Raw genomic sequence first — 115,343 nt, 5'->3', positions numbered from 1 at the left:
AGACATCGCTTTCTACTACGACGACCTAATCAAGCTGACGGCTGACTACCACCGCTACGGTGAAGGCAACCACAGCATCAACGGCGAAGACGTTAAGATTTCACTTCACGACCTGAAGAAGAAACTTTACCTATGTCTAATGTCGGTAAACGCACTAGAAGCGATTCGTTTCTACGTGAGTTTTGCATGTTCATTCGCATTCGCTGAACGTGAGCTAATGGAAGGTAACGCAAAAATCATCAAGCTAATCGCTCGTGATGAAGCGCTTCACCTGACTGGTACTCAGCACATGATCAACTTGCTACGTAACGGTCAAGACGATTTCGCATTCATGCAAATCGCTGAAGAGTGCAAGCAAGAGTGTTTCGACCTATTTAAAGAAGCAGCAGAGCAAGAAAAAGAGTGGGCAGAATACCTATTCAAAGACGGCTCTATGATTGGTCTGAACAAAGACATTCTTTGCCAATACGTTGAGTACATTACCAACATCCGTATGCAAGCGGTTGGTTTAGGTACTGCTTACCCAGAAGCAACATCAAACCCAATCCCATGGATCAACGCGTGGTTATCTTCAGATAACGTACAAGTTGCTCCACAAGAAGCTGAAATCAGTTCTTACCTAGTTGGTCAAATCGACAACGAAGTAAAAGCTGACGACTTTGAAGGATTTGAGCTGTAATGCCAACAATCAAAATCAACAAGCTGACTTCGATTGAATCTAACCCTTCAAACACTCTGTTGGAAACAATGGAACAAGCCGGGTTAGAACCAGAATACAACTGCCGAGATGGCCACTGTGGCGCTTGCCGCTGCACGTTGGATTCTGGTGAAGTCGAGTACGTTGGTTTTGCTATGGCTTACACGCAAGGCAATGAAATATTACCTTGTATCTGTAAAGCAAAAACAGAACTATCGCTGAGTAACGTTATTCACAGAAATAAGCAAAAAAGTGCTTAATACTTGTACTTAGATCTTATACTTTGATAACTAGCTACTTAACGCGATTAGTACAATGTTGAATCGTTAACAGAAAGCTTAAAAATTTAAGGGCCCGATAATTTTCATTATCAGGCCCTTTTTGTATTTCATGTTGGCTCAATCAGATAACTCGCTTATTGCACCAACTCGGCTTTATTGATGTATATGATTTATACATATATAGCTTTCACTTGTACTTTATAGCGTTGACTTGGTTTTATAGTACCGCTTTAGGAATAAACATATCTTTCAATCGCTTAACCGAAGAGTAAGTGCCAAACATCGGTTTGTTGTCTAGATGCCTTCTCAGCATATCGGCGGCAACAGTCTTAATCACGTTACGTTGGTCTTCGCGTGAGTACTGACGATAAAACTCAAGCACCTGTCCCCACTCTCCTGCTTCAGTAGACAATGCGATGCTAAAAGTGTTGCCTTCTAACTTACCAGTAACCAAAGCCAGTTCTGTACCGCACTTCTCTCTTGTCGCACCAGCCAGCGCAAAAGTTGCGGCTAATGGATCACTCTTTTCAAGTTCGCTCTCTTTTGGCTCAGCCATGACCCATGAATGCCCAAAGCAGTCTTCTATCTGCTCATTCAATTGCAACCAAGCCGACAATGCACCTTTGGTCGACACTTCAGATACAGATAACGTCTTCTTTTTTTCCGCCATGATGTGTCCAATATGGTCAATCATTGGCTCATCAACACTTACGACATTGCTCTCTAGCAGTTTGTAAACCATTTGCAGAAGCTTAACGCGAGTTTCTAAGTCTGCCTTAGGACCAAACAGTTTGACCTCAATAAAAGGCAGATAAGAGCGGTAGCCAAGTTCATAGCCTGCTGGAAGCTTAAGCTGGTCTAACACATCTGAGATACCCGACTCAGACAAACCAAACGTAAACAATCGACTGCATTCAGAGGCAACCACTTGAGGATAGGTACGCGACAAGTCAGGAAGAATCTCAAACGTAACCATACGTTTGAATTCACTCGGGACGCCAGGGGTGAAATAGAACGTCGCATCGTTGATTTTCAGCTTAAAGCCACACGCCGTACCCACAGGATTATCAACAATCTCTGAACTCGCAGGTAATAAAGCTTGCTTAAGGTTACTGTCAGGCATCGGCATACCACGTCCAGAGAACATCTCTTCCATACGAGTCAGCCACTCAGGGAACATGACAAGCTTTTGATCTGAGGCTGCAGCTGCAGCGGCCGCACTCATATCATCCGTTGTCGGCCCCAAACCACCATTGACGATAACCACATCATAGTTGAAGCTCAGCATCAGCAGTTCTTCGATCAGAGCATTCATTTGGTCGCCCACAGTTGAACGCTTTGCCAAAGCAAAGCCGTGCTGATAAAACTCAGCAGACATCCAAGCTGCGTTTGTGTCGACAATGTCTCCATGAAGAACTTCTTCACCAGTGCTTAACATTGCGATTTTCGTCATATTTATATCCCTTGTGGCCATTAAAAGACACGGCATTATTTACAAACTAGTCTAAGGTTGAGTTTGAGTCATTCACCTTTTCACAAATATTACTAATACTTAATCTAAGGTTTTCTTAGGAAAAGCAATAAATTATTAGTTCCCTAAACTCAGCATTTAATAGATAATTGTGACTCGGATCAATTATTAACTTCTCATGGAGACCCTTGTGGCCAAATCACCGTTACTAACGAAGGTTACTGCTGCATTTACAATGCTAATGTCAGTTAACTCGGTTGCAAGCCAATACGACTTCGACCAACCAATCAACCTTTCTTATTCGGATGAATGCGCTCAAGATTACTGTGTTAATGAAAGCTTGTACACCTATAAGCCTAGTAACCATTATGCGTTAAGCGAAACAAGCGATCAGTATGATTTAACGATCGAAAAACAACCACTCTACCTTACCGTTAGCGATGGCAAAGATTGGGATTACCTCATGGGCCAAACTTATACCATTCTTGGTTTAAGTGTCGCAACCGTTGGCCTCATGACACTGTTACCTGAAAGTATCACTAAGTGGGATGATGACCAGCGTGATATCAGTGCACTAGGTAAAAAATGGAAAGATAACGTTTCTGAAGGCCCAGTATGGGACCGTGATGAACACTTCCTAAACTACGTAATGCATCCATATTTCGGTGGTGTTTACTACACCGCAGCTCGACATGCTGGTTATGACGAGTTTGAGTCTTTCTTATACTCTTGGACAATGTCGACATTTTTCTGGGAATACGGCGTAGAAGCGTTTGCTGAAGTACCGTCATGGCAAGATATCTTTATTACACCATTCTTTGGGGCTGTTGTCGGTGAAATGATGCTAGAAGCAGAGCAAGACATTGTTGCTTCAGGTGGTGAAGTGATGGGCTCTCAAACCATGGGTGATGTTTCGTTGTTCTTCCTCAACCCTGTTGGCCATATCCACTACTGGGTAAGTGATGCATGGGGTGGCGACGCAGAAGTTAATCTGAACACTAACCCTTGGTGGGATAACAAAGACGCAGCCCGATTCGCTTACGATGCCGGAGCAAGGTACGACTCTCAGTTTGTTGGTATGAACTTCAAAGTCACCTTTTAATTGCTTTGATGTTACTGATTTCTAAGTTAATGCATTCCGAATCACAGCGATAACTCTTCTAAAAAGCGGCTCTCTAGCCGTTTTTTTTGTGCCCTACTCTTCATTCTCTTTTTTTGCATCACAGCTTAGTTTCAAAAATTGACACAGGTCAAACATTGTTCGATGTAACCTTCTACACTGAAATTAAAGAACTTTATCGCGTGATATCAAACATTTAATTAGCAACGATTTATTGAGACTTTGGGGGCTGATATGAACAGTACATTTATCGTAAACTTTATCGGAAAAGCATCACCAGCAACAATCAAACAACTTGCTGCGGTCACTCACGAAAACGACGGGAAATGGCTCATCAGTAAAGTGAATTTTATTGAAGACCAAGTCGCAGGCGTACTCAAGGTTCAACTTCCAGCCATCAACGAATCGATTGTTAAAGAGGCCTTCAGCGCGAATCCTGATCTCATCATGCAGTTTGTCGATTCAGACCATTCACACAATGTACAAGACACAATCCATCACCTAAGACTCGACTCAAACGACCGAGCAGGTATAGTTAATGAAGTGACTCATGTGCTAGATAGACAAGGGATCAGCATTCTCGATATGGACTGTCACCGAGTATTTATCGCAGGTGGCGGTGGTGTAAGCTCAAGCCTATTCACTTCAAAAATCACGGTTAAGCTACCTATCGAAGTTCAAATCGATGATGTGGTTAACGAGCTAGAAACTCTCAGTGAAGATACTCGCGTGATGATTGAGAGTTAATAAGCTTAGCCTCCTGATGGTAAATTCATCATTGGGAGGTTCCCCTCCAGAAAGTCCCCCTCTTACATAACTTACAAATAACCATATAAAAACATCCGAAACGCATAACTTAGCCATATGAATTCAGGCATTCGTATAATATTTTTGTTACCATAGATTATCTTATACAATTTAATGGCTTAGGTTAAAGCATGGAAAGAAACAGGTCGAGTTGGCAGCTCAATACCATCTCAATAATCCTTCTCACAACACTATTCAGTGGCTGTAAAAGCGGTCATGAAAATAATGGTAAAACAACGTCTACTTCGTCATCATCCGCGATTAGCGTTAGTATCCCTAATGATGTTTCATTTTCTGAGCCACAATCAGGGTCGAAGACAGAGTCAATTACCGTTTCTTTTTCCAAAGCCTTAACTCAGGATCTCACCTTGGCAGTGACAACTAAAGATGTCACGACTCGCTCCACGGGTGCATTCAAAAACTACGATGCTATCTCTGCTCAAAACGTCAAAGTTTCGGCAGGTGCAACCAGCGCCGTTCTTCCACTCAACCTCGCCCATAATAATCTATATGAAGGGAACAAGACCTTTCATTACACCATTAGTATTAACGGCAACAATGGAAACTACACACTGTCTAACAAACAAACTACTGTCACCATCAATGATAGTGATGGTGAGCCCACGGTAAGATTTAACAAAGGCTTAAGTACCATTGTAGAGGGCGACAGCGTTATTCAAAAAGTGGAACTCAGCCACTACACCTCTAAAGACGTTACGCTGACACTCGCTCAATCGGGCATCGCTACAGCTAAAGACTTTAGTGTTGATATCGTTGGTTCAAGTATCAATATACCCGCAGAAACGCTATCAACAAGCATCAAGTTTTCTGCGATTGCTGACAGCTTTAATGAAGGTGGAGAATCCGTCATCTACACCATCGCTACCGCAGGAAACGCGGCTATCGATGCTAGTAAAAACACGCTTTCATTCTATATACCTGGGCAGAAAAGCTTCAACGATACGGGTTATGTGACCTATTTCGATGGCACTGCATACGACAGCGTCACTCCTCCAGCGTCACATCCTAATCAAGATGCCGATTTTGGTTTAGATAAAACGGATGGAAGTGAACACGCTGATGGTGCATATGGTTTCCGCTATACCAAGATCGATGCGAACTCTAACCCTGTCAGCTCATCAGCCTCTAGTTGGCGCTGTATAAAAGATGAACGCACTGGGCTATACATCGAGAATAAACAAGCAGCTAAAGCGCTGCCTTCGACAAGCGACATTGAAGCTTGGGTTGAAAAGCATAAGCTAGATGCTAACGCAAACCTTTACCCTTGGGGAGCTGAATCAAGCTCTTGGCGAAGTGCTTCATACACATATACTTGGTATGACTCCGATGCGACCACCAATGGCGGTTATGCCGGTGCACCTAACGAGCTCCTCTATAACGAAGGACCAATATCTTCTCAATGCGCTTACCCGAATGACAAGTCAGGTAACCGTTATTGTAATACCAGTAGCTATATTAATGCCCTAAACAGTTATGCCATCTGTGGTATTACTGATTGGCGTCTGCCCTCTCCTGCTGAGGCGCGTTCATTCATTAACTTCAACGTGGGCAGCAAACCATCAACTAGTGTGGACTTCTTCCCTAACCTAGGGAGCAAGATTTTTACAAAAACAAGCTCAGTAAAACAAAATGGTAGCGTGCGATGCGTTGATACAGCTACAGGAGAGCTAAAGCTTTGTAACAAAAACATTTCAAGCTCAGCAGGTATTGTCGCAGTGAGCGGAGGCTTAGATTAATGAAATTCCATATATGTTTAGCGGCACTGACCGCCTTACTATGCGGTAACGTATTTGCACAAACATGTGTAACGACACAGCCAGCATCGATCAAAGACGGGCAGTTTATCGACCGTAAAGATGGTACATTACTGGACGTTACCACTAATTTACTTTGGTCTAAATGTAACGTAGGTGAAAGCTACAATTCGGCACAAGATAACTGTGAAGGAACAGCGCTGAAATACAAAAATTGGCAAGATGCACTTAATGCAACTAAAGATACAAGCCTAACGACCATTGCGAGTCAAACGGGCTTTCGCTTACCAAATATTAAAGAGCTGAGTTCTATCGTAGAGTATCGCTGTACTAAACCTGCAATTAACCTGACCTATTTCCCAACAACAACCAATGAACCTTACTGGACCAACACGCCAGACGCACACAAAATTAATAGTGCCTATGATGGTTTAATCATTGATTTCGAAGACGCTCTGGAAACGATTACAGTTCCAAGTAACTTTCCTTCCCCTCTTATTAGATTAGTTAAACCATTTAACTAGTTTTGTTCGAAACTGGAAATAAAAAAGAGCAGCTGAATCGCTGCTCTTTTTATTTATATACATATAATTCAATCACTTAACCAACCATCGTGACAATGAACGTTTAAAGTCTTCATAGCCGAATTCATTTAGCTTTTGCACTTCGCCATTGCTGCGCTCACAGTAGATCGATGGCATCTTCAGGCCGTTGAACCAGTTCAGTTTCACCATGGTGTAACCGGCACTGTCTAACAGATGCAGTTTTTGACCAATTTTCAGTGGCTCATCAAAGCTCGCTTCGCAGAACTGATCGCCCGCCAGACATGAACACGAACCAATCACGTAGTCATGACTGCCGTTTTCAGACGCCTCTAATACCGATGCAGGCTCGTTGTAGATAAGCGTGTCAAGGCGGTGCGCCTCGGTAGCTGAATCCACAATCGCCGTTTTCTTCACGTTCTCAACAATATCAACCACTGTCACAACTAAGTCTGTTGTTTTAGTGATAATTGCTTCACCCGGCTCAAGGTACATCTGCACGCCATGCTTTTCAGAGAAGGCTTTTAGAGCAAGACCCAGTTTCTCGATGTCATAACCCGGCCATGTGAAGAACACACCACCGCCCATGCTCACCCAATCCAACTTATCTAGGTCCTCACCAAACTGCTCTGAGATTGAATCAAGCAAACCAATAAATGCATCGACGTCTTTGTTCTCACAGTTCATGTGGAACATCACACCATTAATCTCATCGAAGATCTCTGGCTTGATGTGATCAGCTTGTACGCCCAAACGCGAGAATTGACGTGCTGGGTTTGCCAGATCTTGCCCTGCGTAGCTCACACCTGGATTTAAACGTAAACCCAGCGAAGCCTTACCTTCAACAATATGACGGTAAGCGGCAAGTTGGCTTTGTGAGTTGAAGATCATCTTGTCGCAGATGTCAGCAACTTCTTTCACGTCATCTTCGCTGTAACCCACGCTGTAAGCGTGCGTTTCACCACCAAAGGTTTCGTGGCCAAGCTTGACTTCGTATGGGCCAGAGCTTGTCGTGCCATCGAGGTAAGGTTTGATGATGTCAAACACACCCCATGTCGAAAAACACTTCAGTGCCAATACCAATTTCACACCTGAAATCTCTTTCAGTTGCTTGGCTTTCTCTAGATTCGCAATCAACTTGTCTTCGTTGATCATGAAATATGGGGTTTTCAGTTCTTCTTTCTTAAACGTCATTTTTGTAAACACTCAAGCAGCATCTATAGATGGAAAGGTAAATTAACAATTTTGGTGTGATTTATTTTGATTTTGTCCTGTCCGAGCGCAGTGAGTTACAAAATCAAAATAAATGATACCAAAGCTTCAAGGCTATCATCATCGAAAAGGGAACAATCCATGTCCCCTTTAATTAGCAATCAAAACAAGAAATCAGTTCTTATTTTTTCAGCTCTTGAATCACAGGAAGACCTTGGCCTGCTTCAAGTTCTTGAACATGCCAATCTAGACCGATTTCAGGCATGGTTGCTAGGAACGGGTCTGGGTTTAACTGTTCCATGTTAAACACACCTTTATCAGCCCATTCGCCACGGAAGAACTGAAGTGCAGCAGTAATCGCTGGTACACCGGTTGTGTAAGAGATCGCTTGGTGCTCTACGTCTTCGTAAGCCACTTCGTGGTCTGCGTTATTGTAGATGAATACGCTGCGCTCTTTGCCATCTTTCTTACCTTGAACCCAAGTACCGATACACGTTAAACCCGTGTAACCCGGAGCTAGAGATGTTGGATCTGGTAGTAGAGCTTTAAGAACATGAAGAGGCTGAACTACCGTGCCGTCATGTAGCGTTAGTGGATCAGGGCTAAGAAGACCGATGTCACGCATGCAGTTGAAGTAGTTCAGGTATGCATCACCAAAGCCCATCCAGAATTCGATACGCTTAGCTGGGATGAACTCTTTCATTGAACGCACTTCATCGTGCGCCATTGAATACACTTTGTGAGAACCACAGTTCGGGAATTCAAACTCAAGCATACGAGAGTGACAAGGTACTTGCTTCCACTCTTCATTTTCCCAGTAGAAAGAATCGCCTTGGATCTCAAGCATGTTGGTTTCTGGGTCAAAGTTCGTCGCAAACTTCTTACCGTGGTCGCCTGCGTTTACGTCCATTACGTCGATCGTATCGATCTCATCGAACAAGTGCTTAACCGCGTGCGCTGCAAATACTGAAACCACACCTGGATCGAAACCCGCACCAAGAATACCTGTGATGCCTGCCTCTGCAAACTTCTCACGGTAGCCCCACTGCCAATCGTAAGCTTGTGGTACTTGTTGACCTTCAGAACATAGGTCAACCGCTACCGATGTATCTAAGTAAGATACTCTCGATTGATAACACGCTTCCATGATCGCCATGTTTACCCAAGGAGGACCAGCGTTGATCACTAGATCAGGCTTAACTTCTTTAATCAAAGCAACAAGTGCATCAACATCGTCAGCATTTACTGAACGAGCTTCTAGTTTCTTAGTAGAATCTTTAAGGTTGTTTTTGCCCTTGATAGATTCGATGATTTTTTCACACTTCGCGATTGTGCGAGAAGCGATCGTGATATCACCCAGTACTTCGTTATTTTGTGCTGCTTTGTGTGCAACAACCCAACCAACGCCGCCTGCACCAATTTGTAGAATAGCCATAGTATTAATTACCCTTGTTGTTCTGCTAGCTCAATGGCTAGAGTTTGAATTTTGTTAATTAGAGATTTGAAATCTGATGTCGTTAAGCACGGATTCAAGATAGTGAATTTCAGCGCGCTTTTACCATCAACGACCGTTTCGCCAAGTACTGCAACGCCACGAGTCAGCGCCTCCAGTCTTAACGTCTGATTCAGTTTGTCTAAATCTAGCTCACCGTTTGCTGACGGCTTAGATCGGAACAGCACTGTTGATAGTGAAGGCTCCGCGAGTAGCTCTAAGTCCGCTTGGTTTTGAATCAGGTCTGCCACTTCTAGCGTTTGCTCAAGAAGATGGTCGTACATATCGCCCAGTTGCTTTGGACCGACACTTTGCATCGTCATGAAGACTTTCAACGCATCGAAACGCTTGGTGGTCGCGATAGACTTATCGACTAGATTTGGCAGCTCATCGTGCTCGCGATTCAAGTAATCTGCGTGATGCAGTAAGTACTTGAAGTTCGCTTTGTCTTTGAGAAGCACAGCACCACAACTGATGGTTTGGAAGAACAACTTGTGGAAGTCGACACTCACTGAGTCCGCTTTCTCGATGCCTTGTAAACGAGCTTTATGGCTGCTTAAAATAAGCGCGCCACCGTAAGCACTGTCGACATGGAACCAAAGACCTTGTTGGCTTGCGATGTCTGCAATCGCATCAAGGTCGTCGATAGCACCGTGATCGGTTGTACCTGCTGTACCGACTACAGCAAAAGGAATCAGGCCTTGAGCTTTAAGTGCTTTGATTTCTGCGTCTAATAAATCCGGTTTGATGGTTCCGTTTGCGTTTGTTTCAACGCAGCACACCGCGCTCTCGCCTAAACCAAGTAGTGAAGCGGACTTTTGAACCGTGAAGTGAGATTTCTTTGAGCACAAGATACGCAGCTTGCTCGCGTAATCTGGTAAACCCAGCTTTTGGATTGAGTGACCATCGTGTTTATCAGCAATCCAGTCTCTCGCTAGCAATAAGCCCATTAGGTTACTTTGCGTGCCGCCACTAGTGAAAACACCGTCCGCTTGGTCGCCAAGTTGGTACTTGTCACACATCCAATCCACCACACGCTGCTCAACATAAGTCGCAGCAGACGCTTGGTCCCATGAATCCATTGATTGATTCAACGCCGCGATTATCGATTCCGCCGCTACCGAAGCCATAAGAGGAGGAGTGTGGAGATGTGCAATACAGTCTGGGTGTTGCACGAATATGGAGTTTGCAGCAACAAGGTCTGCAGTGCTATCTACAACATCAACCAAAGCGTGTTGGTTGTTGTCTAGGTCGACAGCTTTGATAGCAGCCTCTAGTACTTTAGGTTCTAGACCTGAGTATGGCGTTTCAACTTGCTCAAAAACCGCTTTCATCGCTTGAGTGGTTTGGTTCATCACGTTAGCGAATTCGTCGCTACCGCCTAAACCTGTCTGGATGAAATGCTTGTTCCATTCTTGGTTTGCTTGTTCGCTTGAAGCTGGGTCTTTTTGTAAACCACCACCTGCTGCGATGATCGCTTCTTCCATGACGCGCAATGCAAAGTCAATCTGCTCAAAAGAGATAATCATTGGTGGAAGGAAACGAATCACAGAACCATCACGACCGCCCTTCTCGACCATCAAACCGCGCTCTAGTGCTGCGCGTTGAATCGCGAGGGTGAGTTCACCGTCTGATTTCGGCTCACCAAATTTGTTAAGCTCGCCATTTGGTTGCTTGATCTCAGCGCCAAGCATTAGACCTTTACCACGAATCTCAGCAATACAGTTAACGCGAGATTGAATCTTCTCAAGCCCATGACGTAAATATTGGCCTGCGATGTTCGCGTGCTCAACCAACCCATCACGTTCGATGATTTCCAACGCCTTAGCGCCAGACACCATAGCCAGTTGGTTACCACGGAAAGTGCCGGTATGCTCACCCGCTTTCCATGTATCAATGCTCTTATCGAATACAAGCAGCGACATAGGCAGTCCACCGCCAATCGCTTTAGACAAGCATAAGATATCAGGATTAACGCCTGACTCTTCAAACGCGAATCGATGACCTGTTTTGCCGACACCACACTGGATTTCATCAAAAATCAGTAGGATTCCGTGTTCATCACAGATGCGTCGTAAACCTTGTAGCCAATACGCCGGAGCCGGAATCACACCGCCCTCTCCTTGCACAGGCTCAACGATCATCGCAGCCGGCTTCATGATGCCAGACTCGTCGTCATTCAACATACGCTCAATGTAACGAATGCTCGCGTTAGCACCTGCTTCACCACCAATGCCAAACGGGCAACGAAGATTGTATGGGAAAGGCATGAAATGTACGTCAGACATTAAGCCGCTACGACGTTCTTTAGTACCAAGGTTACCCATCATGCCCATGGTGCCGTTAGTCATGCCGTGGTAAGCACCACGGAAAGCAAACATGGTGTTACGACCTGTGGTTTGCTTCGCTAGCTTGATTGCCGCTTCAACAGCATCAGCGCCTGACGGGCCACAGAATTGAAGAACCGAGTTATCAGAAAAGTCTTGAGGGAGAAAAGCTTTAACTCGCTTGATAAACGTCTCTTTTGCTTGAGTCGTGATATCAAGAGTTTGGTATGGCAAACCAGAATCGAGTTGGTCTTTAAGTGCTTGGTTAATCTCAGGGTGGTTGTAACCCAAAGAAAGTGTACCTGCACCGGCTAAGCAATCGAGAAACAGTTGGCCACGAGTATCTTCAACTAAAGCGCCACATGCTCGTTTAATAGCAATCGGCAGGCGTCTTGGGTAAGAGCGAACATCCGACTCATGCTGTTCTTGCTCTAGCAAAATAGCGTCAGGTGTTAGGTCGTACGTTCCCTCTAAGATAGGAACCATAGTTGAAAATGAATTTGCGATAGTATTGATATCGACTTCAAAGGCGGTAGTCATAAAAATCCCCTTGAATGTGTTCATACTCACCTCCATCAGACGCAATTACACACCGACCCTCTATTGATTTAGAGAGAGTTCATAGTGAAGCACGCGTATTGTCTAGGAATGAGATATAGCTGTACGCTCGCATAAGTCAAATGACGAATACGAAATTAGGCCGTCTTAAGACAGCGAAAAATTGTTAGCGAAAGCTCAAGGTTCAGTAATGCTACTGTTTTGAAAAATTGGACACTTTTGCAGGATCGGACAGCTATGAGGAGCTGATCCCTTTAGAAATGCAGAGCTGATTAGCAATGTTGTAGTTAATATGTTCAATGTTGGGTTTCCCATTAACATGGCGAACTGCGCCATAAGTATCCCGTCTATCGGCTAAAGGACTAGCCAATACCTACCCTACGTAATGTCCCAATCAGCAAGAATGGTCATCACGCGTATCCCCCAGAAGCAATCACGGCTCTTTTTGAGCATCGGTCATTCCGAGATTGCGCAGGAAAGTAACATAAAGTGAAATGAACGATCAATAGTTTTTAATGATGGCTTGATAAATAACGGAAGTGACGGAAAGATCGTTGAAAATATCATCAATGCGGACTTTCATGACAGAGATCCCCGGTTCGCTCGTTCCTCGCGCCCGAGGATGACGACGTGGGGTTATAAACGTTGCTAGGAAGCTTTGAGGCTTTGAGGCTTTGAGGCTTTGAGGCTTTGAGGCTTTGAGCCATTGTTCCTTTCCGTCATTCCCTAGAGCGAGGGACGAGTTCATAGGGAATCTCGCTTATAAAAGCTTGAGTGATATAAACGAATTTAATCGCGTAGGGTTTAAGATAGAAATGAAGTTTAAGTGCGGGTTCGAACAAGAAGAATATCGATATGGAAACGCTGAACGGCAGAAACCAAAAAGCCCGAACATTTCTGTTCGGGCTTTTTAATTTGGAGCGATACATCGGGTTCGAACCGATGACCTCAACCTTGGCAAGGTTGCGCTCTACCAACTGAGCTAGTATCGCATTTGCTACATCCGTTAAGACGTAGGCTTTAATAGATGGTGCCCCGGGCCGGACTTGAACCGGCACAGCGCGAACGCCGAGGGATTTTAAATCCCTTGTGTCTACCAATTCCACCACCAGGGCACGCAATTCTTTATTGCGATGCCGATTACTGAAAAGTAAAACACCATCTTAATGCTGACGCCAATCAACATTACAAAATTTGGAGCGATACATCGGGTTCGAACCGATGACCTCAACCTTGGCAAGGTTGCGCTCTACCAACTGAGCTAGTATCGCATTTTCATTCATCAGCTTTCTAAAATGAAAGAGAGAATGGAGGCGCCTCCCGGAGTCGAACCGAGGTCCACGGATTTGCAATCCGCTGCATAGCCACTCTGCCAAGGCGCCTTAGTAATTCCAATCTAATCGCTTATTGCCATCCTCTTGGGTACGGGATGCATTCTACGGATTCGAGCGTTTGAGTCAATAATATTTTTGTATTTTTAATTCGTTTGAATAGATTTCATACGAAACAGGCCAAATAGCTGACTTTATGTGCAAAACTGACTGTGAGTAGGTTATTCAAAAGAGAGCTATATCACATTAGATATCCACTATTGATAACTTAACCCTAGGTTAAAGATCAAAAAAGCGAGCCTCAGCTCGCTTCTTCATCAATGATGTTTTTCGTCTAACAAATCGTCTTTGGCGGCCATCAAGTATTGCGCCATAGACCAATAAGTAAGAACGGTGGCAACATAGAGTGCAATATAACCTACCCAAACCATCCAATCGTCATAGCGCCAGATAAGCACCCAAAGAGCAAACATTTGAGAAACGGTTTTCACTTTACCAACCCAAGACACCGCAACACTTGCGCGTTTACCAATTTCAGCCATCCATTCACGAAGCGCTGAAATGATAATCTCACGAGCAATCATAGTTACCGCTGGGATAGTTATCCAGATCGAGTGGTAATGTTCAGTAATCAGGATAAGAGCTGTAGCAACCAGTACTTTGTCGGCTACCGGATCAATGAATGCGCCGAAACGAGAAGTTTGTCCAAGTTTACGAGCTAGCATGCCATCTAGCCAATCTGTAAAACCCGCGACCCAAAACACCATTGCAGCAGCAAAAGGAGCCCATTCATAAGGTAGGTAAAAAACAACAACGAATACTGGGATCAAAAATAGTCTCAGTAAGGACAAAATGTTAGGTATATTCAAACGCATATTATTGGGCTCTTATTAATTGCGCTTTAATGGTGCGGGATTTTTACTATTGTTTCAATGCTTGATAAATGTTTTCTGCCAAAGAATGACTAATGCCCGGCACTTTGGCTATTTCTTCGACAGTTGCACGCTTAAGTTCTTGTAAGCCACCCATATATTTCAACAAAGATTGACGACGTTTCGGTCCTACCCCTTCAATTCCTTCCAAAGCACTGGTTCGACGAGTTTTACCTCGTTTCGCTCTGTGCCCTGCTATCGCGTGATTATGGCTTTCATCACGAATGTGCTGGATAAGGTGCAACGCTGGCGCATCGCTTGGTAAGTTAAATTCCTCACCTTCAAGAGTAACTAAGGTTTCTAAACCCGGCTTACGGGTAACCCCTTTGGCTATCCCCATCATTCTTGGTCGAAAGGGCCAATCACCCCAATATTGAGAAACAATCTCATGAGCGCGGTTGAGCTGACCTTTACCACCATCGATAAAGATGATGTCTGGGATTTTGTCTACATCGAGTTGCTTCGAATATCGTCTCTCAAGCGCCTGAGCCATTGCCGCGTAGTCATCACCACCGGTAATGCCCGTGATATTGTAACGACGGTATTCCGGTTTAACCGGGCCTTCTTGATTAAACACTACACAAGAGGCAATCGTGCTTTCACCCATGGTATGACTGATATCGAAACATTCCATGCGTTTAATCGCATCCATAGACAGCACTTCTTGCAGCTCTTTGAAGCGCTGATTAATCGTCATTTTGTGATTAATCTTGGTGGTTATCGCCGTTAACGCGTTAGTGTTCGACAATTTAAGGTAACGACCACGAGTACCAGAAGGGTTAGTGTTGAAATAGATCTTACGGCCTGCAACTTCACACAAAGCTTCTTGAATCGGAGTGACGTCTTCCATTAAATCCGCGTTCAGAATCAAACGGGTTGGGATGGTTCTCGCTTCATTATGCGCTAGATAATACTGGCTTAAAAAGCTCGAAAATACCTCTTCTCGCACCGTATTGTTTGGAATCTTAGGGAAGTGGCTTCGGCTACCTAAGACTTTGCCTTGGCGAATCATCAAGATATGAATACACGCCACGCCATTCTCTTGAGCAAAGCCCAACACGTCCATATCTTCCATAGAGTCGTCAGATACGTACTGTTGTTCTTGCACACGTCGAATCGCTTGGATTTGATCGCGGAAAGCGGCGGCTTGTTCAAAGCGAAGCTCTCGGCTAGCCGTGTCCATCTTCTCAATGAGCGTCTCTAGCACCAACTTATCTTTCCCTTGCAGGAATAGACGAACATAGTCGATAAGCTCGCTGTACTCTTCATCAGAGATAATCGAGCTAACACATGGCGCAGCACAACGACCAATTTGATACATCAAGCATGGGCGCGTTCTGTTGGCATAAACCGTGTCTTCACACTGACGAGCAGGAAAGATTTTTTGGATTAGGTGTAGCGTCTCACGCACAGCGCCGGAGTCAGGATAAGGACCAAAGTATTCGCCCTTTTTCTTCTTAGCACCACGATGCATCGACAAACGAGGATGCTTGTGACCGCTAATGAAAATATAGGGATACGACTTATCATCACGCAGAAGTACGTTGTATTTCGGTAGGTACTGCTTGATGTAGTTGTGCTCAAGGATAAGAGCTTCTGTTTCCGTATGCGTTACAGTGACATCGATTTTGTCAATATTGCTGACTAGAGCGCGTGTTTTTTCACTGTCGACTTTTTTACGGAAATAGCTGGAAAGGCGTTTTTTGAGGTTCTTAGCTTTACCGACGTAAATAACGACAGCCTCGGCGTTATACATTCGATAAACGCCGGGCTGCTCTGTTACTGTCTTGAGGAATGAGACTGAGTCAAACAAGTTGGTCACTATACGATCTCAGTGTTAAAGGGTCTCAGTGTCTAACATTCCATGTCTAATCGCTAAGTGCGTCAGCTCTACATCGCCACTGATATCCAGCTTACTGAACAAGCGGTAGCGGTAACTGTTGACTGTCTTAGGACTTAGATTGAGTTGTTCTGAAATATCCGTCACTTTCTGACCTTTGGTAATCATCATCATGATTTGAAGTTCACGTTCAGATAAGTCTGCGAATGGATTTTCAGACGCAGGCGAGAATTGGCTCAATGCCATCTGCTGCGCAATTTCTGGCGAAATGTACCGTTGGCCACTATTAACCACTCTAATTGCATTTACCATTTCATCCGGACCTGCCCCTTTCGTAAGGTAACCAGCAGCTCCAGCTTGCATCACTTTAGTTGGAAACGGATTTTCCGTATGAACAGTTAAAACGATGATTTTTACATCAGGGTTGAAACGCAAGATTTTCTTGGTTGCCTCTAAGCCACCAATACCAGGCATATTCATATCCATCAAAATAACGTCAGTATTGTTAGTACGACACCATTTTGCAGCATCTTCACCGCTTTCAGCTTCCCCTGCTACGTTCATTCCACGGACGTCTTCAATAATACGTCGTATCCCTGTGCGAACCAGCTCGTGATCATCTACAAGGAAAACATTTATCAAACTTGTATCTCCACACTATTAATTGGCTCTGCAATCACTGTGTCATTTCATCTGTTTGAAACAATTGAACAAGGAACAGTGAATCGCAGCATTGAATACATCTTAACTTAATTACTAAAAAAAAGCTCTGTTGAATATGTGCTGAAACACGAACTTTAGCAAGTACTTATTAACAAATAAGCCAACTAAAACAACAAGCTTTTTCTAAAAATCAACCAGTTAAAACAATACCCAATAAAATTACACAAGATAAAGATATTTTCAATACCATTGAATAACCATTCATAACAATTTCGCAGTTTTGCTTATAGAGTACCGTTATGGGTAATAACGGGACAGCCTTTGCGTGATTTTGTACTGTCGTTTATCACATTCGAAACCAGATACTAAACAAAGTTAGTGCTTTAAGGCACACCAAAGCCTCCCATGTGTTTCCATCACAAATCAGCGTTTGAGCTCCTTTATTCATACAGCTATTGCAACTCTTAATTCAGAGTTGACCAACCTGATTTCGTAATTTTATTTCACAAATAACGAATTCATAACAAGAATATTCCGAACTGTTTCATCCCAAGCTCAGTTGGTAACCTTTCCTTTCAAAATATAACACTTAACAACAAATCAAGACATATTGAGGCAATTTTTAGCACCTATTGTTCCAGTTAACTTGATATAAATCATGGCCACTGCGGCTTGGATAACTTTTTAGCTCAGCAAGTTAATCCAAACTGCCGATTATTTCGTAATAAGTTTACATAAACTCTATTTACAACATAGCAAATTATTGAGGAACAACGATGTTAGACACCCTCATCCTGTCGCGAATTCAGTTCGCGGCCAATATCAGCTTTCACATTCTTTTTCCTACCATCACGATAGCCCTAGCTTGGATTTTGGTCTTCTTTAAATGGCGCTATAACCGCACTCAAGAGACGGTTTGGTTAGACCTTTACTATTTTTGGGTCAAGATCTTCGCATTAACTTTTGCTTTAGGCGTTGTCTCGGGTATCACCATGAGCTTTCAGTTTGGAACTAACTGGCCGGGCTTTATGGAAAAAGTCGGCAACGTGGCAGGACCTCTTCTAGGTTATGAAGTGATGACAGCATTCTTCATGGAAGCCACATTTCTTGGCGTCATGCTATTTGGACGAGGACGCGTACCTGAATGGTTCCATACATTGGCTACGGTTTTAGTCGCCTTCGGAACCAGTATGTCCGCTTTTTGGATTTTGGTTCTTAATAGCTGGATGCACACACCCAGTGGTTATGAGTTAATTGATGGCATTGTTCATGTGACTAGCTGGACAGACGTAATTTTAAACCCTTCACTTCCTTACCGACTCGCTCATACATTACTCGCTTCATCATTAACAGCAAGCTTTCTAATTGCTGGTATATCTGCTTACCAGGTAATCAAACACCCCTCTCATCGTTCAGCCAAACTCGGTTTAAAAGTCGCTCTATTCACCGCCGCTGGCTTCATTCCTTTACAAATTTTCATTGGCGATTTACATGGCTTGAATACGTTAAAACATCAGCCTGCAAAAGTAGCCGCTATGGAAGGTGTTTGGGATACTCAAAAAGGAGCACCATTACTACTGTTCGCGATCCCGAATGAAGAGACGCGCAGTAACGATTTGGAGTTAGGGATCCCTAAACTGGCAAGCCTGATCCTAACTCATGAAATGGATGGTGAAATTGTTGGACTAAATGCATTTGCCCCAGATCACCCACCAGTTAAACCATTATTTTTTGGTTTCAGAGTGATGGTTGGTGTTGGAGTTATAATGTTACTGGTCAGTTGGTTTGGATCTGCAAGACTCGTTCGAAAAAAATCACTGCCCAAACCTTTCCTATACGGGGTATTAGCAATGACTTTTTCCGGTTGGATCGCGACGTTAGCAGGCTGGTATGTGACAGAGATTGGTAGGCAACCATGGCTAGTGAGTGGCGTCTTAAGAACCTCTGAAGCTGTTACTACTGTCGCCAGTAGCAGCGTCATGATCTCCCTAACGATGTATTTCGTTGTCTACGTTACGTTGTTAGTGGCCTACATTCACACCCTGTTTTATTTAGCCCGCAAAGATATAAGCGCGCATCAAGTAACGCTGACAAAACACGAGGTTTAACCATGCTCGATTATCTACCCGAAATCTATCTTCTATTACTTGGGTTTACTGTTTTTATGTATGCCATTTTAGATGGTTATGACCTTGGTGTTGGCATACTACTACCGAGTGATAATGAAGCTCACCGAGATAGAATGATTGCCTCTATTGGCCCCTTTTGGGACGCCAATGAAACTTGGCTAGTATTGGCGGTCGGAATTTTACTTATCGCCTTTCCGACAGCACACAGTTTGATTCTAACCGAATTATATATGCCAACAGCCATCATGCTTATCGCTTTGATTATGCGAGGTGTCGCGTTCGATTTTCGTGCCAAAGCGAATGCTGATCATAAACCTCGTTGGGATTGGTGCTTTAGAGTCGGATCTTTAGTGACAGCTTTAACTCAAGGTTACATGGTCGGCCGTTACATTATGGGCTTTGAACAAAGCAACGAAGCATTTGGCTTTGCATGGTTAAGTTCTTTCTGTGTTACCGCGGCATATGTTTACATTGGTGGTGCATGGTTGGTGCTAAAAACTGAAGGGGAATTACAAGCCCGATCAGCGCGTTGGTCACGCAGAGCTGGCTGGTTAGCTGCATTGGGGATTTTAGCTGTGAGTGTAGTCAATCCCATCGTAAATCAACAAGTGGCACTGCGTTGGTTTAGCTTTCCAGAAATCTTATTGTTAACCCCTATCCCTTTAGTAGTGTTGGCTACCATCTTTTTAGTCGACCGTTATTTGCGTCAGGTTCCTGTTGTAGATGACCTGGGTGCGCGTTGGCCATTTTTTGGTGTAATAGTTATTTTTGCACTGAGCTTCTTAGGCCTTGCTTACAGCTTTTTTCCAGAAGTCGTTCCGGGGATGATGACTGCGCAAGCGGCCGCCTCTTCTCCTGCAACACTTATGATTGTGGGTTATGGTGTAATAATAGTGATGCCGATGATTTTACTCTACACCTTTGTTGTATATCGTATCTTTAAAGGGAAAGCGACTGAATTAAGTTATAAGTAATTGAATCAAATACACCGCTCAATGAGCGGTGTGTTTGCCATTCAATGTCTCATATTTTGTTGCATAAATGCTTTCTTCACCCTGTAAGGTTACGTCATCACTTCACCTCGTGAATTCAGGTTTATAGTAAACAGGTTAGCCGCCTAGAGTGCGAAAAGGAGCGCCAGATGGTAGAATTCAGCACCCCAGCTAATTAGGTTACTACATTGGATATTCAGCAAGGCTTTGTACTCACAAGACAAGCGCGAGACTTTTCAGGGCGCACACAAATCGACTTGTGGTTAAGCACCCCTAAAGGCCCAACGCTACTGACTATTCAAAACGAAAAGCCTGTGTTTTTTGTTGCTCAATCCGATATCGAAACGTGCCAATCTATTGCCGACAAAGAGGCCATAGATTGTCAGTTTAAGCCTTTAGGGCTGGCGACATTTGACCAAACTCCTCTCGCCGCATGTTACACCTCACTGTCGAGAAGTAGCTTTGGTTTAGCACAAGCCTTTCACAACGAAGAAATCCAAACCTTTGAAAGTGATATTCGACTGGCCGATCGTTTCTTAATGGAGCGCTTTATCAAGGGCAGTATCGAATTCACAGGCGCTATCACTCAAAAAAAACAACACCTCAGAGTTTCGAACGCAAAATGTCGAGCTGGCGATTACTTGCCAAACTTGTCTGTGGTTTCGCTTGATATCGAGTGTTCAGAAAAAGGTGTGCTTTATTCCATCGGTCTAGACAGTCCAATGGACAGCCGAGTGATAATGATTGGCGAACCACAAGAAGCAGACACCAATATCCAATGGGTTACCAATGAGAAAGCGCTGCTTGAAGCTATGATTGCGTGGTTCTCTGAGTTTGACCCAGACATCATCATCGGTTGGAATGTCATTGATTTCGACTTTAGGCTGCTGCACAAACGTTCAGAATGGAACGAAGTGAAACTCAGTATTAGTCGCGACAATCAACCGAGCTTCTTTCGCAGCTCCGCACAAAACCAGCAGGGATTCATTACCATTCCTGGTCGCGTGGTCTTAGATGGTATTGATATGCTTAAAACAGCAACCTACCATTTCCGATCATGGTCTCTTGAGTCCGTGTCACAAGAGTTACTGGGCGAAGGCAAAGACATTCATAATGTTCATGACCGCATGGATGAAATCAATCGAATGTTTAAGTTTGATAAACCTTCACTGGCCAAATACAACCTTCAAGACTGTGTGCTCGTAAACAGAATCTTCGAACACACCCACCTACTCGATTTTGCGATTGAGCGTTCACGACTGACTGGTGTCGAGCTGGATCGTGTTGGCGGTTCTGTTGCTGCATTTACTAATCTATACCTACCACAGATACACAGAGCGGGTTATGTCGCACCTAACTTAGAGCCGGAGAACTGGATTGCAAGCCCTGGTGGTTATGTGATGGATTCGATTCCCAACCTGTACGACTCAGTTTTGGTACTCGATTTTAAAAGCCTATATCCATCGATCATCCGCTCGTTCCTGATTGACCCTATGGGTTTAATCGAAGGGTTGAAGCTGGAACTAGGCCCAGACGAAAACCAAGCGGTTGAGGGTTTTAGAGGTGGTCAATTCCACCGTTCTAAACACTTTCTGCCAGAGATGATCGAAAACCTCTGGGCTGCACGTGACGTAGCTAAGAAGAACAACGAGAAGGCGTTCTCTCAAGCGATTAAGATCATCATGAACTCATTCTATGGGGTGCTAGGTTCGTCTGGTTGTCGTTTCTTCGATACTCGCTTGGCGTCATCGATCACCATGCGTGGGCATGAGATCATGAAGCAAACCAAAGTTCTAATCGAAGACAAAGGCTATCAGGTGATTTATGGCGATACCGATTCAACCTTCGTGTCTCTGAACGGCAGCTATGATCAGCTAAAAGCAGACGAGATCGGGAATGAACTTGTCGCTTACATCAACGATTGGTGGACGAATCACTTAAAAGAAACCTACAACCTAACGTCTATACTCGAATTGGAATACGAGACTCATTATCGCAAGTTTCTTATGCCAACCATTCGAGGTTCAGAAACAGGCTCGAAGAAACGTTATGCCGGCTTAATCAATCAAGGCGACCAAGAGAAGATCATCTTTAAAGGGCTTGAGAGTGCACGAACAGACTGGACACCTCTGGCACAGCAGTTCCAACAAACCCTGTATGAGATGGTGTTTCACGATCAAGACCCAACCGACTACGTGAGACAGTTTGTTGATGAGACTTCAGCGGGTAAACATGACGATTTATTGGTTTATCAGAAGCGTCTACGTCGTAAACTGCATGAGTACCAGAAGAACATTCCGCCGCAGGTTCGCGCAGCGCGTATGGCCGATGAAATCAATACTCAGTTGGGGCGCCCTCTTCAATACCAAAACAAAGGACGTATTGAATATTTGATTACTCTGAGTGGCCCTGAGCCGAAAGAGTATTTAAAGAGTGGTATCGATTATCAGCATTACATCGACAAACAGATTAAGCCAGTCGCTGAAGCTATCTTACCCTTCATCGGGTTAGATTTTGAGAGAGTCAGCGGACAGCAGTTAGGTCTATTTTAAGATTCGTGTCGAGGTTTCATCAAAACAAAAAAGCAGAGGAATGTTCAATTCGCTCTGCTTTTTATATCGATAGATTACAAAGCTCTATCCGATTCGAAACTCTGTTTTCTGATACTGCTTAACCAGCCACTCTCCAAAACCATCCAGAATGCCGATAACCGAACGTTTCGGAATCGCTCTTCCAGAAAGTAAGATGCCCAATCGTTGGATTTCGACTTCTCTATCTGGGTGATACTTCAAGAACTGTTGGCCACATTCGACAGGATCATCAAACCAATATTTGTCACGATACATCACCAAAGAATAACTCGCTCGCAGAAGCTTCTTGGCAATGATCACTTGCGCGGCCACTTGTTGTTCTGGCGTTGTTGCTCGGGCAATCTTGTTGCGATACACCGCTAGCCAGTTTTCCGCATCCATATTCCAGTGCTTGGCAATTTCCCAACTCGTTTCGAAATCGCCGTAGCAGTCTGATAAGTCATCACCATGCACACATACGGCTAAATGCTTGAGCATGAAGCCCCACGTAAAGATGTTGTCGAAATCAACTATCTCGCTTACCAAGGTGGTTTTGATCGCCACTTGGGTGACCTGAGGGAAGCTCTTTTGGAAGCGCCATTTAATGGTATTCAGCAGCGTGGTTCGTTGATCTGGGAAAGGACGATGGGTAACTACAACCACATCTAGATTTGAGCGACCGACGACGGCTTGCTTGCGAGCAACACTGCCATAAATATAGACACTGTGTAGATTAGAACCTAATCCACCTTTTAAGAAGGTAATCAGATCGTTAACCACAGGTTGGAATTCAGGTTGAAAAGGCTGTGTTGGGTCAATAACAGGTAGCTGCATAGGTCGTTTCGGTAAATAAAATCATGATTTAACAGTAACTCTATGATCGCCTAGGTGACTTTATGATTCAAGCTATTCCTATTTATAGCATCTCCGAGATATAATCAGCGGATAGACCCACTAAGGACAAACACAAAATGCCTAGAGCAAGTGAAATTAAAAAAGGTTTTGCTATCACAGTAGAAAGCAAAACAGTGATCGTTAAAGATATCGAAGTAACAACACCAGGCGGCCGTGGCGGCCAAAAGATTTACCGCTTCCGTGGTAACGATGTAGCAACTGGCGTTAAAACTGAAGTTCGCCACAAGGCTGACGAAATTGTTGAAACTATTGACGTAACTAAGCGTGCAGTAATGTTCTCTTACGTTGATGGCAACGAGTACATCTTCATGGACAACGAAGATTACACACAATTCATCTTCAACGGTGAAACAATCGAAGACGAACTGCTGTTCATCAACGAAGAAACTCAAGGCATGTACGCGATTCTTATCGATGGCAACGCTGCAACGCTTGAGCTTCCAACATCTGTTGAGCTAGTTATCGAAGAGACTGATCCTTCAATCAAAGGTGCATCAGCGTCTGCTCGTACTAAGCCTGCTCGTCTGTCTACAGGTCTTACTATTCAAGTACCTGAATACATCGCGACTGGCGACAAAGTAGTAGTAAACACTGCTGAACGTAAATACATGAACCGCGCAAGCTAAGATACTTATTATGACCGAAGCTAACGACCTAATGTCTTATGACGACGCAATTGACACTGCATACGACATATTCCTAGAGATGGCACCTGACAACCTAGAACCTGCAGACGTGATTCTTTTCACAGCTCAGTTTGAAGATCGTGGCGCAGCAGAGCTTGTTGAAACTGGCGATGATTGGGTTAAACATGTTGGCTTTGAAGTCGACAAAGAGATCTACGCTGAAGTGCGCATTGGTCTTGTGAATGAAGCTGATGACGTTCTAGACGACGTATTTGCTCGCATGCTAATCAGCCGTGATCCAGAGCATAAGTTCTGTCACATGCTGTGGAAGCGCGACTAGTACCGCTATTGACACTCATCTGCATGAGTAAACAAGTATTCATGTACGCGAGTTAAAAGTTAGCCGAGCCGATTGCTCGGCTATTTTTATCACGCTGTTTCCCATCATGACTACCTACTTTCATCATCAACGTTAGATTCACTGATTATGACCAAAGCAAAAACGGACACACAATCGAAAGGCTATGCCTGCATTGGCCTAGTTAACCCAAAGACGCCGGAAAACGTAGGCTCTGTAATGCGAGCGGCTGGCTGCTATGGCGCCAACTCTGTGTTTTACACGGGCACACGCTACGACCACGCGCGAAAATTCCATACCGACACCAAAGAGAAGCACCTAGCGTTGCCTCTAATTGGTGTTGAAGATCTGAAAGACATTATTCCTGTAGGCTGCGTACCTGTAGCTGTTGATCTGATTGAAGGTGCTAAGCCGCTACCTGATTACAAGCACCCACCACGCGCGTTTTACATTTTTGGCCCTGAAGACGGCACGCTAAAGAAAGAGATCACAGACTTCTGTCGTGAGACGATTTACGTTCCGACCAACGGCTGTATGAATCTAGCAGCATCAGTGAATGTTGTGCTTTACGACCGACTGGCGAAAGGCGATAACTTCTCGAATCATAAGTAAAAGATTCGAAAAAATTTGTAGATGTGCGTAAACGAGATAAGAGATGCGAGAGCACACTTACTGTCGATTATAGCAGTATGTTTTCGCCACTCAATTACTCACATCCCTCATCTTCTATTGCTTCAGACGTAAAAAAACCTGCTCAATGAGCAGGTTTTTTAGTATTCAGTGCTTTCAGCTAATGAAGCTTACGCGTAAGAACTTACGTAATTACTGACGTGTTCTTGGCTTAGCTGGTTTAGCCGGACGACCGTTGTTCAGTTTAGGCTTACTTTTATTAGCCTGAGGTTTGCCTTTGTTTGCAGCTGGAGCGCTACGACCTGAATCAGGTGTTGTTGTACCGCGAGTTGCAGGCTTCTTGCGTTTAGTTTGGTTACTGCGGCCTTTTGGTGCGTTAGCACGCTCTTCGTGACGCTTAACAGCACGACGAATTTTTTGGCTACGAGAACGCTCACGCTTACGAGAAGTGTTTGAAGGATCAAGATCCAACAAAGTCTCTTTCTCTGGCTTAAGCTCAACAAGTTCACGCAAGTAGTTAACTTCTTGAAGATCTAGCTCTTTCCAACCACCACGAGGCAGTTTCTTATCAAGGTAGATATCACCGTAACGTACACGTTTCAGGCGGCTTACTGTTGTTTCTTGAGATTCCCAAAGACGACGAACCTCACGGTTACGACCTTCGTTAATCGCTACGTAGAAAGTATGGTTCATACCTTCACCACCAGCGTAAACCACATCTTCAAAACGAGCCATGCCGTCTTCTAGTTGTACGCCACGAGTAACGTTTTTAACTTTTTGCTCAGTCACTTCACCGAATACACGTACTAGGTACTCACGCTCAACCTGACGGCTTGGGTGCATTAGACGGTTTGCAAGCTCACCATCAGTAGTGAAAAGCAAAAGACCCGATGTGTTTGCATCAAGACGACCAACTGAAATCCAACGAGAACCACGGATCTTAGGTAGACGATCGAAAACAGTGCGGCGGCCTTCAGGATCGTGACGAGTACAAAGCTCACCTTCAGGTTTGTAGTAAGCAAGTACACGACAAACCACTTCTTCAGAAGCCTTGCCTGAAACAGTATGGCCATCGATACGGATCACTGAGTTCTCGTCTTCAAGACGCTCACCCAGTTTCGCAACTTGACCGTTAACACTTACACGACCAGATTTGATTAAACCTTCTAGTTCACGACGAGAACCGTGACCAGCTCGCGCTAAAACCTTCTGTAATTTTTCGCTCATTTACTCTTTTCTACCTAATTGTCGTCTTCACAGACGTCGAATGAATTTTTCGCGACCAAATCGCGGTCGCGTATTATCGCAAATAACCTGCCAAAAAGCACTTGTTATTTACTGTGGCAGGTTTGCTGTATCGTTACAGACTGTTAATCAGTAAAGCGATTATTCAAACGGCGCAGGATCGCCCGCACCACGACGCAGAACTACGGCATCATCGTCACTGAAGTCAATAACCGTCGTCGGTTGCTCACCTAAGTAACCGCCATTCAAAATGACGTCAACTGCATGCTCTAGGCTGTCACGAATTTCTTCTGGATCCGACTCAGTCGTCTCGTTACCCGGAAGAATCAGAGACGTCGACATCAGTGGTTCGCCCATCGCTTCCAACAGGTCGAGTGCAATCTTGTTGTCTGGGACACGAATACCAATCGTTTTACGCTTGGCGTTCATCAAACGCTTTGGCACTTCTTTGGTTGCTTTGAAAATAAACGTGTAAGCACCTGGCGTGTGCGCCTTAAGCAGACGGAAAGCCACGTTATCGACGCGTGCATACAGTGATAATTCAGAAAGATCACGGCATAACAACGTGAAGTTGTGCTTGTCATCGATACGACGAATTTTACAGATACGTTCAAGTGCTTGTTTGTTTTCAAGCTGACAGCCCAGCGCATAACCGGAATCTGTTGGATAAACCACAACACCGCCATTGCGAATAATCGCAACCGCTTGAGTAATTAAGCGTGCTTGTGGGTTATCTGGGTGTACATAAAAAAACTGGCTCATTGTTGATCCTCGTTATCGAATCTCTCGACTCTATCATCAGAAGGAGCTGGTTCACCTCAAGACTATTCAGATGGTGAAACCGTTTGAAACTCCCAATCTTTCCATACTTCTTCGACCCCAGAAGGTAGCCAGAGATTACGTCCAAGTTCCATCCACGGAGATGGGTAATGGAAATCACTGCCTTGGGAGGCTAATAGTTTGTATTGTATAGCATAATCCGCGAGTGTGCGTCTTTCTTGTTGCGCTTGCTGAGGTTGAGCGACTTCCATCGCATCCCCTTTCGCTTCAACAAATGCAGCGAGAAGGCGCTTAACCCACTTGGCTGTAAGGCCATATCGCCCGGGGTGAGCAAGTACAGCTTGACCACCAGCGGCATGAATAGCCGTGACAGCATCACTCATTGAACACCAAGTTGGCGGCACATAACCTGGGTTATTGCGAGTAAGAAACTTTTTAAACACCTGCTGCATGGTTTTTGCGTAGCCGTTGTCGACTAACCACTTAGCAAAGTGAGCGCGAGTAATAGGCGCATCACCCGCAATCAATTTAACTTCTTCTAGCACCCCTTCACGAGTCGCTTTCTCAAGACGTTGAGCAATCATCTCTGCGCGTCCAATACGGTGTTGCTTCTGTTGTTCAATGAGCGCTTTGAGTTCTGGTGACTCAGGATCAACGTTTAACCCAACAATATGGATATCTTTGTTTTGCCAAACAGTCGAAATCTCAATGCCGTTGATCAACTGAATCGGAAGGTTGTTATCAGCAATATAGCTTCGTGCTTCAGCAAGCCCATCAGTCGTATCATGATCTGTAATCGCTAGCGCTTCGATGTTAAAGCCAAGCGCTCGGTCAATTAGCTCAGGTGGAGTAAGTCGGCCATCTGAGGCTGTTGTATGACTATGTAGATCAATTCTCATATATTCTTTTTCATTGTTTTCAATTTTTATCGTTATATTTGTGTCAACACACTTGACCCGCAAGCGGAAAACTAGTTAACTAGTACACAAATACGCAGTATCACATTTGATAGGTTCACCATGTTACAAGAATTTAACCAAAACCATAAAGATAAAGTTTTAGAACTTTCTTCAGTAGAAGCAAGTTCAGAGCTTAATTGGTGGCGCACTTGGACAAGTTCTTGGTGGGCTAACGTGTACTTCTAGTTAAACAGTTTGTTTATAAAAAAGTTATCACTAAGCCCGCTTTCATAGCGGGCTTTTTAATTTGTCGAACATCTCACATTCAACTGACTAACAAATCATCGAATTGACCATATTCTAGATTGGGTGAAAGGTATCTTTATGCGACTATGTACGGCAGGAAATTTAAAGAATCATAAAGGAGGTCTTGTGAACAAGGCCATTGAAATCAAAAAGCTGGGAACCATTGAGGTCATCAATTCATCAGTTCCTTACTCGCAAGATCCAACCAGCGTTTTCCATACTCTGTGTGAAAACAAAACAGACAGTTTGCTGTTGGAATCGGCTGAGATTGAATCTAAACAGAACCTGACAAGCCTACTCCTTATCGACTCTGCTGTTCGCATCGTATGTCGCGGACATGAAGTAACCTTTCAAGCATTGACTGAAAACGGTCAAGCGCTAATTGAACACCTTACTCAAAACGTTAAAGCAGAAATTAAATCTGACCTGACTGATAACGTTTTGACGCTGACTTTTGTCGAGCCAAGCAATGAATTAGATGAAGACTCACGTTTAAGAGAAGCCTCTTCATTCGACGCACTGCGTTTAGTTCAGCACAGCTTTGAGCAAGACGCGGATAATAAACACGCGTTATTCATGGCGGGCCTATTCGCTTACGACATCGTGGCAAACTTTGAACCACTCGGTGATGCTGAAGCAACCAACAATTGTCCTGACTTTGTATTCTACGTTGCGGAAACACTGTTGCGTTTCGACCACCAAGAGAACGAAGGCCTGCTTCACGCAAGCTTGTTCACTCAAGATGAGAGCGTTAAAGCTCAATTAACTGAGCGCCTAGCTGACATTCAAACACAATGTCAGTCACTGAAAGCCATCACGGAAGTCACGCCACTCGACAACGTTGACGCTGTACCAAGCGTTTCAGATGAAGACTTCTGCCAAACGGTTCGTGATTTAAAAGAATACGTAGTTAAAGGCGATGTGTTCCAAGTGGTACCTTCACGCCGCTTCACGCTACCTTGCCCTGCTCCATTGGCAGCTTATAAAGAACTGAAACAAAGTAACCCAAGCCCTTACATGTTCTACATGCAAGATGAGCGGTTTACTCTGTTTGGTGCTTCTCCAGAAAGCGCGCTGAAGTACGAAACTGAAACCAACCAAATCGAAATTTACCCAATTGCTGGTACTCGTCGTCGCGGTAAGCGCCCGAATGGCCAAATTGATTTCGACCTCGATAGCCGCATTGAACTTGAACTGCGTACCGACAAGAAAGAAAACGCTGAGCACATGATGCTAGTCGACCTAGCTCGTAACGATGTGGCACGTATAGCAGAAGCAGGTACTCGCCACGTAGCAGACTTGCTGAAAGTTGATCGCTACAGCCATGTAATGCACTTGGTTTCTCGTGTTGTTGGTCAACTACGTGAAGACTTAGATGCCCTGCACGCTTACCAAGCTTGTATGAACATGGGTACGCTAACAGGCGCACCAAAAATCCGCGCTATGCAGCTTATCCGTGACGTAGAAAAAACACATCGTGGTAGCTACGGTGGTGCAGTCGGTTACCTAACCGGTGAAGGCACTTTAGATACGTGTATCGTGATTCGTTCTGCTTACGTTGAAGATGGCATAGCACAAGTACAAGCGGGCGCGGGCGTGGTATTCGACTCAGACCCACAAGCAGAAGCAGATGAAACTCGCGGCAAAGCTCAAGCGGTCATATCTGCGATTCAAGCTGCACATACTAAGAACATCTCAAATAAGAAGGAGTCGTAATCATGGCTGATATTGTATTCATCGATAACTTCGACTCGTTCACATACAACCTTGTAGACCAGTTTCGTTCATTAGGTCACAGCGTGAAAATTTACCGTAACAACATTCCTGCAAAAGTAGTTGAAGCGGCGATTAACGAATTAGATAACCCTGTCGCACTGCTTTCACCAGGCCCTGGCGCTCCAGCAGATGCGGGTTGCATGCCAGAGCTGATTCAGCTGCTAAAAGGCAAAGTGCCAATGATTGGTATTTGCTTAGGTCACCAAGCGATTGTTGAAGCCTACGGCGGCACCGTTGCAGGCGCTGGCGAAATCATTCATGGTAAGGTGTCGATGATGGAACACCAAAATCATGCGACTTACCAAGGCTTACCTTCGCCGCTGGCTATCGCTCGCTACCACTCTTTAGTAGCAACGCATGTATCTGATAGCTTAACAGTGACCGCTGAAGTCGATGATTTAGTAATGTCTGTGGTTCAAGAGCAAGACAAGGTGTGTGGATTCCAATTCCACCCTGAATCAATTATGACAACCTACGGTGCAACGCTTCTAGCAAACGCTATCGAATGGGCTCTTGAGAAACCTATTCATTTAGAGAAAAGCTCTCGCCTTGAGCAGACAGCTACTCTTGATAAAAAGACTAACTAGGACGAAATCATGGAACAGATTAATAAACTTTACGAACAGCAATCTCTTACTCAAGAAGAAAGCCAACAGTTATTTGATGTGATCATCAAGGGTGAGCTAGACCCAATCTTAATGGCTTCGGCTCTGACTGCATTGAAAATCAAAGGCGAAACACCGGACGAAATCGCTGGTGCGGCGAAAGCACTGCTTGCTAATGCAAACCCGTTCCCACGCCCTGATTACGATTTTGCAGACATCGTAGGTACAGGTGGCGACGGTCACAACACCATTAATATCTCAACGACTTCTGCGTTCGTTGCCGCAGCGTGTGGCTTAAAAGTCGCGAAACACGGTAACCGCAGTGTATCGAGCAAATCGGGTTCTTCTGACCTACTGGATTCATTCGGTATCAACCTAGCGATGACAGCAGAAGACACACGTACGGCTGTTGATGAACTTGGCGTAGCATTCCTATTTGCTCCGCAGTATCACGTCGGTGTACGTCACGCGATGCCTGTTCGTCAAACAATGAAAACACGCACTATCTTCAACATCCTTGGTCCACTGATTAACCCTGCTCGCCCTAACATCGAGCTAATGGGTGTGTACAGCAAAGAGCTAGTACGCCCTATCGCAGAAACCATGCTACAAATGGGCATGAAGCGCGCGGCAGTTGTTCACGGTAGCGGCCTTGATGAAGTAGCGATTCACGGCGAAACCATCGTTGCTGAAATCAAAGATGGCGCAATTCACGAATACACAGTGACACCGGCAGACTTTGGTTTGAACACTCACCCGCTTGAAGCTATCAAGGGCGGCGAGCCAGAAGAGAACAAAGCTATCACAACAGATATCCTGACGGGTAAAGGCACTGAAGCCCAAGTTGGCGCAGTAGCCGTGAACGTTGCTTTGCTGATGCGTCTATTTGGTCACGAAGATCTAAAAGCCAATGCACAGCAAGCGATTGGCGCAATGAACTCTGGCAAAGCCTACGAGCTTGTACAAAAGCTTGCTGTACACGCCTAATGAACGACGGAGTTGAGACAAAGAACATGACACAAACTACCGATAAACTGTCGACCCACGTTTCAGTCAAAGAAGCTGAAATGGCGGAAGTATTAGCAAAAATCGTTCGTGATAAATACCAATGGGTTGCAGCGCGTAAGCAAACCCAACCATTGGATGAGTTTAAAGCAGCGTTAACCGCAACAGACCGCAGCTTTTATGATGCAGTGAGCGGCGAACAAACGGTTTTCATCACTGAATGTAAGAAGGCATCTCCGTCAAAAGGGTTAATCCGTGACGAGTTTGATTTGGACTGCATTGCATCGGTGTACAACAACCACGCAAACGCCATTTCAGTGCTGACAGACGAAAAGTACTTCCAAGGTGACTTTGAGTTTTTACCTAAGGTTCGCAGCATCGCTAAGCAGCCAATCCTGTGTAAAGACTTCATGGTGGATACCTACCAAGTTTATCTCGCTCGTCACTACTCAGCAGATGCGATCTTGTTGATGCTATCGGTGCTGAATGACGAAGAGTACCAAGCACTTGCGGAAGTTGCTCATTCACTGAGCATGGGTGTGCTTACAGAAGTCAGCAATGAAGAAGAGCTGCACCGCGCAGTGGCTTTAAACGCTAAGGTTATCGGCATTAACAACCGTAACCTGCGTGACCTTTCGACGGATTTGAACCGTACTAAAGAGTTGGCTCCGCTGGTTCGCGAACTGGCTCCAAACGCAGTCGTGATTTCAGAGTCTGGCATCTACACACATCAACAAGTGCGTGACCTTTCAACGTTTGCAGATGGCTTCCTAATCGGCAGCTCTCTTATGGCTGAAAAGAACCTTGAACTGGCCGTTCGTAAAGTAACGCTGGGCGAAAACAAGGTGTGTGGTTTAACTCACTCTGACGATGCCGCGAAGGCTTATCAAGCTGGTGCGGTATTCGGTGGTCTGATTTTCGTTGAAGCGTCTAAGCGTCATGTGGATATCGAAGCGGCTCGTTTAACCATGAGTGGTGCACCGCTGAACTACGTGGGTGTGTTCCAAAACCACAGCGTAGCAGACGTTACGAAAACGGTATCTGAGCTAGGCCTATTCGCTGTGCAACTGCACGGTGATGAGTCTCAAGCGTTTGTCGATGAACTAAAACAGTCACTGCCTGAAAACGTTGAGATTTGGAAAGCTTACGGTGTGGCTTCTGGTGGTGAAAACGGTGCTAAAAGCGCGCTACCAGAATTACTGAAAAGCAACGTGACTCGTCACCTGCTAGATACTAAAGTGGGTTCGCAAACGGGTGGTACAGGCCAAGCGTTCGATTGGAGCCTGATCAACAACCAAAGCGCAATCATGTTAGCGGGTGGCCTAAACCCAGAAAATGCTAACCAAGCGGCTAAGTTGGGCTGCTTAGGATTAGACCTAAACTCTGGTGTTGAATCCGCTCCTGGTAAAAAAGACGCAGACAAACTGCAACGTGCTTTTGCAGCAATTCGTAATTACTAGCACAAGCTCGCGCTAGAAATTAGAAAGCAGAAATTAGAAACCTATTTGTGAGCTTTGCCTTTGCAAAGCTCAAACAAGATTAAATGACTTGGTGTGAAGACACATCAATAGAATTGAAGGAATAAGATAATGGCTAAACTCGATGCCTACTTCGGTGAATACGGTGGTCAATACGTACCGCAGATCCTAGTGCCAGCACTAGACCAACTAGAACAAGCATTTATCGATGCACAAGCCGATCCTGAGTTCCGCAGTGAATTCATGACGCTTCTGCAAGAGTACGCAGGTCGTCCAACGGCACTAACGCTAACGCGTAACCTGACTAAAGGTACAAAAACCAAACTGTACCTAAAGCGTGAAGATCTACTTCACGGCGGTGCTCACAAGACAAACCAAGTACTTGGTCAAGCGCTGCTAGCAAAACGTATGGGTAAGCAAGAAATCATCGCTGAAACTGGCGCTGGTCAACATGGTGTTGCTACGGCTCTAGCATGCGCTCTATTAGGTCTTAAGTGTCGTGTTTACATGGGTGCGAAAGACGTTGAACGTCAAAGCCCGAACGTGTTCCGTATGAAGCTAATGGGCGCAGAGGTTATCCCTGTTCATTCTGGCTCTTCAACGCTAAAAGATGCATGTAACGAAGCGCTACGTGACTGGTCTGCAACTTATGAAGACGCGCACTACCTACTGGGTACTGCAGCGGGTCCTCACCCATTCCCAACGATTGTTCGTGATTTCCAGCGCATGATTGGTGAAGAAACGAAGAACCAAATTCTAGCTCGTGAAGGTCGCCTTCCTGATGCAGTTATTGCTTGTGTCGGCGGTGGTTCTAACGCTATCGGTATGTTCGCGGATTTCATTGAAGAAGAATCTGTACGCCTAATCGGTGTAGAGCCTGCTGGTAAAGGTATTGATACCGACCAACACGGCGCGCCGCTTAAGCACGGTAAAACCGGTATCTTCTTTGGTATGAAAGCACCACTGATGCAAGATGAGAACGGCCAAGTAGAAGAGTCTTACTCTGTATCTGCGGGTCTAGATTTCCCATCAGTTGGTCCTCAACACGCACACCTAAACGCAATTGGCCGTGCTGAATACGACAACGTGACCGATGACGAAGCGCTAGAAGCGTTCCAATTGATTGCACGTAACGAAGGTATTATTGCAGCGCTAGAGTCATCTCATGCTGTGGCTCATGCTGTTAAAATGGCTCACGACGACCCAGAGAAAGAACAGCTATTAGTGGTTAACTTATCTGGTCGTGGTGACAAAGACATTTTCTCTGTACACGACATCCTTAAAGAGAAAGGAGCATTATAATGGATCGCTATCAATCACTATTCACTCGCTTAGCTGAAAAAAATCAGGGTGCATTTGTACCATTCGTAACGGTTGGCGATCCTAACCCTGAACAGTCTCTTAAGATCATGGAAACCTTGGTTGAAGCAGGTGCTGATGCGCTTGAGCTTGGTATCCCATTCTCAGATCCGCTTGCAGATGGCCCAACAATCCAAGGTGCAAATATTCGCGCGTTAGATTCAAAAGTAACGCCAGATGTGTGCTTCGATCTTATTGGTCAAATTCGTGCTAAGTACCCAGAACTGCCAATCGGCCTACTGATGTACGCAAACTTGGTTTACGCACGTGGTATCGATAACTTTTACGAGCGTTGTGCTAATGCGGGTATCGACTCGGTACTGATTGCCGACGTACCAACCAACGAAAGTGGTGAGTTTGTTGCGGCAGCGAAGAAGTTTGGCGTTCATCCAATCTTTATTGCGCCACCAACAGCGAGCGATGAAACACTTCAGTCAGTATCTGAACTTGGTGGTGGTTACACTTACCTACTTTCTCGTGCTGGCGTAACGGGTGCAGAAACAAAAGCAAACATGCCAGTAACCGCACTGCTCGACCGTTTGAACAAGTTCGATGCGCCACCAGCGCTACTTGGTTTCGGTATATCTGCTCCTGAGCAAGTAAAAGAAGCCATCGAAGCTGGCGCTGCCGGTGCGATCTCTGGTTCAGCCGTTGTAAATATCATTGAAAACAACGTAGAGCAACCTGAAGCAATGCTTAAAGCCCTTGCTGAATTTGTAACGCCAATGAAAGCGGCAACACAGAAATAACAAAAAACCTCCTTCTAGGATCAGATTTCACCTAGAGGGAGGTTTTCTACAACACCCTTCCTACGTTCCTTAATGTTAAACGATTGTTCTAAAAAAACTCTTCAAAACAAACCTATAGCACAACAATAACACCAAGCCAATCCATCACTGTCATTTATAAAAAACAATACCCCCGCAACAAGCAAACGTTTGTCCGGCCTTGAAAAAACAGCAAACAATGTTTAATTACTCCTTTTTAGTAGCCTTTCATCTCTGCTCATATTGATAAATGTAAAGGATACGTGTAAAACTCTTCACGAAATAATTCGCCAATGGCACATCGTACATTGGTGGGTAGTTCTGGGATTTTTATATTTAGTAGCACAGAGGTTATGGAAGTGTTAAGAGAAAAGAGTTTACTAAGCAACATCGGCGTTCAAGTCGTTATCGCAATGGTCATCGGTACCGCAGTCGGCGCGATGATGGGTGACAGCGCAACAATGTTCGCTCCACTGGGTGCTATCTTCATCAATTTGATCAAGATGCTAGTTATTCCTCTAGTCGCGGTGGCCCTAATTTCAGGTGCTGCAGGTCTAGGTAATAGCTCATCAGCTGGTAAAGTCGGTGTAACAACACTGGGTTACTTTGCACTAACGTCTGCACTAGCTGTAGCACTAGCGCTTGTAATGGGTGAAGTATTCGAACCGGGTCGTGGTATCGATGTTTCTGGCGTAGAAGGCATGTTCTCTTCTGAATACGCTGCAAAAGGCGAACTTCCAACGTTCTGGGCAACCATCACTGGCATGATCCCTACCAACGTTTTCCAATCATTGAATGAAGCAAACATTCTGCAAATTCTCGTTTTCTGCTTATTCTTTGGTATCGCGCTTTCTAAGCAAACTAAAGAGAAACGTGACCCTATCATCAACGGTGTAAATGCTATCGTTGACGCTATGGTATGGATGATCAACAAAGTTATGATCATTGCGCCACTTGGCGTATTCGGCCTAATGGCTGAAGCCGTGGGTACGTTTGGTTTTGGCGCGCTTATGGTCGTGTTCAAGCTGTTCATTGTTTACATCGCTGCAATTCTTATCTTCGGCTTCGTTGCTTACCCACTGATGATTCAAATCTTCACTAAGACTTCAGCGAAGAAGTTCCTAGTAGCAATGAAGAAGCCTCAAGCGGTTGCACTATCAACGGCTTCATCAATGGCAACACTACCAGTAACAATGGAAACAGTAGAGAAAGAGCTTGGCGTTCGTAACTCTACGGCTTCATTCGTTCTGCCTCTTGGTGCGACCATCAACATGTCTGGTAACGCGATCTACTACGGCCTAGTGGCTATCTTCTTCGCACAGCTATTCAACATCGACCTTTCTATGGGCGCTTACGTTGCTATCATCGTAACGTCTACGCTAGGCGCAGTTGGTCAAGCCGGTGTTCCAGGTCCTTCTTTCCTAGTGGTTGCGGTTCTTCTAGCGGCAGGTATCCCTATCGAAGGTCTACCTCTATTGTTCGCTCTAGACCGTGTCTTCGATATGATTCGTACGGCTCTAAACATCACTGGTGATGCGGCATGTGCAGTCATCGTTGACTCTCTAATCGAAGACGAAGTGAAAGAAGCTGAGCTAGAGAAACAACAAGCTTAAACTTCTTAGAAATTTAAAGACCAAAAAGCCACTCATTGTCGAGTGGCTTTTTTACTTTCAAGCGTTGGTATTTGTTTACCTTAAATTAGGCGTCTTCAGAAACGTTAATTTTAAATCTCAGGACTTTCAAACTTGAATCAAGGTCGACATCGACAAACTCAGGTGGATTATCTAAACGCTCGATAAACTCAACACTTGGCGCTTCTTCTGCCATCGTCTCAATCAAGAAGTTTGGTGACACTGCTGGTGAGTTAACACAAGCAATCACTTCACCACCTTCGGTTAAAAGTTCGGGCAAACGACGCAAGATCTTTTTGTAGTCTTTAGTAAGTGCAAAGCTGCCTTTTTGGAACGAAGGCGGATCGATGATAACCAGCTCGTAAGGGCCGCCCTTTTTGATTTTCCCCCACGACTTAAAAATATCGTAGCCAAGGAAATTAACCGAACGCATGTCGTGTTCATTCAGACGGTGGTTATCACGGCCTTTATTCAGTGATCCGCGAGACATGTCTACGTTCATACATTGTCGAGCGCCACCCGCAATCGCCGCCACAGAGAAACCACAAGTGTATGCGAACAGGTTAAGAACGTTCTTATCCTTAGCATTATCTTGTACCCACTGACGACCATTACGCATGTCTAGGAACAGACCGAAGTTCTGATTGCGGCCAATGTCTAGTTGGTACTTAAGCCCATGTTCAACCACGACTGGTGAGTCGTTCAATTGACCCCACAAGACTTCAGAGGGCGCGCCATCAGCATAACGGTGTTGCAGCACAATGCTTGTGCCCTGTTTTACTTGCCAGATATCTTTGTTAGTGAGGTCGACCAACCCAGTCTTTAGAGATGATAAGAACGCTTGGTCCACTTCTTTAAACACGTTAACCAATAACTGCCCATCAACCCAATCACAAGTGAGTTGATCTAGGCCGGGCCAAAACTTACCACGCCCGTGAAAAATACGACGTAATTCATTCGGCACTTCATTCAATTGCTGTTCAATATGACTAAAAAACAGAGGTAAAGCTGATGCTTCCATTATTTCACTCACTTAGTGTTTAGCTTTGGCCACGTTAATGACCAAGGTTCAAGCCAACTGTCTAAACCATTAGACACGATCTCTTGATGCCATTTCTCCCCCAAAGAGTCGAGGTTTCTTGGATCGCAGACATATTCGTAGGCTTGTGATTGATAGGTAAATCGAATCGCGAAGGCATGCAGATAGCCTCTGTCAGCCTCGTTCGATGGATTGTAAATAGGATCACCAACAATAGCCGAGCCAATGGACTTCATCGCGACACGGATCTGATGAGTTCGCCCCGTATAGGGTTTACATAAAAGTAGACGCTCACCGGGTTCAGCCGTTGCAGATAAAAATTGGGTAATCGCTGGGTTTTCTTTGGTTGTCAGCAGCTTCCAGCTTGAGCGTCGTGAACGCTCCATATCTCCTGAGATCAGCCCCTGCTTTTTCTTCGGCTTCTTGGAGCCTATCGCAAGGTAGTACTTCTCTACTTCACGCTTTGCAAACAACTGTGAAAGTTCACTCGCTGCCGGGGCATCTTTTGCCAGCAGTAGAATTCCTGACGTCATTTTATCGAGACGATGGACTAAATATAGCTTCGGCTCATTGACTGCCTTAGCAACTTCTTGCAATAACATCGTATCACCATCGTCTTTATGGACGCTGACGCCTCGATGTTTGTTTATAAGTAAAAAATCAGAGTGATTCAGAAGAATGTCGAACATGTAAAGGCTAGCTCCATTGTAGAACGTGGAGTATACCGTGTCTGAATCCAGATTCCAGCTACGAAAAAGCCCAACGAGTTCAATAAACATTGAATCGTTGGGCTTATGTTTCAATAGTCAACTTTCACTGGGAAGTCTTTAATCAATTCGCTCTAAGCTTATGTTCTAGACTTATGATCCAGCTCTAAGCTCTAAGCTCTTAGCTCTTAGCTCTAAGCTCTAAGCTCTAAGCTCTAAGCAAGTTTGAACTTACCTACTAAGCCTTCAAGTTCGGCAACTTTAGCATTCAAACCTGATGTGTTCTCAGAGCTGCGAGTCGCTAACTGTAATGACTGTTCAGAGATATCACTGATTGCCGTAATATCCGCTGCGATTTCTTTTGTCACCGCTGTCTGTTCTTCTGCCGCAGTCGCAATTGAGTTAACCATGCTTTGTACGTTGCCCGCACCGCTAACAATTGCTTCTAGAGCCGATACCGCCCCTGTACTTTGCTCTACACCAATTTCAACTAAACGACAGTTGTCTTGAGTGTAAGTCACCGCTTCTTGAGTACCAGACTGAATCGATTGGATGATACCGGACACTTCTTGTGTTGCTTTAGTCGTTCTCTCCGCTAGCGCTCGTACTTCATCAGCAACAACCGCAAAACCACGACCGAACTCACCAGCACGTGCTGCTTCAATAGCCGCGTTCAGAGCCAAGAGGTTGGTTTGTTCAGCGATATCTTCGATTACCTTAATAACACTACCAATCTGCTCGCCATGCGAACCCAACGTGTTCATTTGTAACGACATGTCGCTCATTTGAGTAGACACTTGTTGGATGCTCGCAACCATCTCCACAATCACTTTACGACCGTCTTCTGCAGACGTTTCTGAGCGGCGCGCTTCTTCATAAGTAGAAGTGCCTTGTTGCGCTACTTCCGAAATAGTCAAGCTTAACTCTTCTGCCGCAGTCGCTATCAAGGTCGCTTTATCTGCTTGAGCAGAGGCGCCAGATACGATGTCGTGGCTGATTGATGACAGCTCACCAGTAACGGATTGAACTTGGTTAGTCACCGATGAGATAGAACCGAGCAGATCGACCAATGACTTTTGCATCTGATTGATCGAGTGAGCAAGATCAGCCAACTCATCAGCAGAATCATCAACAATATCTCCAGCCGTCAGGTCACCATTTGCTACGCGGCGTGCAACTTGTTCAACACGTGTCAAACGGTTGGTAATAGAGCTAGACAATACAAATGCAATTACACAGCCAAACACAATCGCAACCGCAGTCAACACCATAATCGTGCGTTCGATTGTAATAAACGAATCCGTTAGTGTTAGCAGAGCTCGCTCCGTATCAGCAATCTCACTTTCAGATGCTTGATCAAGCAAATTTTCAATCGGGATAAGATTACTCTCATACAAAGAGCGAAGCTGCTGGATATTTGATAACAATGCAGTTTCGTCATTAAGCATAGGTACGAGCTTCGATTCAAACTCTTGAGTAAAGCGCCCCATTAGCTCTTCAATTCGCTGAACACGACGATGGTCCTCTGAGCCTTTACTCTCTAAACGCTTTGCTTCTTCAATTGCTTGAGCAAATTGAGTCTTATTAGCTCGATAATCATTGAGCGCATTACCGCCCTGAACAACCGCGCCCAAAGCATCACGGTAAACATCACCAGCTTCATCGATCAATATAAGGTAGGTAACAGTTCCTGGAACATCATCCAGTCTAATTTCATCAGAGCTCTCGTGAGCCCCAATCACTTCTATCGATACAATCCCTACTAACGTGACAAGCACCGCCAATATAGATCCAAAACCCAAATATAGTTTTTTTCTCACTGACAATTTCACAGAACACCTACCTAAAAAAATACAGGCCGATATAGCCTTACCCAAAAACATATCGGCTACCACACTGATAACTTTAGGGAATGGTGTGTTTATTTTTCGAAAATAAATAAGTCAATCACATAAAAAACGGGAGCCAATGGCTCCCGTTTATCAATTAACTTTAGTTTGCGATTAGAATTTCTAAGAATTATAGCTTCTTAGAGATAAGCGCAGAGCCAGCAATAATACCAATACCTAGTAGCATGATTGCACCTTTACCGCTGTCGAAGCCAGAAGAGATACCCATGAACGCTACGATAGCGATCGCTACTGGGATGATGTACTTAACGAGTGTGTACCATAGACCGAATAGTGGGAAAGATACTTCACCGTCGTTAGTGATTTCTTTCTCTAAGTCAGCACGGTTCAGTCTCCAACCAGCGAAGATACAAACCAACATACCGCCAACTGCTAGGAAGATCTTATCTGTTAGTAGATCGAAGATATCGAATGCACCAGTACCAAACAGCGTTGGACCAAAGCCACCAAGAGATAGAGAAGCGAAGATACATAGAATCGCCATAACTACACTTGCAGACAGCACTGCGGTTACACGCTTCATGCCTTTCTCATCAATTAGGTAAGAAACCACAACTTCAAGTAGAGATACTGAAGAAGTTAGTGCCGCAACACTTAGACCAACGAAGAACATAAGAGCAAATAGAAGACCAACTACGCCGCCCATTTCAGCGAATAGCTGAGGAACAACAACGAATACTAGACCAGGACCAGCTGCAGGTTCCATACCGAATGCGAACATTGCAGGGAACATTGCAACACCAGCTAGGATAGCAACGCCTGTATCCATCGCCGTAACCATAGCTGTAGTTTGAACTAGGTTCTCTTTCTTCTTAAGGTAAGAACCGTAAGTCAACATACAACCCATACCAAGAGATAGTGAGAAGAATGCTTGACCTAGTGCAGCTAGGATTACACCGCTGTCTACTTTAGAGAAGTCAGGGCTGAATAGGAATTCAAGACCAGCCATCGCGCCCGGAAGCATGATGCCTTTAATTGATACCACGATAAGGATGATGAACAGAAGTGGCATTAGGATCTTGCCCGCTTTCTCGATACCGCCAGAAATACCCTTCATAACGATGACAACGTTAAGTAGTAGGTATAGGCCCATCCACATAAGTGGTTGAACTGGGTTTGAGATAAAGCCACCGAAGCTGTCGCCAATTGCTTCAGGTGCATCTAGTAAACCACCAGCAATTTTACCGATGTATGCGATAGACCAGCCGCCTACTACAGGGTAGAAACCCATGATAAGTAGACCACTGACTACGCCGATAACACCAGCGAACGTCCAGCGACGGTCAGTTGATTTAAATGCACCTACTGCTGATTTTTGCGTATGACGGCCAATCGCAAATTCAGTCAGCATCACACTGAAACCGATGAAGATTACGAAAAACAGATAAATTGCAACGAATGCACCGCCGCCACTTTCACCTGCTGTGTATGGGAATTTCCAGATGTTACCTAAGCCAACAGCAGAGCCTGCTGCAGCCATTACGAATCCTAATTTCGAACCCCAGGTATCGCGGGGTGTAGTGGTTGTATTACTAGTAGCCACGTTTACTCCAAACTTTTGTGTTATGTAATGTTGTGTTTTGCTTTGTGTGGCGTCATTAAAAGATAAGGTGTATATAATAATTTACACATTTAAAAAATTTGATTGACGCTCGTTATCTAGTAAGTAAACCAGTTTAAGAATACAATTGGAAGCCCGAACCGTATATATTTCGTTATCAATGTAAATCTTTATGGTTAAATGCCGATTTTTCATACAAAACAATTGCATTCGTCTTAAGTTAACTAAAACTTAACAACTTTAACCTGTTTACAGCTTTTGCTCTATTTTGTAAATAGTTGATTCCTTAAATTCCCATATCTGTAAAATAGCATTACTATCCAAGTGTCTCTTTTTTCGAGTATTCAATGTGGAAAAGCTTTACCATTTTTTAACTTTAGCTTCTGTCGCTTTATACTGGGTCCTGGTTGCCGGTGTGACTTTTCGTGTCGTACTAAAACGACGCTCTGTCAGCGTTTCTCTCGCATGGTTGATGGTTATCTACATTATCCCTATTGTTGGCGTCGCTTGTTACTTCCTTTTCGGAGAGCTAAATCTTGGTAGAAAGAGGGCTGAACGAGCACATCGTATGTTTACGCCTTTTGGTGATTGGTTCCGCCAGTTAAATGATTGCCAAGTTCACCTTCCAGGAAAAGTTGGCTCGCCTATCCACAAAATTGATGAGCTATGTAACAATCGGATGGGTATTCCTGCGCTTAGCGGAAACACCCTATCACTGCAAGCTTCTCCTAATGAAATCCTACACGCAATTATCGAAGATATAGAAAACGCACAGACCAGTATCAAGATGGTTTTCTATATTTGGCATCCCGGCGGCTTAACTGACTCCGTTGCTTCCGCACTTATTCGAGCCGCAAAACGCGGCGTTGATGTTAAAGTTTTACTCGACTCAGCAGGAAGTCCGCGCTTTTTCAAAAGTCACTGGCTGTCCATGATGAAAGACGCCGGTGTTCACGTTGTACAAGCACTAGAAGTGAGCCCTTGGCGTATTTTCTTACGCCGCCTAGACCTAAGACAACACCGAAAAATCATCGTGATTGATGAGTCCATCGCCTATACAGGCTCAATGAACATGGTCGATCCTGCTCATTTCAAACAGAGTTCAGGTGTTGGCCAATGGATAGATGTAATGGTTCGAGTCACAGGCCCAACCGTTAACGTATTATCCGCAATTCACGGTTGGGATTGGGAGGTAGAAACGGGTGAACGAATCCTTCCTGATTTACCAGAGTGTCCGGTTGAAGAAGTAATCACGCATCATCCCGTTCAAGTCGTGCCATCGGGGCCTGGTATGCCTGAATATTTGATCCTGCAAGTCCTTACTATTGCGATTAATCAAGCAAACCATTCAGTTCGGATCACAACCCCCTACTTTGTACCGAGTGCCGACTTATTAGAAACACTCAAAATGACGGCACAACGAGGTGTCAGCGTAGAACTCATCATTCCACATAACAACGATTCACTGATGGTTAAGTGGGCTTCTCGTGCTTTCTATACTGAGTTACTTGAAGCCGGCGTGAAGATCTATGAGTTTTACGGCGGGCTTCTTCATACCAAATCGGTAGTGATTGATGATGAGTTTTGCTTAATCGGAACGGTCAATATCGATATGCGCAGTCTATGGCTCAACTTTGAAGTAACGCTAGCCGTTGATGATGTGCACTTCACTCAGCAATTATCTGAACTGCAGCATTCTTACATCGAATCATCGCACCCTATTGAGTTAGAACTGTGGGAGCAGAGAAATTTGCGCAACCGCGTCTTCGAAAGGTTGTTCTACTTGTTCAACCCTCTGCTGTAATGCCATTAATGCGTCCACCGCGGCTCGTCACTCGCCTACTCTCTGATTTTAAACCTTTCATTATAAACGATGTGGAAGGTTAAAAATCGAAAGAAAAGCGCAAAAACTCCTACTCCCCTCTTGCTTTGAAGGCTATTGGCATGTTTTAAATAGGAGATAATCGATTGATAAGGAATTCAAAACATGTCCGAGAACAAAACCACTAAGCTAATCACAGCAGGTCGTGATAAGAAGTGGACCAATGGTGTCGTGAACCCCCCGGTACAGCGTGCTTCAACTGTTGTATTCAACTCAGTAGAAGAGAAACGCAAAGCGACCATTAATCGCGCTAATAAAACGCTTTTTTACGGACGTCGTGGAACCAACACTCATTTCGCTTTCCAAGATGCTATGGTGGAAATCGAAGGCGGAGCAGGCTGTGCACTCTACCCTTGTGGTACGGCAGCCATCTCTAATGCCATTCTGTCTTTTGTAGAAACGGGGGATCATATTTTGATGGTCGATACCTGCTACGAGCCGACTCGTGATTTCTGTGACACCATCATGAAAAAGATGGGAGTAGAGACAACTTACTACGAGCCAACGATCGGTGAAGGTATCCAAGATCTCATCAAACCAAACACTAAAGTGCTGTTTACCGAGTCTCCCGGTTCAGTGACTATGGAAGTTCAAGACATTCCAACACTCGCACGTATTGCTCATGAACATGACATCATAGTGATGTTAGATAACACATGGGCGGCCGGTGTTAACTTCTCGCCATTTGATTTTGGTGTTGATATCTCAATTCAAGCGGCGACTAAATACATAGTGGGTCACTCTGATGTGATGCTAGGAACGGCGGTAGCTAACGAGAAATGTTGGGATCAACTGCGTGAGCAGAGCTACTTGATGGGACAATGCGTTTCACCAGATGATGCTTACCTTGGTCTTCGTGGTATCCGCACTCTTGATGTTCGCCTTCGTCAACACGCAGAGAGCAGCTTGAAAGTCGCTAAATGGTTAGAAACTCGCCCGGAGGTTGACCATGTTCGTCACCCTGCTCTTGAGTCTTGCCCTGGTCATGAGTTCTTCAAACGAGATTTTACTGGCGGCAATGGCCTGTTCTCGTTTGTTCTAAAGAACTCAAACACAAAAGCAACGACCGCACTGCTTGATGGCATGACGCACTTCAGTATGGGTTACTCATGGGGTGGTTTCGAGAGCTTGATTCTAGCGAATGAACCAAGCAGTTTTGATAGCTTAAGAACGGTAGCGAACCCGAACTTCGAAGGTACTCTGATTCGAGTTCATATCGGTTTAGAAGATGTCGATGATTTGATTGCGGATCTAGAAGCTGGATTGGAACGTTACAACGCTCTGGTTTAATTTCGAAAGTTATAGCTATCACACAAAATAGACTCATTTCAAAAAGGTAGGATTGTCCTACCTTTTTACTCAACTCTACGGCATCACAATTCAAGGTTAAACCTTGAATTAAAACCAATGCAACACCTCAACATGATCTTCAATTAAATAAGTCAGATGACCACAAGGCATAACATCGTTATTTTTGTGGACACCCTTCTAAATGATCATTGACCATACCTGTTGCTTGCATAAACGCGTAACAGATTGTTTCTCCTACAAACTTAAATCCTCTTTTCTTCAAAAACTTGCTCATTGCATTAGATTGCTCGGTCGAAGCTGGAACTTGAGACATCTCCGTCCATTGATTGACGATCACCTCATTATCGACAAATTGCCATAAGGCATTAGAAAGAGAGCCGAACTCTTTCTGTAATTCAAGCGTTGCTCGTGCATTGTTGTATACCGAAGCAATCTTGCCCTTGTGTTTAACCACATCGAAATTTTCAATGATGTGCGGCACGTTGTCTTCATTCAGCTCAGCTAGCTTGTTTAGATCGTAATTATCGAACGCGGCACGATACCCTTCACGCTTTTTTAGGATCGTAATCCAACTCAGACCCGCCTGTGCACCTTCTAAAGTAATGAACTCAAACAAAACTTGGTCATCATAAACAGGCACGCCCCACTCTGCGTCGTGGTACTCCCTTTCAAGCTCATGTTTAAGCGCCCATGCACATGTTCTATCCACTGTATTCGCTTCCATTTCGATGGTCTCTTTTAGTAATCGTACATAAAAATAATGCCCCAATTAGGGGCATAATTTCAAAGGTCAGTTGACGTTAAGCCACTTCAATTTTATGGAACAGACGATACAACACAGGTACTACGATTAGCGTGAGTACAGTCGCAAAGCCTAAACCAAACATGATGGTTACTGCCATTGGTTTGAAGAAGATATCCGGTAGTAGAGGGATCATACCTAGAATGGTGGTAATCGCCGCCATACATACCGGGCGAACACGACTCAGAGCCGCATCAACAACCGCTACATACGGATCTTTACCAGATTTCATCTCAATCTCAATTTGATCAAGTAGTACGATACCGTTCTTCAGAAGCATTCCAGATAGACTCAAGAAGCCCAACAGCGCCATAAAGCCGAATGGTGTATTCAAGGCTAGCAAGCCTGTCGTCACCCCTATCAACGCCAATGGAACCGTTAACCAAACGATCAGAGGCTCTTTCACCGAGTTAAACAAGAACACAGTGATTAAGAACATGAACAAGTAACCCAGAGGCATAGTTGTGAACAGTGACGCCTGCGCATCTGCCGACGACTCGTATTCACCACCCCACTCCAATGAATAACCCGGAGGCATCTCAATCGCTTCAATCTGTGGTTGTAAGCGTTTCTGTAGAGTTGAGGCCGTCTCTTCACCCAATAGATCAGGATCCGCCATTACCGTTAGCATACGCTTACGGTTCTTACGGATGATCAGTGGATCTTCCCATTCTAGCTCGTAACCTAACGTTACTTGTTGAAGTGGGATGTACTCACTTAATGCCGGACTCCAGATCTTCATGCCTTCGATGTTACGAATATCGACACGCTCATCTTCAGGCAAACGAGCCACAATCGGCATCAACGTTGTACCATCACGATACACACCAATCGACTTACCAGAGAAAGACATTGCTAGGAAATCATCAACGTCAGATTTGGTAATACCATAACGACGCGCTTGGCTTTCATTGAACTGAGGCTCTAATACTTTAGTTCTTTCACGCCAATCGTGACGAACGTTAAATGCGCCTTCATCAGCACGCATGATATCCATCACTTGGGCAGCGATTGAACGTAAAACCGTTGGGTCTGAACCCACAATTCGCGCTTCAATTTTCGCACCGCCACCAGGGCCTAATTCGATCTGCTTAAGTTTGTAATTAATTTCAGGGAACTGGCCGTTTACATGCTCACGAAAGCGCAACATCAAACCTTCAAGTACTTCATAACTCTTCACACGAACCGTTATCTCACCATATGCGCTATAACTTTTCTCAGGCGCATAAGTCAGCATGAAACGTTGCAGACCTTTACCCGCCGTTGTCGTGATATGTTCAACTTCGTCCTGCTCTGCTAACCAACTTTCCAGTACTTTCAGCTTGGTGTTGGTCGCTCGAATATCCGTACCTTCCGGCATCCAGACATCGACTTGGAACATCGGTGTGGTTGACGATGGGAAAAAGGCTTGTTTTACGAAGCCAAAACCATAAACGCTCGCGCCTAAACCAATGACCAACACAAACATGGTTAACCACGCACGCTTCATACAAAACTCAAGGAAGTTTTTATAGATAACGAAAACCATCCCGTTGTATGGGTCTTTACCTTCACTATCTGGATCGACTTTCTGGCCTTTGAAGAATATATCGGCAAAGAACGGCGTGAGTGAGATGGCCGTAAACCAACTCAGCATCAAAGAAATAAGTAAAACTGTAAACAAGGTGCCACAGTATTCGCCCGTCGAGTCTTCAGATAAACCAATAGGCGCAAACGCAGTCACCGCAATAACGGTTGCACCCAACAGCGGCCATTTGGTTTGGGTTACGATATCGGTGGCGGCCTGCATCCGGGTTCGCCCCTTCTGCGTGCCGATCAATATCCCTTCCACCACCACAATGGCATTATCCACCAGCATCCCCAGCGCGATAACCAAAGCGCCCAATGAAATACGTTGAAGGTCGATTTTGAAGTACTGCATGAAAATGAAGGTACCGAAAACAGTCAACAGCAATATCAAGCCAATCAACAGACCCGATCGTAGTCCCATGAAGAACAGTAACACCACGATTACGATAGCAACCGCTTGTCCTAAACTCACTACAAACCCACTAACCGACTTATCTACCTCTTTGGGTTGGTTATAAACCTCAGATATATCTATACCAACGGGTTGCTGATATTTCAGCTCGGCGAGTCTTCGGTCAAAGGCTTCACCCACTGCGACCACGTTCACGCCTTGCGCAAAAGAGACACCGAGGTTGAGTGCGAGCTTGCCGTTATAGCCAATGATGTTACTTGGTACTTCAACATAACCACGAGTTACATTCGCCACATCTTTTAAGTAGATAAGCCCTTGAGCGCCACCTTCTGTAAGAATCAAATCGCCGAGCTGTTCAACATTCTGGAACTCGCCCGTTGGATGGATCCGAATATATTCGTCACCTATCCTTACCGCACCCGCACTGGATACAATATTTTGAGTCGATAAAAGGTTAAATACCGTGCTTGGAGACAAACCTAAGGAGCTTATCCGCTTCATCGATATCTCAATGAATACTTGCTCTTGTTGTTGACCAGAAACAGAGACCTTACTGACCCCATCAACCAACTCCAGCTCTCGCCTTAGATAATCAATGTAATCTAGAAGCTCTTTGTAACTGTAACCATCACCCGTTACCGCGAGCAAAATACCGTAAACGTCACCGAAGTCATCGATAACTTGAGGGTCATTCACGCCCGGAGGGAGCTCGACTTTCAAATCATTCACTTTTCGACGAAGTTCATCCCATATTTGCGGAAGATCATCTGGGCCGTAATTATTCTTCATCGTTACCGTTACCTGAGACAGACCACGGCTTGAGATAGAGTTCACTTCATCCACATAAGTAAGTTGTTGAATCGCTTTCTCTAGCGGATAGGTCACTTCCTCTTCCACTTGCTGAGGGGTCGCCCCAGGGTAAGAAGTCACGACCATTGCATCTTTGATGGTGAAGGCAGGATCTTCTAGACGACCCAAACCAAAGAATGCAGAAACACCACCAATAAGGAAGATCAGAGATAGCATCCAGCTAATGACTTTGTTTCGTATAAAGTAAGAAGCAACACCTGTGATCTGATCATCACCCTGTTGATCGTCATTTTGAGGCTTGTTATTTACTTCACTCATTGTTCGTCTCCTGAGACAATACTTCCACTGTCATCCCATCTCGCAATCGCGATACGCCTGCAACAACGACATGCTGCCCCATTTCTAATCCTTTCATTATCTGCAATGTTTTCTGGTTTGCTTTTCCTAACACGACTTGTTGTTTCGAGACTGTCTTGTCGTCGTTAACAACCCACACATAAGAATTTTGACGATCCAGTTCATCACCGTCTGCATTGAATACCGCTTCGATTGGGATCAGAACACCGGCTTTTAGATTCAAACCGATATCTCGTCCGTTTGAAGTCACATCAACGGCCATACCATCAAGAATCAAATCATCTTCCGGCATCGGCAAAGCTAGTGTCACCGTGAACGTACCCGTACTCGGGTCGGGTTCAGTGGTAAACTCTTTAATACCTGCGGTGTATTCTTTGCCGCTTGGTACTCTCACTACGGCTTCAACATTCGACAGCAGCGTTTCATTAGGTTGATTAACATAGATTTGATCGGGCAGCTGGATCACCACCTCGACATCTTCAACGCTGTGAATATTTACGATTTGTTGACCAACCTGAATGTTTTCATATTGATCGACACTCACACGAGAGATAATTCCATCAACTGGGGCGCGAAGCTTAGTGAAAGACAAACGCAGTTTTGCTAATTCAAGTTCGGCGTAAGCAATTTGGCGTTGAGCGGCAATTTCATCAAACTGAGACTTAGCCAATAGGCCTTTTTTAACAAGTGGACTTGAACGTCGGTACTGGCTATTGATTACCGTGTAACGCGCCTGAGCATTGTCCACATCCAATTGATAATCGGTCGGGTCAAGCTCTGCAATGATGTCACCAGCAGAAACACGTTCGCCTTCTTTAACATCAAGCTTATAAATTTCACCCGCGACTCGGAAACTAAGATGAGCTTTCTCAGCCGCATTTGCGACCGCTGGGAAATAGAGCTTGTCGCTAAAGTCGATGACTGAAATCTCGACGGCTTTAACTAAGGGCGTGTTGTCCACTTCTACCACTTGTTTATCTTCACAAGCTGTCAGTAAGGCTAAACACGACAGCCCTGCGGCCACTTTAAGTGTTTTCATGTTATAGCCCCCTTTCCTTGATCCACTCTCGGACTTTCACGCCCGGCTCAAGACCATTAACGCCAGAAGTGACAATGCGATCTCCATCATTCAGTCCAGAGACAATATGGCGTTTTTCATCAATAACGATTGCCACGTTCTCGACAATTCCGTCGTTGTTTACACGCCATACCGACACATCATCGCCATCAGTTATCATGGCTGACGTAGGGATTTTGGTCGCAGCAGCTTGCGCAGAAACAAGCCTTATCGTGCCAGACATTCCCGGTAAAATACCGATATCGGTTGGTCTTTCCATTACCATGGTTACCTTGTATGAGCCCGTTTTTGGATCCGCTTCGGTATCAACTTCTTGGAAAGTCAAAACGTAAGAGTTTTCAGGGAACGCATCAAATACCATGGTTGCATCGGTTTCAAACCCTGAAGAAAAGCGCGTGATAAGTTGGTCGGGTAGTAGGAAAACGACTTTAAGAATCTGATTGGTTTGAATATTCATCACACCTTGTTTTGCCGCGATGTATTCATGGTTTTCAGCAGGAATGATGGAAATCGTTCCATCGTAAGGCGCAACCAGAGTGGTGTAACGCAGATTTGCCTTAGCTTGGTTAAGGACCGCTTTAGCCGAATTGTGGTTGGCTTTCGCTTGGTCGAAGTCTTGCTCAGATACGACGCGATCTTTGCGTAACTTAATTGAGCGTTGGTATTGAACATCGGCTAGCTTAAAGTTGGCTCTCGCTTGCTTCTCGAGCAACTGATATTCATCAGGGTTGAGCGTTGCAAGCCCATCACCTTTGGTAACCTGTTGGCCAGATGTGACATCGATAGTCTGAAGTAGCCCAGGGACACGAAATGCAAGTACCGCTTTGTCACCGGCTTCAGTGGTGGCAGGAAAGCTACGCTCAAAGGCATTATTGCCAACGGAGACAGTGAAGAGTTTGGCGGGTCTAGATTCAGGCTCAGGTACGGGAGGAAGCTCCTTACCACACCCAGACAACCCAGCTATGGCTGTCAATAGGACAAGGGAGGCTCTATACATTGGTGATCATCCATATCTATAAATATTTTTATAACATAGATTAATCGCATGTAACTTACCAGTCAGCGTAAAATTTATTTAGAGAAAATTATTAAAAAAAATAACGGCTTGGAATAAATTTTCCTAAACCGTTATCTAATCCTTTTTAGGTTTTAGCGCTACATGTTCTTAAATTCACGATTAACTTTAAACGTGTCTGAGGTGACATAAGCTTCCATGTTGCGGACACTGGTCTCTAACTTCTGGAAATCACCCTCTAAAGTGCCCAGTAAAGACTCCGCAGTTTGCCCCTTTTCCCAAGGCTTCTGCTTCAGCGTATGCTCTTGTTTGGCTTTCATCTCATCAACATACTGAGGTGGTTGTTTTTCAAGCATAAATGTCAAAGCTAAATACGCTAACAAAACCAGAAAACTACCACCGAGCAGTGCTGCAGAGATAACTAAGATCCGAACCAGCCAAACTTCAAGTCCAAAGTAGTTCGCTAAGCCCGCACACACTCCGGACAATTTTCCGTTGATAGGGTCGCGATACAGTTCTCTACTCATAGTTTCGTCTCCAATTAGGCGACTCCGCATCCAGTATTTTTTCTAGTGTTTTCACACGATCTTGCATCGATTCCGCTTGCGCTGAAAGCTTGTGCAGGCGCTGAAGATCCGTTTCTGAAAGACCGTTACTGGATTTCTTCTTGCTGCGGTAATGTAAGAATAACCATAGCGGTGCCACGAAGATCAAGAAGACAATCAGTGGACCTGCAATTAGAAATGTTGACATAGAAAACTCCTAAATTATTTATTGCGGTTTTCAACTTGTTGCTTCAGTTTCGCTAGCTCCTTTTCAATTTCGTCTTGAGCTTGTAGCTCGGCAAACTCTTGGTCTAAAGATTTTGCGTTGCCTGTTTTTGCGTAAACGTCAGCTTCAGCTTCTAATTCATCCACTTTACGCGAGAATTGCTCAAACTTCGCCATTGCTTCGTTGGTTTTGCTTGAATGCAGATGTTTTTGAACATCACGACGATTATTCGCAGCATTATTACGAATCATCAATGCTTGCTGCTTTGCACGAGTTTCTGCAATTTTAGTTTCTAGCTTACCGATCTCACTGGTTAGCTTCTCGATGGTTTCATGAACCAAAGTTTGCTCTGTGTGCAGGCTCTTGATGATGTCTTCAAGTTTTTGCTTTTCGATGAGTGCCGCTCTAGCCAGATCTTCACGTTGTTTAGTCAGGGCTAGTGTCGCTTTATTTTGCCAATCTAGAATCTGAGTTTCGATAGCTTCAACTTTACGCGCTAGCTCTTTCTTGTCTGCAATGGCTTTTGCTGAGTTAGTACGAACCTCAACTAGCGTATCTTCCATTTCTTGAATAATGAGGCGAATCATCTTTTCAGGATCTTCAGCCTTATCTAATAGTGCACTGATATTTGAATTTACAATGTCTGCAAAGCGAGAAAAAATACCCATAAGAAACTCCTTAATTGCAATAATGGCAAATAGGCTTTAAATCGTTTTTCGATTTCTCAATCCACTTGCTCAAAAATCTACGTTTGTTGTTAAACCTACCATAAGTAATCCAAGTAGCGTGCCAACTTTTAAGCCATTGTTTATCAGGCACTTACAATAAAATGGTGATTGGCCCGAACCATGCTATGATGAATTTAGCCAAGTATTGGTATTTTTCACCACTACAGCTTTGTGATTAATGCTATTTACATCAAGTGATGTAAATAAAGCTCTCTATATCTTGCCCATTGGAAATCAGATCATACAAGGACCCGTTATGCAGCAGAACCTCATTGGTGAATCCCCTAGCTTTCTCTCTGTTTTGGATAAGGTGTCTCAACTCGCGCCAATCGAAAGACCGATTCTGATCATTGGTGAACGTGGTACAGGTAAAGAATTGATTGCTCAAAGGCTCCATTACCTTTCAAGACGCTGGGACCAGCCATTGATCTCACTTAACTGCTCAACCCTTAGCGAAGGGTTGATTGATTCAGAGTTATTTGGTCATGAATCAGGTTCTTTTACCGGTTCAAAAGGTCGTCATCAAGGTCGTTTTGAAAGGGCTGAAGGTGGAACTCTGTTCTTAGATGAACTAGCAACCACCCCCCTTGCCGTTCAAGAGAAGCTATTGCGTGTTATTGAATATGGGCAATATGAGCGTGTCGGCGGACAAAAGGCGCTAAGTGCCAATGTAAGACTGGTGTGTGCGACCAATGCTGACCTACCAGACATGGCGTTAAAAGGCGAATTCAGGCCCGATTTATTAGATAGACTGGCGTTTGATGTCATTACTATCCCACCTCTTCGCGAACGAAAAGAAGACATCACGCTATTAGCAGAATACTACGCCATTAAGATGTGTCGAGAACTAGAATTGGAGCTGTTTGTCGGTTTTGCGCCATCTGCTGTTGAGGCACTATTGGATTATTCTTGGCCGGGAAATGTGAGAGAACTCAAAAACGTCGTTGAACGAGCTATCTACCAGCACGGTAAAGATCCATATCCTATTGAATCTTTGGTGTTTAACCCCTTCAAACCAACATGGAAAATAGATCAAGATTCCACGCACGAAACTGGCAATGATCTGTCCAACAGCCATACTCCATTAGAGCACTCATTTTCTTTGCCGCTTGATTACAAAGCATGGCAAGAACAGCAAGACATTAAATTACTCAATCAAGCTCTAAAACAGAGCAAGTATAACCAGAAACAAGCAGCAGAATTACTTGGGTTAACCTACAACCAATTACGTGGAATGGTGAGGAAGTACGCGATTGTAGGACAAGCTAACGATAAATAGCTGTCCACACTTGATTATTATTTGGAGCCGAATAAATAAAATGTTAAATTATCGGGATCTTGAGGCTCCTCTAACGCCTCGTTTCGAAAAGTATTTCTTTTTATGAAAGCACTAATAAGACTATCACTTAGCATCTGCACGCTTGGCTTTTTAGCTGGATGTGGTGAAAGTGTCACTCACGAGCAAATCCGTGAAAAAGGCTTCATTTATTGCGGCCAAGGTAATCCTAGTACCTTCAATCCACAATTGGTTGATAGTGGCATTACCTCAGAATCACTGAGCCCTCAAATTTTCGATACCCTGCTCACTCTTGATCCTATGACTTACCGACCAAAACAGAACTTGGCAACAAGCTGGTCTGTCGATAAATCAGGTACAGAGTACACTTTCAAACTGCGCCCAAATGTTGCGTTTCAAACCACAGATTGGTTTACCCCCACCCGCAGCATGAATGCACAGGATGTGGTCTTTAGTTTTGAACGAATTATTGATAGTTCAAACCCATTCCATTATGTGGGTGGCGGTTTATATCCATGGTTCGCTGGCATCGACTTTCAAAACCTGATTGTTGAAATCACGGCGGTGGATGACCTAACGGTGAAGTTCCAGTTAAGTCGCCCAGATAATTCATTTCTTAACAATATCGCCACCAGTTATGCGGTTATCCACTCCAAAGAGTATGCCAACAAGCTGATTACCACAGATGAAAAAAATGAAATAGACTCCAAGCCCGTAGGCACAGGCCCTTTCTACTTGGATGAATATCAAATTAATGATCTTGTACGCTTGAAAAAGAACAAGCATTACTGGAAGGGTGAAGTACAAATGGACCAAGTCGTATTTGATACTTCACAACGCGGTACAGGCACACTTGCCAAGCTTCTCCGCAGTGAGTGTGACGTGTTGAACTCACCAATTTCTAGCCAGATCCCTATTATTCAAGCTCATGAAGAATTGAAGATTTCTGCCACACCTGCAGTAAATGTCTCTTTCATCGCGCTAAACACAGAACACCCTGCATTGCGTGACGCACGAGTACGTAAAGCATTGAACTTGGCTATTAACCGTCAGAACATTCTTGATTCTGTGTACTACGGTACAGGTACAAAAGCCTACACGTTACTTCCCCCTACTTCTTGGGCTTATCAAAAAGACAGCGTTCAAGTTCGTTATGACCGCAACTATGCACTCGCACTTCTTAGAGAGGCCGGTGTAGAACCAGGGTTAGAGCTTTCAATGTGGGTGCCACTAGAGCCACGCGCATACAATCCAAGTCCAAGAAAAACGGCAGAACTGATCCAAGCAAACTTGGCTGATATTGGTATTGAACTCAAACTCTATACCGACGACCGATTTGACCGAACACAGCTGTCTTCAATTTCCTCAACAGATTTGTTGCTCACAGGTTGGATTGGCAGTACGGGCGACCCAGATAACTTCTTGCGTCCACTTCTATCATGCAGTTCGGAACGCGCGGGATTAAACGTCTCTATGTGGTGCAACTCAGACTTTGATTTCCTTCTCGACTTGGCATTAGAGATTAATCAACAAAGGCATCGCGTGAACTTGTATCGACAAGCCCAAAACATTCTTAATGAAGAAGTTCCTGTGATACCTCTCGCTCATGGCGTGCAATTCCGTGTGCACGATCGTTCGCTAACAGGTTTTAAACGTAGTCCTTTTAATGCTCAACCTTTTGATCAAGTCAGAAGGGAGGTGAACTGATGTTTTGGTATACATTAAGACGTGTAAACTTATTCATTATTACACTTGGAATTCTGACTTTAGTGGGCTTTGCGCTACTTCGATTAGACCAAACCTCACCTTGGGCAATTCAAGATTTTTGGCCCGGCTGGCTTAGCTACGTCACCGAATTATCGACGCTGAATTTCGGCCTAAGCAAACACGGTGTTCCTATCATCGAAGAGCTTGTCGTGGTATTTCCTGCGACGTTAGAATTGTGCTTCTTTGCTTTTCTACTCGCACTGTTTATCGGCATCCCTTTCGGCACAATTGCTGGTATGAGACAAGGCAAGTTTGTTGATACCACCATATCGTTTACTTCAATGGCCGGTTACTCTGCACCTATATTTTGGGTGGCATTGCTAATGATCATGGTGTTTTCATTGCACTTTGAGATGTTCCCTGTTGGGGGGCGATACGATCTACTTTACGAAATTGAACACGTCACTGGCTTTGCAATGATTGATGCCTTCTTTGCCGAAGGTAACTATCGAGCGCACGCCCTACAGAGCGTAATAGACCATATGGCGTTACCTTGTCTTGTTTTGGCGCTCGCTCCAACGACCCAGGTTATCCGACTAATGAGAGCGTCAGTGGCTGAAGTGATGGCTCAAAACTACATCCGTGCCGCACGAATCAAAGGTCTTTCAACAAGAGAGATCGTCACTCAACACGTATTAAGAAATGCAATACCACCGATTATTCCTAAGGTCGGCGTTCAACTCTCTAGTATGTTAACACTCGCTATCATCACCGAGTCTATCTTTAACTGGCCGGGAATTGGCCGCTGGTTACTGGATGCATTATCCAATCAAGATTACGTTTCAATTCAAGCTGGTGTAATTGTGGTAGCAACCTTGGTTTTGACCGCGAATATACTGTCCGATCTACTGGGCGCGATGGTCAATCCTCTGGTAAGGAAGGAATGGTATGCTAACAAATAACGTCTACCAAGAAGAACAGATTCCAACCCAATTCGAGCGTTTCTGGCGCAGCTTCCGTGGCAATAATCTCGCAATGTTTGGACTATGGTGTTTGGTCTTGATCATTCTGATCACCATCACTTCACCATGGCTAGCACCGCATGATGCTCAAAAGCAGACGGGGCACCTACTAACCCCTCCTTCTTGGGATCCTGCTGGAACAGTTGAGTATTTTCTAGGCACTGATGATTTAGGGCGAGATATTCTATCCCGTTTGATTATTGGCTCTCAGCTGACATTTGGTGCCGCAGTAGTTATTACCTTTATCGCAGCAGTCATCGGTTGTCTGATTGGCGTACTTGCAGGCATGACGCGTGGGTTGCTATCAAGCACGCTAAACCACTTGCTTGACACGGTAATGTCTATTCCGTCGTTGCTACTCGCGATTATCTTCGTGGCATTTCTTGGCTTTGGCGAGTTTAATATCTTGCTAGCCTTATGTTTGGCATTGATTCCGCGCTTTATTCGTTCGGTATACATTGCCGTGCATGCAGAAGTAGAAAAAGACTATATTTTGGCTTCTCGCCTTGATGGTGCGAATGATTTCTACCTGTTATGGAATTCAATCCTTCCTAATATTCTTACTGTAGTGGCACTTGAAATTACACTGGCATTGTCAGTCGCCATTCTTGATATCACGGCCTTGGGTTTCTTAGGGCTTGGCGCTCAAGCACCCAGTACCGAATGGGGCTCAATTTTGGGTGATTCTGTAGAGCTGATTTACCTTGCGCCATGGACAGTAACTCTACCCGGCTTAGCCATTATGTTTACAGTGATCGTGATTAACCTTGTCGGTGAAGGTGTTCGCCAAGCGCTAAATGCAGGAATCGAATAATGCCGTTACTTGATATTCGACATCTAACCATCGAGATTGAGACCCCTCAAGGGATGGTTAAAGCAGTAGATCGAATGAGTATTACCCTCAATGAGGGAGAAATTCGTGGCTTAGTAGGTGAATCAGGTTCAGGTAAGAGCTTGGTTGCAAAAGCGATCGTTGGCGTTTGTAAAGAGAACTGGAAAGTGTCTGCCGACCGAATGCGCCTTGGCAATATCGACCTGCTACAGCTGACGCCCAAAGAACGACGCCGTGTGATCGCTCGCGATATCGCGATGATCTTCCAAGAACCATCGACGTGTCTTGACCCTTCCGAAAAAGTGGGACGCCAGCTGATAGAGGCGATTCCTTCGCGTTCATTTGAAGGTCGATGGTGGCAACGGTTTAAGTGGCGAAAAAAGCAAGCAATAGCATTACTGCATAAAGTGGGTATCAAAAATCACTCTCACCTAATGGATAGTTACTCTTATGAGCTGACGGATGGTGAGTGTCAAAAAGTCATGATCGCCATGGCGATTGCTGCCAAGCCAAAAGTACTAATAGCCGATGAGCCAACCAACGATTTAGACCCGATCACCCAATCTCAAATATTGCGCTTATTGAGCCGAATGAATCAACTACATAACACGACGATTCTTCTCATCGGGCACGATTTAACGACCATAACTCAATGGGCAACACGAATCACGGTGATGTACTGCGGTCAGTCGGTCGAGTCAGCAGATACGGCAAAACTATTGGATGTACCAAAGCACCCTTACACTGTCGCACTGTTAAAAGCGATGCCCGACTTTAACGACTGGATTCCCCATAAAGAAAAATTGCAATCTTTACCAGGATCAATTCCGCCGCTGCAACACCTTCCGATTGGTTGTCGACTTGGACCACGTTGTCCATACGCGCAAAGACAGTGTGTCGAAATTCCGTATACCAAACGCATAAAGACCCACAAATTTAACTGCCATTTCCCGCTGAATATGAAGAAGAAAAAGAAATCATGAGTGCATTATTAGAGGTCAGTGATTTATCTAAAGACTTTACGACTCGCTCTGGTCTTTTCCGTAAAAAAATTCATCAGGCAGTGAAGCCTGTCAGTTTCTCCCTTGAAGCGGGGCAGACGATTGGTTTTATTGGTCAGAATGGTTCAGGAAAATCGACATTAGCGAGAATGCTTGCCGGCATGGTTGAACCGACTGCTGGTGAGATTCGAGTGAACGGTGAAAAACTAGAGCACAAAGACTACTCGACTCGCTGTAAACTGATTCGCATGATCTTCCAAGATCCGAACACCTCGCTAAACCCACGCATCCAGATTGGTCGAATCCTTGAAGGACCATTGAAGCGAAACACCAACATGCCACCAGAAGCTCGTATGCGCCGCGTGAAGGACACATTATTACGTGTTGGCCTATTACCAGAACATGCTTACTTTTACCCTCAGATGCTTGCTGCTGGCCAGAAGCAGAGAGTTTGTTTGGCTCGCGCATTGATACTTCAGCCATCGATCATCGTTGCTGATGAAGCGTTGAATGGTTTGGATATGGCGATGCGTTCGCAAATCATCAATCTGTTCTTAGAGCTTCAAGAAGAGATGGGCGTATCGTTTGTTTATGTGTCCCAACACATCGGCATTGTTAAACACATCACTGATAAGATCATCGTCATGCACGAAGGCAATGTAGTTGAAAGTGGCGAAACACACGAAATACTGACTAACCCAACCCACCTAATCACACAAAGGTTAGTTGAGAGTCACTTCTATAAAGCGCCAAGCCATTAAACTGTGATCGCGCTATATTCAGCAAGGGAGAAAGGTATGTTACCAACAGCTTCAATGCTTTCCCTCTTGTTGACGCTGCTGTCATTTAATGCAGCAAGCACACCACTCACATGGCTAGATAGAACCTTCGTCGAAACTGCCTTTTATCACGTCGCACTTCAGCACGAATATTCAAAAGGCAACAAGCCACTCGCTAAATGGAAACAGCCTATTAAGATATGGATCGATCACCGAGTCGGCGACGAAGAGCTTCATCAAGAACTCACCGAATTGCACGTCCAACACCTATCGCAAGTCACCCAACATCCGATTAAAATCGTCACACGAGAATCGGATGCAAATGTTAAATGGATATACACAAAGCAGAGTCAGTGGGTATCTGAGGCGAAATCAATACTCAAACTCAAATCAACTCAGCACTTAAATAACGCTATTTGCACAGCGGGTTATCGAACCAATTCTAAAGGTGAGATCGTTTACGCCGGGGTTATTATTCCAGTAGATCAAGCAAGAGCGCGAGGCAAGCTCGTCGCATGCATCGTAGAAGAGATCACACAGGTCCTAGGCCTGCCGAATGACTCAGATAAAGCCTACCCTTCTATTTTCAACGACCACACGCCAGAAGACTTGTTATCCCCCTTAGATGTGGTGCTACTGCAACTACTGTATGAACCAGAATTGAAAGCTGGAATGACAGAATCGGAAGTAAAACCTATCGTTCGAAAGGTACTGAAGAGATACAGTAAAACAGGTGTGCTTCAACAAGCTTTTAAAGCCGCACAGCAAGCGCCCTTATATCAGTTGATTGGGTATTGAACGAATATACGTTGGAAGCAAGCTTAGGTGGGATAATTGAATGATAGCGCTGCCTGAGAAAGGCAACGCTGACTTACGGTGTTACTGTATAACGAAAGAACTAGCGCTTAGCTGCCTGTTTCTTCAACTCGAAATCGAACTCATCAGGGAACAAGATAACGCCCTCTTCTTGTTCGTTCGGGAACACCACAACAGCAAGCTCGTCGTCTTCTAGACCATTCGTCCAGCGACTATGCCATTTGTTTAGCGAGATAGACTCAGCTTTACACTCAGACCAATCACCCGTTGCCCATGACTCTGCGAACTCTTGGTTTGGCCATACTGGAACACAGTCTTCATCTTCTGTGTTCAGCATTACACAACCGTGTTCATCGGTTAAGATCCATACTTCACGGTTTGCTACGATTTCTTTCACACAGTACTTCAGGCGTTGCTCGCCCGTATACTTGTTGATTTCAGCGATTTTTTTATCGTCTAGCTGTGTAGTCATCTTAATTTCCTACTTTAGTCAGTAACTTTGTTCTTAAAGCTATTCTATGCCGAGTGTTTTTAACTTCAAACATTATCGATGAAGTAGAAAGGCTACTTCAAAGAAAAACGCCTGCTAAATAAGCAGGCGTTTATAATTAAGCGACTTGATTAAACAAGCTCGCCTTGAAGCCAAGGCCAGCCTTGCTTCTTACGGCTCAATGTATTTTCCATCATCAATACACCGTCTTTCTCGAATTTAACCAGCTTATCAGCCCACTCACCTTTGTATAGAAGACGAGTTTGCGCAGTAGTGATGTCTGTTAGCATTACTGCCGCGAACGCTAGACCATCTTTCTCACAACGCGCTTCAAGATCAGCTTCTAGAGCTTCGATCATGCCGTCTACTTGCTCAAGAGTCGCAAGCTCAACTTGACCAACAACAACATCGCGACCGTTGAATGGGTAGCCTTTAAGGTCTTTTTCTACTAGCTGTGCAGCAGATAAGCCTTCGATGTTTGTCTTAGCGATTAGAAGCGCTTTGATGAATGCATCAACGTCAGTCACGCCAGCGATTTCAGCAAGCTCAGCAACCGCGTCTTTGTCTTTTTGAGTACATGTTGGAGATGCGAAACCAACTGTGTCTGAAAGAATTGCAGACATCATTAGCTTAGCGATTTGTTGAGAGATAGCGTGACCTTCAATCTTGAACATGTTGAAAAGTACAGTGTTTGTACAACCAACAGGCCAGATCCAAGCTTCCATTGGGTTTACTGTCATCACGTCGCCTAGACGGTGGTGATCGACAATACCTACGATCTCAGCATCAGCAACATCGTCTGGTGCTTGTGCTAGATCTGAGTAGTCAACTAGCCAGATTTTCTCACCAGCAACAGAAGTACGAAGCTCTGGCTTTTCAGCACCAGCGACTTCTAGAATGTGTTGAGTTTCGCGGTTGATCTCGCCTTGGCGAATTGGTGTCGCTTCCTCGCCACGAGCTTTAAGAAGCTCAGTTGCAACTAACGCACTACAAATACTGTCACTATCAGGGTTTTTGTGACCAACAACTAAAATCATGTTTCTTCCTATTACACTAACAATTATGACTCTACCTTTAGAGTCTCTCTTTATTGGGCATACTTTACCTCATTTTTTTAGATTGGTCATGTTTCGTGGGTTTAGCAATTGGTAACAAGAGATAAAAAAACAACTAATGCAATTGATAATTATTATCATTTGTATATGATTATCTTAATACACAAATTTTGAGTGACACTTATGGATCGACTAATCTCTTTTTTGCCAAGCAGCAGCGCTGCGAAAACAACTCAGTTTTCACTGTCTTTTAAGCGCCTGCTTTTACCTATTTCACTTGCGGCGTTAGTTGCAGCTCCTGCTACGCGAGAATTGACGGTCACTACCTTGTCTGACGCATTCTGGGCAGTCTCTTGTTATGTCGCTTTAACATTAGCCATTTACCACTGGTTAAGCTTGTACATCAACAAAGACAACGTCTTCAATAAGCTCGTGCATCAATCTCGTTCAAACCAAGTTGTATTCGCCGCGCTAATGGGGGCATTGCCAGGCTGTGGTGGTGCGATTGTGGTTACTACACAGTTTATATCCGGCAAACTTGGGTTCGGCGCGGTTGTTGCTGTACTTGTCTCCACCATGGGCGATGCTGCCTTCTTGTTGATAGCAAGTGAGCCTAAAACCGGTTTAGCTATGATGGCGATGGGCGTGATTGTGGGTACAGCGTCAGGTCGAATCATTAACCTATTCCATGCCGATGACTTCTTACGTCCAAAACAGGCTGAGCAAAATGAAGCCGTTCGCAGTTGCTCATCTCAATCCCAAGACAAAGAATCCGTCTCTAAAAAGGCGATCAACCTGCAAGGCTACCTATGGTCTGTGCTGATTATTCCCGGTGCTGCGGTGGCTCTACTTGGCTCTTTTCAAGTCGATGTTAACGAGTTGCTCGCGTTGCCTGAAATGTCGATGGAATGGGCGGGAACAATCTTACTGATTAGCTCAATGTTTCTATGGGGTCTGACCCGTGAAATTGAGGATTACAAATCAGCTGTGAGTGAGGACGAAAAATGTATGGGCTCTCATCCACTGCAAAAGACCGCTCAAGACACAAACTTTGTTACCGCTTGGGTGGTGGTTGCCTTTCTTTTCTTTGAATTTGGCTCTGTCATTGCAAATGTCGATTTTGCGACGTTATTCTCAAGTTGGGGGATCATGCTCCCCCTGGCTGGCGTGTTGATGGGTTTGCTACCGGGCTGTGGACCACAATTATTGGTCACTAGCTTATACCTTTCAGGCGCACTACCACTTTCGGCTCAGGTAGGTAACGCAATGTCAAATGATGGTGATGCACTATTTCCTGCGATTGCGATGGCACCGAAAGCAGCACTGGTCGCAACCTTGTATTCAAGTGTGCCCGCTTTAATCTGTGCTTATGGCTATTGGTTTATGTTTGAGATCTAACTTGATCAGAGTTAACTCCATAGGCTTCTGTAAGGTCGGTACTTTGTATCGGCCTTTTTGTTTCCGCGTCATTGCTTCTGTCACCTATCTCAAACAGCACGTTACAGCCTATCTCAAAAACGCCCTCTATTCGCCTTGTCACAAGGCTTATTAGAAACAGCAACACAGATATCTAAAATACAAAAAGCCCCTGTAAGAGCGCTTACAGGGGCTTTAATTCAAGCTTTAATCTTAGCTTTTAAGCGAGATGCTTAAGAAACTTCGATTGGACCACCGAATGAAGTTACTGGAGGCAGTTTGCCTTGGAACTTCTCGAAGTCTACCAAACATGTGTTTGCTGACGTTGCTTGAGCAAGTTCAGAGGTACCGATATCTTGAGTCAGTGTGTTTGGATCGCCGTATGTATCTAGCGCGCCCACTTTCTCGTTGATCGGACCGTACCAAGCACCTTCTTCGATACGAACAACACCAGGAGCATAGCTATCCATTAGAACAGCACCTGCTAGTAGTTGACCACGGTCATTGAACACACGTACTACGTCGCCATCTTTGATGCCTTTCTTCTTAGCATCGATTGGGTTGATGTAGATTGGCTCACGGCCTTGTACCGCGTAAGTCGCACGCCACTCTTCAGATTCACACATCTGAGAGTGAAGACGCTTGTCTGGGTGACAAGATTGTAGCCAGTACGGGTGTTTGTCAGAGCCTGGACCACCGTGTGAACGTTCAGATTTCTCAAACCACATTGGGTGTTCTTGACAGTGCTCGTAACCCATGTTGCCAACAGTACGGCTTGTGATTTCGATGAAACCAGAAGGCGTTCCTAGTGCGTTGATCTCTGGATCTTCACGGAATGAAGCATGACGAGTCCATGGCTTACCTTTACCGAAGTCTAGGAAACCTTTTTCCCAGAACTCAGCAAACTCAGGCATTTCGAAGCTACCTTCGTTTGAAGCGCGACATTCGTCGTACAGAGATTTAACCCACTGCATTTCGTCCATACCACGCGTGTAATCGTCGTAACGACCCCAACGCTTAGTTAGGCTAGACATGATCTCGAAGTCAGTCTTAGACTGGAACAGAGGATCAACTAGTTTGTGCATCGCGATCAAACCACGGCCAGAGTATGCACCGTAACCATCGATATCGTTACGCTCCCACTGAGTACATGCTGGAAGCACGATATCAGAGTGACGACAAGTTGCAGTCCAAGCGAAATCAACAGCTACTACAGTTTGTAGGCTCTTGAATGCTTTACGCATCTTGTTGCGATCTTGGTGGTGGTGCCACGGGTTGTTACCACTGAATACCATCATTTTGATATCAGGTAGTGTTACCGTTGAACCGTTCGCTTTGATCTTCTTACCTGGCTCTAGCAGGCTATCTACCCAACGAGCAACAGGGATTACGCGGCTGTAACCGTTGTAATCAGTGTTAGTGTGCTTAGGCGATTGACCTTGGTCGATGTTCAGCGGGAAAGAACCCGGAGCAGCGAAGCCAGTTGAAGATACACCGATACCTGAGTAGTGGTGACCGTAAGAAATACCGCCGCCAGGTAGACCAATTTGGCCAACCATTGCTGCGATAACTGCACACATCCAGTAAGGCTGTTCACCGTGCTCTTGACGTTGGATACTCCAACCCACAAGAATCTGTGTACGACCGTTAACCAGCATCTTAGCGAATTCACGGATAGAGTCCGCGCTTGCACCACAGATTTCTGCAGCCCATTCTGGTGTCTTCTCAACTTTATCTTTCGTTTCACCTTGAACGTACTTGATGAAGTCTTCAAAACCTAGACAGTAAGTTTCGATGAACTTCTTGTCGTATAGATCTTCGTTGTAAAGAACGTGAGCAACACCCAGCATGAACGCCACATCAGTTTGTGGGTTGATGTACATTTGCTCGTTTTCTAGGTAACGGCCTGTTTTGTTTTTAACAGGGTCAACAGAAACAACGTTGATCTCTTTCTTAGCAACTTTTTCTTTCAGCTGTTCTAGGTATGCGAACGACTCGTGCGTCTCACATGTCCAACCTACTTGCAGGTTTTTAACTGGATCGTTACCCCAAAGAACAATGTTGTCACTGTTTTCTAGGATAAGTTCCCAAGATGTACCTTGCGCGTAAACTTCAGTCGAACCTAGCACGTAAGGCATGATCGTTTGACCAGCACCTGTTGAGTAGTCACCGATTTTCTTCACAGAGTAACCGTGAAGTGCCATTGCACGTTGCATGTGGTTAGTACAGCTGTGGAACTGACCAGTTTGTCTCCAACCAGTTTGACCGGTGTGAAGCGCCCATGGACCGTAATCTTTCTGTACGCGCTCTAGTTCACGGTAAACAAGGTCTAGTGCCTCATCCCAAGTCACACGAATAAAGCGGTTGTTACCACGCGTGTCTGCGCTGTATTTATGCTTCTTCAACCAATCTAGGCGAACCATTGGGTAACGCACACGTGATGGGCTGTAGATAATACCTTTAATACCTTTCAACATCTCAGTTGGGTGTTGATCGATTTCTAGAGGTTTAATCTCTTGTACTTTACCCGCATAAACGCGAGCTCGGAATGCACCCCAGTGAGAGCCAGAGACTTTCCACGCGCCGTCTGTTTCTGCTGCAGACGCTGATGCCGACGCCAATAAGCTTGGACCGATAACCGATGCCGCACTTGTAGTAGCGACACCTTTCAGAAAACTTCTTCTTGTAATTGCCATTGTGTTACTCCAATTGACGTCTTATTAGTGATGGCCTTCAGAAAAATCTGATGAGTGCTTCTGTAGATACTTAAGAACAAGTGCTTCTGTATCTGTATCGAAGTTAACGAATGCAATCATACCATCTAACATGCCTACCCAACCGTTAGCGCTGAAGTGAGCTTCATCTGGCTGTGAGTGACACGTTGAACAGTTAGATTGGTACGCTTGACCCGCTGCGTTCCAGATAGGATCGAAGTTATCAACCATAGACTCTTTCTTCATCCAAAGTGCTAGGTTAACTTCTTCCCAAGGAAGACCAGTTAGCTCATCTTCTTTCTTCTCACCAACAGTGATTACGTCACTTTGAGATACTTCTTTCGTCAAGATTGCAGTCGAGATGTTCATACCGAAGTCTTCTTGGATTACACGTCCGAAGCCTTTCGCTTTACGCCAACCGTCGATTTGAATCTTAATCATGTCGCCTTTTTCGTCGATCACTGCAACTTTACTTGCAGGGCTTAATAGACCCGCTTCAACTGTTGCTGTCTCATCCGTATACATTGGTAGGTGACGAATAGAGATCACGTCAGAACCATTTGCGTAAGATGTGCTGCTTGCTACATTTTCTAGCTCGCCAACAATACCGCTTGCTGATGCCATATCTAATGGAAGGTTGTGAGCAATACCTTTGTGACAGTCAACACAGCTTTGATCACGCTCTGCCGCGTTTTTCATCTGGATACGCGCTGTTGGGCGCATGTTTTCGAAATCCATTGAATCGTAGTTGTGGCAGTTTTTACACTCTAGAGATTTGTTCGAAGAGAAACGATCCCATTCATGTTTAGCCAATTCGATACGACGAGCTTCGAATTTCTCAGGTGTATCTAGGTCACCAAATACTTGAGCGAATACTTCTTTAGATGCTTGCATCTTACGAGCGATTTTTGCTGTCCATTCATGTGGAACGTGACAGTCAGGACAAGTCGCGCGTACACCAGAAGTGTTTTTCCAGTGAACCGTTTCTTGTAGTTCTACGTATACGTTGTCACGCATGGTGTGACAGCTTACACAGAATTCTTCTGTATTTGTGTGCTCTAGAGCTGTGTTAAAACCGCCCCAGAAAATAACACCGGCGATAAAGCCACCCATAGTTAGTACACCAAGACTGATGTGTACCGCAGGGCGAGTCATTGTGCGCCATAATTTAACTAAAAATGATTTCATGTTTAGCTCTCTTAAATATTGATTTTAAAAAATGTTGTTACTAGAGGGCATTACATGCCGCCGTGAGCACCAGGAGGTCCGAATACAAACACTTGCAGTGCCCAAACTAGGAAGCCGTAGCCGCCTACAAAAGCCACACTTAATATTGGAAAGAGAACCACCGCGATGAAGAGGAAAGACTTCCACTCCAACGAGCGTTTTTCGCCAGTTTCAATTTTATTAACATCACTCATACATTTTGCCTATTTTGTATTTAGTAATTTCGAGTAACCCATTCTATGGGGCTAAAGTTCTTAAGTATCTAACAACAAATTTTAGACCATACTCAAAGTAGGGTTCAATCAAATCTCCCGTTATAACCCTTGCTAATCAATACTTTTTTGAGCTCATCCAAAGTTGTTTTTAGTTAAACAAAGTTATTAAAAAGTATTAACAAATGTGAAGAATTAAGTATATTTCACAAATGTTAAAATCCAACATTTTAGCAACCATTCGACAACCGATTTTAACTTTTTACCTACTAAGTAGTAGCCAAAAAAGCCTCAAACAACCACTATTTTGTATTTTGTTTGTTAAATAATTGATCGTTTTTCGAATTGGTGACTTTACAGTTAAAATGCATCATTTGGCACTTTCAGATATGATGGAGACCACTTAAAAGGAATCATTATGCAAGATGTTATTGATATATCTTGGTGGCAGTTATTGTTGTTCAGCTCACTTCTCTTGCTACCCATTACCATCAACTACAAGTTAAAACTCGGCCTTGGCAAAGAGGCTTCTGTCAGCATAATTCGTATGATTATTCAGCTATTTCTAGTGGGACTTTACCTAGAATACTTGTTCACCTTAAATAACTTATGGGTCAATTTGCTGTGGCTATTTGCAATGATCATCGTTGGGGCAAGCTCAATTGTTGAAAAATCTCGGCTCCCCAAAAATCTACTTTTAGCTCCTATAGCCATTAGCCTTGCTGTAACTTGTGTACCTATTGTCTTGTTTATCTGCTTTTTCATCATTAAACCGACACCGGTTTTTAACGCGCAGTACCTTATCCCTATTGCAGGGATGCTGTTAGGTAATAGCTTAAGCAGTAATATCGTGGCATTGCAGAACTTGTTTGGTGCTTTTGAAACGCAGAAATCAGAGTACGAAGCGGCTATCGCTTTGGGCGCGTCTCCTTCCTATGCAGCCGCGCCTTTTTTTCGTAATGCGATACAGAAAGCGATGTCACCGATTATGGCCTCTATGGCAACCACAGGCTTAGTCACGCTACCGGGAATGATGACAGGACAGATCTTAGGCGGTGCATCGCCAATGATCGCGATTAAGTATCAGTTGATGATCATGTTGGCTATTTTCGTGATGATGAGCTGCTCTTTGGCTCTTGCACTCCACCTATCATTGAAAGCTTCTCTAACCAAAGAAGGTCGAGTCCTAGCTCAAATACAACCTTCAAAATAACCTCCCCACTCCCTTTGGATCTGGTTACTCACTGAATTTGAGACAGGTTATCCACAGAAATTGTGGATAACCAAATCAAGATAGATCCTTTTTTGTCCACTTTCACCCGAGAAAAGATCATTACCGTTGATCCTTCGTTGTTTTCAAAGACATATACACATATGGTGAGCAGCGCTGTTGAGTGTTCAGATGATCATTAGAGGGGTGAAGAAGTAGGTTTTCCACAAATAAAAAACGGCCTGCAATGCAGACCGTCTTGTAAATGTCATAAGTCAGTTCAGTGTTTCCACTGAGCTTTAGCGCATCTCGTCAACTGAGTTAAGTACGCCACTTTTGTTGATAGAGCCACCTTTATTAGTCACGCAGGTAGATCAACCAATACCACATGCCGACAAAGATACCACCGCCAATGATGTTACCGATAGTAACGGGCAGCAAGTTGTTCATCAAAAAGTCCACCATGTTCAGATCAACATAGTCCGCTGGGTTAGCGCCTGTCATTGTCCAGAATTCAGCAGGAGCAAACGTTTTAATGCCGATAGCTAAAGGGACTTGGAACATATTCGCAATACAGTGCTCGAAACCAGCTGATACGAACATCGCAACAGGTAAAATCATTACCGCGATTTTGTCGGTAAGTGTACGTCCACTAAACGTCATCCATACTGCGATACAAACCAATACATTACACATTATACCAAGCGCGATAGCTTGGATAAAATCATGGTGCATCTTGTGTTGGGAAATCGCCATTGCATTTAAACCAACCTGGCCATGGTCAAACATGTACTGTTTGGTCAGAAGCATACATGCCACCAGCAACAATGCGCCAATCAAGTTACCTACATAAACCGTAGCCCAGTTCTTGACGAGCGTGCGCCAAGTAATTTTGCCACTCGCGCGAGCAACCAGAGTAAGCACCGAACTGGTAAATAACTCACCACCGGTAACAACAACGAGAATTAAGCCCAAGCTAAATGCAAGGCCACCTAATAGGCGAGTAATACCCCAAGGCAAATCACCAGCACCGGTCGTTACGATGGTGTAGAACACAAACGCAATACCGATATGGATGCCAGCTGAAATCGCTAGGAGAAAAGATTTGATTGGATCTTTAGTTGCTTTACCTACGCCAATATCTGCAGCGCGCTCAGCCATTTGTGGCGGTAATAATGAGTCAAATTGGTTTAGATTCATGATGATTTACATTTTGAAACATGTCGTCGGGAGCGCGATAATCCTCTCTTTCATTTCTGAATTCAAGAGCTATTTTAAGCTCGAATTTCCTTCAACAACTAAGAAAACGCCAAACCTTCAATGATATTGAAATTTCTTACGACTTTAATAGTAAAAAGAAAACTCTGATGAATGAAAACCTACCAACGATAAAAACAACACATCTATAAATATCAAAAAGTTACGTTAAAACCATAAGGATGGTGTACACTATATCCGTGTTTTGAGAGCTTTTCTTTTCAGATTTTGACATAGATCAACAGAACGTAAAAAAGCGCCTAGAGGCGCTTTTAAGTCAGTCACAAATAAAGACATTAGTGATGCTAAACCGAAGGTTCAATCACTTCTTCTGATGATAGTTCTAGAGCCGGGTTCTCTAGATTTGTTTCAATACTCGGCGAGATCGCATCAGAATCACTTTCGTTGGCAACTTTACCACCTAAGCTTTTCAAACTATCGACTAGTTCTTCTAAGCTTTTTATGTGAGCATCGCTCTTCGTAATCTGCTCACCGAGTAACTCACTATGCTTGGTTGCTTCAGACAATTGCTGTGCTTGCTTCTGGTTTTCAGATTCCAGGTTAGCCAATTGCTCAGTCAAAGTTTCAATTTCTGACTTTAATGACGCTGTCATATCAGAGCTTTTCAGCGCTTTAACACTTGCTACAATTTTCTGAGACTGAAGACGCAATACAACATCGCGATGATCTTCATTATTAACCACTCGTGAAATGCTCAATAGCTGATTCTCAGCATTCAAAACCGATTGTTCGAATCTGTCACCTTTAACACTCGAAAGCACTTTAACTTCATGAGCGACACTGCGCACGTGGTTTAATTCGAACTTAGCAGCGTGAACCGCGTCTTCAATGATCGACTTTTCACGAGGGCTGGCTTTCACTTGGCTTTCTGCCAACGCAATTTGAGATGCTGCCTTAGCAAACGTCAATGGAACAACATCATCAAAATCTTCATCTTCCAAGAACTCTAATTCGTTCTTCAAAGGTTCGATGTACTTCTTGTGGGCCACTTTAACTTCTAACAAACTCGCGTTATTTAGAAACTCTACCTGTGCTTCCTGAGCATCTTCAAGTTCGTCGACCAGCACGTACTCAAACAGCTCGCTGTATTCTGAATACAAGCGCTTGTAGCTCGATGCAAACATTGTGTCGGCACCAAGAAACTTTAAGTAATCCATTTGCACTATCGAGTCGGCTAATACTCTGTCAGCCTTTTCCTTTAGCACTAAGATCGAGTCATAATTTGATCGAATCAACGCGATTTTTTCATCAAAGGCTTCGGCGTAAGTTAATGTCGAAAAAATCGAGTAACTCTTGGTTAACCGTGTTTGATCTTTCAGTAAGTCCGTATAAATGCTTTCAGCATCATTCCAAGCGTCTAATAGTTCATTGTAATTCTCTGGAGCATAGAGAGACAATTGAGCGTGTTCTTCAAGCTTAGCCTCCCACTCGGAGTAAACACTTTGGACAGACTGAAATGAACGGACCTCTACTGTTGATTCATTGTTATTTGTGGTTTGGTTCGCGCCTGTCTGCTCTGAGGGTGTACTTTGACAACCTGAGATAGCAAATAGCATACAACTCATTAATGCTACTTTGTTCACTCTCACTGAAGCGTTTCCTTTTTATACAATATTAGCTGGATGCAATATATTTCTAGTGACACAATATATTACAACCACTTCCCAATAAACATCGTTCAGAATTTAAGTGGCTGCAAATCACGCAATATAACTAAAATAAACCCACCATGCGTTGATTTATCATTCAATTTGGTATCACTTATCAATTCTATTTATTTGCTATTGCTTGAGCCGTGAATGCGCACTAAGGTGAAGGTAGAGAACGTTATGAATATATAGGTTAATTATGAAGTACAACGCTGAACATATTGCTGATTTAAACCTCCTTCTTCAATTTGATGTAAGTAGCGCCGCTACTGGAATTAAAGTTCATCAAGAGGCTGCTCAAGAAACTCAAGACGCTGTTAAGCGCCTATTCGAAAAGAATCTTTGCACTCAGCCAGACGGTGGTTACCTAACAGATGAAGGCATCCAGATGGCAGAGCGCGCAGACAAGTTACTTCGCGTACTGAACTAAAACTCCACGGTTCTAGTAAAAACTCCACTCGCTTCGGCCGTGGAGTTTTTTCATTTTTGGCCAAAGGTTTGTTAGGCTTATTGTAAATTCGTCATTTGCAGTTGTGAGGAACACATGGCTTCTATATTTATTGTTGGTGCAGGATGGGTCGGTGCACCTTTATCTGAACATTTAGAAAAACATGGTAACCAAGTTGTGGTCACGAAAACGACCCAAGCAGGTGCAGACGCTGTTGGGAACAAACGAGTTCCATGTGAAGTGTTTAGTTTTGACTCATCAAAGCCAGATGAGACTATCGGCGAACTCTATTCGTTGTTACTCGAAAACAACACTGAGATAGTGATTGGTAGCTTCCCTCCAGGCTTTAGAAAGGGAGCAGGACAAGAGTACGCCGACTACTGGCAGCAACTCACCAATGCGTGTCAAAAGGCCAACGTTAAGAAGCTCATCATGGTCAGTTCAACAACCGTATACCCAACCAAACCTGGCGTATTGAACGAGCTGGATGCTTCACTCCCCCTTTCAACCTCAGGCAACGAGCTAGCGTCTTCATTTTCCGATAACGCGCGTGTTATGCTGCAAGCGGAACAGTCAGTGGTTGATTCTGGCATCGACTACACCATTCTTCGCTTTAGTGGATTGATTGGTCCGAACCGTCACCCATCGAGGTTTGCAAGTAAATTGAAGCAGGTTAGTACTCAAGCTCCTGCCAATATGCTTCACCTTAACGACGCGATTGGCGCAGTCGATTTCGCTATCAGTCAACTGCACAACGAAGTGGTCAACGTCACCACACCGAATACGGTGAGCAAAGCAGAGTTCTATGCCGCTGCACTAAAAAGTGCCAATAGCAGCGAACCACTTCCCCCTCTTGTCGATACGCCAGACAAACTGATCTCTTCGAAAAAGATTCTCGACTTAGGTTACTCGTTTAAATTCGAATCCACACTGGACGCACTTCATGACTGAGCAATCTACAGCTAAGAAAAATCCCAATATCAAACTGCATCGCTCAGTCGACACCCTTTGGAACTTTATGTCTATGGGTCACAAGGTTGAACCATCAGACTGTATTTTTGTGTTGTGCAGTAACGATACTCGTGTTGCTGAATACGCAGCCGAGCTTTATCACCAAAAGATAGCGCCTTACATCGTTTTTTCTGGTGGTATGGGACGCTTTACAGAAGGGAGCTTTGAACGTTCAGAAGCAGAAACGTTCGCGGCGATCGCACGAGACTGTGGTGTGCCTGACTTAGACATTATCATTGAGAAGCACGCAACAAACACTGGGGAAAATGTACGGTTTACCCACGAGCTACTGGCTCAGCGAGGATTATCACCGAAACGGCTGACCCTAGTTCAGAAGCCCTTCATGGAGAAACGCACTTACGCAACGTTCTGTAAGCAATGGCCTGACGAAACTTCCGAGATAAGAGTGACATCACAATGGCAGAATTGGGATGATTACTTTAACGAAGAGTTACCATTAGACATGGTGTTGGGTGCTCTCATTGCTGATTTCGAACGAATCAAGTCTTACCCCGCGCAAGGATTTCAGATTGAAATTCCGATTCCTGATGACGTTGAACATGCCTACCAAGCATTGAAGAAGCTGGGTTTCGAATAAAATTTTAAGTAGCGGAATACGCCTTTTCAGAAAACAAAAACGGTGGCACTTGGCCACCGTTTATTATTCTTAGCTATTACTTGGGCTTGTTGATTCCAGCTTTGTTCACTTAAGAAAAATCAACCAAAGAGCCGCTTATTTACCTAACGCTTCTTTATAGTGCAAACGACAAGCCGAAACATACTGGTCATTACCACCAATAGCCACTTGGTCACCTTCAGCAATCGCCACACCGTGCTCATCTGTACGAATTACCATATTGGCTTTACGACCACAGTGGCAAATCGTTTTCAGCTCAACTAACTTGTCGGCCCAAGACAATAAGTAACGGCTACCTTCAAACAGCTCACCCAAGAAGTCAGTGCGCAAACCGTAGCAAAGTACAGGAATGTGCAGCTTATCTACGACTTCTGTTAGTTGGTAAACCTGCTCTTTCGATAAAAACTGACACTCATCGATCAACACACAGTGACGCTTTTCCTGCTCGTTAAGCTCTTTAATTGCTTCAAAAAGGTTAGTATCACTTTTAAAAAGCTGAGCTTCTGATTGCAGACCAATTCGAGAGCTCACTTTACCAATACCGTAGCGATCATCTAATGCAGCCGTAAAGATCACTGGTGTCATACCACGTTCTTGGTAGTTGAATGAAGATTGAAGAAGCGTTGTTGACTTACCCGCATTCATTGCCGAGTAATAAAAATACATCTGAGCCACAGAAATATTCCTGTTAATTAAAAGTTGAAGATAAAAAGGTGAAATTAGAGAATTTTTGCTAGAAAAAAGGGCTGAAAATCAGCCCTTTTTATCAGATTTACTTACGACGCCAAGTCGTACCTTCTGGACCATCTTCCAGAACAATACCTAGCTCGTTCAGCTTATCACGTGCAAGATCGGCATTTGCCCAATCTTTCGAAGCACGAGAATCGTTGCGCAGTTTGATCAACGCTTCGATTTCAGCGACTTCATCATCGTTACCTGCTGCATCGCCTTGCAAGAAGGCTTCTGGATCTTGGTGCAGAATACCGATGATGTCTGCCAGTTCACGCATCAACGCACCTAGTGCACTTGCTTTTTCTATGCTTTCAGTCTTGATACGGTTGATTTCACGAGCCATTTCAAACAGCACTGAATAAGCTTCAGGTGTGTTGAAATCATCGTTCATCGCTGTAGAGAAACGAGTCACATACTCTTCACCACCAGCAGGGGCTGCGGTAACGTCTAGACCACGAAGTGATGTATAGAGACGTTCAAGTGATGCACGAGCCTGATTTAGGTTATCTTCGCTGTAGTTCAGTTGGCTACGGTAGTGACCAGACATCAGGAAGTAACGAACTGTCTCTGCATCGTAATGCTGAAGTACGTCACGGATAGTGAAGAAGTTACCCAGTGACTTAGACATTTTTTCTCTGTCTACCATCACCATGCCACTGTGCATCCAAGTATTCACATACTGGGTGCCATGTGCACAGCAAGATTGTGCGATTTCGTTCTCGTGGTGCGGGAACTGTAGATCCGAACCACCACCATGAATATCGAAGTGATTGCCAAGAATAGACGAGTTCATTGCTGAACATTCGATGTGCCAACCTGGACGACCTGGACCCCATGGTGATTCCCAAGTTGGTTCACCTGGCTTAGACATCTTCCAAACAACGAAATCTAGCGGGCTACGTTTTGCAGAATCGATGTCAACACGGGCGCCAGCTTGAAGCTGGTCAAGATCTTGCTTAGAAAGCTTACCGTATTCGTCAAACTTCCTAACTTCGAACATCACGTCACCGTTGCTTGCAACGTAAGCAAAGCCACGTTGAATTAGCTTTTCTACTAACTCAATGATCTCTGTGATGAATTCAGTCGCACGAGGTTCGACATCTGGGCGTTTCATGTTCAATGCATCGAAGTCCGCGTGCATTTCACCAATCAGACGCTCAGTCAGAGAGTCACAAGACTCGCCGTTTTCATTAGCGCGCTTGATGATTTTGTCATCGATATCAGTGATATTACGAACGAAATTCAAATCGTAACCAAGGTAACGCAGGTAACGAGTTACCACGTCAAATGAAACGAACGTACGGCCATGACCAATATGACAGAGATCGTATATGGTTACCCCACAGACATACATACCGACTTTGCCAGCTGTAATTGGTTTGAATTCCTCTTTCTGTCTTGTGAGCGTGTTATATATCTTCAGCATGATCTCTATCTATTTTATGGATTAATCAAAAATAAGCTCGCAGTATAACAAGTCATACCTTAATAGGTAATCCCCAAAAGCAGGAATTACTTTAAACATCTGAGTTAAGTGAATGATTTGATGATTTGAAAGTCCGCCAACATGCGCTAGAATTCGAACTTCATATTAAAAAGACAGTAAGGTAACAATCATGATCATCCTTCACACAAATTTTGGTGACATCAAAGTTCAACTTAACGAAGAAAAAGCACCAGAAACAAGCGCAAACTTCCTACAGTATTGCCGTGATGGTTTTTACGACAACACGCTATTCCACCGTGTTATCGATGGTTTCATGGTTCAAGGCGGCGGCATGACTTCTGGCCTTAAAGAAAAAACAACTCGCGCGACGATCAAGAACGAAGCGAACAACGGCCTAGCGAACAAAGTGGGTACACTAGCAATGGCTCGTACTATGGAACCACACTCAGCAAGCTCTCAGTTCTTCATCAACGTTAACGACAACTCTTTCCTAAACTTCCGTAGCGAAAGCCTAGATGGTTGGGGCTACTGTGTATTCGCAGAAGTTGTTGAAGGCATGGACGTAGTAAACAAGATCAAAGGTGTTAGCACGGGCTCTATGGGTATGCACCAAGACGTACCTCTAGAAGAAGTGATCATCACTGGTACGACAATCGAAGCTTAATTCACCGCTTTCGGTTAGTATTGATGAGCCGATAAAATCAGGATACAGGGAGCGAATCGCTCCCTTTTTTAGACCTATGAAAACATATTTTATATCAGATCTACACCTTGCTCCGTCGCGACAAGACATCACAGACTGCTTCTTAACCTTCATGAAGAACGAGGCCGTAGAAGCGGATGCACTCTACGTGTTGGGTGATCTTTTCGAATTCTGGATTGGTGACGACGATACAAGCGAGTTCGCGAATTCAATTCGCCAAACGTTTATAGACTTAGTTAACACTGGCGTACCTTGTTATTTCACACAAGGCAATCGCGACTTTTTAGTTGGCAAAAAATTTGCGAAACAAACAGGCGTACAGCTTCTAGATGAAGTTTCTACTATCGATATCTACGGACAAAAAGCAGTGGTATTGCATGGTGATACTCTGTGTACCGAAGATATAAAGTACCTCGCCTTTCGTGAAAAAGTTCATCAGCCCTGGTTACAATGGGTCTTTAATAGAATTCCATTTTTTATCAAAAAGAAAATTGTCTCCAAGGTTCAGTCTGATATCAAAGATGATAAGCAGACAAAATCACTCGACATCATGGATGTAACACAGCAAGAAGTCGAAAATGTGATGAAACAACACAACGTCGATTTGATGATCCACGGTCATACTCACCGTCCAGACATACACTCCTTCAGTGCTAACAATTGCACTAAAACCCGTGTCGTATTGGGTGATTGGTATACCCAAGGATCAGTTCTGGTGTTCACTCCGCAAAGTTTTGAACTACAGAATCGCGAGTTTAGCAATCGCTTTTAGCATCACGCTTAAACTTTCACTTTTATTATTATCATCGGTCAGATTTTCTTCACTTGTATATGGTAATTTCTCCTGAATTAGCTATTATTTGTCTATCAAAAATAAACCGAACACAGTACCAAGTTGAAATATTCATACGTAGCGCGTCAACCAATACTCGATGCAGACAAGAAGACCATAGGTTACGAGTTGCTATTTAGGGATGGTCCTAAGAACACTTTCCCTGAAGTAGAGCCGGAGCTCGCTACTAGCCGTTTGCTTTCCGACCACTTCTTATCTACCCACTATAATACATTGGGCGATAAGCTTGGATTCGTTAATTTTCCATATGCAAGCTTGGTTAACCTAGTCCCGACTCTATTTCCGAAAGAGAGCTTAGTTGTCGAGGTACTGGAAGACTGTGAGCCAACAGACGAACTGCTAGAAGCCATCATCACAATTTATGATGCGGGTTACACGATCGCGTTAGATGATTTTGTGCCTAGCAAAGCATGGAAACGCTTCTTACCTTACGTATCAATTATCAAATTCGACATACGTTTGATCTCAATCGCTAAAGCTGCGATGTTCATGAACACTCTGAAAGACTTGAATATCGAGTTTCTAGCGGAGAAAGTAGAAACTCACGAAGAATACCAAGAAGCAATCCAAGCCGGGTTTAACTACTTTCAAGGCTACTTTTTCAGTAAGCCGGAGATGATCCAAACTCGCGCATTAAACCCTGCTTTTTTAACCATTGTTCAACTGTTGAAAGAGATTGCCAACGATCCTATCAACTTTGCCGAAGTAGAGCGTTTGATTACCCTTGATATGACCATGTCGTATAAGCTGCTCTCTTACGTAAACTCTGCAGGTGGCTCATCAGCACCAATTCGTTCATTCCACCAAGCGCTTGTTTATCTTGGTGAGCAGAAGCTGCGTAAGTTAGTTTCACTGGTTGCTATCGCATCCGCGAAAGAAGATAAGCCAGACTCACTCTATGGTTTAGCCGTGATACGCGCGCGTCAATGTGAACTGTTGGTCGGAAAAATGAACGTTAAGGTTGAGCCCGGGCAAGCCTTTTTAACTGGCATGTTCTCGCTGCTCGACTCTCTATTCGATCTGCCACTAGAAAAAGTACTAGACTCGGTACCGATCGACGATGAAATTAAGCAAGCCCTGATTCAGCGTAAAGGCGTGTTAGGTGCTATTTTGGCGATGGTCGTTGCTTATGAGCAAGCTCGCTGGGATGAAGCAACACGCATTCGTAAACTGCTCAAACTTAACGAAGCGGAGCTAGGTCAAGCTTATGACGAAGCAACTTCTTGGGCCCAAGACCTGCTGTCTCCTACTTTGAAATAGTTCACGTCACACAGCAACTTCAATCGAAACTCAGCTTTGGTGAGCAGTCGTTTCTTGATAAACTCCAACACATTCATTTATGGCCTCTTAACAGAGGCCATTTTTACAGGATTTGACCATGTCTTTATGCCCATGTGGTAGCAAAAATACTTACCAACAGTGCTGTGAATCAGCGCACCTTCACCACAGTGCTGTTGAAACGCCTGAACAGTTGATGCGCTCTCGTTATTCAGCGCACGTGTTGGGTTTGGTTGACTATGTTGTTGCTACTTATCATCCAAGCTGCAACGCAGAAGCGCAGAGAGAAGGTATTGCCGAATCTATCGACAGTGATTGGGCAGGACTAGAAGTCATTGATACTGCGGCAGGCTCGCACCAAGACGAAGGCTTTGTTGAGTTTAAAGCTTACTTCAATGAAGAAGGCGTACAATACTGCATGCAAGAACGCTCTCGCTTTATACGTAAAGAAGGTCTTTGGTACTACATTGATGGTACCTTCCCAGAGCAGGAACAAACTACACAACCAGAAATTGACCCACGCTTAAATCAAACCGTTGAGAGCTTTAAAATCGGCCGTAATGATCCGTGTATTTGTGGCAGTGGTAAGAAATACAAGAAGTGCTGCGGGTAACTCGTTCGACTAAGAAGTCAGATTAAGAGAAGAGATTCCTGATGTCGCTTAGGCTCCTCGGAATGACGCAAAGTCAGAGGTTAGAAAAGTGACGTAGGGCTTAGAAATCTTGAAATCTTGAAATCTTGAAATCTTGAAAATTAAAAAACTAAAAAGCCCCGTAAACATGTTTGTTTGCGGGGCTTTTTTCTGTCTTTTACGCGGTTCTATTAATCTAAAGAGGGCTTACTTATGGCGCTCTTTTAGTTTGTTCACCACGTCGTTCATCGATAGGCCTTGGTCTTGTAAAAGAACCATCAAGTGATAAATCAAATCCGCAGATTCGCACACTAACTCCGCCTTATCGCCCGACGTCGCCGCAAGCGCGACTTCAACGCCTTCTTCGCCCACTTTTTGCGAAATACGCTTGGTGCCACGGGCATATAGGCTGGCAGTATAAGAAGATTCAGGATCGGCGTCCTTGCGGGCAGCCAGTAGCTGCTCAAGCTGATGAAGCCACACCATCTGAGACTCTTGTTGTTTGTCTCCGTCCCAGCACGTTGTTGTACCAGTGTGGCATGTTGGGCCAATGGGATTAACTTTAACCAGTAAGGTGTCGCTGTCACAGTCCAAGGCAATGTTTTGCAGTTGCAATACGTTGCCCGACGTTTCGCCTTTCGTCCAAAGACGCTCTTTGGTGCGAGAGAAAAACGTCACTTGGCCAGTCTCGCCTGTTTTCTCGAGTGCTGCAGGGTTCATGTATCCCATCATCAGCACTTGGCTAGATTGGTAATCTTGAACAATAGCTGGCACTAAGCCACCCACTTTTTCCCAATCAATACGCTCTGACAATGCGCCTACTTCTGTTTTTGATAAGCTTACGGGTTCAAAACTCATAGTCGCACCTCTACATCTTGTTGTTTTAAATACTGTTTAAGTTCACCAATATTGATGACTTGTTTGTGGAATACCGAAGCCGCAAGTGCTCCGTCCACGTTGGTCTTTTTATAAGCTTCAGCAAAGTGCTCCATCGCACCTGCGCCACCAGAAGCAATCAATGGAACGTTACATACTGAGCGAACCATGTTGAGTTGCTCGGTGTCGTAACCATTACGAACGCCATCTTGGTTCATCATGTTTAACACAATCTCACCTGCACCACGCTTCTGTACTTCTTGCACCCAATCTTTGGTTTCCCATTTGGTTGCTTTGGTACGCGCTTCATCGCCAGTAAATTGGTAAACCTGATATTTACCGGTTTCTTTATCGAAGTATGAATCGATACCAACAACGATACACTGCACGCCGAACTTATCAGCAAGGTCAGTGATCAGTTGCGGATTAGCCAATGCCGGTGAGTTAATTGACACTTTATCAGCACCAAACTCAAGAATGCGTGCTGCATCTTCCGCAGACTTAATACCACCAGCCACACAGAAAGGAATATCAATCACTTCTGCTACACGTTTCACCCAGCTCTTGTCGACGACACGACCATCACTCGATGCCGTGATATCGTAAAATACTAATTCATCAGCGCCCTCTTCTGCGTAGCGTTGTGCTAGCGGAACGATGTCACCAATAATTTCGTGGTTACGGAACTGAACGCCCTTAACCACCTGTCCGTCACGGACATCCAAACAAGGGATTATTCGCTTTGCCAACATACAAATGCCTCCTCTGCGGTAAACTTGCCGTCAAGTAACGCACGACCAACAATCACACCAGCAACACCGCTGCCTTTAAGCGCTTCGATATCCGCTAAGCTGCCAATGCCGCCCGATGATTGGAATTGTACTTGTGGGTACTGCTTACAAAGATCAACGTAAAGTTCTACGTTTGATCCTTCTAGCGTGCCATCACGTGAAATATCGGTACACAGAACGTGTTTAAGGCCAACCGTGAGGTAGTCTTCAATCAGCGCTTCAATCGTCACACCTGAATCTTCTTGCCAACCTGAAATCGCGACTTTACGTGTGCCGCTTTCGTCAATATTGATGTCCAGAGCCAGCACGATTTTTTCCGCACCGTACTTCTCCATCCAACCTTTAACCAAATCAGGTTGCTTAACTGCCGTAGAACCAACCACAACGCGCTGCGCGCCAGCTTCTAGCAGATCAACGACATCTTGTTCGTTACGCACACCACCACCAATCTGGATGTTCGCAGGCGTGCTAGCAAGTAGCTTAGCGATCAAGTCTAACTGACGAGCCGTTGTGTCTTTTGCGCCGGTTAAATCAACAAGGTGAAGCCAACCTGCGCCAGCTTGGTGATACAGGTTGAACTGCTCTGCTGGGTCTACTTTGTATTCTGTTACTTGCCCGTAGTCCCCTTGGAATAAGCGAACTACTTGGCCTTCAATTAAATCTAACGCGGGAATAATCATTTACATTCCTTATAGGGCAACGTTAGCCGCTGCCAAATCCTTATTACAATTCCAAGAAGTTCTGAATCAGCTTAGAGCCAGCTTTTGACGAACGCTCTGGATGGAACTGAACACCATAATAGTTGCCACTTTGCACCGCTGCTGTGAACGGATTACCGTAATCACATTGTGCGATAGTGTAATCACCCACCGGCATTGCGAAGCTATGTACAAAGTAGAAGTACTCGCCTTCTTCAATGTCTTTGAATAAAGGGTGGTTAGGTGTCGCGGTAACTGTGTTCCAACCCATGTGTGGTAGCGGTAAATCACCCGTTTCAAGTAAACGAACTTCACCATCACACAAGCCTAAACATTCAACTAACGCGTCAGCCTTTTGGCCTTTCTCTTGAGACAATTTGCCTAACAGCTGCATACCTAAACAAATACCTAGCAGAGGCTTCTCTACTTTCTTCACAAGAGAAACAAGGTCACGCTCTTGTAGGTTCTTCATTGCCTCACTTGCTGTGCCTACACCCGGTAGGAATAGCTTGTCCGCAGCAAGAACAACTTCTGGTTCTTTTGAAATTTCAACTGCGTAGCCTAGACGTTCAATCGCAAACTTCACCGAGGAAACATTGGCACAACCAGTATCAATAATAACGACTTTTTGATCTTTCATTGTTTTTCCTTGCTAACGTTAGCCTTACAGAACGCCTTTGCTGCTTGGTAACTCGTTACCTTCAACTTTGATTGCTTGGCGAAGAGTACGGCCAAACGCTTTGAATAGGCTCTCAATGATGTGGTGATCATTATTACCGTCAGAAGAAAGGTGTAGCGTACAAGCCAATGTATCGGTTAGAGAACGGAAGAAGTGAACCACCATCTCTGTTGAAAGGTCACCCACTTGCTCGCGGCTGAATTTAGCATCGAACTTCAGGTATGGACGGCCAGAAAGGTCTAGCGCACACTGAGCCAAACACTCATCCATTGGTAGGCTGAAACCAAAGCGGCCAATACCACGTTTATCGCCTAATGCATCTTTCAATGCTTGGCCTAAAGCAAGAGCGGTATCTTCTACTGTGTGGTGATCATCAATGTGTAGATCGCCCTTCACAGTCAGGTTCATTTGGAAACCGCCGTGTGTCGCGATTTGATCAAGCATGTGATCGAAGAAGCCCATGCCTGTGTCGATCTTGTTGCCACCGGTTTCATCAAGGTTTACTGCCACCTTGATGTCCGTTTCTTTAGTGGTACGAACCACTTCAGCAATGCGCGCATTAACCGTCAGATCTTTAACGATTTGTGGCCAGTTAAGCGTGCCTTCAGTTTCTGCATCCGGGCCATATTGGATACCACGAATTGCCATGTTCTCAGCAAGTTGAAGATCCGTCATTCGATCACCAATCACGACTGACTTTTGGAAGTCAACTTTACCGCCCTGTAGGTATTCTTTAACCATACCCAGCTTAGGCTTGCGGCAAGAGCAATTGTCTTCATCAAAGTGAGGGCAGATTAGAACATCATCAAACCTAACGCCCTGAGACTCAAAGAACTCCATCATCATATTGTGTGGAGCATCGAACTCTTCTTGCGGGTAGCTATCTGTGCCTAGACCATCTTGGTTAGTAACCATCACTAAGCGATAACCTGCATCTTGCAGTGCAAGTAGGCTAGGGATCACTAACGGTTCGAATTTTAGTTTGTCTAAACGGTCTACTTGAAAGTCAACTGGCGGCTCAACAATTAAGGTGCCGTCACGGTCTATAAAAAGTATTTTCTGTTGTTTACTCACTTGAACTTCCTTTTAATTTTAAATCTGCTGGCCTAGCTAAAATCAACGCTAACCCAAAATATTGGTTTCACTTGCCAGCCTGCAATTAATCCACTCAAACTGGCAAATGTTATTACTGGTAAACCTTTCGTTACTGATAAAAGTTACGAATGAATCCAAGTGTCTTTTCGCACTCTTCGCGATTACCAATACTAATACGAACACAGTCTTCAATTGGTGAATTACGCAAAATGATGCCCGTATCCCAAGCCGCTTTAAATAACTCATCGCCGTTCGGGAATTTAACCAGTAGGTAGTTAGCCCAACCATCAAATACCGTCACTTGAGGCATGCCTAATAGACCTGCTTGTAAATACGCTCGGTTAGCACTTAAATCCAGAACTTGGAACTTAGCACGCGCTAGTCCTTGCTCTGAAAGTGCTTGAACGGCAATGTCAGCAACAGGGATTGGCACTGGATAAGGAGCAATCACCTTTAACAATACATCGATAAGCTCTTTGTTCGCTAGCGTAAAGCCACAACGTAAACCCGCTAAAGCAAATGCTTTCGATAGGGTTCGAAGAATCGCTAGATTCGGATACTGAGCAAGCAAATCCACCGTTGATGCTTCAGGGCAGAAATCGATATACGCTTCATCCATCACCACAATCGCTTTGTCTTGTGTCATTTCAAGCAGTTTAACGATGTCTTTACGGTTAACTAAGTTACCTGTTGGGTTATTTGGACTACAAACAAACACCACTTTTACGTTGTCAAGTTGAGCTTCAATAGCAGGAAGATCCAATTGCCATTCAGAAGTCAGAGGCACCACTTTACGCTCAACACCAATCGTCTCTGCACTGATTGCGTACATACCGTAAGTGGGTGGGCAGTAAAGAATAGCGTCTTCGTTCGGCTCACAGAACGCACGAATCAGTAGTTCAATGCCTTCGTCAGCGCCGCGCGTTGTCAGTGTTTGTTCCGGAGTAACACCTGCATACTGAGCGTAAGCGTCAATCAACTCTTTTGGCTGACATTCACTGTAGCGGTTAAGACGAGACAAGTTCAGGTTGTACTCGTTATCAAACGGAGATTCGTTGGCGTTCAACCATACATCTCCGCTGCCACCAATGCGTCTTGCAGACAAGTAAGGTGTTAGAGCCTGAACTTGTTTTCTTGCTAACTTTTCCATGCCCTACCCTTATTTCGCTTTATTTAGCTGTTCAAATCGATTTAATTTTTCAACTCGGATGGTCACCGCACGTTTGTGTGCGTCCAAACCTTCGGCTTCCGCCATTGTCACTACCGTTGGCGCTAGGCCTTGTAAGCCATCAGCTGTTAACTCTTGTATCGTCATACGCTTAGAGAAATCCGCCAAACCTAGGCTTGAATAAGTCTTGGTATAGCCGTAAGTCGGCAGAACGTGGTTTGTGCCTGATGCGTAGTCACCCGCAGATTCTGGAGACCAGTCACCCAAGAAGATTGAACCAGCATTGTCTAGCAACGGCAGTAATTCTCGTGGACTCTTGGTCTGAACAATCAAGTGCTCAGGACCATAGAAATTCGAAATCGCAATCGCTTGAGTGATCGATTCAGCAATGATGATTAGACTTGAAGCCAATGCTTGCTGAGCGATGTTCGCACGAGACAGCTCTTTCAGTTGCTTTTGCACGGCACCTGTTACTTGGTCGGCAATAACTGGCGATGGTGTTACTAATACAACCTGTGAATCTGGCCCGTGTTCAGCTTGGCTCAGTAGATCAGCAGCAATGAAGTCAGCATCCGCAGTTTCGTCTGCAATCACTAACACTTCAGACGGGCCAGCAGGCATATCGATCGCAGCGCCACGGAAGTCGTTACTTACTTGGCGTTTAGCTTCCGTTACGTAGGCGTTACCTGGGCCGAAGATCTTATCGACTTTAGCCACACTCTCGGTCCCGTAAGCCATTGCAGCCACCGCTTGACCACCGCCCACATTGTAAACCTCGTCGATTTTACAAAGATTAGCGACATACAAGATTTCATCAGCGATTGGCGGAGGTGAACAAAGCACAACCTTGCGGCAACCCGCGATTTGAGCGGGTACACCTAACATAAGAACCGTTGACGGAAGTGGCGCGCTGCCACCCGGAATATAAAGGCCAACAGTATTAATCGCACGCGTCACTTGCTCACACACAACGCCCGGTTGTGTCTCAACTTTGATAGGTTGAGGCTTTTGAGCTTCGTGGAACTTAGCAATGTTGCTATAAGCTTGCTCAAGCGCTTGCTTCATTTCTGGTGTTAGACGAGCACATGCCTCTTCGATTTCATTCGAACTGACTCGAATAGATTCTGGAGTTACACCATCAAACTTTGCAGTCAGCTCTTTAAGAGCGGCATCGCCTTCATTTCGTACTTTTGCAATAACATCAGAAACAGTCGCTGTGATGTTTGCACCTTCAGTAATAGCTGGACGCTCTAATACCGAGTCTTGCTGTGATTCACTTAAAGATTGCCAAACAACAGTTCTCATCGTCACTACCCCATCATTTTTTCGATTGGTAATACTAGAATCGAGCTCGCACCCAACTCTTTAAGCTGCTCCATTGTTTCCCAGAACAAGTTCTCTGTACTTACTAGGTGCACGGCAACTTTGTCTTTGTCTGTAGATAGTGGAAGAACCGTTGGATCTTCAGCACCAGGCAGTAGTGCTTTGATTTGCTCTAGTTGAGAGGTTGGCGCGTGAAGCATGATGTACTTCGACTCTTTGGCTTGTTGAACACCCTGCATACGAGTCAGTAGTTTTTCAATCAGTGCGGTTTTGTCTGCGTCGAAATCACCAACACGTTGAATCAGTGTTGCTTTCGATTGGAAGATAGCTTCTGCTTCTTTTAGGCCGTTTGCTTCTAGCGTCGCACCTGTAGAAACTAAATCGGCGATAGCGTCTGCAAGGCCTGCGCGAGGCGCTACTTCAACCGAGCCTGTTAGCATACAAGTGCTGAATTCAACACCCTGCTCGTCCATGTAGGCTTTAAGTAGTTGTGGGTAGGTTGTCGCAATACGTTTGCCCGCTAGGTCTTGTGGGCCGTTGTACTCTTCATCTTTGTTGATTGCGATAGAAAGGCGGCAACCACCGAAGTCTAAACGACGTAGTGTGCGAAACTCTGAAGGCTCCTTAAGAGCAACACGGTCTAGACGAACTTCTTCTAGTTCATTTTCACCGATGAAACCTAGGTCAACTACACCGTCCATGATAAGGCCTGGGATGTCGTCATCACGAACCAGTAACAAGTCGATTGGCATATTTAGTGAATGAACAACTAAGCGCTCACCCATGATGTTAAATTTAACACCACATTTTTTAAGTAGATCTTGGCACTCTTTACTTAAGCGACCTTTCTTTTGAATTGCGATTCTTAGGCGTTGTGTCTGCATTGCTATATCCCTGTGCAAATATTTGAATTTATTGATTATTTAAAGTGCTAAAACTAAAAAACCCTCGGAAGACTTTCTCGTCCCGAGGGTTTAAATCTAAATTCTTTGACTTAACCACCGGGAGAATTCTTGCTCCCGGGTATACGTAAATCTCCCCGAAAGACTAGATAGGGTGATGATGGTGATGAATGTTCATTACTAATTTACGCATACTTATCAGCTCTTAGGTTGTTTGCTGTCTTGTCTCCACACTAACTAAGCTGACACCCTTTTTCAACCATTTATTCGAACTTTTTTCACGAAATTTAAAATTAAATTAACGAACACAAAAAAGGGAGGCAAACGCCTCCCTTCTCATTATTCAATCAAATGATGATTAGCTTTTACACGTTGCTATCTTGCAACGAGAGAAATAAGCCAATGCAAAACATACCGCAACAAACGTTAGAGACGCTGCGCCAAATGCAATGCCAGTTGATGATGTCATTCCTAGGGTGATAAAACCAATACACGATACGAACGCCACAGACAGCGCATAAGGGAGCTGAGTCGATACGTGGTCAATGTGGTTACAACGCGCACCTGTAGAAGACAGAATCGTTGTATCCGAGATTGGAGAACAGTGATCACCAAATACAGAACCCGCAAGAACCGCACTTAGCATAGGAAGAATTAGCGCGATGTCAGAGGCAGCAGCCATGTCACCAGCAATCGGTAACATGATACCGAACGTACCCCAAGATGTACCTGTCGAGAACGCCATTAGGCCAGCAAGAAGGAACAAGATAACCGGTAGCCAGTGGTAATCGATGTTACCTGTTGCTAGAGAGGATAGGTACGAACCTGTTTTCATGTCGCCAATAACAGAACCAATCGTCCATGCAAATACAAGGATAAGGATAGCGCCAAACATTGAGCTTGCACCAATCCACATTGTTCTTGCGATATCAGCCATAGGCAGTTTCTGTTTGAATACCGTTGCTAACGCGACGAGTAAACCAATCACACCACCGTAAACCAGAGACTTACCTACATCTGTATTTTCAAATGCACCAAGTAAGTAGAATGCTTGACCATCAGCAGTAAGCGCTTGGCCACCGGTGTAAAGCATTGCTGCAACCGTCGCGACGATTAACGCTACGATTGGCATAACGAGATCAGAAACAGAACCGTTTTCGCTCTCTTGAATATCTAGCTCTTCGTTTAGATCGTGTGCTTGCTTTTGATCGTTGTCGCCTTCAAAGCCACGGCCTTGAGATGCTTCGATTTCATGCTCACGCATCTTACCAACGTCTAGACCGAACCATGCCACTGCAAACACCATTAATAGTGCGAACACAGCGTAGAAGTTCATTGGGATAAGGCGAACGTAAGCACCCAGTGCAGAATACTCTGTCACACCGTGTGTCACTAAGATGCCACCAATGATAGTGATTATGTAAGCACCCCAGCTAGAAGCAGGCATGATCACACACATAGGAGCAGCAGTTGAATCTAGGATATAAGCTAGCTTAGCGCGAGATACGTAGAAGCGGTCAGTTACAGGGCGAGAGATGGCACCTACCGCTAAGCTGTTGAAGTAATCATCAACAAAGATGAATACGCCTAAAAATGCAGCAAGTAGTTTTGAACCACGCTTGCTCTTAACACGAGACTGTGCCCACTCAGCGAATGCGCGAGTACCGCCAGACAGTGTTAATAATGCCGTTGTCATTCCAAGGATAATTAGGAAAGCAACGATGCTCATGTTCCAAGTGTTAATACCACCATCTTCGATGAAAACACCAGATACTTTAGTAAAGGCGTAGCTAGCTGCGTTACCTACTGAGTAGTCAGCAAGTAGAATCGCACCCATGATGATACCGACACCCAAAGAAACCAATACACGGCGGGTAACAATAGCAAGACTTAAAGCCACAAGGGGCGGAAGCAAAGATAAAGGCGATGTTGCAAAATCTATTAAATTCATGATCTTCAAAAACCAGTTTTTTATTTGGCTAGAGATCTACTGCAGATAAACTTGATACGGCTTATCAAGCTCATGTTGAACTAAGCGAAAGGGAAGTGAACACTTCACCCAACCCTACAGTAGCGCTCCATAGTTTAAAATTAAGACTATGGCAGTGTTGTACCTATTGAGCACAACCCCAGCAAATTGCTTAGATATACAATTTACTTCGGCAATTACACCTTTCATTCCCGTTCATTGGCATCACCCCAACGAAAACTACTCTTTATAATTGCACCTCTACGTGCGGTAACATTATTAACCGTGTAAACCAGAGTCTAACAACAGATTAACCAAAGCACCGCATCAGGTAGCCGCAATTGTACCCATCAAGAGCAACAATGCAACATATCATTCCGAGAAAAAATAGTTTTTTGTTAATGAAGTAATCAATAGAACAGTAGTCAACTTTTACGGTTTACTCCACTTAACACATATCAGATATCACCTGTTTTTTTTAAGATATTCTTAATAATTATTATAAGTTCATTAGAGGTCTGTCTTTTCATCTTAAAACACCCGTCTCATTTTTTTATTTAAATAACTAATAGAAGAAATACTATTTGTTTTATTCTTAGGCTCTGTTTATTATTAGGGGGATTATTTAGTTTACCTTGATGGGAAATATCATGTCTGAATTAACAAAAACTCTATTAAATATCCGTAGCCTTCGTGCGTTCTCACGTGAATTAACTCTTGAGCAACTTGAAGAAGCGCTAGACAAGCTGACTATTGTTGTGCAAGAACGTCAAGAGTCTGAAGCTGAAGAACGCGCAGCAAAAGCAGAGCAAGAAGCTAAGCTTTCTGCTATCGCAGAACAAATCGCAAAAGACGGCATCGATGTTGCCGATCTTATTGCTGCACTTTCTGGTGAAGCAAAATCTAAAACAACAAAATCTAAGCGCGCTCCTCGCCCAGCAAAATACAAATACGTAGACGCGAATGGCGACGAGAAAACTTGGACAGGTCAAGGCCGTACGCCTTCAGCTATCCAAGAACAACTAGATGCTGGTAAATCTCTAGAAGAGTTTGCTCTTTAAGGCATCGAGCTTGCTAAGTGAATAATCAATAACCCACTAAGCAATAGAATTAATATTTAAGTCGACTAAAGTATTATTTACGGCTTCAATATATTCAGAAACAAAAAAGGCTCCTTTCGGAGCCTTTTTTATATTTTCACTATTAGTATTATAAACCAACGGGTACTGATAGTACTGCAGACTAAAGAAAGTACCTTATCTTTCCCAGTATGCTTCTTCTAGACTGTCTTCCCTTTCAGGAAGACCACGAGATAATCGTGGTGAGTGCTGAACTAATACTTCATAACTAGCGCGGTTTGAATATTTACAAACTTGTGAGAAAGAAGAATACGTCAAGAATGAATGCTGATGCTTACTTGAGTTAGGCACGTTTTCTTTATGGTACTTATTAGCGGCCATATCATGTAATAGAGCAGACAATGCAGCATCACCGGCACCATTAGTATTCTTAATCTTTTCTGGGCCGCCCATGTAAGGTGCGATATGCGAATAGATTTTCGTTGGATTTTCACATAAATCTTTATGTGCGGGACGACTAAACTCATAACGGTTAAATTCAGCAATCGAGCCTGGTAACAACGGTAATGATGTTTCACGCTTCACTGCATCTTCTGTGTAACCCGCCATAAACAAGCCCACAGGGCCTGCTGTACATAGAACTAAGTCTACCCAATCTAGTGCTTTGTCTGAAGCAGCTAGAGGATCGCTTTCACCAGTTAATGCTTCAGCCTCGTCTTCGTTCATTGCAACAACGGTTACATGTTGTTCAAGGAAATCTTTCCAAAACTCTGGATCATCTTGAATAACGAATTTAGTACCAAGCGTTAAAACAACAGGTACATCGTATTTCTTCGCGTACTCAATAGCTTTCATTGTTGCTTCAGGCATAGGGTCACCTGGTTTACAACGAACTAAATACGCCGTTAATACTAAAGCAGAAGCACTTTTGAAAATTTTCTCAGGGATGCTTTCTGGTTTTAATTGGTTCATTTGTCCTTCGCTAATTGCGAAAGTACGTTCACCATCTTCTGTAATTAATGCAAAGCAGCGACCAATTGCGCCATCTACCCCTTGTAAATGGTTCAGATCCATTCTGCTTGATGTATTACATAAATAGCGGTAACCGTAGCTACCAATTTTAATATCTTGGCTCATTACACCTAACAGTGTTGAACGGTCATCCGCCAATACTGAGTAGTTGTGTAATGTATTACCAATTGTGCCACCTGCGTATTCATTGGTAATCAGGCACTGTTCTTTTAATTCTTGATACAAAGATTCAGCAGCTTCATCACCAATAACCAAAGAGTGTCCCTTACTTAAGCCATATTTTTCGATTAGCTCAGAACTCACCTTTGCTTCAATATCCACCAAAGTTTGGTCAATACCGATAATATGGGTACGTGACATTCTTTTGCTCGTTTGAGCTTGGCTTACTAAAGGGTCACGAGCGTGAACCGGAAAATAGTGCTTTGATTTACGTTGTCCAGGGAATTTCATAGGGCTAGTCTAAGTCAAGGGGAAATAGGTGGCGGATTCTACCGCGCTATATTTAACGCGGCAATCTTTCAAACTATAGCAAACGTTTGCTAGGCTATTTTTTTATTCGCCTTCCATAAAGCTAAGATCAGGCAGCATGCCCAAATGCTCGGCGTAACGTTTTTGATTAAACTCTGCGCCGTTTTTCATTACATCAAATACTTCAATTGCCAGTGCACATGCCATCGCTGCAATTGCCTCTTCACGAGGTGTACCTGTCATCATTAAACGCATTAGCGTCTCTTTAACTTTTACTGGTTGCCCATCTTCAAGTTGGTTCTCGATAATCTCGATCAACTGTTCTTCTTGCATAAACTCATTTTGTTCAGACATTTTTTATCTCAGCTCTTGGATTTTGAGCGACTATGCCACATATAGATCTGACATCCTAGCGAGTCTCCTCGCGTTCATGCGATTCTCTAACGAAGTCAGCGCATTATTTGTGCAAATGAAACTGTGATTCCGGTCTCGGATCTGTCACGGTGTTTCTCTTTCTGTTAGAATCTGCGACCAAGTAATAGTAACGGTGTTTAGACATGTCAGATATCAGCTCTGGAAACAGCGAAAAGAAAGTAATTGTAGGTATGTCCGGCGGTGTAGATTCGTCAGTATCGGCGTATCTTCTTCAGCAACAAGGCTATCAGGTAGAAGGCCTTTTCATGAAAAACTGGGAAGAAGACGATAACGAAGAATACTGCACGGCAGCTGAAGACCTTGCTGATGCTCAAGCGGTATGTGACAAGTTAGGTATCCACCTTCACACTATCAACTTTGCAGCAGAGTACTGGGATAATGTATTCGAGTACTTTCTGGAAGAATACAAAGCGGGTCGTACACCGAACCCAGATATCCTTTGTAACAAAGAAATCAAATTCAAAGCATTCTTAGAGTTTGCGGATGAAGTATTAGACGCAGACTACATCGCGATGGGTCACTACGTTCGTCGTACTTTTCCTACTCAAGAAGAGCTCGATGCTGGCGTTAAACCAGAAATGCTACGTGGCCTAGACAGCAACAAAGACCAGAGCTATTTCCTATACACGCTAAGCTCAGATCAAGTAGCACGCAGCCTATTCCCTGTTGGTGAACTAGAGAAGCCTGAAGTGCGACGCATTGCTGAAGAGCAAGACTTGATCACTGCGAAGAAAAAAGACTCTACAGGTATCTGCTTTATTGGTGAGCGTAAATTCACCGAATTCCTAGGCAAATACCTACCAGCACAACCAGGTAACATCGAGACGCCAGAAGGCCAAGTGATTGGTCAACACCAAGGCTTGATGTACCACACACTAGGTCAACGTAAAGGTCTGCATATCGGTGGCACCAAAGGTGGCGGCGGTAATGAAGAACCATGGTTTGTTGGTGAAAAAGACCTCAAGCGTAATGTACTGATCGCGGTACAAGGTAAAGACCACCCTCTTCTGAAATCAGAAGGTTTGATCGCATCTCAACTTCATTGGGTAAATCGCACACCAATTACTGAAGTTATGACATGCACGGTAAAAACACGTTACCGTCAAACAGATATTCCTTGTACAATCATCCCAATTGATGATGAGAACATTAAGGTTATTTTTGATGACCCACAAATCGCTGTGACCCCAGGTCAATCTGCAGTGTTCTACCAAGGCGAAGTATGTCTTGGTGGTGGTATCATCGAAAAACGCATCTAATCAATCAAACGATAAACGATAGAAGACAACTAGGAGTTACTACGTGGCTAATACACTTTATGACCGTACTATTGCTTTCGCCGGAATTTGCCAAGCTGTGGCTTTGGTTCAACAAGTAGCGAAAGACGGCCATTGTGATAAAGATGCCTTCGAAGCTTCACTCAGTGCCATTTTAAATACCAACCCAGCGAATACCGTGGGTGTATTTGGACGTGAAGCGAACCTAAAGCTTGGCCTTGAGTGCTTAGTAAAAGGTATCGATAGTACTCCAGCAGGTAGCGATATCACTCGTTACATCATCAGCTTGATGGCGCTTGAGCGTAAGCTGTCTTCTCGCAACGACTCTATGTCTCAGCTTGGTGATCGCATTCAAACTGCAGAGCGCCAAACTGAACACTTTGATCTGTTTGACGAGCAAATGATCAGCAACCTTGCGAGCATCTACCTTGATGTCGTCAGCCCTATCGGCCCACGCATTCAGGTTTCTGGTACACCGTCTGTACTTCAACAGACATCGAGCCAACATAAGGTTCGCGCGCTGCTTCTATCAGGGATTCGAAGCGCTGTGCTATGGCGTCAAGTTGGCGGCAAGCGTCGCCACCTTATCTTCGGTCGTAAGAAGATGATCGAGCAGGCTCAAATCCTACTAGCTCGAATGTAATTTATTAGCTCGCGCCTTGTCGCGAGCTTGTTTTTTGTATCAACACAACTCTCACGCAAACGATTGCGCAATATGCGTGACAATTGAGATTGTTACTGGTATAAACCTCTCAAAATTTAGAAAACTCAATTCAGGAGAACACCATGGAACTGTCAGCATTGACTGCTGTTTCACCAGTAGACGGCCGTTACGGAAGTAAGACTATTGCATTACGCAGCATCTTTAGTGAGTTTGGCCTACTAAAGTACCGCTCTATCGTTGAAATTCGTTGGTTACAAAAGCTTGCAGCTACTGATGCAATCAAAGAAGTACCAGCGTTCAGTGCAGAAGCTAACCAGTTTCTTGATGAACTAGCCGCTAACTTCAGCGAAGAAGACGCTCTGCGTATCAAAGAGATCGAGCGCACAACAAACCACGACGTAAAAGCGGTTGAGTACTTCTTGAAAGAGAAAGTTGCGGGCGTTCCTGAGCTTCACGCAGTTAACGAATTCATTCACTTTGCATGTACTTCTGAAGACATCAACAACACATCTCATGCGCTTATGCTTAAAGAAGCTCGTGACACAGTGATTCTTCCAGAAATTCGTAACGTAATCGATGCTATCAAAGCACTTGCGAACGAGTACCGTGATATTCCTCTACTGTCTCGTACACACGGTCAGCCAGCTTCTCCTTCTACTATGGGTAAAGAGATGGCTAACGTTGCGTACCGTATGGAACGTCAATACAAGCAAATCGAAAGCGTTGAGATTCTAGCGAAAATCAACGGTGCGGTAGGTAACTACAACGCACACCTTTCTGCATACCCAGAAGTTGAATGGCACCAGTTCAGCGAAGAGTTCATCACTGAATCTCTTGGCGTAACTTGGAACCCGTACACAACTCAAATCGAACCTCACGATTACATCGCTGAGCTATTCGACGCTGTTGCTCGTTTCAACACTATCCTTCTAGACTTCAACCGTGACGTTTGGGGCTACATCGCTCTTGGTCACTTCAAGCAGAAGACTATTGCTGGCGAAATCGGTTCTTCTACAATGCCGCATAAAGTTAACCCAATTGACTTCGAAAACTCTGAAGGCAACCTCGGTCTAGCAAACGCAGTATTCAGCCACCTTGCACAAAAACTTCCAGTTTCTCGCTGGCAGCGTGACCTTACTGACTCTACGGTTCTTCGTAACCTAGGTGTTGGTGTTGGCTACGCTATCATTGCATACACTTCGACTCTGAAAGGCATTAGCAAGCTAGAAGTTAACCGTGAAGCGCTACTTGCTGAACTAGACAAGAACTGGGAAGTACTAGCAGAACCAGTACAAACAGTAATGCGCCGTTACGGCATCGAGAAGCCATACGAGAAGCTAAAAGAGCTAACTCGTGGTAAACGTGTAGATGGCGAAGGCATGCGTGCATTCATCGACGGCCTTGAAATCCCTGCAGACGAGAAAGTTCGTCTGAAAGAGATGACTCCAGCGAACTACATCGGTCAAGCTATCGAGCTAACTGACAAGCTGTAAGATTCGAATTTCGAATCACAGAATAGACTAAGGCTTCCCATGTGGAAGCCTTTTTGTTGCTCGGGACAAACGGTATGAGCACAAAATTCCTCAGCAAACGCTCACAAAGTCTCCTCACCTAATGACCTTGCTCATCTCAGTCTGTTCAATATTCCCCATTCAACATCGCAACCCAGTATCACCAGAAACGCATTCCTCGGATAGTTATTATCTTGAACGCCAAGCGCAAAAAAGGCCTCCCGAAGGAAGCCTTTCAAATACATATTGCCACTTAACGACAGTAGCTTGTGTTCGATATTACATGTTACGTAGAGACGCAATACGCTTGTCTAACGGTGGGTGGCTCATCAGAAGCTCTGTAAGCGATTTTTTGCCGTTGATACCAAATGCCATCATAGAACCTTCGAGTTGTGGCTCATGGCTCACCTTAAGACGCTCTAGTGCTGCTATCATCTTCTCTTTACCTACTAAGTGCGCAGCACCTGCATCGGCATGGAATTCACGATGACGGCTATACCACATCGTAATGAAGCTTGCTAAGAAACCAAATACTAATTCCAGCACCATAGACACACCAAAGTACACCATCATGTTGCTGCCGCCCTCTTCTTCGTTGTCATTCGACGCAACAATATTGGCGATGAAACGAGATAGGAAGATAACGAACGTGTTCACCACGCCCTGCATTAGCGTCATGGTCACCATATCACCGTTCGCGATGTGACTCACTTCATGCGCTAATACCGCTTCAGCTTCATCACGCGTCATGTTGTGTAGCAGACCCGTAGAGACTGCTACTAATGAATCATTACGCTTAGCGCCCGTCGCAAACGCGTTGATGTCTGGCGAATCGTAAATCGCCACTGTTGGCATACCAATACCAACTTGTTGAGACTGGCGGCTTACCGTCTCCATCAACCAATGTTCGGTTTCGTTACGTGGACTTTCAATGACCATACCGCCTACTGAGCGTAGCGCCATTTTCTTTGACATCATTAATGAAATGAATGAGCCACCAAAGCCAAATACTGCAGCCATCACCAATAAGCCTGATAGGCTACCAGGTTGCATACCTGTAACTGCGTACACAATATTAAGAACAACACTTAGTACCAATACAACCGCTAGGTTGGTTGCAAGGAACAACATTACTCGCTTCATTACTTATCTCCGCATGAAAGCTGTTTTTATAAAACTTATTATTATAGACAAGGCAGACAGCAATTTATTCCAACCTTGAAGACTTATACTTACTTATACATATAGTCTTAGATTAAGAAAACAAGGTTAAGCATTAAATTGCAACATTTGATTACGAGGCCCTATTCGGCTTACCCCTAATCTATTAGACCTAAGTCGTATGGTGTCGGCATGACAATCCGTTTACAGTGGCTTCAGATGATTTATTGGCTAGTCCATGTACAAAAAGGAAAGAATCATGGTTGAAGGTACTAACACTCAAATGGCTATCGATTTACTGTGCTGTCACCTAGGGATTACTGAAGAAGAAGCAAAAAAGCAGATTGGGGTCCTAACTCCACAAACGGCGCAGGCAAAAATCACAGAAACACAGCAAGCACTAATGGGACTTACCAAAGAACATTAATCCCTAGCTTGCTGATATAAAAGACCAGCTGTTTATAAGCTAATGGTCAAAGGCTTAACAAAGCAAAAGGGCTGCGATTGCAGCCCTTTTCTTGTTTAACGTATAACTCGAAGTTTAAAGATCAAGCAATGGCTGTACATTTATGTACTTACCAATGTTCTTAGACTTTGCTCTTGGCACATACGGGATTTCACCTAACTTCGGTGCACCTAGCTTGTCTTCAAGCATCGCTATAATTTCGGCGTAATGTTCAGTACCTGGGTTAATGCGGTTTGCAACCCAGCCCACCAGGTTCAGTCCATCAGCACGAATCACTTCTGCGGTTAGTAGTGCATGACTCAAACAGCCAAGCTTAATACCAACCGTCAATACCACAGGAAGCTGCTCTTTTTTGACCCAGCTAGACAAATATTCTTCATCAGAAACCGGTACACGCCAACCACCAGCACCTTCAACTAACACAATGTCAGAGTTTTGCTTATGCTCTGCCAACTTAGCTGATAATACGGTTTCATCAATCACGACACCATCATGCTTTGCTGCAATGTGTGGTGATGATGGTAGTAACAGTGCATACGGGTTCACGTCTTCGTAAGCAATGTCTTGCGTTGCAGCTTCTTGAAGATGCAACGCATCACTATTACGTAACCCTTCAGGGAGTTGTTCACACCCTGCTGCAACAGGCTTGTAGCCAATTGTTGATAACTCTTGTGCGGCTAAAGCTTGAAGAATCGCTTTTGAAACCACAGTTTTTCCCACTTCGGTATCCGTACCTGCAATGAATAATGCATCAATCATAATTGAATAACCCCTAAACAAACTTGATATGTTGCTGGTAAGAAACCTTGATGGTTTTTAAACGCTCGATATTCCCGCTCAACAAGCTGCAACATTCGGCGACTTGTTAAACCTTGTGAGCGACCACTTACGTGATTAGCGCCGATACCTTTAAGGTCGCGCATCAGTTCAAACGCAGTGTCGTACCAAACGGTGATGGTGGGCAAGTCTAGTTGATGAGCAGTACAGCTAGATTGCGCTAACGCAATTTTTACCTGATTGATTGTAATAAAATGGTTAACGTGTTGATGTGCGTCAATTTTGGACCATGATTTTTCCAGTTCAAACAGTGACCCATCAAGCAAAGTTGAGAAAATCACACGTCCACCAGTTGCTACAACGCGCTTCATCTCCTTTAAAGGTGACGATAAATCATCACACCATTGTAACGCTAAGCTTGAAAAAACGATGTCAAAACAGCCATCTTCAAACGGTAATTGCTCGGCGTCGGCTTGTTGATATAAAGAGACCGATGCACCACAACGCTGTTCTGCCCTTTCTAACATTCCAACAGAAAGATCGGCACACACCACTTCAGCACCGCGCTTCACCATCTGATCTGAGAAGTAGCCAGTGCCACAACCTAAATCAAGCACCTTTAAACCTGAGAGGTCTCTCGGTAGCTTATCCAGTAGTAGGTGGCCGACATCGCGCTGAAACTCAGCGTGTTTATCATAGGTTGTTGCTGCTTTACCGAAGGCTTCAGCAATCGCACTCTTATCTTGGCTTACGTAATTATGCACTACTGCTTCTTGTGACATTTACTGAGCCTCTTTCTTTAATTCAACGCTTGATTCTATGCTTGGTTTGCTTTCAGAGTCGTTGCTTCGATCTATTGCTTGAAGCAACGAGTCAGTTAACTGAAGAACCTGCTTCTGACTGTGGTTGGCCGTTAACGTAATTCGCAGACGCGCAGTCCCTGTCGGAATGGTTGGTGGCCTTATCGCCGTGACCCAAACTTGGTTACGCTTCAATTCTTCCGCTATAGATAATGCAGCTTGAGCATCGCCAATCACAAACGGCTTAATCGGAGTCTGAGTATCAATGAAACCTGTTACACCACTCATCTGCTCTTTATAGAGAGCTCCTAACTCAGTTAACTTCTCTCGACGCCACTCTTGCGTCTGAATCATCTTACACGCATGAGACAAAGCCACCGCTTGTGAAGGTGGCATCGCCGTCGAGTACACATGATGACGAGCAAACTGAGTTAAGTAATCACCCACTTCTGACGAACAAAGAATCGCAGCTCCAGAAAGGCCAAATGCTTTACCAAAGGTCACCACCAAAATATCAGGTGAGACTTGTGCCGCACTGCAGCTCCCGGCCCCTTTATCACCTAATACGCCGATACCGTGGGCATCATCAACCGCCAACCAACTGTCGTATTGATGAGTCAGGGTAGATATCTGGCTGAGAGGCGCTTGATCGCCATCCATGCTGAACACACCTTCAGTCACGACCAAGGATTGTGGAGATCGGCTTAATAGCGACTCTAGATGCTGTGTGTCGTTGTGCTTAAAGCGTTTCATGGTTGCAGGTGAAAGTATCCCCGCTTCCATCAAAGAGGCGTGGTTAAGTTTGTCTTGCAACAGAGAGTCGCCTTTTTCGAGCAGAGAAAACAACAAAGCTTGATTAGCACTGAAACCAGAACTAAAGACAATGGCACGTTCAAAGCCAAGCCATTCACACAGTTGAGCCTCTAAATTTCGATGAGCAGGACTAAAGCCTGTGACCAATGGCGACGCCGCACTTCCAGCTCCATATTGTGAAAGACCCGTTTGCCATGCATCCACCAGTTCAGGATCGTTCGCCAAGCCTAAATAATCATTACTCGAAAAATTGATGAAACTAGAACCTTCGCTATTTAGCAAAGGTCCATTGCTGTTTTCAAGCACCTTGAGTTGGCGAGTCAACCCTTGCTCATGGCGATGAACAAGGGCTTCTTTAATGCGAGCTTTAAACAGTGGCATCGTAGAACATGTCATCTTTAGTTGGACGAGCCGCAACGCGCTCCACCACTTGATCTAACAGTTCGTTTTCTTGAATTTCGTCTGGCTTTTGAGCCACTTCTTGGCTGTTGATACCCAGCTTCTTAAACAACTGCATATCGGTGTCTTCATCAGGGTTTGGCGTCGTCAGTAGCTTACAACCGTAGAAGATAGAGTTCGCACCCGCCATGAAACACATCGCTTGCATCTGTTCGTTCATGTTCTCACGGCCTGCAGATAAGCGAACCGCAGACATAGGCATCATAATACGTGCAATTGCAATCAGCTTGATGAAGTCGAAAGACTCGACATCATCGACGTTTTCCATCGGTGTGCCTTTCACTTTTACAAGCATGTTGATTGGTACACTTTCAGGGTGTACTGGAAGGTTCGCCAGTTCTACAAGAAGGCCTGCGCGGTCATTGGTGCTTTCGCCCATACCGATGATGCCACCAGAACAGATCTTCATTCCGGCATCACGCACGTGAGATAGCGTATCTAAACGATCTTGGTAAGTACGAGTGGTAATAATGCTGCCGTAAAACTCTGGAGACGTATCAAGGTTATGGTTGTAGTAGTCCAAACCTGCGTTGGCTAGCTCACCTGCTTGATCCGGCGTTAACATGCCCAATGTCATACAGGTTTCTAGACCCATGCCTTTCACACCTTTGATCATGTCAGTTAGGTGAGGCATATCGCGTTCTTTCGGGTTTTTCCATGCAGCGCCCATACAAAAACGAGTTGAGCCCGCATTCTTGGCTTTTTGCGCTGCATCCAAAACACGCTCAACTTCCATTAAGCGTTCTTTGTCAACATCCGTTCGGTAGTGAGCACTTTGAGGGCAGTACTTACAATCTTCAGGACAAGCACCTGTCTTTATCGACAAAAGCGTACTCACCTGCACGTGGTTGTGCTCTTGGTACTGTCTATGAACGACTTGAGCTTCAAACATTAAATCCATAAACGGTTTTTCAAGCAGCGCTGTTACTTCAGCAACTGTCCAGTCATGACGAACTTCCACGTGTCGATCCTTTTTTTTATTTTTTTGATGTTACAACTCTGCGTCTAGAGTTTGCATTTATGCTTGGCTAGTCTACCGACAAGCTTTAGACTGTCAACACATTGATAATACCAAAAGTTTACATCTGGTTGTTTTTTAATCACATCAAGAATGGAAGTTACTATGGATCTCGCCTTTGATCGCCAGCATATCTGGCATCCCTACACATCAACGTTAACACCTCTGACCTGCTACCCAGTCACCAATGCAGACGGTGTTTACTTAGAATTAGAAGGCGGAAAACGAATTATTGATGGTATGTCGTCTTGGTGGTCAACTATCCACGGCTACAATCATCCAGAGCTAAATGCCGCTGCTCATAGCCAAATAGATAAGGTTTCACACGTTATGTTTGGTGGTATCACCCACCAGCCTGCCATCGATTTATGTAAGAAGCTTCTCAACCTAGCACCAAGTAATCTTGAACATGTATTCTTGGCCGATTCAGGCTCAGTTGCCGTAGAAGTGAGTCTTAAAATGGCGCTTCAATACTGGCATGCCAAAGGACAACCTCGTTCGAAGTTCCTCACACTCAGAGATGGCTACCACGGTGATACCTTTGCAGCGATGTCAGTGACCGACCCTGACAACTCGATGCACAGCCTCTACAAAGGCTTTTTGCCTGAACACATTTTTGCAGATTCACCGAAAACAGGTTTTTGGGAACAATGGGACGCTAACGACATAAACAGCTTCCGTGAAAAGCTAGCAACACATCATCAAGAAGTCGCAGCCGTGATCTTGGAGCCAATTGTCCAAGGTGCTGGCGGTATGCGCATCTACCACCCTGAGTTCCTAAAACAGGTGCGCTTGCTGTGCGATGAATTCAACGTATTGCTGATTTTGGATGAGATTGCGACCGGATTTGGCCGCACAGGGAAACTGTTCGCATGTGAACATGCCGACATTCAACCGGACATTCTATGCTTAGGCAAAGCGCTGACTGGCGGCTACATGACCCTTTCAGCAACGCTAGCGAGCAAAGAAGTCGCTGATACGGTATGTGGTGGTGAAGCGGGCTGCTTTATGCACGGGCCAACCTTTATGGGGAACCCATTGGCTTGCGCAGTCGGCGCGGCAAGTTTATCGATCATAGAGCAAGGTCATTGGCAGAGTCAGACTCAGCAGATTGAACAACTTTTCTCTGAATTGCTGCCACCTTTACGAGAGCATGCACTGGTTAAAGACGTTCGCTGGTTGGGCGCGATTGGTGTAGTTGAAACCCATTCACCTGTCGATATGGAAACCATTCAAGCTCATTTTGTTGAGCAAGGTGTTTGGATTCGTCCGTTCGGAAGGTTAATTTATATGATGCCTCCGTTTATTAGCGAACCACAACATATTGAGCAATTGGTCGCTGCTATCGACACTGCATTACAAAATGCTCATTGCTTTAAATAGTAATTAAATAATGCGTTTATTGTTCTGAACAAGAGCGATGATTATTTCTATATATCTTCAATAATAAATCACTTAATTAAACTTAAAGGCCTTACATAAAAGTAAGGCCTTAACTGTTTTGAAGGTAACCGTCAGTTTAACGTAATTGGCTATCTTTACTTGCTCGACGGTTAAACAATGAATGTCGATGTGCGTCATGCTCTAATATTGACTGACATTCGATACACAAACGAACGCCTTTGATCGCGAGTCGTCTTTGTTCCGGTATCTCATCACCACACTCATCACAATAACGCAAACTCTCACCACCTCGAAGGTTTCCTCTTACACGAGAGATCTCATCATCAATGGTATTTTGTATTTGCTGGCTGACACTATCGTCCCCAGCTCATCCTACGGCCATAAGCCCTCCTCAATATCTGAATGAGAAATCTATACCTACCGCGGCAAAAAGATATTATAGCCACATTACAATTAAGTAATAATATACAAAAATAATAAAACACTATTACTTTTTGGTAATAATATTTAGATGAAAGTAGTCAAAGAACGCACCAATATATTTTTCAGATAATAAAAAACCCAGCCAATAGGCTGGGTTTTCAATAATTTATGAACTCACTAAATCGTCGAACGATTAACCGATGTGCGTTACGCCGCCCATGTATGGTTGAAGTACTGCTGGGATAGCAATACGGCCGTCAGCTTCTTGGTTATTCTCAAGAATCGCAACCATAGTACGACCAACAGCAAGACCAGAACCGTTTAGTGTGTGTACAAGCTCAGGTTTCTTCTCGCCTTTACGACGGAAACGAGCTTGCATACGACGAGCTTGGAAATCCCACATGTTTGAGCAAGAAGAAATCTCACGGTAAGTCTCTTGTGCTGGAACCCATACTTCTAAGTCGTAAGTTTTCGCAGAACCGAAGCCCATGTCGCCAGTACATAGAATCACTTTACGGTAAGGAAGCTCTAGAAGTTGAAGTACTTTCTCAGCATGACCTGTTAGCTCTTCAAGAGCTGCCATAGAGTCTTCTGGTTTAGTGATTTGTACTAGTTCAACTTTGTCGAATTGGTGCATACGGATAAGACCACGAGTGTCACGACCGTAAGAACCCGCTTCAGAACGGAAACATGGCGTGTGAGCTGTCATCTTAAGTGGCAGTTCAGCTTCATCAGTAATCGTGTCACGAACCATGTTCGTTACCGGTACTTCCGCAGTAGGGATAAGCGATAGAGTCTTAAGAGGTACGTCACTTACTTGCTCAGTTAGCGGGCTTGTATGGAACAAGTCTTCGCCGAACTTCGGAAGTTGACCAGTACCGTATAGGCTATCGTGGTTCACTAGGTACGGTACGTACATTTCTGTGTAGCCGTGCTCATCAGTGTGAAGGTCCAGCATGAACTGAGCAATAGCACGGTGTAGGCGTGCGAATTTGCCTTTCATCACGATGAAACGAGAACCAGAGATTTTAACTGCGCTAGCAAAATCAAGACCGCCAGACATTTCGCCAAGATCTACATGATCTTTCACTTCAAAGTCGTAAGCCTTAGGTTGACCCCAACGAGAAACTTCTACGTTGTCGTCTTCATCTTTACCATCTGGCACTTCTGCATCAGGTAGGTTAGGAATAGACATTGTGATCGTTTCTAGCTCAGATTGAAGATCAGCCAATGCTACTTTAGCTTGGTCTAGTTCTGCGCCTAGGTTGCCTACTTCAGCAAGGATACGCTCAGCTTCTTCATGGTCGCCTTTTGCTTTCGCTTGACCAATGGACTTCGATCGAGAGTTACGTAACGCTTGTAGCTCTTCAGTTTTCATCTGAAGGGACTTACGTTTTTCTTCAAGTTCACGAATTGTCTCTACATCAAGGGTGAAGCCTCGACGTGCTAATTTTGCCGCTGTTTCATCCAGCTCAGCTCGAAGTAATTTAGAATCCAGCATTGCTAATCCTATGCTTTAGTTATTTGAATATTCAGTAGTTTGCTACTGAATCACTGCTAAACCCCTAAAACTGGTGCTATTTCGACCAATTTCTAACGATTTAATTGAATTTTTATGACTAGGTAACGATATCCAAAAAAGACTACTTTTCATAGCGTTTTTGTGGGCTTTTTGCGTCCAAATCCGCCAGATAATCTAGCTTCTCGCCAATTTTGGTCTCTAAGCCTCGTTTTGTTGGGAAATAGTATTGCTTCTCTCCCATTTCAGGAGGCAGATACTTTTCCCCAGCCGCGTAGGCTCCAGGTTCGTCATGAGCATAACGGTATTCTTGCCCGTAGCCCATGTCCTTCATCAAAGTTGTGGGTGCATTCCGTAAATGATGAGGGACTTCATATTCAGGCAGATTGTGCGCGTCTGTTAACGCTTGCTTCCAAGCTGTATAAACGGCGTTACTCTTTGGTGCACACGCGAGATAAACAACCGCCTGTGCAATCGCACGCTCCCCTTCAGCAGGGCCAATACGTGTAAAACAATCCCAAGCCGACATCGCGACTTGCATTGCGCGAGGGTCAGCATTACCAATATCTTCAGAAGCAATCGCCAGCAAGCGTCTAACGATATACAGAGGATCGCAACCTGCCGCAATCATGCGTGCCGACCAATATAAAGCCGCATCAGGGTTTGAACCACGAATTGACTTATGAACTGCAGATATTAGGTCATACCAAATATCGCCTTTATTATCAAAACGAGCGACTTTCTCACCGGCCACTTCAGCCAACAGCTGCAAGGTTATCGATTTCTCACCTTTATCGTTGTCTTCTGCCATGTCATACAGCAGTTCAAGATAATTAAGCGACATACGCGCGTCGCCGTTAACCAGTTCTGCAAGGCGATCTAAAACATTATCAGCAAAATCAGCAGGCACATCACCTAACCCACGTTGCTTATCTTCAATCGCTTGGCGGATGACGAGGGAAATATCCTCGGTATTGAGAGAAGTCAGTTTGTAGACACGCGCACGTGACAACAAAGCGTTGTTCAACTCAAAAGAAGGGTTTTCTGTCGTCGCACCAATAAAGGTCACGGTACCATCTTCGATATGAGGCAGAAAAGCATCCTGCTGACTTTTGTTAAAGCGATGGACTTCGTCCACAAACAGGATGGTTCTGCGCCCTGCTCGCTTGTTCTCACGCGCTTTTTCAATCGCAATACGAATATCTTTTACGCCCGAAGTTACCGCCGATACGCGTTCAACTTCTGCATTCGCATAGTTTGCTGCTACTTCGGCTAACGTCGTTTTACCGGTGCCCGGAGGCCCCCACAAAATCATCGAGTGGATATGACCCGCTTCCAATGCTCTGCGAAGTGGTTTACCTGGGCCTAATATATGCTGCTGACCGATATACTGTTCGACAGTTTCCGGTCTCATACGAGCAGCAAGGGGACGAAAATCTTCGTCCCCCGCAAAATCTAAGCTGTAATTACTCAATTGCAATCTCTTGATTCGTTGATGGCATTAATGCCTATCGACGTACTACCAAACGATCTGCTTCTTTAGATCAGTTTCTTTGGTCGTCGACCTCGACACCTTCCGGCGCCACAAAAGTAAAACGGTCTGCTGCAGGTTTACCCAAGTCAACATTGCTAAAGGTAAACTCACCTTTTTGACCGTCTTGTTCAATCACATTAAAGCCCTGAACAATGCCTTTCTCGGTGATATTAATCTGGAAGTCACCCTGATTAGAGTCCGCTGCCGTTGGTGTTAGTGTAAATTGGTTACCTGTTTGCGCGACGTTGTAGTTATCCCAATCGCTTTCTTGGTTACGTGTAAGCAAGACAAAAGGTGTTTGCGATGTCGCTTGCTCTTGCCAATAAATACTCACTTGCTCAATGAACGGGCTGTAGTACCACAAACTCTGGCCGTCAGAGACCAATAGGTTTTCATCAGGGAAAGTGGTTTCCCAGCGGAATAAGCTAGGGCGAGCAATCTCTACCGTGCCCTCGCCTTCCATGACAACATCACCATCAGGGCTGGTCACGACTTGTTTAAAGTCAGCACTAAAGCCTGCGTTCAATGCCAAACGGCTACTCAACTCTTCTTTCGGAGAAGCAAACACTGAGAAGCTCATAAATAAAAGTGCGAATACTTTTTTCATCAATAATCCTGTTAGAACATAAGTCGGTCATATTTTCGATTTGACCGACTTAATGGGTATGAGTTCCTAGTGGAACTAATCTTTTGGTGGCGCTGGTGCCAAGACTTCTCGGTTACCGTTATGGCCTGGAGCACTTACGATACCTTGAGCTTCAAGTTGCTCGACAATACGTGCAGCACGGTTGTAACCAATCTTGAATCGACGCTGTACGCCTGAAACTGAACCACGACGTGAATGAACAACGTGTTCTACCACTTGATCAAACAGAGGATCGACCTCTTCATCACCTTCCATCTTCTCACCCGGAAGCAAGGTTTCTGGGGTTTGTTCGCCGTTAGTGATCTCATCAATATAGTTTGGCTTACCACGCGCTTTCCAGTTATTCACAACTGCGTGTACATCATCATCAGATGCAAAGGCACCGTGAACACGAGTTGTATGACTAGAGCCCGGTGGCAAGTAAAGCATATCACCCATGCCCAATAGTGATTCCGCACCACCTTGGTCAAGGATAGTTCTTGAATCCGTTTTGGTTGATACCGTAAAGGCCACACGGGTTGGAATGTTCGCTTTGATAAGGCCGGTAATAACATCCACCGAAGGACGTTGCGTCGCTAGGATCAAGTGAACACCCGCCGCACGTGCTTTTTGTGCCAAACGTGCGATCAGTTCTTCAACCTTCTTACCGACCACCATGATTAGGTCGGCAAATTCATCAACGATAACCACAATGTAAGGCAGCTTCTCAAGCAATGGGGCTTCAGGGTCCATGCTGTCGCCCGGCTTCCACAGTGGATCGTGAATTGGGTGACCCGCTTCCGCAGCCATCTTAAGCTTATCGTTGTAACCTTTAATGTTACGAACGCCTAACGCTGACATCAGCTTATAACGGCGTTCCATCTCGCCAACACACCAACGAAGGGCGTTCGACGCATCTTTCATGTCGGTTACCACTTCAGACAATAGATGAGGGATACCTTCGTAAACCGATAACTCAAGCATTTTCGGGTCGATCATGATGAATCGAACATCTTCCGGTGATGCTTTGTAAAGCATACTCAGAATCATTACGTTCACACCTACCGACTTACCAGAACCGGTTGTACCAGCAACCAGAACGTGAGGCATTTTCGATAGATCAGCAATGACCGCTTCACCTGCGATGTCTTGTCCTAGAACCACTGTCGTCGGCGATTTCGCTTCTTGGAACTGAGGGCTAGCAACCACATCTGAGAAGAATACCGTTTGACGACTCATGTTCGGCAGCTCTAAGCCAACATAAGGTTTACCCGGAATCACCTCTACAACACGTACAGCCAATGCAGAGAGCGAACGAGCCAAGTCCATAGAAAGGCCAGAAATACGGCTCACTTTCACGCCTGGAGCAAGATCCAGCTCGAATCGAGTGATTACTGGGCCTGGGAAAATATCAACCACATCTGCCTTGATCTTATAGTCCGCTAGCTTAGATTCAACAAGACGAGCAATTGCCTCTAATGCGTCACGGTCAATAAAGGTTTCACGCTTTTCAGGGTGGAATAACAATTCAAGTGTTGGTAATGGCTCAGCAGGCTTCGGTAAATTAACATCTTGTTGAACCAAGAACGGGTTCTGCGCCGCTGCCATATTCGCTTGGGCTTCAGAAACAATGCTTTGGAATGCGGCGACATCCTGATCTTGATGGGAAGGCTCTTCTTCCGTAACTTCTTCCCAAGGAAGATCAACAGCTGGCTCTTGGTTTTGTGCTGTTGACTGTTCAGGCTCTGAACGTTCTTCTTGATAAGAGAAAGGTTCAAATTGCTCATCCGCTAACTCTGCATCAGCTTGCTCGGTTTCAGTTTGCTGAGCTTCAGGAGCGAAAGTCTGTTCGTCAGCCTGCTCTTCCGTTACATCAAATGGTGAAGCTTGTGCAGAGAAATCGTCTTCCACAGTTGCTTCTGGCTCACCCATTGGTGAAGCGTATAGAGATTCTGGCTGAACATCTTCAACATCGAATTCATTCGTTACTTCTGGCGAGCTATTGATCTCTGGTTCTGCACTTTCAAGAGCCATATCAGTAGAGGTAACGTCTTGTTGCTCATTCTGCATGTATTGCTGATACGCGATTTGAGATTCATGCGCACCAACCTGTTCTTGCTCCGCAAGATCATCTTCATACATAGCAGCGTTTTCTAGCTGCTCGATAGTGGCATTAAGCTGCTTCGAGCGCTCAATACCTTCTTCTAACGGTTCTTCTGGCGCTTTGTAAACAGGTGCTACAGGGATCGACTCAGGTGCAACTTGAGGTTGGCGCTGAACCTGAGGTTCTTCTTGTTCTGAAGCTTCTTGCTTCGCTGGCGCCTCAACAGGCATGTGAATATTGTAATGGCGCTTCGGTGTTGCTGTATTGTCCAACGACTCTTCAGTCTTATCTGAAGAATCATTGGTTGCGGAGAAGCTCATAATGGGATCAAGCTGCTCTTGTTCTATTTCTTTAGCCTCTTCGATAGCACTGTCTTCTAGATCATTATCTTCTATAGCAGGAACATCGCGGTAGATAGGCGCGTGATTACGTTCTTCAATTAACTCGCGGTCTACTGATTCTGTTAGCTGAGGTTCTAGCAGCTCTTGATCTTGGCCGCGCGCCTTATTAACGGCTGACGTAAAGAATTTGATTGCACACTCGCCTAACCATTCAACAATACTTAACCAAGAAATGCCCGTTAATAGGGTAAAGCCAGCTCCCCATAAGAAAAGAAGAACCAATGTACTACCCAGAACGTTCAGCGTTGGCAATGCAAGACTTGTTAATACATCACCGACTACACCACCAGATGAAAAGTACCAAATATCATCGAAGTTGATATCCGCTAAACCACAGCTAGTAAGAATAAGGACAGTCAGTCCAAGTAAACGAGTACCCCACAGCATGAAATCAATCTGCTCATCTTCATTACGTTTACGGAATAATACCCACGCAGCAACCGTCACCAAGATAGGTAAAGGATAAGCTAAAGAACCAAATACAAAGAAAAGCGTATCCGCCAACCATGCACCTACGTAGCCTCCTGCATTTTGAATATCACCACCCCAAGCCGTTTGCGACCATGATGGGTCAGCAGGACTAAAAGTTAATAACGCAACGGCAAGTAGAATAGAGAAGAGAACACCTAGAATTAGGCAGCACTCTTTTAGACGTTGAGAACCACTTAAACGAGGAGACTGAGGCTCTTCACTCGTTTTAATGATTGTTTCTACTTTATTACTGCTCTGCTTGAACATAAACCAACTTAATAATTAAACGGGATAAAAACATCTCGAGCGACAATAGCCGCTCGTTTCAATGAAACTACTGTTGATTTAACCATATCAAACAGAAAAACCCAATTCCAGAAAGCAAGAAAGCGGAACAAATGTCCGCTTTCTTTCATTTCACCAATTATGACTAACGAGTTTTAATCACAAGTTGATTGGTTTGTTTCACTTCTTCCATTACAACATAAGTACGAGTGTCGTTTACGCCTGGTAGACGAAGTAACGTATCACCCAGTAGCTTACGGTAAGCACCCATATCAGATACACGTGTTTTTAGAAGATAGTCAAAATCACCCGACACTAAATGACACTCTTGGATGTCATCCAGTTTCTGCACAGCGGTGTTGAATTGTTCGAACACATCTGGCGCACCACGGTTCAAAGTAATTTCAACAAACACTAAAAGTGAAGCATCAAGGTACTGTGGGTTCAGCAATGCTGTGTACCCAGTAATGTAACCTTGACGTTCTAAACGACGAACACGCTCAAGACATGGAGTTGGAGAAAGTCCTACTCGTTTTGAGAGTTCAACGTTTGAGATACGACCGTCTTTTTGCAACTCATTAAGAATGTTGCGGTCAATACGGTCTAGTTCCTTGGACGGCTTCTTATAATTGTCTGCCATTTTTTATTCCACCTTATTACTTCCTTGCAAAAAAATATACTACAACTTTTTAATATTCAGTATCAAATTTTACCTAAACATATCTATACTAGATATTAATTCGACAGAATTACCCTACACATAGATAAAACAACCAAAATAAAATGAGGAGTCAGGATGATCATTGGCGTACCTAAGGAAATCAAGAACCACGAATACCGCGTTGGTATGACCCCAGCTAGCGTGAGAGAACTAATCTCACACGGCCACCAAGTTTTTGTAGAAACCAATGCCGGTAATGGTATCGGTTTTTCAGACGATGATTACATCGCTGTAGGCGCATCCATTCTTCCTACTGCTGCTGACGTTTTCGCGAAAGCAGAAATGATTGTAAAGGTTAAAGAACCTCAAGCTGTCGAGCGAGCTATGCTTCGCGAAGGGCAAATATTATTTACTTATTTACACCTTGCACCAGATTTTCCACAAACGGAAGAGCTAATCAAGAGCAAAGCTGTCTGCGTAGCCTATGAGACTGTAACAGATAATATGGGTCGCTTGCCACTATTAGCACCAATGTCTGAAGTCGCTGGTCGCATGTCTATTCAAGCAGGTGCACAAACACTAGAGAAATCTAACGGTGGTTGTGGTCTTCTTCTTGGCGGCGTTCCTGGTGTTGAACCCGCAAAAGTTGTTGTTGTTGGCGGCGGTGTTGTAGGTGCTAACGCAGCACGTATGGCTGTTGGCCTTCGCGCAGATGTTACCATTCTTGATCGTAACGTAGACACACTTCGTCGCCTTGATGAAGAATTCCAAGGTCGCGCAAAAGTGGTTTATTCTACTGAAGACGCTATCGAGAAGCATGTTCTAGAAGCAGACCTAGTGATTGGTGCTGTACTGATCCCTGGTGCAGCCGCTCCTAAACTGGTGACAAAAGATCACATCGCTAAGATGAAGCCGGGTTCAGCGGTTGTTGATGTTGCAATCGACCAAGGTGGTTGTTTCGAAACTTCACATGCGACGACTCACGCTGATCCAACTTACATTGTTGATGACGTAGTTCACTACTGTGTTGCTAACATGCCAGGTGCCGTTGCTCGCACTTCAACTTACGCATTAAACAATGCAACACTTCCTTACATTGTTAAGCTAGCAAACAAAGGCTACCGCGAAGCTCTTCTATCTGATAAAGGTTTCCTAGAAGGTCTAAACGTAATCCACGGTAAAGTAACTTGTAAAGAAGTTGCAGAGAGCTTTGACCTAGAATACGTAGACCCAGCAGAAGCTATCGCAATGTTTAACTAATGATGTAATGACTAACTGAACGCAATAACCTTCTCGTTGAAACGTTCAGTTAATTCAGACACGTTAAACAAAAAGCCAGTACGACATTATGTCGCGCTGGCTTTTTTGTATTTATCATTTTTTTGTATTTATAACTTTATTTTGCATTCATGATTTTAGATCGTAAAAACACGTACCAGTGCTGTTTACCGCTAGCGCTCGATCTTAACCCCATGAATCAATAGGTTTCTTGGCGTTACACTACGTTCGCAGAACTCTTCAATCGAAGCTTGATAACCTTGTTCTTGCAGATAAATGGCACGATCCAAGGCCAACCATACCTCTAAAGGTCTTCTAAAGACTTGTTGAACTAAACTCAGCTTTTCCATTTCCCAGAAAAGCGCTTCGCCTTGAATTAAATAAGAGTCAAAATCAATATCTGAACCCAGCGATATACCTTTCACTTTAGATGCCCAGCAACAAAATGATTCAAAGCCTTCGGATAGCTCCGATTTCTTGATGCTTGGTACAGGAATGTACTCGTCGACGCCAAGCTCACCCTTAAGTAGTTGGCTAAAGCCTAATCGGTAACTCATTTCTAACTGACGGTGTCTTTTTACTCTTTCACCACCAGTGACAGTTTCTTGAAGCGGGATTCTTAAGTCGCTCTTGCTCAACGTTAATGCTGAGCTTTTCGCAACGGATGACATCGCTTGGTAGCTTTCATCGCGAATAAGGTGGTAGCAACATGGAGAAATGGTGACTGCAGGAAGCCCATGTGAAACAGATTTTTTCACTAATTCGACATGAAGGTCACCACAAGCATGAAGAGCAACAGCATGTTGGTTTGAGTTAAACACCCGATCTGCATCTTTTGAAAACGCGTCACCTTGAACAAAGTCCATCTCTAGTTTCTGGTCATCTGCAATCTTTTGCCCGCTATCACACAGTGACTGTTGCCACTCAAAGCTAGTGACCTTTTGATCTGATTGCTGAGATAAGATTCGACCGAGAAAGCCTTTGCCAGAACACCATTCAAGCCACTCTTTACCATGATGCTCTTTTAATGAAGCCTCTCCCATCGCGACAATTTGTTGCAGCTTTCTGCCGGGGATACCATCGGCAGTACCGCGCGGAAGATCAAGCCCAACTAAAGCCGAATTATCAAACTGGATGTGTTGATTGGCATTCCCTAACTCTGGGAGAAAACGCATAAGTTCCGAAATCAGAACTTGAGGCTGTTCTTTTAGCGTTTGAATGCGTTCAATACTCAAACCATCTAACCAATCGACAAGTGGAAGGTTCAAGTCTATCCATGGCTGATCGTGAGTTTGGCATAGGTGAAAAGGCTCTGAACGCCAGTAAATCTGGTGCTCTAGCAAAAATGAATCGAGTATTTTGAATCGTGAATACATGCTTCCCCCTATGGTGCGAGGATTGTAGGGGTAACAAACGGAAATGGAAAGGCTCGATATAAAAGAGAGCAGTAAAGAGGGTTCGATATCAGAAAGAAAAACGGCCTGTAGATACAGGCCGAATAAGAAATCTAGGTAAAGCTATAGCCCTTAGCGAACGGGTAAGTCGATGTCTTTAAACATCTCTTCGATCTCTTCATTCGATTTCAAAGAAATAGCTTGCTCAACTACTGGGCGAGTTAAGTGCGGTGCAAAACGCTCCATAAAGTCAAACATGTAAGAACGCAGGAAAGTGCCTTTTCTAAAACCAATGCTTGTGGTGCTAGCACCAAATAGATGGCTCGCGTCAATAGCAACCAAGTCTGTATCTTGCTCATGGTCAATCGCCATGCTTGCGATTACACCAACTCCGATTCCCATGCGAACATACGTTTTGATGACATCGGCATCCGTCGCGGTAAACACAACACGCGGTGTTAAGCCTACTTTGTTAAATGCTGTATCAAGCTCGGAACGGCCAGTAAAACCAAATACGTAAGTCACGAGAGAATAAGCAGCAAGATCTTCAATCGAGATATTTCGCTTCTGTGCAAGAGGGTGATCTTTCGTTACCACGATCGAACGGTTCCAATGATAACAAGGTAGCATAATTGCATCTTGATATAGGTGCAGCGCTTCCGTTGCAATCGCAAAGTTCGCTGTCCCCTTAGCCACCGCTTCTGACATCTGACTTGGCGTGCCTTGATGCATGTGAAGCGACACTTTTGGATAACGCGCTGTGAAACCTTTAATCACATCAGGGAGTGCATAACGAGCTTGAGTATGAGTGGTTGAAATATTCAATGTGCCCATCTCAGGATGAGTGTGCTCACCCGCAACCGCTTTAATACTCTCAACACGAGCCAAAATCTCTTGAGAGATACGAATAATATCCTCACCGGCTTGTGTAACCTGAGTTAAATGCTTACCGCTACGCTCAAATATTTGAATGCCTAGCTCGTCTTCAAGTAATCTAACCTGTTTACTTATGCCGGGCTGAGATGTGTACAAACTCTCTGCTGTCGCTGAAACATTTAGGTTATGGTTTAGAACCTCAACAATGTACTTCAGTTGCTGTAACTTCATATCTAACCTCGTAATCCTTTACTCATTTCTGCGCTAACTTATTTGCAAATAGAGCGTTATAGTCTCGTGTAATATAATTAATAGTTATAACGCTTCGAGAACTAAAATGACAGAAATATCGAGCTTTTAAAGCGTAACAACTAAAAATATCACTGACGCTTTGTAAGCCACTCCTCATTCTCACACATTAGTTAGTAAATTTTGATTGCCGATTGCGCTCAACAAGAGATAATCAAAAATTGTAATTTACAAGTGCCTATACACAATGGAATCGTGTATCCTCTCTAGTTAGCTATAGAAAACAATAAGCAGACACAAATATATGAATATTGGTTTAATAATCGCCTTGGTAGCCGTGCTTTTGGTGTTGGTTTTAGGCTACAACATCATGCTTCAATACAAAGTTAAGGTAGAAACAACGAAGAAACAGGAAGCTTCTCGTTATCTAACCATTATAGATGGAACTGAAGAGTTAATTGGCAATGCTCACCACATGCCGTTTAGCCAAGATCTTCTTATATGCTTAAACAATCGAATCCTTGATGCATTAGTTAATATGTATGAGCTCGATCCTAAAAATAAGCAGCTTGCCCAACGCATTGAAAGCGTGAAGCAACAAATCACTCAGCTTAAAGAGAACCATCAAGGAGGCGAAAGCACCGCTTTTCGCATGCCTAGTAGTGACAAACAAGCAATCATGATGCTTAAGCTAGTTAAACGCTTGCGTGACACGGTTCGTAACGAGCACAATAAAGGTCGTTTTAATACTCAAGCTTTTGTGGTTGAAAACGCTCGCTTAGAAACAATCCAAATTCGCATCAACATAGAGAATGTTATCAAACGTGCTAACGACTCGATATCTCGCGGACAACCTGGCACAGCAATTCAACTGCTGCGCAAAGGCATCGATGCATTAGCCACTAAAAACGACGCATACTCCAATCAAGCGAAAGACAAGCTACAACAGATGCTTGACGATCTTGATCAGAAGCGCCTAAATAAAAACGCAGAAGATTTACAGCAGATGGAATCGAAAGAGCGTGAAGATGACATGGATGCTCTATTCGGTCAGAAGAAAAAATGGTAACGCTCTAACTCAACACTTAAAGGCCGCTCTATTTAAATTAGCGGCCTTTTTTGTGGTTCATCGCGGATTAGCG

The 115,343-nt window shown here is 44.4% G+C and carries 100 protein-coding genes, 4 tRNA genes, 1 pseudogene, 1 riboswitch and 2 other annotated features (1 of these 108 running past the window's edge); of the genes and pseudogenes, 46 read left to right on the top strand and 59 right to left on the bottom strand.

What is annotated here, in order from left to right:
- Together nrdB and yfaE are read left to right on the top strand one after the other, a co-directional pair.
- Positions 1-679: the 3' portion of a class Ia ribonucleoside-diphosphate reductase subunit beta gene (nrdB, locus tag AB4407_RS07415; protein ID WP_086713612.1), read on the top strand. It extends 455 nt beyond the left edge of the window; the window shows 679 of its 1,134 coding nt (coding positions 456-1,134); its start codon lies off the left edge, out of view; the stop codon is at positions 677-679.
- Positions 679-957, top strand: coding sequence for a class I ribonucleotide reductase maintenance protein YfaE (gene yfaE / locus AB4407_RS07410; protein ID WP_009848850.1), 279 nt, complete (start codon positions 679-681; stop codon positions 955-957). Before nrdB ends, yfaE begins: the two co-directional genes overlap by 1 nt.
- A 238-nt stretch (positions 958-1,195) precedes the next feature.
- Here the strand turns inward: yfaE and AB4407_RS07405 are convergent, their stop codons facing one another.
- Positions 1,196-2,431, bottom strand: coding sequence for a CinA family nicotinamide mononucleotide deamidase-related protein (locus tag AB4407_RS07405; RefSeq protein ID WP_372119959.1), 1,236 nt, complete (start codon positions 2,429-2,431; stop codon positions 1,196-1,198).
- A 208-nt stretch (positions 2,432-2,639) separates the two neighbouring features.
- Here AB4407_RS07405 and AB4407_RS07400 point away from each other — a divergent pair, with 208 nt between their 5' ends.
- The 4 genes from AB4407_RS07400 (at position 2,640) to AB4407_RS07385 (ending at position 6,675) form a co-directional block, all read left to right on the top strand.
- A complete protein-coding gene (locus AB4407_RS07400) occupies positions 2,640-3,551 on the top strand; it encodes a DUF3943 domain-containing protein (protein ID WP_372119957.1) in 912 nt (303 codons plus the stop codon).
- Positions 3,552-3,803: 252 nt separating this feature from the next.
- The gene (locus tag AB4407_RS07395; protein WP_372119955.1) at positions 3,804-4,316 is read left to right on the top strand and encodes a glycine cleavage system protein R; all 513 of its coding nucleotides are present in this window, start codon (positions 3,804-3,806) and stop codon (positions 4,314-4,316) included.
- Positions 4,317-4,507: 191 nt separating this feature from the next.
- Positions 4,508-6,133, top strand: a complete 1,626-nt coding sequence (locus AB4407_RS07390; RefSeq protein WP_372119953.1) for a DUF1566 domain-containing protein — start codon at positions 4,508-4,510, stop codon at positions 6,131-6,133.
- Positions 6,133-6,675: a DUF1566 domain-containing protein gene (locus tag AB4407_RS07385; RefSeq protein WP_372119951.1), complete on the top strand. Its 543-nt coding sequence runs from the start codon at positions 6,133-6,135 to the stop codon at positions 6,673-6,675. The genes AB4407_RS07390 and AB4407_RS07385 overlap by 1 nt, the downstream gene beginning before the upstream one ends.
- Positions 6,676-6,747: 72 nt before the next feature.
- On the opposite strand, the gene nspC is transcribed toward AB4407_RS07385, so the two are convergent.
- The 10 genes from nspC to uvrY all read right to left on the bottom strand — a co-directional run bounded on the left by nspC (position 6,748) and on the right by uvrY (position 17,027).
- Entirely contained in the window at positions 6,748-7,887 is a 1,140-nt protein-coding gene (gene nspC / locus AB4407_RS07380) for a carboxynorspermidine decarboxylase (RefSeq protein WP_372119949.1), read from the bottom strand.
- Positions 7,888-8,086: 199 nt separating this feature from the next.
- Positions 8,087-9,340, bottom strand: coding sequence for a carboxynorspermidine synthase (locus AB4407_RS07375; RefSeq protein ID WP_372119947.1), 1,254 nt, complete (start codon positions 9,338-9,340; stop codon positions 8,087-8,089).
- 8 nt (positions 9,341-9,348) lie between these two features.
- Complete coding sequence (locus AB4407_RS07370) at positions 9,349-12,288, bottom strand: pyridoxal phosphate-dependent class III aminotransferase (protein WP_372119945.1); 2,940 nt, start codon at positions 12,286-12,288, stop codon at positions 9,349-9,351.
- Between the two features lie 910 nt (positions 12,289-13,198).
- Positions 13,199-13,274 (bottom strand) — tRNA-Gly (locus tag AB4407_RS07365).
- A 36-nt stretch (positions 13,275-13,310) separates the two neighbouring features.
- Positions 13,311-13,397 (bottom strand) — tRNA-Leu (locus AB4407_RS07360).
- An 80-nt stretch (positions 13,398-13,477) separates the two neighbouring features.
- Positions 13,478-13,553, bottom strand: a tRNA-Gly gene (locus AB4407_RS07355).
- 37 nt (positions 13,554-13,590) lie between these two features.
- Positions 13,591-13,664 (bottom strand) — tRNA-Cys (locus tag AB4407_RS07350).
- Positions 13,665-13,930: 266 nt separating this feature from the next.
- Complete coding sequence (pgsA, locus tag AB4407_RS07345) at positions 13,931-14,488, bottom strand: CDP-diacylglycerol--glycerol-3-phosphate 3-phosphatidyltransferase (protein WP_372119943.1); 558 nt, start codon at positions 14,486-14,488, stop codon at positions 13,931-13,933.
- 46 nt (positions 14,489-14,534) lie between these two features.
- On the bottom strand, positions 14,535-16,367 hold the full coding sequence (gene uvrC, locus AB4407_RS07340) for an excinuclease ABC subunit UvrC (protein ID WP_372119941.1): 1,833 nt from the start codon (positions 16,365-16,367) through the stop codon (positions 14,535-14,537).
- A 15-nt stretch (positions 16,368-16,382) separates the two neighbouring features.
- Entirely contained in the window at positions 16,383-17,027 is a 645-nt protein-coding gene (gene uvrY, locus AB4407_RS07335) for a UvrY/SirA/GacA family response regulator transcription factor (protein ID WP_004729778.1), read from the bottom strand.
- Positions 17,028-17,824: 797 nt separating this feature from the next.
- On the opposite strand from uvrY, the gene AB4407_RS07330 reads away from it, so the two are divergent.
- From AB4407_RS07330 to AB4407_RS07320, 3 genes are all read left to right on the top strand, one after another.
- Positions 17,825-19,156, top strand: a complete 1,332-nt coding sequence (locus AB4407_RS07330) for a cytochrome ubiquinol oxidase subunit I (RefSeq protein WP_372119939.1) — start codon at positions 17,825-17,827, stop codon at positions 19,154-19,156.
- A 2-nt stretch (positions 19,157-19,158) separates the two neighbouring features.
- Positions 19,159-20,151 (top strand): cytochrome d ubiquinol oxidase subunit II, encoded by a 993-nt coding sequence (locus AB4407_RS07325; RefSeq protein WP_372119937.1) that lies wholly within the window; start codon positions 19,159-19,161, stop codon positions 20,149-20,151.
- 206 nt (positions 20,152-20,357) lie between these two features.
- Positions 20,358-22,721, top strand: coding sequence for a DNA polymerase II (locus AB4407_RS07320; RefSeq protein WP_372119935.1), 2,364 nt, complete (start codon positions 20,358-20,360; stop codon positions 22,719-22,721).
- 84 nt (positions 22,722-22,805) lie between these two features.
- Here the strand turns inward: AB4407_RS07320 and AB4407_RS07315 are convergent, their stop codons facing one another.
- On the bottom strand, positions 22,806-23,573 hold the full coding sequence (locus AB4407_RS07315) for a nucleotidyltransferase domain-containing protein (RefSeq protein WP_372119933.1): 768 nt from the start codon (positions 23,571-23,573) through the stop codon (positions 22,806-22,808).
- Between the two features lie 137 nt (positions 23,574-23,710).
- Here AB4407_RS07315 and yeiP point away from each other — a divergent pair, with 137 nt between their 5' ends.
- The 3 genes from yeiP to AB4407_RS07300 all read left to right on the top strand — a co-directional run bounded on the left by yeiP (position 23,711) and on the right by AB4407_RS07300 (position 25,250).
- Entirely contained in the window at positions 23,711-24,280 is a 570-nt protein-coding gene (gene yeiP, locus AB4407_RS07310) for an elongation factor P-like protein YeiP (RefSeq protein ID WP_017055115.1), read from the top strand.
- A gap of 10 nt (positions 24,281-24,290) precedes the next feature.
- Positions 24,291-24,620: an HI1450 family dsDNA-mimic protein gene (locus tag AB4407_RS07305; RefSeq protein ID WP_372119931.1), complete on the top strand. Its 330-nt coding sequence runs from the start codon at positions 24,291-24,293 to the stop codon at positions 24,618-24,620.
- A gap of 147 nt (positions 24,621-24,767) precedes the next feature.
- Entirely contained in the window at positions 24,768-25,250 is a 483-nt protein-coding gene (locus AB4407_RS07300; RefSeq protein WP_017629620.1) for an RNA methyltransferase, read from the top strand.
- A 210-nt stretch (positions 25,251-25,460) separates the two neighbouring features.
- Here the strand turns inward: AB4407_RS07300 and rluB are convergent, their stop codons facing one another.
- The 3 genes from rluB to rnm all read right to left on the bottom strand — a co-directional run bounded on the left by rluB (position 25,461) and on the right by rnm (position 28,192).
- A complete protein-coding gene (gene rluB, locus AB4407_RS07295) occupies positions 25,461-26,495 on the bottom strand; it encodes a 23S rRNA pseudouridine(2605) synthase RluB (protein ID WP_017055112.1) in 1,035 nt (344 codons plus the stop codon).
- Positions 26,496-26,654: 159 nt separating this feature from the next.
- A complete protein-coding gene (locus tag AB4407_RS07290) occupies positions 26,655-27,275 on the bottom strand; it encodes an L-threonylcarbamoyladenylate synthase (RefSeq protein ID WP_009848751.1) in 621 nt (206 codons plus the stop codon).
- 62 nt (positions 27,276-27,337) lie between these two features.
- Positions 27,338-28,192 carry an RNase RNM gene (rnm, locus tag AB4407_RS07285; protein WP_048659601.1) on the bottom strand — a complete coding sequence of 285 codons (855 nt, stop codon included), beginning with the start codon at positions 28,190-28,192 and terminating at the stop codon, positions 27,338-27,340.
- 120 nt (positions 28,193-28,312) lie between these two features.
- Between rnm and AB4407_RS07280 the strand changes: the two genes are divergently transcribed.
- The 8 genes from AB4407_RS07280 (at position 28,313) to AB4407_RS07245 (ending at position 37,101) form a co-directional block, all read left to right on the top strand.
- Entirely contained in the window at positions 28,313-28,438 is a 126-nt protein-coding gene (locus tag AB4407_RS07280) for a trp operon leader peptide (protein WP_009848753.1), read from the top strand.
- Positions 28,385-28,499 (top strand) — a sequence feature (Trp leader region). (Overlaps the previous gene by 54 nt.)
- Before the next feature lie 125 nt (positions 28,500-28,624).
- Entirely contained in the window at positions 28,625-30,214 is a 1,590-nt protein-coding gene (locus tag AB4407_RS07275; RefSeq protein ID WP_372119928.1) for an anthranilate synthase component 1, read from the top strand.
- Between the two features lie 2 nt (positions 30,215-30,216).
- Entirely contained in the window at positions 30,217-30,861 is a 645-nt protein-coding gene (locus AB4407_RS07270) for an aminodeoxychorismate/anthranilate synthase component II (RefSeq protein WP_372119926.1), read from the top strand.
- Positions 30,862-30,870: 9 nt separating this feature from the next.
- Positions 30,871-31,866 (top strand): anthranilate phosphoribosyltransferase, encoded by a 996-nt coding sequence (trpD, locus tag AB4407_RS07265; protein ID WP_372119924.1) that lies wholly within the window; start codon positions 30,871-30,873, stop codon positions 31,864-31,866.
- Positions 31,867-31,892: 26 nt separating this feature from the next.
- The gene (gene trpCF, locus AB4407_RS07260; protein WP_372119922.1) at positions 31,893-33,344 is read left to right on the top strand and encodes a bifunctional indole-3-glycerol-phosphate synthase TrpC/phosphoribosylanthranilate isomerase TrpF; all 1,452 of its coding nucleotides are present in this window, start codon (positions 31,893-31,895) and stop codon (positions 33,342-33,344) included.
- Between the two features lie 129 nt (positions 33,345-33,473).
- Entirely contained in the window at positions 33,474-34,664 is a 1,191-nt protein-coding gene (trpB, locus tag AB4407_RS07255; protein ID WP_372119920.1) for a tryptophan synthase subunit beta, read from the top strand.
- Positions 34,664-35,470 (top strand): tryptophan synthase subunit alpha, encoded by an 807-nt coding sequence (gene trpA, locus AB4407_RS07250; RefSeq protein WP_372119918.1) that lies wholly within the window; start codon positions 34,664-34,666, stop codon positions 35,468-35,470. Before trpB ends, trpA begins: the two co-directional genes overlap by 1 nt.
- Positions 35,471-35,781: 311 nt before the next feature.
- Positions 35,782-37,101 carry a dicarboxylate/amino acid:cation symporter gene (locus tag AB4407_RS07245; protein ID WP_372119916.1) on the top strand — a complete coding sequence of 440 codons (1,320 nt, stop codon included), beginning with the start codon at positions 35,782-35,784 and terminating at the stop codon, positions 37,099-37,101.
- An 85-nt stretch (positions 37,102-37,186) separates the two neighbouring features.
- Here the strand turns inward: AB4407_RS07245 and AB4407_RS07240 are convergent, their stop codons facing one another.
- The 4 genes from AB4407_RS07240 to AB4407_RS07225 form a co-directional block, all read right to left on the bottom strand.
- Positions 37,187-38,140, bottom strand: a complete 954-nt coding sequence (locus tag AB4407_RS07240; protein WP_009848763.1) for a class I SAM-dependent methyltransferase — start codon at positions 38,138-38,140, stop codon at positions 37,187-37,189.
- An 8-nt stretch (positions 38,141-38,148) separates the two neighbouring features.
- Positions 38,149-38,847 (bottom strand): TIGR01621 family pseudouridine synthase, encoded by a 699-nt coding sequence (locus AB4407_RS07235; protein ID WP_372119914.1) that lies wholly within the window; start codon positions 38,845-38,847, stop codon positions 38,149-38,151.
- A gap of 233 nt (positions 38,848-39,080) precedes the next feature.
- Entirely contained in the window at positions 39,081-40,697 is a 1,617-nt protein-coding gene (locus tag AB4407_RS07230; RefSeq protein ID WP_372119912.1) for a methyl-accepting chemotaxis protein, read from the bottom strand.
- Positions 40,698-40,884: 187 nt separating this feature from the next.
- Positions 40,885-42,318, bottom strand: a complete 1,434-nt coding sequence (locus tag AB4407_RS07225; protein ID WP_372119910.1) for a sodium-dependent transporter — start codon at positions 42,316-42,318, stop codon at positions 40,885-40,887.
- Between the two features lie 367 nt (positions 42,319-42,685).
- Between AB4407_RS07225 and cls the strand changes: the two genes are divergently transcribed.
- Together cls and AB4407_RS07215 are read left to right on the top strand one after the other, a co-directional pair.
- Positions 42,686-44,140 (top strand): cardiolipin synthase, encoded by a 1,455-nt coding sequence (gene cls / locus AB4407_RS07220; protein WP_372119908.1) that lies wholly within the window; start codon positions 42,686-42,688, stop codon positions 44,138-44,140.
- Positions 44,141-44,323: 183 nt separating this feature from the next.
- Entirely contained in the window at positions 44,324-45,508 is a 1,185-nt protein-coding gene (locus AB4407_RS07215) for a cystathionine beta-lyase (protein WP_372119906.1), read from the top strand.
- Positions 45,509-45,686: 178 nt separating this feature from the next.
- On the opposite strand, the gene AB4407_RS07210 is transcribed toward AB4407_RS07215, so the two are convergent.
- The 7 genes from AB4407_RS07210 to pspA all read right to left on the bottom strand — a co-directional run bounded on the left by AB4407_RS07210 (position 45,687) and on the right by pspA (position 53,011).
- Entirely contained in the window at positions 45,687-46,253 is a 567-nt protein-coding gene (locus tag AB4407_RS07210) for a DNA-3-methyladenine glycosylase I (RefSeq protein WP_372119904.1), read from the bottom strand.
- A 76-nt stretch (positions 46,254-46,329) separates the two neighbouring features.
- A complete protein-coding gene (locus AB4407_RS07205; protein WP_372119902.1) occupies positions 46,330-49,440 on the bottom strand; it encodes an efflux RND transporter permease subunit in 3,111 nt (1,036 codons plus the stop codon).
- A complete protein-coding gene (locus AB4407_RS07200) occupies positions 49,433-50,518 on the bottom strand; it encodes an efflux RND transporter periplasmic adaptor subunit (RefSeq protein ID WP_372119900.1) in 1,086 nt (361 codons plus the stop codon). The genes AB4407_RS07205 and AB4407_RS07200 overlap by 8 nt, the downstream gene beginning before the upstream one ends.
- 1 nt (position 50,519) lies before the next feature.
- On the bottom strand, positions 50,520-51,554 hold the full coding sequence (locus tag AB4407_RS07195; protein ID WP_372119898.1) for an efflux RND transporter periplasmic adaptor subunit: 1,035 nt from the start codon (positions 51,552-51,554) through the stop codon (positions 50,520-50,522).
- A 158-nt stretch (positions 51,555-51,712) separates the two neighbouring features.
- Positions 51,713-52,099, bottom strand: coding sequence for an envelope stress response membrane protein PspC (pspC, locus tag AB4407_RS07190; protein WP_026084203.1), 387 nt, complete (start codon positions 52,097-52,099; stop codon positions 51,713-51,715).
- Positions 52,092-52,325: an envelope stress response membrane protein PspB gene (pspB, locus tag AB4407_RS07185; RefSeq protein WP_004734605.1), complete on the bottom strand. Its 234-nt coding sequence runs from the start codon at positions 52,323-52,325 to the stop codon at positions 52,092-52,094. Before pspB ends, pspC begins: the two co-directional genes overlap by 8 nt.
- A 14-nt stretch (positions 52,326-52,339) precedes the next feature.
- Positions 52,340-53,011, bottom strand: a complete 672-nt coding sequence (gene pspA, locus AB4407_RS07180) for a phage shock protein PspA (RefSeq protein WP_372119896.1) — start codon at positions 53,009-53,011, stop codon at positions 52,340-52,342.
- Positions 53,012-53,327: 316 nt separating this feature from the next.
- Here pspA and pspF point away from each other — a divergent pair, with 316 nt between their 5' ends.
- The 7 genes from pspF (at position 53,328) to AB4407_RS07145 (ending at position 60,507) form a co-directional block, all read left to right on the top strand.
- Entirely contained in the window at positions 53,328-54,350 is a 1,023-nt protein-coding gene (pspF, locus tag AB4407_RS07175; RefSeq protein WP_304564505.1) for a phage shock protein operon transcriptional activator, read from the top strand.
- A 102-nt stretch (positions 54,351-54,452) separates the two neighbouring features.
- Entirely contained in the window at positions 54,453-56,075 is a 1,623-nt protein-coding gene (sapA, locus tag AB4407_RS07170; protein ID WP_102582961.1) for an ABC transporter substrate-binding protein SapA, read from the top strand.
- Positions 56,075-57,037, top strand: a complete 963-nt coding sequence (locus AB4407_RS07165; protein WP_009848779.1) for an ABC transporter permease subunit — start codon at positions 56,075-56,077, stop codon at positions 57,035-57,037. The genes sapA and AB4407_RS07165 overlap by 1 nt, the downstream gene beginning before the upstream one ends.
- Positions 57,024-57,911, top strand: coding sequence for a putrescine export ABC transporter permease SapC (gene sapC / locus AB4407_RS07160; RefSeq protein WP_372119893.1), 888 nt, complete (start codon positions 57,024-57,026; stop codon positions 57,909-57,911). The genes AB4407_RS07165 and sapC overlap by 14 nt, the downstream gene beginning before the upstream one ends.
- The gene (locus AB4407_RS07155; protein WP_372119891.1) at positions 57,911-58,912 is read left to right on the top strand and encodes an oligopeptide/dipeptide ABC transporter ATP-binding protein; all 1,002 of its coding nucleotides are present in this window, start codon (positions 57,911-57,913) and stop codon (positions 58,910-58,912) included. The genes sapC and AB4407_RS07155 overlap by 1 nt, the downstream gene beginning before the upstream one ends.
- Positions 58,909-59,691: an ATP-binding cassette domain-containing protein gene (locus AB4407_RS07150; RefSeq protein ID WP_372119889.1), complete on the top strand. Its 783-nt coding sequence runs from the start codon at positions 58,909-58,911 to the stop codon at positions 59,689-59,691. Before AB4407_RS07155 ends, AB4407_RS07150 begins: the two co-directional genes overlap by 4 nt.
- Positions 59,692-59,727: 36 nt before the next feature.
- Positions 59,728-60,507, top strand: a complete 780-nt coding sequence (locus tag AB4407_RS07145; protein ID WP_372119887.1) for a DUF2927 domain-containing protein — start codon at positions 59,728-59,730, stop codon at positions 60,505-60,507.
- A gap of 100 nt (positions 60,508-60,607) precedes the next feature.
- On the opposite strand, the gene AB4407_RS07140 is transcribed toward AB4407_RS07145, so the two are convergent.
- On the bottom strand, positions 60,608-60,997 hold the full coding sequence (locus tag AB4407_RS07140) for a DUF2750 domain-containing protein (protein WP_004734596.1): 390 nt from the start codon (positions 60,995-60,997) through the stop codon (positions 60,608-60,610).
- A 149-nt stretch (positions 60,998-61,146) separates the two neighbouring features.
- A complete protein-coding gene (locus AB4407_RS07135) occupies positions 61,147-62,052 on the bottom strand; it encodes a manganese-dependent inorganic pyrophosphatase (protein WP_009848785.1) in 906 nt (301 codons plus the stop codon).
- Positions 62,053-62,253: 201 nt separating this feature from the next.
- Between AB4407_RS07135 and AB4407_RS07130 the strand changes: the two genes are divergently transcribed.
- Positions 62,254-63,468 (top strand): putative manganese transporter, encoded by a 1,215-nt coding sequence (locus tag AB4407_RS07130; RefSeq protein ID WP_372119885.1) that lies wholly within the window; start codon positions 62,254-62,256, stop codon positions 63,466-63,468.
- Between the two features lie 251 nt (positions 63,469-63,719).
- Here the strand turns inward: AB4407_RS07130 and torA are convergent, their stop codons facing one another.
- Genes torA through torE form a run of 3 tightly spaced genes read right to left on the bottom strand, consistent with a single transcriptional unit; the run spans position 63,720 to position 67,621 of the window.
- Positions 63,720-66,182 (bottom strand): trimethylamine-N-oxide reductase TorA, encoded by a 2,463-nt coding sequence (gene torA, locus AB4407_RS07125; RefSeq protein WP_372119883.1) that lies wholly within the window; start codon positions 66,180-66,182, stop codon positions 63,720-63,722.
- Between the two features lie 24 nt (positions 66,183-66,206).
- The gene (torC, locus tag AB4407_RS07120) at positions 66,207-67,388 is read right to left on the bottom strand and encodes a pentaheme c-type cytochrome TorC (RefSeq protein WP_004734592.1); all 1,182 of its coding nucleotides are present in this window, start codon (positions 67,386-67,388) and stop codon (positions 66,207-66,209) included.
- Between the two features lie 50 nt (positions 67,389-67,438).
- Complete coding sequence (torE, locus tag AB4407_RS07115) at positions 67,439-67,621, bottom strand: trimethylamine N-oxide reductase system protein TorE (protein WP_008222628.1); 183 nt, start codon at positions 67,619-67,621, stop codon at positions 67,439-67,441.
- A 436-nt stretch (positions 67,622-68,057) separates the two neighbouring features.
- On the opposite strand from torE, the gene AB4407_RS07110 reads away from it, so the two are divergent.
- Positions 68,058-68,852, top strand: coding sequence for an ABC transporter permease (locus AB4407_RS07110; protein WP_372119881.1), 795 nt, complete (start codon positions 68,058-68,060; stop codon positions 68,850-68,852).
- Between the two features lie 354 nt (positions 68,853-69,206).
- Here the strand turns inward: AB4407_RS07110 and focA are convergent, their stop codons facing one another.
- Both focA and AB4407_RS07100 read right to left on the bottom strand, forming a co-directional pair.
- Positions 69,207-70,049 carry a formate transporter FocA gene (gene focA / locus AB4407_RS07105; protein WP_048658323.1) on the bottom strand — a complete coding sequence of 281 codons (843 nt, stop codon included), beginning with the start codon at positions 70,047-70,049 and terminating at the stop codon, positions 69,207-69,209.
- 362 nt (positions 70,050-70,411) lie between these two features.
- A complete protein-coding gene (locus AB4407_RS07100) occupies positions 70,412-71,716 on the bottom strand; it encodes an ATPase (RefSeq protein WP_372119879.1) in 1,305 nt (434 codons plus the stop codon).
- A gap of 259 nt (positions 71,717-71,975) precedes the next feature.
- Between AB4407_RS07100 and AB4407_RS07095 the strand changes: the two genes are divergently transcribed.
- From AB4407_RS07095 to AB4407_RS07085, 3 genes are all read left to right on the top strand, one after another.
- Entirely contained in the window at positions 71,976-72,206 is a 231-nt protein-coding gene (locus AB4407_RS07095; RefSeq protein ID WP_009848792.1) for a TIGR02647 family protein, read from the top strand.
- A gap of 114 nt (positions 72,207-72,320) precedes the next feature.
- The gene (locus AB4407_RS07090; RefSeq protein WP_372119877.1) at positions 72,321-73,175 is read left to right on the top strand and encodes an NAD(P)H-binding protein; all 855 of its coding nucleotides are present in this window, start codon (positions 72,321-72,323) and stop codon (positions 73,173-73,175) included.
- Entirely contained in the window at positions 73,168-73,833 is a 666-nt protein-coding gene (locus AB4407_RS07085; RefSeq protein ID WP_372119875.1) for a YdcF family protein, read from the top strand. The genes AB4407_RS07090 and AB4407_RS07085 overlap by 8 nt, the downstream gene beginning before the upstream one ends.
- Before the next feature lie 135 nt (positions 73,834-73,968).
- On the opposite strand, the gene AB4407_RS07080 is transcribed toward AB4407_RS07085, so the two are convergent.
- Positions 73,969-74,547 (bottom strand): thymidine kinase, encoded by a 579-nt coding sequence (locus AB4407_RS07080; RefSeq protein WP_372119873.1) that lies wholly within the window; start codon positions 74,545-74,547, stop codon positions 73,969-73,971.
- Between the two features lie 97 nt (positions 74,548-74,644).
- Complete coding sequence (cysS, locus tag AB4407_RS07075; RefSeq protein WP_372119871.1) at positions 74,645-76,030, bottom strand: cysteine--tRNA ligase; 1,386 nt, start codon at positions 76,028-76,030, stop codon at positions 74,645-74,647.
- A gap of 190 nt (positions 76,031-76,220) precedes the next feature.
- Here cysS and AB4407_RS07070 point away from each other — a divergent pair, with 190 nt between their 5' ends.
- The 4 genes from AB4407_RS07070 to AB4407_RS07055 all read left to right on the top strand — a co-directional run bounded on the left by AB4407_RS07070 (position 76,221) and on the right by AB4407_RS07055 (position 79,498).
- The gene (locus AB4407_RS07070) at positions 76,221-76,715 is read left to right on the top strand and encodes a peptidylprolyl isomerase (protein ID WP_372119869.1); all 495 of its coding nucleotides are present in this window, start codon (positions 76,221-76,223) and stop codon (positions 76,713-76,715) included.
- Between the two features lie 76 nt (positions 76,716-76,791).
- On the top strand, positions 76,792-77,526 hold the full coding sequence (gene lpxH, locus AB4407_RS07065; protein ID WP_372119867.1) for a UDP-2,3-diacylglucosamine diphosphatase: 735 nt from the start codon (positions 76,792-76,794) through the stop codon (positions 77,524-77,526).
- A gap of 123 nt (positions 77,527-77,649) precedes the next feature.
- Entirely contained in the window at positions 77,650-78,867 is a 1,218-nt protein-coding gene (locus AB4407_RS07060) for an EAL and HDOD domain-containing protein (RefSeq protein ID WP_372119865.1), read from the top strand.
- A gap of 118 nt (positions 78,868-78,985) precedes the next feature.
- On the top strand, positions 78,986-79,498 hold the full coding sequence (locus AB4407_RS07055; RefSeq protein ID WP_372119863.1) for a YchJ family protein: 513 nt from the start codon (positions 78,986-78,988) through the stop codon (positions 79,496-79,498).
- A gap of 225 nt (positions 79,499-79,723) precedes the next feature.
- Here AB4407_RS07055 and hisIE read toward each other — a convergent pair whose 3' ends face one another.
- The 9 genes from hisIE to AB4407_RS07010 all read right to left on the bottom strand — a co-directional run bounded on the left by hisIE (position 79,724) and on the right by AB4407_RS07010 (position 88,999).
- Positions 79,724-80,374 (bottom strand): bifunctional phosphoribosyl-AMP cyclohydrolase/phosphoribosyl-ATP diphosphatase HisIE, encoded by a 651-nt coding sequence (hisIE, locus tag AB4407_RS07050; RefSeq protein ID WP_065103833.1) that lies wholly within the window; start codon positions 80,372-80,374, stop codon positions 79,724-79,726.
- On the bottom strand, positions 80,371-81,144 hold the full coding sequence (gene hisF / locus AB4407_RS07045) for an imidazole glycerol phosphate synthase subunit HisF (RefSeq protein ID WP_372119861.1): 774 nt from the start codon (positions 81,142-81,144) through the stop codon (positions 80,371-80,373). Before hisF ends, hisIE begins: the two co-directional genes overlap by 4 nt.
- Complete coding sequence (gene hisA / locus AB4407_RS07040) at positions 81,126-81,863, bottom strand: 1-(5-phosphoribosyl)-5-[(5-phosphoribosylamino)methylideneamino]imidazole-4-carboxamide isomerase (RefSeq protein ID WP_372119859.1); 738 nt, start codon at positions 81,861-81,863, stop codon at positions 81,126-81,128. The genes hisF and hisA overlap by 19 nt, the downstream gene beginning before the upstream one ends.
- A 43-nt stretch (positions 81,864-81,906) precedes the next feature.
- A complete protein-coding gene (hisH, locus tag AB4407_RS07035) occupies positions 81,907-82,521 on the bottom strand; it encodes an imidazole glycerol phosphate synthase subunit HisH (protein WP_372119857.1) in 615 nt (204 codons plus the stop codon).
- A gap of 24 nt (positions 82,522-82,545) precedes the next feature.
- Positions 82,546-83,634, bottom strand: coding sequence for a bifunctional histidinol-phosphatase/imidazoleglycerol-phosphate dehydratase HisB (gene hisB / locus AB4407_RS07030; protein ID WP_372119855.1), 1,089 nt, complete (start codon positions 83,632-83,634; stop codon positions 82,546-82,548).
- Positions 83,635-83,764: 130 nt separating this feature from the next.
- Positions 83,765-84,805, bottom strand: coding sequence for a histidinol-phosphate transaminase (hisC, locus tag AB4407_RS07025; RefSeq protein WP_372119853.1), 1,041 nt, complete (start codon positions 84,803-84,805; stop codon positions 83,765-83,767).
- Between the two features lie 9 nt (positions 84,806-84,814).
- Positions 84,815-86,134 (bottom strand): histidinol dehydrogenase, encoded by a 1,320-nt coding sequence (gene hisD, locus AB4407_RS07020; protein WP_372119851.1) that lies wholly within the window; start codon positions 86,132-86,134, stop codon positions 84,815-84,817.
- On the bottom strand, positions 86,134-87,030 hold the full coding sequence (gene hisG / locus AB4407_RS07015) for an ATP phosphoribosyltransferase (protein ID WP_017060264.1): 897 nt from the start codon (positions 87,028-87,030) through the stop codon (positions 86,134-86,136). The genes hisD and hisG overlap by 1 nt, the downstream gene beginning before the upstream one ends.
- A gap of 52 nt (positions 87,031-87,082) precedes the next feature.
- Positions 87,083-87,218: a sequence feature (His leader region), on the bottom strand.
- Positions 87,219-87,406: 188 nt separating this feature from the next.
- Entirely contained in the window at positions 87,407-88,999 is a 1,593-nt protein-coding gene (locus tag AB4407_RS07010; RefSeq protein WP_372119849.1) for a Na+/H+ antiporter NhaC family protein, read from the bottom strand.
- 112 nt (positions 89,000-89,111) lie between these two features.
- Positions 89,112-89,289: riboswitch (Lysine riboswitch) on the bottom strand.
- A gap of 378 nt (positions 89,290-89,667) precedes the next feature.
- Between AB4407_RS07010 and AB4407_RS07005 the strand changes: the two genes are divergently transcribed.
- Positions 89,668-90,078, top strand: coding sequence for an H-NS family nucleoid-associated regulatory protein (locus tag AB4407_RS07005; protein ID WP_012604381.1), 411 nt, complete (start codon positions 89,668-89,670; stop codon positions 90,076-90,078).
- Positions 90,079-90,273: 195 nt separating this feature from the next.
- On the opposite strand, the gene AB4407_RS07000 is transcribed toward AB4407_RS07005, so the two are convergent.
- Together AB4407_RS07000 and AB4407_RS06995 are read right to left on the bottom strand one after the other, a co-directional pair.
- The gene (locus tag AB4407_RS07000) at positions 90,274-91,578 is read right to left on the bottom strand and encodes an inosine/guanosine kinase (protein ID WP_009848810.1); all 1,305 of its coding nucleotides are present in this window, start codon (positions 91,576-91,578) and stop codon (positions 90,274-90,276) included.
- Between the two features lie 102 nt (positions 91,579-91,680).
- Positions 91,681-91,950 carry a hypothetical protein gene (locus AB4407_RS06995; protein WP_004734567.1) on the bottom strand — a complete coding sequence of 90 codons (270 nt, stop codon included), beginning with the start codon at positions 91,948-91,950 and terminating at the stop codon, positions 91,681-91,683.
- Between the two features lie 203 nt (positions 91,951-92,153).
- Here AB4407_RS06995 and mnmA point away from each other — a divergent pair, with 203 nt between their 5' ends.
- The 3 genes from mnmA (at position 92,154) to purB (ending at position 95,465) form a co-directional block, all read left to right on the top strand.
- Positions 92,154-93,290 carry a tRNA 2-thiouridine(34) synthase MnmA gene (gene mnmA, locus AB4407_RS06990; protein ID WP_017631376.1) on the top strand — a complete coding sequence of 379 codons (1,137 nt, stop codon included), beginning with the start codon at positions 92,154-92,156 and terminating at the stop codon, positions 93,288-93,290.
- A 43-nt stretch (positions 93,291-93,333) separates the two neighbouring features.
- Complete coding sequence (gene hflD, locus AB4407_RS06985) at positions 93,334-93,951, top strand: high frequency lysogenization protein HflD (protein WP_146491851.1); 618 nt, start codon at positions 93,334-93,336, stop codon at positions 93,949-93,951.
- Between the two features lie 143 nt (positions 93,952-94,094).
- Positions 94,095-95,465 (top strand): adenylosuccinate lyase, encoded by a 1,371-nt coding sequence (gene purB, locus AB4407_RS06980; protein ID WP_372119846.1) that lies wholly within the window; start codon positions 94,095-94,097, stop codon positions 95,463-95,465.
- Positions 95,466-95,762: 297 nt separating this feature from the next.
- On the opposite strand, the gene htpX is transcribed toward purB, so the two are convergent.
- The gene (gene htpX / locus AB4407_RS06975) at positions 95,763-96,626 is read right to left on the bottom strand and encodes a protease HtpX (RefSeq protein WP_017098153.1); all 864 of its coding nucleotides are present in this window, start codon (positions 96,624-96,626) and stop codon (positions 95,763-95,765) included.
- A gap of 277 nt (positions 96,627-96,903) precedes the next feature.
- Here htpX and AB4407_RS06970 point away from each other — a divergent pair, with 277 nt between their 5' ends.
- The gene (locus AB4407_RS06970) at positions 96,904-97,071 is read left to right on the top strand and encodes a hypothetical protein (RefSeq protein ID WP_372119844.1); all 168 of its coding nucleotides are present in this window, start codon (positions 96,904-96,906) and stop codon (positions 97,069-97,071) included.
- Positions 97,072-97,185: 114 nt separating this feature from the next.
- Here the strand turns inward: AB4407_RS06970 and bioD are convergent, their stop codons facing one another.
- Genes bioD through bioB form a run of 4 tightly spaced genes read right to left on the bottom strand, consistent with a single transcriptional unit; the run spans position 97,186 to position 100,920 of the window.
- On the bottom strand, positions 97,186-97,869 hold the full coding sequence (gene bioD, locus AB4407_RS06965) for a dethiobiotin synthase (RefSeq protein WP_086049710.1): 684 nt from the start codon (positions 97,867-97,869) through the stop codon (positions 97,186-97,188).
- Positions 97,866-98,669: a malonyl-ACP O-methyltransferase BioC gene (gene bioC / locus AB4407_RS06960; RefSeq protein WP_372119842.1), complete on the bottom strand. Its 804-nt coding sequence runs from the start codon at positions 98,667-98,669 to the stop codon at positions 97,866-97,868. Before bioC ends, bioD begins: the two co-directional genes overlap by 4 nt.
- Complete coding sequence (gene bioF, locus AB4407_RS06955) at positions 98,670-99,881, bottom strand: 8-amino-7-oxononanoate synthase (RefSeq protein WP_048664082.1); 1,212 nt, start codon at positions 99,879-99,881, stop codon at positions 98,670-98,672.
- Positions 99,868-100,920 (bottom strand): biotin synthase BioB, encoded by a 1,053-nt coding sequence (bioB, locus tag AB4407_RS06950; protein WP_048664083.1) that lies wholly within the window; start codon positions 100,918-100,920, stop codon positions 99,868-99,870. Before bioB ends, bioF begins: the two co-directional genes overlap by 14 nt.
- A 162-nt stretch (positions 100,921-101,082) precedes the next feature.
- Between bioB and bioA the strand changes: the two genes are divergently transcribed.
- A complete protein-coding gene (gene bioA / locus AB4407_RS06945) occupies positions 101,083-102,360 on the top strand; it encodes an adenosylmethionine--8-amino-7-oxononanoate transaminase (protein ID WP_048658303.1) in 1,278 nt (425 codons plus the stop codon).
- Between the two features lie 136 nt (positions 102,361-102,496).
- Here bioA and AB4407_RS06940 read toward each other — a convergent pair.
- The 6 genes and pseudogenes from AB4407_RS06940 to lrp all read right to left on the bottom strand — a co-directional run bounded on the left by AB4407_RS06940 (position 102,497) and on the right by lrp (position 110,383).
- Positions 102,497-102,763: pseudogene (locus AB4407_RS06940) on the bottom strand (DksA/TraR family C4-type zinc finger protein).
- 234 nt (positions 102,764-102,997) lie between these two features.
- Positions 102,998-104,305, bottom strand: a complete 1,308-nt coding sequence (serS, locus tag AB4407_RS06935) for a serine--tRNA ligase (protein WP_048658298.1) — start codon at positions 104,303-104,305, stop codon at positions 102,998-103,000.
- A gap of 142 nt (positions 104,306-104,447) precedes the next feature.
- Positions 104,448-105,803: a replication-associated recombination protein A gene (locus AB4407_RS06930; protein WP_279387744.1), complete on the bottom strand. Its 1,356-nt coding sequence runs from the start codon at positions 105,801-105,803 to the stop codon at positions 104,448-104,450.
- 64 nt (positions 105,804-105,867) lie between these two features.
- On the bottom strand, positions 105,868-106,464 hold the full coding sequence (lolA, locus tag AB4407_RS06925) for an outer membrane lipoprotein chaperone LolA (protein WP_048668726.1): 597 nt from the start codon (positions 106,462-106,464) through the stop codon (positions 105,868-105,870).
- 75 nt (positions 106,465-106,539) lie between these two features.
- Positions 106,540-109,725, bottom strand: coding sequence for a DNA translocase FtsK 4TM domain-containing protein (locus AB4407_RS06920; RefSeq protein ID WP_372119838.1), 3,186 nt, complete (start codon positions 109,723-109,725; stop codon positions 106,540-106,542).
- A gap of 163 nt (positions 109,726-109,888) precedes the next feature.
- On the bottom strand, positions 109,889-110,383 hold the full coding sequence (gene lrp, locus AB4407_RS06915) for a leucine-responsive transcriptional regulator Lrp (protein ID WP_004734558.1): 495 nt from the start codon (positions 110,381-110,383) through the stop codon (positions 109,889-109,891).
- Positions 110,384-110,539: 156 nt separating this feature from the next.
- On the opposite strand from lrp, the gene ald reads away from it, so the two are divergent.
- Positions 110,540-111,664: an alanine dehydrogenase gene (gene ald / locus AB4407_RS06910; protein ID WP_239717755.1), complete on the top strand. Its 1,125-nt coding sequence runs from the start codon at positions 110,540-110,542 to the stop codon at positions 111,662-111,664.
- Between the two features lie 191 nt (positions 111,665-111,855).
- Here ald and AB4407_RS06905 read toward each other — a convergent pair whose 3' ends face one another.
- Together AB4407_RS06905 and cysB are read right to left on the bottom strand one after the other, a co-directional pair.
- Positions 111,856-113,058, bottom strand: a complete 1,203-nt coding sequence (locus AB4407_RS06905) for a methyltransferase (protein WP_372119836.1) — start codon at positions 113,056-113,058, stop codon at positions 111,856-111,858.
- A 150-nt stretch (positions 113,059-113,208) separates the two neighbouring features.
- On the bottom strand, positions 113,209-114,183 hold the full coding sequence (gene cysB, locus AB4407_RS06900; RefSeq protein ID WP_009848858.1) for an HTH-type transcriptional regulator CysB: 975 nt from the start codon (positions 114,181-114,183) through the stop codon (positions 113,209-113,211).
- A 322-nt stretch (positions 114,184-114,505) separates the two neighbouring features.
- Between cysB and AB4407_RS06895 the strand changes: the two genes are divergently transcribed.
- Positions 114,506-115,270, top strand: a complete 765-nt coding sequence (locus AB4407_RS06895; protein WP_009848859.1) for a hypothetical protein — start codon at positions 114,506-114,508, stop codon at positions 115,268-115,270.
- The last annotated feature ends 73 nt before the right edge of the window (positions 115,271-115,343 follow it).

The sequence above is a fragment of the Vibrio sp. 10N.261.46.E11 genome (genome assembly GCF_041472735.1).
Lineage (GTDB): Bacteria > Pseudomonadota > Gammaproteobacteria > Enterobacterales > Vibrionaceae > Vibrio.
Note: the sequence above shows the minus strand (reverse complement) of the source record. Positions and strands in the feature narration are given on the sequence as shown.

What these genes read in the sequence shown, in the direction of transcription:
- AB4407_RS07005 (WP_012604381.1), top strand. Translation starts at nt 89,668, where the DNA reads ATGTCTGAATTAACAAAAACTCTATTAAATATCCGTAGCCTTCGTGCG.
- nspC (WP_372119949.1), bottom strand. Translation starts at nt 7,887, where the DNA reads ATGACGTTTAAGAAAGAAGAACTGAAAACCCCATATTTCATGATCAAC.
- cysB (WP_009848858.1), bottom strand. Translation starts at nt 114,183, where the DNA reads ATGAAGTTACAGCAACTGAAGTACATTGTTGAGGTTCTAAACCATAAC.
- trpCF (WP_372119922.1), top strand. Translation starts at nt 31,893, where the DNA reads ATGACACAAACTACCGATAAACTGTCGACCCACGTTTCAGTCAAAGAA.
- torA (WP_372119883.1), bottom strand. Translation starts at nt 66,182, where the DNA reads ATGGCAATTACAAGAAGAAGTTTTCTGAAAGGTGTCGCTACTACAAGT.
- AB4407_RS07010 (WP_372119849.1), bottom strand. Translation starts at nt 88,999, where the DNA reads ATGAATTTAATAGATTTTGCAACATCGCCTTTATCTTTGCTTCCGCCC.
- AB4407_RS07325 (WP_372119937.1), top strand. Translation starts at nt 19,159, where the DNA reads ATGCTCGATTATCTACCCGAAATCTATCTTCTATTACTTGGGTTTACT.
- torC (WP_004734592.1), bottom strand. Translation starts at nt 67,388, where the DNA reads ATGAAATCATTTTTAGTTAAATTATGGCGCACAATGACTCGCCCTGCG.
- AB4407_RS07280 (WP_009848753.1), top strand. Translation starts at nt 28,313, where the DNA reads ATGTTACAAGAATTTAACCAAAACCATAAAGATAAAGTTTTAGAACTT.
- AB4407_RS07140 (WP_004734596.1), bottom strand. Translation starts at nt 60,997, where the DNA reads ATGACTACACAGCTAGACGATAAAAAAATCGCTGAAATCAACAAGTAT.
- lrp (WP_004734558.1), bottom strand. Translation starts at nt 110,383, where the DNA reads ATGGCAGACAATTATAAGAAGCCGTCCAAGGAACTAGACCGTATTGAC.
- AB4407_RS07200 (WP_372119900.1), bottom strand. Translation starts at nt 50,518, where the DNA reads ATGAAAACACTTAAAGTGGCCGCAGGGCTGTCGTGTTTAGCCTTACTG.
- AB4407_RS07155 (WP_372119891.1), top strand. Translation starts at nt 57,911, where the DNA reads ATGCCGTTACTTGATATTCGACATCTAACCATCGAGATTGAGACCCCT.
- AB4407_RS07130 (WP_372119885.1), top strand. Translation starts at nt 62,254, where the DNA reads ATGGATCGACTAATCTCTTTTTTGCCAAGCAGCAGCGCTGCGAAAACA.
- AB4407_RS07290 (WP_009848751.1), bottom strand. Translation starts at nt 27,275, where the DNA reads ATGAGCCAGTTTTTTTATGTACACCCAGATAACCCACAAGCACGCTTA.
- trpB (WP_372119920.1), top strand. Translation starts at nt 33,474, where the DNA reads ATGGCTAAACTCGATGCCTACTTCGGTGAATACGGTGGTCAATACGTA.
- sapA (WP_102582961.1), top strand. Translation starts at nt 54,453, where the DNA reads ATGAAAGCACTAATAAGACTATCACTTAGCATCTGCACGCTTGGCTTT.
- AB4407_RS07095 (WP_009848792.1), top strand. Translation starts at nt 71,976, where the DNA reads ATGAAGTACAACGCTGAACATATTGCTGATTTAAACCTCCTTCTTCAA.
- AB4407_RS07235 (WP_372119914.1), bottom strand. Translation starts at nt 38,847, where the DNA reads ATGTTCGACATTCTTCTGAATCACTCTGATTTTTTACTTATAAACAAA.
- yeiP (WP_017055115.1), top strand. Translation starts at nt 23,711, where the DNA reads ATGCCTAGAGCAAGTGAAATTAAAAAAGGTTTTGCTATCACAGTAGAA.
- hisF (WP_372119861.1), bottom strand. Translation starts at nt 81,144, where the DNA reads ATGTTGGCAAAGCGAATAATCCCTTGTTTGGATGTCCGTGACGGACAG.
- lpxH (WP_372119867.1), top strand. Translation starts at nt 76,792, where the DNA reads ATGAAAACATATTTTATATCAGATCTACACCTTGCTCCGTCGCGACAA.
- ald (WP_239717755.1), top strand. Translation starts at nt 110,540, where the DNA reads ATGATCATTGGCGTACCTAAGGAAATCAAGAACCACGAATACCGCGTT.
- rluB (WP_017055112.1), bottom strand. Translation starts at nt 26,495, where the DNA reads ATGAGCGAAAAATTACAGAAGGTTTTAGCGCGAGCTGGTCACGGTTCT.
- AB4407_RS07110 (WP_372119881.1), top strand. Translation starts at nt 68,058, where the DNA reads ATGCAAGATGTTATTGATATATCTTGGTGGCAGTTATTGTTGTTCAGC.
- AB4407_RS07405 (WP_372119959.1), bottom strand. Translation starts at nt 2,431, where the DNA reads ATGACGAAAATCGCAATGTTAAGCACTGGTGAAGAAGTTCTTCATGGA.
- trpD (WP_372119924.1), top strand. Translation starts at nt 30,871, where the DNA reads ATGGAACAGATTAATAAACTTTACGAACAGCAATCTCTTACTCAAGAA.
- AB4407_RS07150 (WP_372119889.1), top strand. Translation starts at nt 58,909, where the DNA reads ATGAGTGCATTATTAGAGGTCAGTGATTTATCTAAAGACTTTACGACT.
- AB4407_RS06970 (WP_372119844.1), top strand. Translation starts at nt 96,904, where the DNA reads ATGGTTGAAGGTACTAACACTCAAATGGCTATCGATTTACTGTGCTGT.
- hisC (WP_372119853.1), bottom strand. Translation starts at nt 84,805, where the DNA reads ATGGAAAAGTTAGCAAGAAAACAAGTTCAGGCTCTAACACCTTACTTG.
- bioC (WP_372119842.1), bottom strand. Translation starts at nt 98,669, where the DNA reads ATGTCACAAGAAGCAGTAGTGCATAATTACGTAAGCCAAGATAAGAGT.
- AB4407_RS06895 (WP_009848859.1), top strand. Translation starts at nt 114,506, where the DNA reads ATGAATATTGGTTTAATAATCGCCTTGGTAGCCGTGCTTTTGGTGTTG.
- bioF (WP_048664082.1), bottom strand. Translation starts at nt 99,881, where the DNA reads ATGCCACTGTTTAAAGCTCGCATTAAAGAAGCCCTTGTTCATCGCCAT.
- AB4407_RS07000 (WP_009848810.1), bottom strand. Translation starts at nt 91,578, where the DNA reads ATGAAATTCCCTGGACAACGTAAATCAAAGCACTATTTTCCGGTTCAC.
- AB4407_RS07300 (WP_017629620.1), top strand. Translation starts at nt 24,768, where the DNA reads ATGACCAAAGCAAAAACGGACACACAATCGAAAGGCTATGCCTGCATT.
- AB4407_RS07315 (WP_372119933.1), bottom strand. Translation starts at nt 23,573, where the DNA reads ATGCAGCTACCTGTTATTGACCCAACACAGCCTTTTCAACCTGAATTC.
- AB4407_RS07240 (WP_009848763.1), bottom strand. Translation starts at nt 38,140, where the DNA reads ATGGAAGCATCAGCTTTACCTCTGTTTTTTAGTCATATTGAACAGCAA.
- AB4407_RS07070 (WP_372119869.1), top strand. Translation starts at nt 76,221, where the DNA reads ATGATCATCCTTCACACAAATTTTGGTGACATCAAAGTTCAACTTAAC.
- AB4407_RS07390 (WP_372119953.1), top strand. Translation starts at nt 4,508, where the DNA reads ATGGAAAGAAACAGGTCGAGTTGGCAGCTCAATACCATCTCAATAATC.
- bioD (WP_086049710.1), bottom strand. Translation starts at nt 97,869, where the DNA reads ATGATTGATGCATTATTCATTGCAGGTACGGATACCGAAGTGGGAAAA.
- AB4407_RS07215 (WP_372119906.1), top strand. Translation starts at nt 44,324, where the DNA reads ATGTCCGAGAACAAAACCACTAAGCTAATCACAGCAGGTCGTGATAAG.
- AB4407_RS07195 (WP_372119898.1), bottom strand. Translation starts at nt 51,554, where the DNA reads ATGTATAGAGCCTCCCTTGTCCTATTGACAGCCATAGCTGGGTTGTCT.
- pspA (WP_372119896.1), bottom strand. Translation starts at nt 53,011, where the DNA reads ATGGGTATTTTTTCTCGCTTTGCAGACATTGTAAATTCAAATATCAGT.
- pgsA (WP_372119943.1), bottom strand. Translation starts at nt 14,488, where the DNA reads ATGCGTTTGAATATACCTAACATTTTGTCCTTACTGAGACTATTTTTG.
- AB4407_RS07055 (WP_372119863.1), top strand. Translation starts at nt 78,986, where the DNA reads ATGTCTTTATGCCCATGTGGTAGCAAAAATACTTACCAACAGTGCTGT.
- AB4407_RS07375 (WP_372119947.1), bottom strand. Translation starts at nt 9,340, where the DNA reads ATGGCTATTCTACAAATTGGTGCAGGCGGCGTTGGTTGGGTTGTTGCA.
- focA (WP_048658323.1), bottom strand. Translation starts at nt 70,049, where the DNA reads ATGAATCTAAACCAATTTGACTCATTATTACCGCCACAAATGGCTGAG.
- AB4407_RS07395 (WP_372119955.1), top strand. Translation starts at nt 3,804, where the DNA reads ATGAACAGTACATTTATCGTAAACTTTATCGGAAAAGCATCACCAGCA.
- AB4407_RS06995 (WP_004734567.1), bottom strand. Translation starts at nt 91,950, where the DNA reads ATGTCTGAACAAAATGAGTTTATGCAAGAAGAACAGTTGATCGAGATT.
- mnmA (WP_017631376.1), top strand. Translation starts at nt 92,154, where the DNA reads ATGTCAGATATCAGCTCTGGAAACAGCGAAAAGAAAGTAATTGTAGGT.
- htpX (WP_017098153.1), bottom strand. Translation starts at nt 96,626, where the DNA reads ATGAAGCGAGTAATGTTGTTCCTTGCAACCAACCTAGCGGTTGTATTG.
- AB4407_RS07145 (WP_372119887.1), top strand. Translation starts at nt 59,728, where the DNA reads ATGTTACCAACAGCTTCAATGCTTTCCCTCTTGTTGACGCTGCTGTCA.
- AB4407_RS07085 (WP_372119875.1), top strand. Translation starts at nt 73,168, where the DNA reads ATGACTGAGCAATCTACAGCTAAGAAAAATCCCAATATCAAACTGCAT.
- AB4407_RS07370 (WP_372119945.1), bottom strand. Translation starts at nt 12,288, where the DNA reads ATGAACACATTCAAGGGGATTTTTATGACTACCGCCTTTGAAGTCGAT.
- lolA (WP_048668726.1), bottom strand. Translation starts at nt 106,464, where the DNA reads ATGAAAAAAGTATTCGCACTTTTATTTATGAGCTTCTCAGTGTTTGCT.
- rnm (WP_048659601.1), bottom strand. Translation starts at nt 28,192, where the DNA reads ATGAGAATTGATCTACATAGTCATACAACAGCCTCAGATGGCCGACTT.
- hisG (WP_017060264.1), bottom strand. Translation starts at nt 87,030, where the DNA reads ATGCAGACACAACGCCTAAGAATCGCAATTCAAAAGAAAGGTCGCTTA.
- AB4407_RS06905 (WP_372119836.1), bottom strand. Translation starts at nt 113,058, where the DNA reads ATGTATTCACGATTCAAAATACTCGATTCATTTTTGCTAGAGCACCAG.
- torE (WP_008222628.1), bottom strand. Translation starts at nt 67,621, where the DNA reads ATGAGTGATGTTAATAAAATTGAAACTGGCGAAAAACGCTCGTTGGAG.
- AB4407_RS06920 (WP_372119838.1), bottom strand. Translation starts at nt 109,725, where the DNA reads ATGTTCAAGCAGAGCAGTAATAAAGTAGAAACAATCATTAAAACGAGT.
- pspC (WP_026084203.1), bottom strand. Translation starts at nt 52,099, where the DNA reads ATGAGTAGAGAACTGTATCGCGACCCTATCAACGGAAAATTGTCCGGA.
- purB (WP_372119846.1), top strand. Translation starts at nt 94,095, where the DNA reads ATGGAACTGTCAGCATTGACTGCTGTTTCACCAGTAGACGGCCGTTAC.
- AB4407_RS07205 (WP_372119902.1), bottom strand. Translation starts at nt 49,440, where the DNA reads ATGAGTGAAGTAAATAACAAGCCTCAAAATGACGATCAACAGGGTGAT.
- AB4407_RS07245 (WP_372119916.1), top strand. Translation starts at nt 35,782, where the DNA reads ATGGCACATCGTACATTGGTGGGTAGTTCTGGGATTTTTATATTTAGT.
- cysS (WP_372119871.1), bottom strand. Translation starts at nt 76,030, where the DNA reads ATGCTGAAGATATATAACACGCTCACAAGACAGAAAGAGGAATTCAAA.
- bioA (WP_048658303.1), top strand. Translation starts at nt 101,083, where the DNA reads ATGGATCTCGCCTTTGATCGCCAGCATATCTGGCATCCCTACACATCA.
- AB4407_RS07385 (WP_372119951.1), top strand. Translation starts at nt 6,133, where the DNA reads ATGAAATTCCATATATGTTTAGCGGCACTGACCGCCTTACTATGCGGT.
- AB4407_RS07135 (WP_009848785.1), bottom strand. Translation starts at nt 62,052, where the DNA reads ATGATTTTAGTTGTTGGTCACAAAAACCCTGATAGTGACAGTATTTGT.
- sapC (WP_372119893.1), top strand. Translation starts at nt 57,024, where the DNA reads ATGCTAACAAATAACGTCTACCAAGAAGAACAGATTCCAACCCAATTC.
- trpA (WP_372119918.1), top strand. Translation starts at nt 34,664, where the DNA reads ATGGATCGCTATCAATCACTATTCACTCGCTTAGCTGAAAAAAATCAG.
- hisH (WP_372119857.1), bottom strand. Translation starts at nt 82,521, where the DNA reads ATGAAAGATCAAAAAGTCGTTATTATTGATACTGGTTGTGCCAATGTT.
- pspF (WP_304564505.1), top strand. Translation starts at nt 53,328, where the DNA reads ATGCAGCAGAACCTCATTGGTGAATCCCCTAGCTTTCTCTCTGTTTTG.
- AB4407_RS07330 (WP_372119939.1), top strand. Translation starts at nt 17,825, where the DNA reads ATGTTAGACACCCTCATCCTGTCGCGAATTCAGTTCGCGGCCAATATC.
- AB4407_RS07305 (WP_372119931.1), top strand. Translation starts at nt 24,291, where the DNA reads ATGACCGAAGCTAACGACCTAATGTCTTATGACGACGCAATTGACACT.
- hisA (WP_372119859.1), bottom strand. Translation starts at nt 81,863, where the DNA reads ATGATTATTCCCGCGTTAGATTTAATTGAAGGCCAAGTAGTTCGCTTA.
- yfaE (WP_009848850.1), top strand. Translation starts at nt 679, where the DNA reads ATGCCAACAATCAAAATCAACAAGCTGACTTCGATTGAATCTAACCCT.
- AB4407_RS07165 (WP_009848779.1), top strand. Translation starts at nt 56,075, where the DNA reads ATGTTTTGGTATACATTAAGACGTGTAAACTTATTCATTATTACACTT.
- AB4407_RS07090 (WP_372119877.1), top strand. Translation starts at nt 72,321, where the DNA reads ATGGCTTCTATATTTATTGTTGGTGCAGGATGGGTCGGTGCACCTTTA.
- serS (WP_048658298.1), bottom strand. Translation starts at nt 104,305, where the DNA reads ATGCTGGATTCTAAATTACTTCGAGCTGAGCTGGATGAAACAGCGGCA.
- AB4407_RS07270 (WP_372119926.1), top strand. Translation starts at nt 30,217, where the DNA reads ATGGCTGATATTGTATTCATCGATAACTTCGACTCGTTCACATACAAC.
- hisIE (WP_065103833.1), bottom strand. Translation starts at nt 80,374, where the DNA reads ATGAGTTTTGAACCCGTAAGCTTATCAAAAACAGAAGTAGGCGCATTG.
- pspB (WP_004734605.1), bottom strand. Translation starts at nt 52,325, where the DNA reads ATGTCAACATTTCTAATTGCAGGTCCACTGATTGTCTTCTTGATCTTC.
- AB4407_RS07210 (WP_372119904.1), bottom strand. Translation starts at nt 46,253, where the DNA reads ATGGAAGCGAATACAGTGGATAGAACATGTGCATGGGCGCTTAAACAT.